Here is a 110,765-nt window from a genome sequence, read left to right on the forward strand (position 1 = left end):
CCGCCACGCCACAACTTCACCGCCCTGCCCCGCATCCGCTCCGAATCCCCCGCCTTCGACCTGCACCACCCCGAGATCGCCCGACACGACCAGAAGCAGCACTCCGGCAGGCGCGACGCCATCGACGCCCCGGGACACGAGGGTCAACGGTCATGATCGGCAACCGGGCACATGCTTCACGACCCGGCCAGGTCACCACCCCCCTCGCCGCCGAGGCCGAGGGCTACCTCCTGCTGCGCAGCCACCACGACAAGGCTCGCCGTGAAGCCGAGCAACTGTGCGCCCGTATGCCCTGGCTGACCACTGTTCAGGCGGAGGCGCTCACCCACCACTACCTGAACCAGCGCGTCGAGCTCACCCGTCACATGCTCCAGGACACGGTCCGGCGCGCCGATCAACTACGGCAGGAGTACGAGAGCTGTTACGGCGAACTGCGCCGCGCACTGCTCAGGCGCCATGCCGCCTTCGCCTCCACAGTCCTGACCTGCGCCACAGGTCTCGCTGCCGCGGCGGAAGTGCTGGCGCGTTAGGCGCCCCGGGCGCCCCCTTTCGTGGCGGGAGCGGCGGGCACCCGGCACGCCCACGGGAGGACCCGCACGTCACCGCACGCGCGCGGTCGGGCACCGCCCTTCCGTCCGGGAGGGAGTCGTCCGGGGCGGCCCGTAGCCGGGGCGGTTTTCCGCGGACTCGTTCGGCATGTCGTCGTACCGTTCGCCCCGGCCTAAGCGTGACAACGGGGCCGAAGAGAGGCGAGCAGGGACGGCGAGCGCCGCCGAGGGCTATGGGCCACCGGGTGGAACGGCGGACGACCCACCCCTGGCCGGAGTCGAGACCACCGAGCGGCCCGGGCCGTCCGGTCCGGTCACCCGCAACCACGTACGAGAACTGCTCGCGGCGCGCGAGGACTCCGCCACGGTGCTCATCGAGGGCCACGCCCAGGTGATCGCCGCCGCGGAACGGGACACCGACCGGTACGCGGGCGCACTGGACGTCATGTCCGGCGAGGAACTGGCCCGCCGCATCGGGACGGACTCCCCGACGGACCGGGAACTGGACGTGCTGGCCGGCACGTTGCACACGATGGTGGCCCAGCTCGGAGCCTGAGTCGGTCAACGGCGCCACGTTCGACGGCGGTGCCTGTGAGCGGGCCGTCCTGGGCCAAGCCCGGTCGTTTCTCAGGGACCGGACCAGCCGGCTTCCCATTCCTTACTGCGCCGCTGCTCCTCGTCCTCGTTCGGCGCCTGCCCGTCCCCCTCCGGCGAGGGACGTGTCGACCGTGACGGCTCGTCACCTCCGGACGGGGCCGCCTTGTCGTCCTGAGTGCTCTCCTGGTACCACTCATCCTGCGCTTCGGACGCAGACTGCTCGGTCATGACCGGCCCTTCTGCCGGGTGATGATGTCGGCGTGGCGTGGCCGTCATGGGAGACCCCCATCCGGCTCGAGGGTTGCGAGCCGCGTACCCCCTTCCTCGCGTCAAGCCACCCGACTCGGCGCGCGGAAGAGCCGGGGCGTCCCAGGGGCCGAGCCGCCGAGCCGACCCCCCTTTTTTTGGCTGCGGAGCCGACACCCAGACGTGATGTGGAATCGGCGGTTCATCTCGTCGCCCGGGGTACTCGGCGGCCCAGTAAGACCCCATCCGTCCCTATCGGAGGTGCGGAGATGACCACCTCTCCTCATTCGTCAATGGAAACCCATCCGGACCTGCTCGACATGCGTCGGCGCCACGAGATGGCGGAGCACGCCACGACCACCCCACTGGCGCAGGCCGTCGAGACGCTGGCCTTCCTCACGGGCGTGTATCTGGCGGCCTCGCCCTGGATCGCCGGCTTCAACGGCCTGTCGACGCTCGCCGTCAACAACCTGATCGTCGGCATCGCGTACGCCCTGCTGCTGAGCGGCGGCTTCGGCCGCGCTTACGAGCGCACGCACAGCATGGCCTGGGCCGCCTGCGCGCTGGGCGTGTGGACCATCGTCGCCCCGTGGGTCGTGGCCGGGGACGTCAGCACCACCAGGTCGGAGGTCAGCAACATCATCGTGGGCGCCATCGGACTGCTGCTGGGGCTGGCGGCCAGCGCCCTCGCCGGCGATATGCGGCGCGGCGAGGAGCGCGGTGCTTCGATGTCGTACGGCGCCGGCCGGAGCTGACATCCCGCGGCGCCCACCGATCGGAGGGAACGACCTGAGTGACCCGGTACCCGGGCCTATCGCGCCCGGGTACCGGGTCGTCCGCGTACCTGGCACGGGGACGGAAACGCCGTGGTTGTGCGGAGTCCGTCGTAGGAGGACTGTGGGGGTGTACGGCTCATTTCGCCAAGCCTCCCTCTGGGGGCTGGGTGTCGACCGTACGCCGGGATGTGGCCCTGCGAGGTAGGAACCCGTGGACCTCGGTGACCGCTTCCACTGTCCCGGCCAGCGGGCCACCGGCCCGCGGAACGGATCGTCATGGCCTTCCCCGACGGCGGCTGGGCCGACGCCTCCACTGCAGCCCATCTCCAGCAGGCACTGCGCCGACACTGTGTGATCAACCAGGCGGTCGGCATCGTCATGGCCCAGCGGCACCGAACCAGTGCTCAGGCACGGGAGACGCTGCGCGCCACCGCCCGCGACCGCAGACTCACCTTCTTCGATGTGTGCACCGATCTGGTCGCAGGCTTCGGCAGACCGCCGCGGGACCCACCCGACCCCTCACCTCGCGGCCCCCGTCCGTAGCCGTCAGCTGTGATCGTCGGGCAGCGGGATTCCGGCGAGTGGTGCGGCGCGGGACAGGTGGGTGTCGGGGCCGAGCCATTCGCACACCAGGAGGCTGGCGTCGTCGTGGAGCCGGTCGTCGTGGTGCTTGAGGAGGGCGCGAATGAGGCGGCGCAGGGTCTCGGGGACGGAGAGCTGGTCGGCGTGGTGGCGGACGAGGAAGTCGATGAACCGGTGCACGCCGAACTCCCGTCCTTCGGCGGTACGGGCTTCTGTGATGCCGTCGGTGTACAGGACGAGCCGGTCGCCGGGCTGGAGCTGCTCGTGGCAGACGGTGGTGGGCAGGTGCAGGTCGGTGCCCATCGGGTGGGCGGGCGGGCACCGCAGGAGAGACGTCCATCGGCCGCCGCGGATCACGATGGGCGGACGGTGGCCGCGGTTGACCCAGGTCAGCATGCCGGTGGAGGTGTCGAGGTCGGCGAGGATGCCGGTGACGTAGCGGCTGGTCCCGAACTGTTCCAGCAGAACCTGTTCGACGGCGTCCCCGAGGGCGGACAGCGGGGTGTTCTGCCTGCGGTGGTTGCGGCAGGCGCCCAGGGCGAGGTTGGCGGTGATGCCGGCCGCGGTGTCGTGGCCCATCGCATCGAACATCGACAGGTGTACGACGTTGTCGGCAACGGCGTAGTCGTAGGCGTCGCCGCTGACCTCGTACGCGGGTTCCATCGCCGCGCCGATGACGACCCGGCCGTCGGCGTAGGTACGCGGCGGCATCAGGGTCCACTGCATCTCGGCGGCGACGTTCATCGGCCTCACTCGGCTGAAGCGGGCGTAGGAATCGCTGACGTCTCGTGTGCCGACGACGAGCAGGGCCACCAGGGACGCCAGCGCGTACATGTCCCGCCGCGTCTGCGCGTCGTCCCTCGGGGAGGTCACATGCAGCACGCCGAGCCGCTCCGCGCCGTCCAGCAGCGGCACCCACCAGCCGTGGGCGCCGGGGTGGACATCACCGGTGGCCATCGTGCGGCCGTACTGATAGGCGCGGCCCGCGACGGTGCCCTCCACGGTCAGCTCCGCGATCCCCTCGGGCGCGTCCTGGGCAGCGTCCAGGCCCTTGCCGGTGAGCAGGCGAAGGACGCTGCGTTGGAGATCACCGAGGTAGATCCGCACGTCACTGAATCCGGCGCGCGCGGCATTCTCGGCCACCAGCGAGGGCATGCGCTCGAACGACATCAGGTGGCTGCCGATCAGCAGATCGGCCAGCATGCTCTGCACCGCTTCTTCGTGATCCGCCACCACTGCCCTCATCTCCGCACGGCAATCGCGCAGCGAATACTCACCGATACCCGAGATACCCCGATATTCGCTTCTCTCCAGTACCCACCACGGCCCGCGCCAACATCTCGCTTCCGCTGGTGCGGGAACTGCGAGCCGGTGCCCGGCGGGCCACGGTGAACCGGGAGTGCGTCGACCAGCTGTCCGAAAGTCAGTCGGCAGAGGCGCGGGAACGGGGCGGCACACGGCGTTCGCCGAGGCCGAAAACCGGCCGACGTGTGTACCGATTTGCCTGACGTGCCTGATCAATTCAAGCCGTTGATTTGAGGCCTGCATGACAAAAATGAGTCCGCGATGTCAGTCTGCTCCGGGAATTCACAGCCCCCTCACAGATTCATCACCCCCCACCTCCTTCCACCCGCATGCCGTGCAGCGCCCCGGACCGGCGTACCCCGCCGGGCCGTCTCGTCCACGGCCCCCACCACGGGTCGGCCGTCGTACCGAAGGAGAACCTCCTTGCCCCTGCGACAGAACGCCCTCGTGCGCCCCAGACGCCTCACCGGCCTCGCTCTGGCGGCCGTCGGCTCCCTGCTCGCCCTCGCCGTCCCGGACTCCGCCACCGCGGCTCCGGCGCATCCGGCAAACGCGAAGATCACCGCCACGCCTCGGGCCGGCGCCGCCCAGCCCCCGCTGTCCCCCGCCCGCCGAACCGCCCTGATCAGGAGCGCCCGGTCCGAGGCGGCCGGAACCGCGCAGCGCATCGGCCTCGGCGCCAAGGAGAGGCTCGTCGTCAAGGACGTCACCAGGGACGCCGACGGCACCACGCACACCCGCTACGAACGCACCTTCGCCGGCCTGCCCGTCCTGGGCGGCGACTTGGTCGTGCACGACAACAGCGGCCGTACGACCGTCACCAGGGCCAACGCGGCGCAGCTGTCGCTGCCCTCGCTCAGCCCGAAGGTCACGGCCGCAGGCGCCGCCGCCAAGGCCCTCGCCGCCTCGAAGCACGATCAGGTCAGGGGCGCCAAGGTGGCCGACGCCTCTCGTGCCGTCGTCTGGGCCGGAACGGGCAAGCCCGTGCTGGCCTGGGAGACCGTCGTCGAAGGCGTCCAGAAGGACGGCACGCCCAGTGAGCTGCAGGTCGTCACCGATGCCGCCACCGGCAAGGAACTCCTGACTGCCGAGAAGGTGCACACCGGTTCCGGCACCGGCCAGTACGTGGGCACGGTCCCGCTCGGCACCACCCTGTCCGGGTCGACGTACCAGCTCGCAGACCCCGACCGCGCCGGCCACCGGACGTACGACCTGGGCCAGGGCACCTCGGGCACCGGCACCCTGTTCACCGACGACAACGATGTCTGGGGCAACGGTCTGCCGTCCGACCGCCAGACCGCAGGCGTCGACGTGGCCTTCGGCGCCGCGGCCACCTGGGACTTCTACAAGGAGGCCTACGGCCGCAACGGCATCCGCAACGACGGGGTCGCCGCCTACAGCCGCGCCCACTACGGCAGCAACTACGTCAACGCCTTCTGGCAGGACTCCTGCTTCTGCATGACGTACGGCGACGGCTCGGGCAACACCCACCCGCTGACCGCGCTCGACGTGGCCGCCCACGAGATGAGCCACGGGGTCACCGCCGCCACCGCGGGTCTGGTCTACTCGGGGGAGTCCGGCGGCCTGAACGAGGCGACCTCCGACATCTTCGCGGCGGCCGTCGAGTTCCACGCCAACCTCGCAGCCGACCCCGGTGACTACCTCGTCGGCGAGAAGATCGACATCAACGGCGACGGCACGCCCCTGCGTTACATGGACAAACCCTCCAAGGACGGCTCCTCCCGCGACAGTTGGAGCTCCACCCTGGGCGGCGTCGACGTCCACTACTCCTCCGGGCCGGCGAACCACTTCTTCTACCTGCTCTCCGAGGGCAGCGGCGCCAAGACCGTCAACGGCGTCTCGTACGACAGCCCGACCTACGACGGTCAGGCCGTCAGCGGCATCGGCATCGAGAACGCGGCCGCGATCTGGTACCGGGCGCTGACGACGTACATGACCTCGACGACGAACTACGCGGGCGCCCGCACCGCCACCCTGGCGGCCGCCGCGGACCTGTTCGGCGCCTACAGCCCGACCTACCTCGCCGTCGCCGACGCCTGGGCCGCGATCAACGTCGGCAACCGCATCGCCCTCGGCGTGAACCTCGCGCCGGTGGCGGACCAGATCAGCGGCGTCAACCAGGTCGTCAGCCTGCAGCTGGACGCCTACACCACCAACACCGGCGCCTCGCTGACCTATGAGGCCACCGGCCTGCCGGACGGGCTGACCATCAGTCCGAGCGGTCTGATCAGCGGCACCCCGACCACACTCGGCACCGGCGATGTCACGATCAAGGTCACCGACAGCACGGGAGCGACCGCCTCGGTCGGCTTCAGCTGGCAGATCGCCTACGTCTACGCCAACGCCTCCCGAGTCGACATCCCCGACAACGGGGCCGCCGTGGAGTCCCCCGTGACCATCACGGACCGCGACGGCAACGCCTCCACGACCACCAAGGTCTACGTCGACATCGTCCACACCTACCGCGGAGACCTGACCGTCGACCTCGTCGGCCCCGACGGCACCGTCTACTCCCTGCTCAACCGCAGCGGAGGCTCCGCCGACAACGTCGACCAGACCTTCACGGTCGACGCCTCCGCACAACCGCTCAACGGCACCTGGAAGTTGCGCGTACAGGACCGGGCGTCCATCGACGTCGGATACATCGCTCGCTGGCAGCTCACCCCCTGACGCGGCGCCACCGGCACCACCGGAACCCCGCTGCCCGGGCCCCGAGGGGCCCGGGCAGCGGGGTTCCGCAAAACCCAGTTCCATCCGGACCGTGGCGTATGAATACTGGCTGTCGTCTCAGTTGATCCGGCTGCTTCGGGCGTTTCGCATGGGGCTGGTGGGAGGACCTGCGGGAGTGACCATGCACGATGACCAAGTGGACGTGACGCCCGAGATGGTCGCGGCCTTGATCCAGGAACAGTTCCCTCGGTGGAGCGGCAAGGCGATCCGACTCGTACCGTCGACCGGGACGGTCAACGCCATCTTCCGTATCGGGGAGGACCTCTCTGCGCGTTTCCCTCTGCGCCCGGCCGACGCTGCCGAGACGTCGACGGTTCTGGAACAGGAAGCCCGGGCGAGCGCGGAGCTGGCAAAGGTGTCTCCGTTCCCCGTCCCGGAACCCGTCGCCCTGGGAAAGCCCGGAGCGGGTTACCCCATGCCGTGGTCGGTCCAGACATGGCTGCCGGGAACGGTCGCCACTGATGGCGATCCGAGCGGGTCGGACGCCTTTGCCGAGGACCTCGCGGCATTCATCGCAGCCCTGCGAGGCGTTGACACGGGGGGTCGGCTCTTCAGTGGCGAAAATCGTGGCGGTGTTCTCGCGCACCACGACGATTGGATGGCGGAGTGCTTCGAGGAGAGTGAGGGGCTGCTCGACGTGCCCCGGATGCGCCGATTGTGGAGCCGTTTCCGGGAGTTGCCCCGCACGGGTGCCGACGTGATGAGCCATGGTGACTTGATTCCCGGCAATGTACTGGTCGCGGGAGACCGGCTCAGCGGCGTACTCGACACCGGCGGTTTCGGCCCGGCCGATCCCGCGCTGGATCTCGTCAGCGCCTGGCACCTCCTGCAGCCGGGCCCGCGGGGACTGCTCCGGCGGACACTGGCCTGTGACGACTTGGAGTGGGAGCGCGGCAAGGCGTGGGCGTTCGAACAGGCGATGGGTGTTGTCTGGTACTACCTCGAAAGCAATCCGACGATGAGTGCAATGGGGCGCCGGACGCTCGACCGCATCCTGGAGTCGATGGAGTGATCTACGCGAGCGAGGGCCACCGAGCTGCGGCCCACGCCAGCCATCCTGACCACCCGGGAGGCGGACCTCCTACCTCATGTCCATCCAGTTCCGTGGGGTCGGGCTCCTCGAACAGCGTCCTCCAGTGCAAGAGGTCCGCCTCGCTCATCACGAAGGTCTGATCAGGGGCGGTCGACCGGCGATGGGCGATCCGAGCACGTTGGGTCTCATGGTCCACCGGCACGTACACGAGTTGACAGGACGCGCCCACAGACACCACCAACCAGCGGATCGCGGACCTCTCGTCACGAGACCAGCATCCGAAATCCAGGACCACGTTCGTTCCCGGCTTCAGCGCCTCGAGACCCAGCCACAGCAGCCGTCCTTCCAGCACATCGCGCTTCCCGGCCGGCTGCGGATCACCGAACAGCGGGAGCATCCACTCGTCAGGCGTCAGGCGTCAGGCGTCAGGCGTCAGCCGCAGCGCGCTGTGCTCCGCGGCCAACTGTCGAGCCCTCGTGGTCTTTCCGGCCCCGGGCAGGCCGACCGTCAGGAACAACGTCGACACCCCGAGATCCTGTCACGGAGTCCAGGTGGCGGCCCTCAGTCGATACAGAACTCGTTGCCCTCGATGTCCAGCATCGGGATGCAGGAGTCGTTGCCGTCGTACAGCGTTCGCACGTGTACCGCGCCGAGCGGGACCAGCCGTTCGCATTCGGCCTCAAGCGCGGCGAGGCGCTCTTCCCCCACGAGTCCGGTGCCGACTCGTACATCGAGATGCACCCGGTTCTTGGCGGCCTTCCCCTCAGGGACGCGCTGGAAGTACAGCCGTGGGCCCACGCCTGAGGGATCAACGCAGGCGAACCAGGAATCGCGCTGCTCAGGCGGCTGCGAGCCCTTGAAATCGTCCCAAGTGGCAAACCCCTCCGGCGGCGGCGGTACGACGTACCCCAGCACCTCGCACCAGAAACGAGCGAGACGCTCGGGTTCTGCGCAGTCGAAGGTGACCTGGAACTTCTTGATCGACGTCATCGGTCCACCATATTGGCGCCTCACTGACGCTCAACCCCATGCAGTACCGTCGCTGGCGTGTCCATGCCGCCATCGCCATCGCCACCACCCCCATCGCCCCGCGTCGGTCTGGTGATCGGGATCGCGGGCGCGGCCTTCGTGGTCGTCCTGGCGATCCTGTTGACGCTGGTGGTGATCGGAGTGAAGACCGAAAGCGGTTTTCCCGAGGCCCACTTCGCGCTGGTTCTGCCCAGGACGCTCCTCGACGGCCGTTATGAACTCGCCAGGGATCTCTCCGGCTCCGTGGGCCGGAGGATCGAGAAGGAATCGACCGGTATCCGGGATGCCAAGATCACTCATGGTGTCGTGGGGGAGTACAGCCTGGGCGGCGACCCGGCCAAGGGCGCGTTGGTGATCACAGGCTTCTACGGCCGGTTCGAGCACCAGGCCAGGACCCGTGCCGAGGCGTTGAAGCGCGACGGTGAGGCCGGCGGCGCGACGGTATCCGTACCACCGAGGGACGTCACCCCGGCGGGGTCGGCCGTCAGGATCAGCTGCGAGGTGCTCACGCGGAAGCGGCCCGCCCTGACGATCACCTATCCGGTCTGCGCCTGGGCGGACGGCAACACCTCGGCCCTGGTGGCCGAGATGACCTTCGGTGCCGTGAACGCCGACCTCGACCTTAGGTCGGCCGCCAGGACCACGCTCCGGGTCCGCTCCGAGACTCTGAAGCCGATCAAATGACCGGGAGAGCATCGCCTTCCGCTCGGCAGGGCCGGTCACCTCGCGGCGAGAGGGCCATCCGTGGAGTCGGTGAGATGTTGTCGGACCAGTGACGATTTCGCGGGCATAGATCACGTCAGCGGGATGCTGAAGTGGATGCCAGGGCCGCTGTCGCCGAGGTGGTCGACCACATGGTCGCCTCCCTCGTCCTCCGCCGGCTCGGTCGAGTGGTTGAACAGGTTGTCCGATCGGAAGGAAGCCGTCCATGGACGAGCAGGACGAGCACTTCGACGTCGTCGTACTCGGCGCGGGCCCCGGCGGGTACGTCGCCGCCATCAGGGCCGCCCAACTGGGCAAGCGCGTCGCGGTGGTCGAGGAGAAGTACTGGGGTGGTGTCTGTCTGAACGTGGGCTGTATCCCCACCAAGGCCCTGCTGCGCAACGCCGAGCTCGCGCACATCTTCACGCGCGAGGCGAAGACCTTCGGCATCAAGGTGGACGGGGAGGTCTCCTTCGACTACGGGGAGGCTTTCCGGCGCAGCCGGAAGGTCGCGGACGGCCGGGTCAAGGGCGTCCACTACCTGATGAAGAAGAACAAGATCACGGAGATCAACGGCCGTGGCACGTTCCTCGACCCGCACACCCTCCAGGTGGCCGACTACGACGGCAACACCCGCACCATCGGCTTCGACCACTGCATCATCGCCACCGGCGCCACCCCCAAACTGCTGCCGGGCACCCGCCGCACCTCGCGCGTGGTGACGTTCGAGGAGCAGATCCTGGCCGAGGACCTGCCGCAGTCCATCGTGATCGCGGGCGCCGGCGCGATCGGCATCGAGTTCGCCTACGTGCTGCACAACTACGGCGTGAAGGTGACGATCGTCGAGTTCCTGGACCGGGTCGCACCGCTGGAGGACGCCGAGGTCTCGGCCGAACTGGCCAAGCAGTACCGGAGGCTGGGCATCGACGTGCTCACCTCGACCCGGGTCGAGTCGATCGACGAGTCCGGCCCGCAGGTCCGCGTCACGGTCACCGGCAAGGACGGCGCTCAGAAGGTGCTGGAGGCCGACAAGGTCCTGCAGGCGATCGGCTTCGCCCCGAACGTCACCGGCTACGGCCTGGAGAAGACCGACGTGACCGTCACCGAGCGCGGCGCGATCGACGTCGACGGCCGCTGCCGCACCTCCGTCCCGCACATCTACGCCATCGGTGACGTCACCGCGAAGCTGATGCTGGCGCACGCCGCCGAGTCGATGGGCATGGTCGCCGCCGAGACGCTCGCGGACGCCGAGACCATGGAACTCGACTACGTCATGATCCCGCGCGCCACGTTCTGCCAGCCGCAGATCGCGAGCTTCGGTTACACCGAGGCGCAGGCCCGGGAGAAGGGCTTCGACGTCCAGGTCGCCAAGTTCCCGTTCACCGCGAACGGCAAGGCGCAGGGCCTGGGCGACGCGACCGGCTTCGTGAAGCTGATCAGCGACGGCAAGTACGGCGAACTCCTCGGCGGACACCTCATCGGCCCGGACGTCACCGAACTCCTGCCCGAACTGACCCTGGCCCAGCAGTGGGACCTGACCGTCCACGAGGTCGCCCGCAACGTCCACGCCCACCCGACGCTGGGCGAGGCGGTCAAGGAAGCCGTCCACGGGCTCGCCGGCCACATGATCAACATGTAGGGGCGCTGCGCCCTTTGCGGGCCACGCAGGAGAGGGCGCTCTTCTCCGACAGACGGGGCCACGGGGCGGATGGTCCGCCAGGCGGGGGCTCCTACCGGTAACTGACCTGTATCCGGCCTGTGTTGGGCGTGTCGCCGACGGCGGTGAGCCCGAGCCGGTTGGAGGCTGGAAGCATGACCGACCCGACTCAGGACCCCCGCTTCCTCCAGGACCCGTACCCCGTCTACGCGGCCATGCGGTCCAGTTGCCCGGTGCAGTCTCTCCCCGCCGAGTCGGGCGGCCGCGCCGGCTACCTGGTCACCGGATACGCGGAGGCCAGGGAAGCCCTCGGCGACCCCCGGCTCTCGAAGGACACGGCCGTCTTCTTCGCGGACAAGGCGTCACGGCGCCGTCTGCACTCCGCGGTGGCGCACACCATGCTGGCCAGCGACCCACCCCGGCACACCCGGCTGCGCAAGCTGGTGACCAAGGCGTTCACCGCCAAAGCCGTCGCACAGCTGCGTCCGTTCATCGCCCGCCTCACCGAAGAGCTGCTGGACCAGTGGCCCGTCGGAGAGCAGGTCGACTTCGTGACCGGCCTGGCGGTGCCGCTGCCCGTCGTCGTGATCTGTGAGCTGCTGGGCGTCCCCGAGGCAGACCGGCCCGACGTGCGGCGCTGGTCCGGAGAGCTGTTCGCGGCAGGCAGGCCGGACGTCATCGACGCGGCCTCGCACTCCATGGCCGACTACATGACGGGCCTGATCGCGGCCAAGCGCCTGCACCCCGGTGACTCTCTTCTCGACCGGCTCATCGCGGCTCGCGACGGAGCCGAGCAGCTGAGCGAGGAGGAACTCGTCTCTCTGGCCGTGCTGTTGCTCGTGGCCGGACACGAGACCACGACCAACTTCCTCGGCAACGCCGCACTGGCGTTGCTGCGGAGCCCGGCCGAGTTGCACCGCCTCGAGCAGAATCCGGACGACGTGCCGGCCGTGCTGGACGAACTGCTCCGGTTCGATTCCCCGGTCAGTACGGCCACCTTCCGGTTCACCACCGAGGCCGTCACACTCGGCGGTACCGACATCCCGCCCGGTGCCCCCGTATGGGTCGCTCTCGGCGCGGCCAACCGCGACCCCGAACGGTTCCCTTCGCCGGACCTCCTCGACCTGGACCGGGACGCCTCCGCGCATCTCGGCTTCGGCCACGGCATCCACCGCTGTGTCGGCGCGCCCCTGGCGAAGGCCGAGGCGGAGATCGCCCTGCGAGCGGTACTGACCCGGTTTCCCGGCATCCGACTTGCCGTACCGCCTGATCAACTGCGGTGGCGGCACACTCGTCTCGTTCGCGGCCTCGCATCGCTTCCTGTCCTGGTGTGACCTGCAGGGCTTCATGGACCAGCAACTGCCGTGTAACCGCGGGCACCGCCGGATAAGATCTCCGCATGGCCCTGACCTTCGACGACGTGGACCGGTTCGAGGCGGCCAGGCCGCGTCTCGAGGCCATCGCCTATCGCATGCTCGGCTCCTCGAGCGAGGCCGAGGACGCCGTGCAGGAGACCTATCTGCGATGGCAGGCCGCCGATGCCGAGCGCATCGAGGTGCCCGAGGCATGGCTGACCAAGGTGCTCACCAACCTCTGCCTCAACCAGCTCACATCGGCCCGTGCGCGCCGCGAGACCTATGTCGGCCAGTGGCTGCCCGAACCGTTGCTCGACGGGGACCCGATGCTGGGCCCCGCGGAGACGGCCGAGCAGCGCGAGTCGGTGTCGTACGCCGTGATGGTTCTTCTGGAGCGCCTCTCGCCGAACGAGCGCGCGGTGTACGTGCTGCGCGAGGCGTTCGCGTACTCCCACCGGGAGATCGCCGAGATCCTGGACCTCAGCGAGGCGGCCAGCCAGCAGATCTTCCATCGCGCGAAGAAGCATGTGGCGCAGGACAGGGCACGCGTCGAGATCGACGAGGCGGCCGCGCGCCGGATCGTCGAGGAGTTCCTCGCCGCGGCGACCAGTGGGGAGACCCAGCCGCTGATCAAGCTGCTCACCTCTGACGCCATCGCGGTGGGCGACGGCGGCGGGAAGGTGCCGGCCCGGGCCAGTGCCTTCGAGGGCGCACGCACGGTGGCGAAGTTCCTGCGCGGGCTGTTCAAGCCGGCCCAGGCCAAGCGGGATCTGATCGGCGGCTCGCCCGACCTCTACGCCGCCACGGCCAACGGCGAGCCCGCGGTCGTCGTGGTGGTCGACGGGCGGGTCGTCGGCATCATGTGTCTGGAGCGGACGCAGGAGGGGATCGTCGCGGTCCGCAGCCAGGTCAACCCGGACAAGCTGGAGCGGGCTGCACAGCGCTGGGCGGCGGGCGATTTCGGTCCTCCGGTCGTGACCGAAGCCCTCTGATCCCTCATATGACGCAAGTCACTCCATTCTTCTGTCAGGTATCGGCGGGCTGTCCGGTTCAAGGGGCGTGACCGGGCCAGAAGGCGCCGGGACCCGCGCAGACAGGAGCAGGAAGATGCAGCACCGGATCATCGTTCTCGGCGCCGGCTACTCCGGGGCGATCGCGGCAGGCCGACTGGCCAAGCGGTTGCGCCGGGAGGACGTCGCCATCACCCTCGTCAACGCCGAGCCCGATTTCGTCGAGCGGGTCCGGATGCACCAGCTGGCCGTGGGGCAGGAGCTCGCACCGCGTCCGCTGCGCGAGATGTTCGCGGGCACGGGCGTCGAGGTGGAGCTCGCGAAGGTCACGTCGATCGACGTGGACCGCAAGACGGTCGCGGTGCAGAGCACGGAGGGCACCGCCGAACTGGCGTACGACACCCTCGTCTACGCCCTCGGCAGCGGCGGGAACGACCACGGCGTCCCGGGTGTCGCCGAGTACGCCCACCAGATCGCGAGCCGCCCCGGCGCGCTGCGGCTGCGTGAGCGCCTGGCAGGGCTCGCCGAGGGCGAGACCGTCCTCGTCGTGGGTGGTGGTCTGACCGGTCTGGAGTTCGTGACGGAGCTGGCCGAGGCCCGCCCGGACCTCGATGTCACCCTGGCCACACGCGCCGAACTGGGCGACTGGCTCTCCCCGAAGGGTCGCGCGCACCTGCGCAAGGTCATCGACGGGCTCGGGATCACGGTGTACGAGAACGCCGCGGTGACCGCCGTCGGGGCGGACCGTGTCACGACCGCTGACGGCCGGACCTTCCCGGCTGCCGTCACCGTCTGGACGACGGGTTTCGCCGTCCACCCGCTGGCCGCTGCCACCGGCCTGGAACTCGCGGACAGCGGCCGCATCGTGGTCGACGCGACGATGCGCTCGGTCTCGCACCCGGACGTGTACGCGATCGGCGACGCCGGCCATGCGCTGGGCGCGGGCGACAAGCCCCTGCGCATGTCCTGCGCCTCGGGTACTCCCATGGCCTGGCAGGCCGCCGACTCCATCGCCGCCCGCCTGACCGACGGCAAGCTGCCGAACGCCCCGCTGCGCTACTTCAACCAGTGCATCTCGCTGGGGCGAAAGGACGGCCTGATCCAGTTCGTCACCGCCGACGACCGCGCCGTGGACCACGCCCTGACCGGCCGCTTCGCGGCTCGCTACAAGGAGTTGGTCTGCAAGGGCGCGGTCTGGGGTGTGGCCAACCCGACGCTGGGCATTCCGGTGCGACGGCGGCGAGCGGTGGCCGAGCGCGCGGGTTCCAAGGCGACCGCACGCATGGCGGCGTGAACCACGTGGCGCCGCGCGGCACGGAGGGCCCGGACCGCCGCGGTGTCCTCCGCGGCCGGTCGTCGTCAGGTGGTGAGCAGGTCGGCGACCCGAGCGATCATCTGGCTCTCACCGCCGTCGCGGGCGGTCGTCGGGTGGTAGGCGAGGACGAAGCGGCGCTGCTGGTCGCGAGTGGAGAAGGCGGCGTTCTTGTAGCCGTATGTCTCCCCGGTCTTGCCCCAGAGGGTGACGCCGTTGACAGTGGCCTGCTGCAGTCCGGTGCTGTAGCGGGCTGGGGAGCCGTCCAGCATCCGTACCTCGTCGGGCGGCAGGGTGAACATCAGCTGAAGCAGCTCCGGCGGCAGCAACTCGCCGGAGAACAGCGCGGAGAGCATGCGGTCCAGATCGTCCGTGGTGGAGATCATGTCGCCCTCGCCCCGGCTGGACGACTGGTCGTACGTGGTGATGTCCCGCAGGCTGCCGTCGGCCATTGTCAGGTAACCGTGCACGTGCCGGCCGTGGATGCGCGGGTCGTCGCCCGGTACGACCGTACGCGCCAGGCCCAGTGGACGCAGGATGCGGGCCGCGACGGCCTCCCCGTACGAGCGGCCGGTCAGCCTTTCGATGATCAGCGCGGCGAGTACGTAGTTGATGCCGCGGTACTCCTGCCGGGTGCCGGGGGTGAACTTCAGCGGTCCGTGGGTCGCCGTCGCCACCCACTCCCGCGGTGTCCAGTGGTCGAAGCGGTGGCGGAACACCTCCTCCGCGGTGTGCGGGTCCGGAATGCCGACGCGGTCGGGCAGCCCGCTGGTGTGGTTCAGCAGGTGCGCCAGGGTGACAGCCGCGAACCGGGCCGGCAGCAGCCCCGGCAGGACGTGGCGTACCGGCGCGTCCAGGGTGATCCGTCGCTCCGCCACCAGTTGCAGCACCACCGTGGCGACGAAGGCCTTGGTGATGCTGCCGATCCGGACCCTGTCGTCCGCTGACACCGGACGCTGCGTTCGGATGTCGGCCACTCCGGAGGTTCCTCGCCAGTGGCCGGCAGTGCCGCCGACGCGCAGCTGGGCCGCGGTCGACGGCGGGTGCTCCAGGTCGTCGATCGCCGCCTGCAGAGCGGCGGGGTCCAGGGGCGGGAGCGGCACGGGTAAGGCGGCGGTCGCCCGCTGCACGGGCAGTACCGCGGGGGCGGCCAGCGCGGCCGCCCCCGACACGGCGACGCTCACAAACGACCTGCGGGAGATGCGGGTTGGGGTCATACGCGACATCCTGCCCGCGGGCACGGACCCCCGACATCGGGGTCCTCCCGGAGTGATCCCGGATCACACCCTGACCCGCCCTCCGAGGCTCGCCGGGCGCCGTGGGCGGATCGGGCGAGCCTCGGAGGGAGAGGCTGGATCAGGTGGTGCAGGCGGTGCCGTTCAGGGTGAAGGCGGAGGGCTTGGCGAAGGTTCCGCTGGAGGTGCCCTGGAACCCGAAGGTCGCCTGGCCGCCGGGCGCCAGCTCGCTGTTGTGGCTCACATTGCTCGCTGTGACCGCTCCGGACGACCCGGAGAGGCTCGCGTTCCAGGCGTTGGTGATCTGCTGCCCGGAGGGCAGGGTGAACGCGAGCTTCCAGCCGCTGACGGGGGAGGTGCCGGTGTTGGTGATGGTGACGTCGGCGGTGAAGCCGCCCTGCCAGGCGTTCGCCCCGTACGCCACCTTGCAGGCCGTGGCGCCGCCCGGGGTGCCCGGGTCACTGGAGGAGCCCTTGTTGACGGTGGAGGAGAACGAGGTCACGGCGAGCCCGGCGCCGTTCTGCCAGGGTTCGAAACCGGCCTGAACACTCGTCAGGTACCAGTTGTTCTGCGCGAGTCCGCGGGAGACGGCCTGGCGGGCGAAGTCCATGACGTCGAAGTTCCAGCTGCTGATCGCCGACGGCGCGACGAAGGACAGGACGTCGTTCGTGCCGTTGCTGCCGGACCACACCTGCCAGGTGCGCCCGCCCACGTTGGCGTTGCCGACCGGGGAGCCGATGGGCTGGACGGATCCGACCCTGTTGAACCAGATCATGATCTCGGTCCGGTTCACGCCGTCGGTGCGGGGCGTGGGGTCGAGCCAGATGTCGTACGCGGCGTCGTACACCGCGTTGTTGACGTAGTTGAAGGAGATGCTCGACGGCGCGGTGGAGATGGCGCTGAGCTGAGCGGGAAGCTGGGTGCCGGGAGAGCAGTTGGTGTAGTGGCAGCCGTTGAAGAGGGACGGATACGACTTCGGGGCGCCGTTCGTCGGGACGGATCCGTCGGCCTGGGTGATCCTGAACCCCGAGTCGGTCGCCGTGATGCACTGGGTCGCGCTGGTGCCCCAGCGGTTGTTCTGGACCACGTACCGGCCCTGGATGGTCGTCGAACCGAAGGCCTCGCAGACTGTGGTGTCGGCCTGCGCGAGGGGGGCGGTGGTCAGCAGCGCGGCGAGCGAGACGAGCGAGGTGAGCAGCGCGCCGAGCAGGCCACGCGCGCGGCGGGCATGGTGCGGTGAAGGACGCATGCGGATCCTCTTCAGGCGTGGGGGAGGGGGTGACGGGGAGACGTTCCCGTGCCCTAATGAATGGGAGCGCTCCCAATGCTGGTTTCGGCAGGACTGTAGAGAATGGGCAGGAACATGACAAGACTGAGAGCAGGAACTCGTTGAACCGATCGTGACGGCCTGCGTCAGGTCGACTCGCGGACCACCAGTTCCGTACGGAGGATGACGTGACGCCAGGCCACGGCACCCTCCTCCATCTCCTCCAGGAGCAGTCGGATCATGGCCCGCCCGACCTCCTCGATCGGCTGACGCACGGTGGTCAGCCGCGGTTCGGTCCGCTGAGCGAGCGGAAAGTCGTCGAAGCCGATCACGGCGACGTCCTCGGGCACCCGGCGTCCGGCCGCGCGCAGGGCCTCCAGGGCTCCCGCGGCCGTGGTGTCCGACGCGGCGAGGACGCCGTCGATGTCCGGATGCCGTTCGAGGAGCTCGGCCATGGCACGACGCCCGCTCTCCGCCGTGAAGTCGCTTTCGGCTACGCGGGTCCGCTCGGCCTTCAGGCCCGCCAGCGCCAGCGCCTCTTCGTAGCCGCGCAGCCGGCACTGTGCGGCGTGCAGGTCGAGCGGCCCGGTGATGGTGGCGATGACCCTGCGGCCCCGCTGCACAAGGTGGGAGACGGCACTGCGCGCACCGCCGACGTTGTCCATGTCGACGTAGCTGACGTACTCGTCACCGGAGCGGCGCCCCAGCAGCACGGTCGGCAACCGGGCCTCGGCGAGCATGTCCGGCAGCGGATCACCGGCGTGTACGGACATCAGCAGGACGCCGTCGACCCGGCCGCCGCGCGCGTACTCGAGGAAGCGCTGCCGTTCGGCGTCCGAGCGCACCAGGGTCAGCATCAGCTGCATTCCGGTGTCGGTCAGGGCGTCCCCGAGCGAGGTGACGATCTCGGAGAAGAAGGGCTCCGCGAACTGCCGCCAGTCCGGCTCCGTCATGACCAGGGCGACGGCGTCGGCCCGCCGCCCGGCCAGGGAGCGGGCCGCGAGGTTGGGCACGTAACCGAGTTCGTCGATGGCCTGCTGCACGGCACGACGTGTCGACTCCTTCACGCCCGCCGCGTTGTTGATGACGCGGGAGACCGTGCCCCGTCCCACCCGCGCGTGGGCGGCCACCTCCTCCAGCGTCGGTGCCCCCGGGCGTCGTCTGCCCATGCGACCTCCCCCAAGAGATCACCGATCTTACCGGCGGGAGGGGATCGCGCACACGACTTCACCAGGGGGAGCGGCTGTGAACGGCCGCTGTGCCGCCCGTTGTTGGGAGCGCTCCCGAACGGGGTGAGGGCTCGGTTCCGGCCCCACAAGGAGCGCCGTCACCGCGTCGGGGGGGGCCCCCCCCCCCCGGGCCCGGGGGGCGGGGGGGGGGGGGGGGGCGGGCGGGGGGGGGGGCGGGGGCGCGGCCCCCCCCCCCCCCCCCCCCCCCCCCCCCCCCCCCCCCCCCCCCCCCCCCCCCCCCCCCCCCCCCCCCCCCCCCCCGGGGCCGCGTTCAGGCAGTGGTGATACGGGCGTTGACCTTCCGCATCCAGTCCCGGTCGGTGTGCCACATGGGGTCCTGCGGGGCCGCGTTCGAGGTCAGGACGACGCCCTGGAAGCCTGCCGTGAGGCAACGGTCGACGACGAACTCGGCGATGTCCTTGCCGAGGGCGTCCTCCTCGAAGCGCGTCAGCAGCGGGGTGTAGCCCACGACGCCCTCACCGAGGACGGCGGGGATGCCGCGGCGGCGGGCGAACTCGGCGACGGAGTCGACCCATTGGGCCAGGGTCTCCCGCATGGACTGCCGGTGCGCCGGATAGTTCTCGTAGAGCCACAGGTCCCAGCGGTCCGGGTCGACCCAGTCGTGTGCGTAGAACAGTTCGCGCGGGATGCCGGTGGCGGCCAGCCGCCAGGGCTCGTCCGGCTGGTAGTCGTCGAAGGCGGGCGCGTCGGGCCGCAGCATGGCGGCCAGTTCGGGGGTCGGCCAAGTGGCCGTCGCGGGTGCCGCCTCGGTGCCGTGGCCGAGTCCGACCGCCTCGTACAGCGCGCCGAGCACGCCGTAGACGTAGAAGTGGAAGTGCGCGATCTGCGCCTGCTCCGGCAGGTCGTCGAGTTCGCCGGGCCAGGGCTCGCCCAGGGAGTAGGTGACGGGGATGTCCGGGTGGCGTGCCTGCAGGAGCTTCACGGCGCGCTCGAGGGGCCGCGCAGCCGGGCGTAGTGGCCGGGGGTGCCGTCCGTCGGCACCAGGTCGCAGTTGTCGACCTCGTTGTGCACTTCGACGTAGGCGACGGGGCCGGCCAGTCCGCGCTCGGTGAGGAAGTCCAGCAGGCCGGCGAGGGCTTCGGCCACCGCTTCCGCGCGGTCGGGGCCGGGGACCTCGGCCAGGGCGCGGTGCCAGGCGTCGGTGTCGGCGAAGCTGGGGGACTGCTGGTACTCCCACGAGGAGACGATCACCTTGCAGTCGTGGCGGGCGGCCGCTTCGAACAGCTCGACGAGCCTCTGGAGGCCGTCCAGCGGGTAGCCGCCGCGCACGTCGTACCACCGGGTGCGCTGCCCGAACTGCTCGCCCAGACCGCGGACCTGGATGGACTCCGGGGAGGGGACGCGTCCGGAGAACAGCAGGAAGGGCATGGCGCAGATGCGCACGGTGTTGAAGCCGCGGTCCACCGTCTCGGCGAAGGCGCGGTCGAGGTCGGCGAACGGCTCGCCGGGTCCTGCCTGTGTGTACCAGCTGAAGTCCCACAGGGTGATGGCGAGCCGGCCCGTGGGCTCGCTCGCGGTGGCTTGCTGCTGTGTGGCGGTCATGAGGTCACCCGTCGTTCGTGTGCGATAGGACGCCGTCGGCGGCTCGACGGAACGCATCCCGGCAAGCACGAGGGCGCCAACTCCCCTTTCGCGCTTCCGCGTCCGGGGCACTGCGGCCGGGCCACCGTCCGACGATCGCCGTGCGGGTCTTCCGCCGGGCGAGCTACACCGACTACACGGCCGCCACCGCGCAGCCGGTCACCGACGACCACGAGCTGCCCTACAAACCCGTCGACCACTGGCCCTACGCGGGGCTGACCCGGGCGGCCCGGATCGAGGCGGTTCCGCAGGTCACCATCGCCAAACTGCTGGTGAGAGCCGCGAACGGGCGTCTCGAGACCCACGCGGTCGTCGAGAACCACAGCGCCCGGGACTTCGAAGGCCGACTCACCCTGGATCCCGGCCACGGAAGCGGCGCCCGGCCCACCGTGGTCGCGGCCCGGATCGCCGCCCGGTCCGCGGGCGTCGTACGCGTCTCGCTCCAGGTCCCCGACGCCCCGCGATGGAGCCCGGCCTCACCGCACACGCTCACCGCCCGGGCCACCCTGACCGCCGGCCGGGCCTCGGGCGCGCGCGTGGACACGCTGTCCACCGTGTACGGCATGCGCGAACTGACCATCGCCGACGCCCAGTTGCGGCTGAACGGCAAGCCACTGTTCCTCAAGGGCCTCAACTGGCACGAGGAGACAGCCGCACACGGCAGGGCGATGACACCGGCCGAGTACGACCGGGAGCTGGGCCATGTGACGGCGGTGGGCGCCAACTTCATCCGCAACTGCGTCTACAACCGCCATCCGTACGTGTACGACTGGGCGGACGAGCACGGCGTGCTGGTGATGGACGACATCGACACCATGTGGCTCAACACCGCCCAGGAGCGGCTGCAGACCGAGTGCTACGGCCTCGCCCGCGCCCTGGCCCTGACCATGGCGTGGAACCAGCACAACTACCCCTCGGTGATCCTCTGGGGACTGCAGAACGAGTCGGAGATCGACGCGAACGGCGCCCCCGTCTACCGTGCCTGGCTCGCCGACCTCAGGCGGCCGTGAACGCGGTCGACCTCACCGCCCGCCCCGTGACCTGGGCCTCCAACACCAGCAACGACCCCGCCTTCGACCTCGCCGACGTGATCGGGTTCAACGAGTACTTCGGCTACTTCTACGGCAAGGACGCCGACCTCGGTCCCACCCTGGACGCGGTCCACGCGAAGTATCCCGACCAGCCGATCCTGATCACCGAGAACGGCACCTGGGCCGTGGCCGGCACCCATGGCGCCGCCACGACACAGGGCACGGAGGAGTGGCAGGCGGCGAGCTTCACCGCCCACTGGGAACAGGTGACCGCGCGCAGCGCGTTCGTGGCCGGGTTCACCTACTGGGTGCTCAAGGACTACAAGGAGCGGGCCGGGTACAACCAGGACTACAACGGGATCTCCGTGATGGGCCTGCTGACCTTCGCGGAGGAGCGGCCCAAGCTGGTCTACGACGCCTTCCGGAAGGCGGCCGTGTCTCACCCCTTGACACTGCCCTCGGTCAGACCGCTGCGCCAGAAGCGCTGCAGGGCGACCATGGCGATCATCAGCGGGACGACGGAGACGAAGGCACCTGAGACGGTCAGCTGGTAGAGCTGCGGTTGGCGGTCGGCGAAGGACTGCCACGAGGTCAGACCGAGCGTGATGGGGTACAGCTTGGAGTCGGACAGCATGACCAGCGGCAGGAAATAGTTGTTCCAGATGCCCACGAACTGGAAGAGGAAGATCGTCACCAGTGCGGGCGTCATGATGCGCAGAACGACGACCGTGAAGATGCGGATCTCTCCCGCGCCGTCGATGCGGGCCGCCTCCAGCAGCTCGTCCGGTATGGATGCCGCGGCGTAGATCCGGCACAGGTACACGCCGAAGGGACTGACGAAGCTCGGCAGCAGCACGGCCCAGTAGGTGTTGGCCAGGCCTGCCTTGCTGAACAGCAGGTACATGGGCAGCGCCAGCGCCGTGGCAGGGATCAGGACGCCACCCAGCACGATGTTGAAGATCGTGTCGCGGCCGGCGAAGGAGAACTTGGCCGGCGCGTAGCCGGACATCGCGGCCAGCAGCGTCGCCACGGCTGCGCCGACCCCCGCGTACAGGAGGCTGTTGGCGGCCCAGCGCAGGTCGATCGCATGGTCGTAGGTGATCACCTGGCGCAGATTGCTCAGGAACCGGGGATGGGAGAACCACAGCCCGAAGCTGCCGAACAGGTGGCCGGTGGACTTGGTGGATGCCACGGCCAGCCAGAACACCGGGAGCAGGAAGTACCCGGCGGCCGCCACCAGCAGGCCGGTGACCAGGATGCAAGGGTCACGGCGAGTGCGCCCCGGCTTCGGCGGCGGGGTGTGGCGCGGCTCATGTGGAGGAGGTCCTTCCTGGCTTCGTACTGAAGGTGCCTGACGCATGCCGGTCAGTTTCGGAGCGGTGTCACCGCCCCGTCAAGATATATTCATAATTAATTGAAACAGCTATGGTGGTGCGTAGACAGCCACGAGGGGAGACACACGCGATGACGGAATGCCGCAGGATGAGCGGACGCGTGGCGGTGATCACCGGCGCCGCCCACGGGATCGGCGCGGCCACGGCTCACCGGCTCGCGGCCGAGGGCGCCCTGGTGGTGGTCACGGACGTGGACGACACCGCGGGCAAGGACGTCGCGGCCGCCATCACCGGCCAGGGAGGCCGCGCGGAGTACGTACGCTGCGACGTCACCTCGGCCGCCGACTGGGAGCACCTCGCCCGCCACGTCGAGCAGCACCACGGACGGCTGGATGTGCTCCACAGCAACGCCTTCGCCCAGCTCAACAAGCCCGCCGACGAACTGAGCGAGGCCGAGTGGGACGGTCAGATGGCCGTGCTCCTCAAGCCCGCCTGGCGGGCGATGAAGACCTTCGCCGCCATGCTGCGCGAGGCCGGGGGCTCCGTCGTGCTGACCTCCTCGGTGCACGCCGTCATCGGGCTGCCGGGCCACGCAGCCTACGCCGCCGCGAAGGGCGCACTGTGCTCGCTGGGACGGCAGTTGGCCGTCGAGTACGGTCCTGACATCCGGGTCAACACCGTGTTGCCCGGGCCCATCCTCACCGCCGCCTGGGACGGCATTCCCGAGCCGGACCGGGAACGCAGCGTCACGGCCACCGCGGCAAGGCGGTTCGGGCAGCCGGAGGAGGTGGCGGCCGCCGTCGCCTTCCTGGCATCGGCGGACGCCTCCTATGTGACCGGAGCCAGCCTGGTGGTCGATGGAGGATGGAGCGTCATGAAGGAGTCCTCGTGAGCAGTGCGCACAGCACGTCAGGACCGATACGGAAACGGAGCACGTGGTGACCCATCCCCCCAAGGGGCTGCACGGCCAGGCCGTGGAGGAGCTGGGCCGACGCATCATCCGCGGCGACTACCCCCCGGGCTCCGTGGTGGACCCGGTCAGGTTCGAGACAGAACTCGGCGTCAGCAAGACCGTGGTCCGCGAGGCCATGCGCGTGCTGGCCTCCAAGGGCCTGCTCGAGTCGAAGCAGAAGCGCGGCACGACCATCCGGCCCCGCGCCGACTGGAACCTGCTCGACAGCGACCTGCTGCGCTGGCAGGGCAGCAGCGCTCCGACCGACGGCTTTCTGGAGGACCTCGCCGAGGTCCGCGCGATCGTCGAACCCGCCGGAGCCCGCCTCGCCGCGACCCGGCGCACCTCCTCCGACCTGGACGCCATGCGGCAGGCCCTCGAAGCCATGGCCGCGGCCGGTGCGGACGCGGAAGCGATGGTCGAGGCGGACCTGGCCTTCCACCGGGCCCTGCTGGAGTCCGCGCACAACGAACTGCTCAGCCGGATGGAGGTCGTCATCGAGGCCGGCCTGCGCATCCGTGACCGGATCGTGCACGGCGCCCGGCACTTCTCCGACTCCATCCCCGTGCACCAGGACCTGCTGGACGCGGTCGAAGCAGGCGATCCGGACGCGGCCGTGGCCGCCGTCGAGTCCCTGCTCGCGCAGGCGTCCCACGATCTGGCCGCCGTTCAGGCCCGGGAAGACAACGCCGACGCCGTGACCGACCAGCTCCCCGAGGAAACTTCTTGAAGATAACCGGACTTGAGACGTTCCTGGTGGCTCCGCGCTGGCTGTTCCTGCGCATCGCCACCGACGAGGGCGTCATCGGCTGGGGCGAGCCCGTCATCGAGGGACGCGCAGAGACCGTGCGCGCCGCCGTCCACGAACTCGCCGACTACCTCGTCGGCCGGGACCCGCTGCGCATCGAGGACCACTGGCAGGTGCTCACCAAGGGCGGCTTCTACCGGGGCGGCCCCATCCTCTCCAGCGCCGTCGCCGGCATCGACCAGGCCCTGTGGGACATCGCCGGCAAGACCTACGGCGTCCCGGTGCACCGCCTCCTCGGCGGGCCCGTCCGCGACCGCGTGCGGATGTACGCCTGGATCGGCGGAGACCGCCCCAGCGAGGTCGCGGAGCTGGCCGAGGAGCAGATGAAGGCCGGCTTCACCGCCGTGAAGATGAACGCCTCGGCCGAACTCGCCCCGATCGACACCCCGGCACGCACCGCTGAGATCGTCGAACGCGTCGCCGCCGTCCGCGAAGTCCTGGGCGACGAGCGGGACATCGCCGTCGACTTCCACGGCCGGGCCTCCACCGCCATGTCACGCCGCCTGCTGCCCCTGCTCGAACCACTGCACCTCCTGTTCGTCGAGGAACCCGTCGCACCGGAACACTCGGGCCACCTGCGCAGCCTGGTGGAATCCACGAGCATTCCCGTCGCCACCGGCGAACGCCTGTACTCCCGCTGGGACTTCCGTGAGGTCATGACCAGCGGCATCGCCGTCGCCCAGCCCGACCTCTCGCACGCCGGCGGCATCTCCGAGGTCCGCCGCATCGCCGCCATGGCCGAGACGTACGACGTCGCCCTGGCCCCCCACTGCCCCCTCGGCCCCATCGCCCTGGCCGCCAGCCTCCAGATCGCCTTCTCCGTGCCGAACTTCCTCATCCAGGAACAGAGCATGGGCATCCACTACAACCAGAGCTGCGACCTGCTGGAGTACGTGATGGACCCCGAACCCTTCCGGTTCGAGAGCGGATACGCCGTCGCCGGCTCCCGCCCGGGTCTCGGCCTCGAGATCGACGAGAAGGCGGTCCGCCACGCCGCCGAGACCGGACACCGCTGGCGCAACCCCGTATGGCGGGGCCCCGACGGGGCGTTCACCGAATGGTGAGCGCCGTCCAGCCACTGAACGCACGCACACCCGAGGAGAGCCCGCTCCCATGAAGCTGGTGGAAACCCTGCGAACCCACCGCCTGCTGGCGATCGTCCGAGGCAAGGACGCCGCCGCGGCGCTGCGCACCGTACGCACCCTCGCCGAGGAGGGCATCGCGGCCGTCGAGGTCTCACTGACCACCGCCGACGCCCTGACCGTGATCAGGCAGGCCCGCACCGAACTGGGCCCCGACGCTCTCCTCGGCGCCGGGACCGTGCGCACGGCCGCGGACGCCGCCCGCGCCGTGGACGCCGGCGCGTCCTACCTCGTCACCCCGGCCCTGGTCGACGGACTCCAGTCGTACGGCGTCCCCGTGCTGATGGGGGCCCTGACCCCGACCGAGATCGAAGCCGCCCTCGCCCGGGGCGCCGACGCGGTCAAACTCTTCCCCGGCTCCCTCGGCGGACCCGGTTATCTGCGGGCCCTGCGCGATCCGTTCCCCGAGGTGCCCTTCGTGCCCGTCGGCGGAGTGGACGCACAGACCGCCCGCGACTACCTGGACCGCGGTGCCCTCGCCGTCGGCGTCGGCTCACCCCTCGTCGGGGACGCGGCCGACGGCGGCGACCTGGACCAACTGCGCGCCCGGGCAGCCGAGTTCCGCGAGGTGGCCGCGGGGCAGACGCCGTGATGACTCCGGCCGCATCGCAAGGGGGGACCTCGGGCGTACCAGAGGTGGGGACTTCGACTGCACCAGAGGTGGGGACTTCGGCTGCACCGGACGTGGTGACTTCGGTTCCGCCGGAAGTGGTGACGTTCGGGGAGACGATGGCGGCGCTGCGGGCCCATGGCGCGCTGCGGCTCGGCGGCAGTCTCGGCCTGTCCGTGGCGGGCGCCGAGTCCAACGTCGCCATCGGCCTCGCCCGGCTCGGACACCGGGTGCGCTGGGCGGGCCGGGTCGGCGCGGACGAACTCGGCGCCCTGGTGCTGCGCACACTGCGCGCGGAGGGCGTCGACACGGGACACGCCGTCACCGACGACACCGGCCGCCCCACCGGCCTGCTCCTGACCGAACCCCGCCTGGGCACACTGACCCGGGTCAGCTACTACCGCGCCGGTTCGGCGGGTTCGGCCGTCACACCGGACGACGTACTGCCCGCGCTGGCTCCGGGATCCCGCATCCTGCATCTGACCGGCATCACACCGGCGCTCAGCGCGTCGGCGGCCGAAGCCGTCCTGGCCGCCGCCGAGACCGCTCGCGGGACCGGCACCACCGTCTGCCTCGACGTCAACTTCCGCTCCCGGCTGTGGACGTCGGACCAGGCGCGCACGGCCCTGCGGCCGCTCCTGGACCGTACCGACCTGCTCATCGCCTCCGAGGACGAGCTGCCGCTGGTGCTGGAACATCCCGATGCCGACGAATCCGAGGCCGTGCACAGCCTCCTGACCGCAGGCATCAGCGAGGTGGTCGTCAAGCGAGGCGCACGCGGCGCGACGGCCTTCACCGCCGACGGGGCGACCGACCGCGCCGCCCGACAGGTCGACGCGGTCGACCTGGTCGGCGCCGGTGACGCCTTCGTGGCCGGATACCTCTCCGCCCTCCTGGGCGGGGCGGACATCGCGGCCCGGCTGCACCGGGCGGTCACCACCGCGGCCTTCGCCGTCGCCACCCGCGGCGACTGGGAGGGCCTGCCCACCCAGGACGAACTCGGCCTGTTCGACCAGCCCGACGGCACCACGATCCGCTGACCTGGAGACGGAACGTGACATCAACGGCACTGCCGGCGACGGTCGTCGTGGACGGAGCCTACGAACTCGCCGAGGGCGGCCGCTGGGTCGACGACGGGTACGTGTACGTCGACATCCTCAGCGGTCGGCTCTTCGAACTGCGCGAGGACACCGAACCGGCGGCCGCGCGCCAACTGGCCTGCCTGGACGTGCCGTTGGGTGCCGTCGCTCCGGTGGCCGGCCGGCCACATGGATCGCCGCAGCGGGCACCGGCATCGCCCTGCTCGCCCCCGACGGTGTTTCGCAATGGCTGGACCGACCCGAGGACCGCACCCCGGTCCCCAGCCGGATGAACGACGGCGTCGCCGACCCTGCCGGGCGCTTCTGGGCGGGCAGCATGGCCTACGACGGGACCCGTGGCGCGGGCTCGCTGTACCGAACGGACCCCGACGGCACGGTCGTTCGCGTCCTCGACGGCCTGGCCATCGTCAACGGGCCCGCTTTCACCGCTGACGGCTCGACGCTGTACTTCGCGGACACGGCCGCCGGCACCATCCTGCGCTGCCGGATCGACCCGGTCTCAGGTGACCTCTCCGTCGGCCCGGAGACCTTCGCGCGACTGCGTGACGGGGAGGGAAGCCCTGACGGAATGACCGTCGACGAGTGGGCTGCCTGTGGGTCGCGCTGTGGGGCGTCGGGGCGGTCCGCCGCTACGACCCCGACGGCCGCCTGCTCCACACCGTCCCCGTTCCCGCCCCACACCCCACCTCGGTGTGCCATGAAGGAATCGGGCGACGGGATGGGTTGCCGAAAACGTGCTGAACGCGGCCGATCCGGCACAGCCGGTGTCAGGACCAGGCGATCTCGCCATGGCGGGAGACGAAGCGGCCGGTGCCCGCTCCGGGGCCCTCGGTGGCGAGGCGGACGATCGCGTCCGTGCCCTCGGTGACGGTTTGGGGGCCGCTGTGACCGTTGAGGTCGGTCGCGGTGTAGCCGGGGTCGGCGGCGTTGACGCGGATGCCTTGCAGTCCCTTTGCGTACTGGGTGGTCAGCATCGTCAGCGCCGCCTTGGAGGAGGTGTACAGCGGCGCGACGACGTGCGACTCGGGCCGGTCGGGGTCGTGGGTGAGGGCGAGGGAACCCATGCCGCTGCTGACGTTGACGATCACAGGGTCGTTCGAGCGGCGCAGCAGCGGCAAGAACGCGGTGGTGGTGCGGATGACGCCGATGACGTTGACGTCGAGGACGGCGCGGGCATCGGCGGCGGTGAGGTCGCCGGGATCGCCGACGGGGCCATGCACACCGGCGTTGTTGATCAGGACGTCGATCCTGCCCTCGTGTTCGGCCACGTCCACGGCCGCGGCGGCCACGGACGCGTCGTCGGTCACGTCGATGGGAACGTAGCGCGCCCCGAGCGCGGCAGCGGCCTTCTCGCCCTGTTCGCGATCGCGCGCTCCGACGAGCACGGTGTGGCCACACTCGATCAGGCGGCGGGCGGTCTCGCGACCGAGACCCTTGTTGGCTCCGGTGATGAAGGTGATGGTCATGCGTACGACTCTGATCCCGGCGACGGAGGCGGACCAGGGACGCTTCGACGGTAGGAAGACCAGTACCACCCTGGCGCCCGCATGCACGACCGGGGATGCGGGAGGATGGAGATCATGCTGGCAACACCCGGAACCGGACTGGGCGCGATGATCCGCACATGGCGGGAGCGGCTGCCCCCGTCGGCCGCCGGGCTGCCGGTGGCCCGCGGGCGCCGGGCGGCAGGGCTGCGGCGCGAAGAACTGGCCGACCTGGCCGGCGTGTCGGTCGACTACATCGTGCGCCTGGAGCAGGGGCGCTCCACCACCCCCTCGGCGTCGGTGGTGGCATCCCTGGCACGCGCCCTGCAGCTGTCCGCCGCCGAGCGGGACCACCTGTACCGGCTGGCCCAGCTTGCGCCGCCCGCCGGTGGCACGATCTCCGACCATCTTCCGCCCGGCATGCAGCGGGTGCTCGCGCGCCTCGGTGACGTGGCGGTCGCCGTGTTCGCCGCGGACTGGCAGCTGGTGTGGCACAACCGCGGATGGGCTGCCCTGCTGGGCGACCCCACCGCCTCGCCGCCGCGGTTGCGCAACTTCGCCCGCGACAGGTTCCCGGTGGACGCCGGCCCCGCCCGCCTCGCGCTGTGGCCGGTGACCGAGGCGGACCGCGACGCCACCGACGCCGCCGTCGTCTCCGACCTGCGCCGCGCCACCGGCCGCTTCCCCCAGGACACCCGCTTGGCCACGCTGATCCGCGATCTGAACGCGGGCAACAAGAGGTTCGCCGAGCTGTGGGCGACCGGAGGGGTGGCCGCGCACCGCGAGGACCACAAGACGATCGACCACCCGTCGGTGGGCCCGGTCACGGTGGACTGCGACGTCCTGACCGACGGCGACTCCGAGCTCAAGATCGTCATCATGACCGCCGTGCCCGGCAGCGAGGACGAGACCAAACTCCGGCTCACCGCCATCGCCGGCCCACCGGCCACCACGCACAACTGATCTGACCGAGGTGTCGGCCGGGTGGTCACCTTTGGCAGTTCACCGTAGGACACCCCCATTGAGGGCTCCAGCCGCAATTGTGTGATCAGCGGTGGCGACGGCTGTGGCCGTGGCATCGTGACCGAGTGATGCATGGAGACGGTGAAGAGGAGTGGCTGGCGACCCAGCGTCCGTCGCGCGTGCGCGAGGTCCAGGCCGGGCGCCTGGCCTGGACCCAGGTTGACCTGATCGACATCGAGGGCGGGTTCGCGCATCCGTTGCGTGCCGGGCTGGAAGTCTTCGGTGTCCAGGTGAACTACCTCAAGGTCGGGCAACCTCGACACCTGGTCGCCGCGTTGGACGGCAGCAGACCGATAGCCCCCTACGTGATCTTGTCCTGTCACGGCGACGAGGGACGCATCCTGATGGAAGACGTCGCCGAGGAACTGGCCAGGTACCAGCCGTTCAACGGTGCCATCGGGCCGGACCGAGTACGCGAACACTTCCAGTTGCCGGGCAGCGTCACTCTCGTCACCGGATGCGACACGGGGGAGCCTGCTCTGGCCGACGCCTTCCTGGACGCCGGTGCCAGCGTCTATATCGCTCCCCGGGGCGCTCCCTTCGGCTATGCGAGCGTGTTCGCCCCGCTGTTCTTCTTCTACGAGCTCACCGAACAGCGCACCCCCACGGAGGCCGTCGAGCGCCTGCGCGCGCACGACGACGAACTGGCCATGTGGCACCTCTATCGACGCTGACCCGAAAGTCTGCGCCCCGCAGGAGTACGAACCAGCCCCAGCCGCCCGGGAACACGCCCTTCGGTGCCGGCGAAGGCGGCCGACGGGAAAGGGCCTTGCAGCGCCACGGGGGAACGGCGCTGCAAGGCCCTACAGCTCCGCTTGCCCACCATCGTGGAGCCCATGCACCCGTGCCGGGACCTTTCTGCGGATCATTACCTGACGTCGACGAACGGCCTGGAAAGGCTGGAGTTAGATTCTTCGCATGCCTTCGCATCTCAGCCATGGAGCCTCCGGAGCCCTCCGACGCTTCGCTGGATGGCTCGCCAGGGGGTCGGTAGGCCACCCGATGCTGGAAGGGGTCGACTACTGGGAGGAGTTGCGCGCATCGCCTTCCCAGATGGAGATCTGCGTCGCGATCTTCGCCAACGTCCTCGAACTGGACGAGCAGGGATACCCGGTCAACGAGAAGCACGCGGAGCGCAGGGCTGCAGCCTGGCTCTACCGATACTGCACCGGGCAGTTGCCCCCGGGGGAGCCGGACATCGAGCCGTGGGAAAGCCGACTTCATTGAACGCTGCTCCGGCGTTCACCGACGGCCAACTGGTCGGCATGCCTCTCGTAGACCCCGCAGACCAGCATCACCGTGCAGTACGTCCGTATCCGCATGCGCGCCCGCGTCAAGGTGATCCTGGTCGTCCAGGAAGGTCCGTTGACACTGGCCGGACCCCGCGCGGGGGCAGGGCATCGGGATGAGGGAGCATCTGCTCAGCCACCGTGGCAGTCAGCCACCGTGCCGCCGTCTGCCTGCGAGGACCGTCATGCGTTCTGCCTTCCGTACCGTGCCACCCCTCCTGCTCAGTTGTCTGCTGCTGGCGGGCTGTTCGTCCGTCTCGCTCGGTACGTCGACGCCGTCCGAGACGCAGAGTCCGCCGACGGGAGCGCCGGCCGGCTCGGGGCGGGCGATCGCGGTGGGGGCCGGACCGCAGAAGCACTACACGGTGCAGAAGCAGCCGCCCGCGCGCTCCTGCCACTACCGGTACCTCAACGCGGAGCCGCTGGAGGATCCGACGTGCACACCGGGCGCGATATCCCCGGCGGTCACGCAGACGAACCTGGCCTCGACCATCTGCCGCAAGGGCGGTTACACCTCCGGGGTGCGCCCCTCCACGTATGTGACGGGCAAAGAGAAAAAGCTCAACGCCGCCTCCTACGGCTTCACCGGACGCATGGCGGATGCCGAGTACGACCACCTGATCAGTCTGCAGTTGGGCGGAGACCCCAACGACTACCGCAACCTGTGGGTGGAGCCGGCCGACCCCGGCCACCGGAAGGGCTCGGGGGTCAACAACGCGAAGGATCCCGTGGAGACGAAGCTGCACACCGCGGTCTGCAAGGGCACCGTCACCCTCGCCGCCGCACAGCAGGCGATCGCCACCGACTGGACCACGGCCTTGAACACGCTCCACCTGAGCTGAAGTCGGTGGTGAGGACTGACAGCGCACGAAAAGCCCCGGCTGGACGGGGGAGACCAGCCGGGGCCGTGTGTCGTGGCGTGCGGAGGGCGGTCGCCTCTCGGCGAAAGGCTCCATGGGGCTTCAGCCGAACGATCGTCCCCATGGGCTATAGGTGAGGCCCGGGGACACTGTCCCCTCCGCCGGCCACATACAGATGAACGGCCGACCAGCTCCGGTTGTTCCCCGCCCTGAGCCGACGACCGTTGTGAGCTGCGGCACGCCGGCGTGACGGTCAGACAGTCGAGGAAGTCGTCGCCGGTGGCCACCACCGTCATTGCCGGCAGCGGGCCGCCTGCAGGCTCGGTCAGTCACACCTGTGCCGACGGGTCTGCGCGTCCCAGCATGTCGACGAGGGGAGTGCCGGTTCGTGCTGCTGCGATACGACGTGCTCGCAGCTGAGCTCGGGTGCGGGGACGGAATTTCGGTTCCTTGCGGCAACCGCACGCTTCGCGGCCCTCGTAACGCAGCCCGGCGTTGAGAACCGCCGCTACGACGGTCCATGCCTTGGCGTCTCGTCGCCGCGGTGCCGCGAAGTCGTGGCCGGCACAGGCCATCGGCGTTGAGCAGCGCGGACAGGGATGCTCGCCGGACCGGGGATGCTGCTTGAAGGCGACACGGCAAGGCACGCACGCGTAATGCAGCTTGTAGGGCGTCTCGGCGTAGTAGCACACGGGGTGAACGTACCCGGCGGCGTGGCTGTCTGTGCCCGATCGAGCTGAAGCAGTACTGGGAGCTTCGTATTGAGCGGGCACGGGGGCGTTGTGCCCACGGGCATCCGCCGGCGCTTCTTCCACCCTCGCCGACGCACTGGCGCCGTACGCCACCGGGCCGTGAACTCGCTTGCCACTGACCGAAATCGGGGGCGGTGAACGGGATATGCAGAGTGATCTGTGACACCGCTGTGACCGGAGGTGTGGGCTCCGCCACAGCCCAAGGCGTGTTCCCCTGGTGAGGTGAGCGGATGTCGAACGCCTCCCGCACCGCTCCCGCCGTCCTCGCCGCCGCCCTGCTGCTTGCCGCCTGCGGTTCCGAGAGAGCCTCGTCGGGCGGGGATGCCGGCGGGGGCCCGGTCCGGGCCGGGGCGTTGTGCCCGTCGGAGTTCTCCCGGTACGGCAGCCCGCCGTCCTCGGCACCGTCCGAATCGTCCGAACCGCCCGCTGGCCCTTCCGGCACGCCGACCGCGTTACCCCTGCCTTCCGTCACGGGCCCGGCCGAGAACGGCGTCAAGATCACCGCGCTGTTCGCCTGGGGCCCGCAGAGCGGCTGTGCGGGAGTCTCCTACAGCGCGGACTTCGAACTCATCAACGAGCAGACGGAAGCCGCGACGTACACGCTGACCTTCGGGTTCCAATCAGCCTCCGGCGGCCCGGTCGACAACGCGGAACGGACCGTCGAAGCCGTCGGACCGGGGCGGACCGTCAAGGGCTCCGTCGTCATGGGGGAGCAGGTCGGGAACGCTCCCGAGGTGACGGGCGTAAAGGTGACCAAGGTCCGTAGCGTCCCGGAAGCCGAGGCGTCGTCCGCCTCGGGAACGTGTCCGAAGTCGGGTATGCGCCTGTACGCCGACGAGGGGGACGCGGCCATGGGGCTGCGCGTCGTCGGCCTTCACCTCGTCAACTGCGGTACCCGGCCCATCCAGCTCGACGGCTACCCGAAGCTCACGATCCAGGACGAGGACCACCACGCCGTGGAAGGTGTACGGATTCTTCAGGGAACCGATCAGATCGGTACGGGCGTCGGTGGGGACGGCAGCCCGGAACCGGTCACCCTGCGCCCGGGTGAGGCCGCGGTGGCCGGGCTGGCCTGGCGCAACACCACGCAGGCGGGCGAACCGGTGAACGCGCCCTACGTCCGTGTATGGGCCACGCCCGCGGCCGATCCCGTGATGGTGGTTCCGGAACTCGACCTCGGCACGACCGGAAAGCTCGGCGTCGGTCCGTGGCGGAAGGACGATACCTACCGGGAGCCGGCCTCCACCCCGGCCATGTGAGGTCGCGCTCGGTTGTCAGTGCCGGGTGGGAAACTGCCCGGCATGATCGAACCGAACCCGATCCGAGTTCGACGAGAGGCAGGCGCAGGCGGGTAGCAGGGGTGCGCCGGACGACGTCGAGGAGTGTGGTGGCTGGGCGGGTGGCGCGGGTGTACTCGGCCATGACCGGCGCCCGGCTCCAGCCGCGTCGCTGCTCTACGGGGCCTTCGTTGAGTTGTTCGAGGCTGGTGGCGCGGAACATGTCCGGTCCGGGGGGTGTGCAGAAGTTCCGTGCCGTCGCGCCGATGTGGGCGACGACATCGGCGACGCGCCATCCCGCCGCGGCGCTGGGTGCAGCCCATTCCTCGTCGCTGCGGTGGTGAGGTTTTGCAGGTCCGCTGCGGGGAGGCGATCGGTCATGGCGTTCTTTTCTCTCGGAGGAACTTCTCTCGGAGCAACTTCGGGTCGTCCGGGGTGACGGTCGACACGCCCGTGGCGGTCCGGCGATGAGTGGGGCTACGCGCGCATGGCGCGTCGTGCCGTCCAGCCCATCGCGCGGACGACCGTGCGCCTCGGCAGGAACCTGCCGGCGAGGGCGAGGGTGCGGCCGTTGGTGATGACCGAGGGCGGTGCGGAGCGGCGGTCGAGAGTGTCGAGGGCCGCCCTCACGACGTGGTCCGCGGTGACCCGTTTCGAGCCGTAGTCCGCCGACTGGCTGCCGGCAGCGTCGTAGAACTCGGTCTCCACCGCCCCGGGGCACACGGCCAGGACGCGCAGGCCGGTGCCGCGGGTCTCCTCCCACAGCGATTCCGTGAAGCTGAGCACGAATGCCTTGGTGGCGCCGTAGACGCCCAGGTACGGCGTGGGCTGGTAGCCCAGGAGGCTCGCGACGTTGATCAGGAAGCCGTTGCCGGCGGAGGTCAGGGGGTCGATGTACGCGCGGCTGAGGTCGACGAGGGCGGCGACGTTCAGCGCGATCATGCTTTGCAGGCGCTCGGGATCCTCGTCCCGGAAGGCGCCGTGCGTGCCGAAGCCCGCGTTGTTGACCAGTGCGGTGGCGTGGATGCCGCGGGATTCGAGCTCGGCGCGCACTGTGCGGCCGGCGTCGGGCAGACCGAGGTCACGGGCGATGACGGTCACCGTGACGCCATGGGTGCGGGTGAGGTCGTCGGCCAGGCTCTGCAGCCGGTCCGCGCGTCGGGCGACAAGCACCAGGTCCGCGCCTCGAGCGGCCAGTTGCTGTGCGAACTCCGCGCCGAGGCCGGAACTGGCTCCGGTGACGATGACGGTCTGGTGGCGATAGTCGATTCCTGTCATGTCGTACACCCTACGCAGGGTCTTGCACTCAGTGCAAATTCCTCTATTGAGTGAATGCTTGTACCATCGATGCATGGCCCGGAAACAGACATCCATCCGTGAGCAGACCCGCTCCGTGGTCCGATCCCTGCTCGCCCGGACCGCCGTCGAGCTGTTCGCCGCGCAGGGGTACGACAACACGACACTGGAGGAGATCGCCGCCGCGGCGGGCGTCTCCCGGCGGACCCTGTTCAACTACTTCCCGAGCAAGGAAGACCTCGCGCTCGGCGGCCTTTCGGAACAAGGCGAGTTGATCGCGGAGCGATTCGCGCAGCGCCCGGCCGACGAGGACTGCTGGGTCTCGCTGCGCGCGGCCTTCCAGGTCGTCGAGGAGATCGAGATCACCGCCGAGCACCGGCTCGAGCTGATCACCCTCCTGTTCGGCAACGAGTCGCTGCGCGCCGGCCACGCCGAGAAGCAGGCCCGCTGGCAAGACCTGCTCGCCCCACTGATCGAGCCGCGCCTCCCCGACTCCGACCACCGCGCTCTCCAGGCACGCGCGATCGCGGCAGCGGCGATCACCTGCCTGCAGGCAGCGAACCAGGAGTGGGCACGCCTCGGCGGCCGGGCCGACCTGTTCGACCTCTACGACACCGCCGTGCATGCCGTCCGCCGGCCATCCTGAGGCTCCGGCCGAGCCGCCTCACATCCGGGATCTCAGCACGTCGACCTCGCAGCCCGGCGCGAACGGGTCGAAGCCGTGCTCGATCAGCCAGCGAACAATCAGCAGGCTTCGCAACGACCACCACGCGTGGATCACGTCGAGGTCGATGGAGGTGCCATAGCCGGCGATGACGTCGTCGAGGTGCTCCTCGTGTCCGAGCGTGAAGGTGGCGACGTCGTACAGGGCGTCGCCCTGGCCCGCCTCGGACCAGTCGATGATGCCCGTGACCTCGTCGCCGTCGACGAAGACGTGATCGATCTGCAGGTCGCCGTGCGTGAACGCCGCAGTCCACGGCCGGAACGCCGCTTCGGCGACCCGGCGGTTGCGGGTGACCAGCTCGGCCGGCAGGACACCGTTCGCCACGAGCCACTCGCACTCCACGTCGAGTTCCGCCGCCAGCGCGACCGTGCTCCGGCCGGCCCGGCCGAGCCGGGGCGGCAGCGGAGCGTCGTGCAGCTTCCGGATGGCGGCGCCCGCCGCGGCCCACGCCGCAGGCGACCCGGTCGACGGCCCGCCGAGGCGCCCGAGCGTCGTCCCCGTGAGTGCGGCGATCGCGAGCGCGGGCGGTTTGCGCCACAGGATCTCCGGGGTCGGAACCGGCGCGAGGGACATCGCCTCGACCTCGACGTCGATGCGCGCCTGATCGGCGTCCACCTTCACGAACACGTCACCGACGCGCAGGGTCGCGCGTTCGGAATGGGCGACGACGACTTGGACCTCATCCATGGGCGACCAGTATCCCGGGGGCGATCGCCGACGTCGACGGGTTTGTCGCGTGCGGGTGTGCGGCTGACCGCGGAGATCGGACCAAGGTGTGCGTCCGCGTCTGTCTGCCCCTGTAGGTCGGTTCGGTGTCAACCGGGTACTCGGTCCGCCACGGAGGCGGGCGACGGGGCGCCCGGCCCGGCAGACCTGAGGAGGAGGTACGTATGGGACTGCGCGATCACGTCGTGGTGGTGACCGGAGCATCCAGCGGCATCGGACGGGCCACGGCCGAGGCCTTCGCCCGCAAGGGCTGCGCCGTGGTGCTGGCCGCGCGCAGGGAGGAGGCACTGGAGGCGGCGGCCAAGGAGTGCGAGAAGCATCGCGGGGCCCGGACGCTGGTCGTACCGACGGACACGACGGACGCCGGAGCGGTCGAGAACCTCGCGCGGCGGGCGGTGGCGGAGTTCGGCCGTATCGATGTCTGGGTGAACAACGCGGCTGTCAACGCCTTCGGCCGCTTCGAGGACGTGCCGCTGGAGGACTTCCGCAAGGTCCTGGATGTCAACGTGATGGGTTACGTGCACGGAGCCCGGGCCGCGCTGCCGGTGATGCGGGAGCAGGGGAGCGGCACGCTGATCAACATCTCGTCCGTCGTGGGTGCCGTGTCCCAGCCTTACAGCCACCCCTACAGCATGTCCAAGCACGCCGTCCGAGGACTCGGATCGAGCCTGCGGCAGCAGCTGAGGGTCGAGGGGGTGAAGGGCGTGCACGTGTGCACGGTGATGCCCGCCACCATCGACACCCCGCACTTCCAGCAGGCGGCGAACTACACCGGGCACAAGGTGGTCGCCATGCCGCCGGTCTACACCCCGGAACGCGTCGCCCGGGCGGTCGTCGACCTCGTGCGCCGTCCTCGCCGCGAGGTGGTGGTCGGTCCGGCGGGCCGCGCCCTCGTACGCCAGTCCCGGATGTTGCCCGGGCTCGCGGAGCGGACCATGGCACGGCAGACGGACAAGGGTCATCTCGATCACGACGAGGCGGCCCCGGCCACCCACGGAGCGCTGCACGTACCCGCTGCCGGGGAAGGCGCGGTGCGTGGCGGCTGGCACGGAGGGCGACGCACCGCGATACGCAGGACCGCCGTCGCCGCCGCACTGGCAGGAGCGGCCGTGACCGCCGGCCGCAGGATCACTCGCGGCGCGGCGGCCGCCTGAGAGTGATCGGGTGCGGGGCCTGACCCGGTGACGGGGTCGAGGCTCGTGCCTGCGCAACGTTGCCCGCCCGGTGCGATCGAGACCGGACGGGCAACGGCCGCCGGACCAGTGCGCCGACGGGACCAGCTCGCCCTGCCACGGCACAGTGCCACAGCTGAGGCGCCGGGCCGCGACCGCTGCGGGGAGACAGCCCGGGCTGCGTTCCGGCGCTGTCTATGTGCCGCCTCGGGCCATACGGCGTACCTGCTGCGCACTCTCGTGTGCCGCCCGCTCGGCCTGGGTCAGGGCGTCCGCAGCGGACCGGCTGTGTTCCTCGGCCTTCTGCTGTTCGTTCTCCACTCGACGGCACTCCTCGCGCGCCTGCTGCATTTGCTCCTCGATGGCGGACACCCGTCGGCGGGCCTGCTCGGTGCGCTCGCGCGCCCGCTGCAGCTCGGCGTCGGCGTCCGCCTGCCGTGCGCGCTCTTCGCGCAGGCGCTGCTCGGCTGCCTCGGCGGCCTGCCGTGCCCGGGCCAACTGCTCCTGACGTGCACGGCGCCGCTCGGCGACTTCGTCCTTGGTCGCTCTTGCCGGAGGCGGGGGCGGGGGCGCCGGGCGGCTTCGGGGGCCCGGTCTCCCGGCCACGGGAGTGCTGTCGGGGCGGAACTCCGAGGGCGGGGTGAGGGCGCTGACCAGGCGGCCGCCCGCCCACTGCTCGGCTGCCTCCGGATCGGCGAGTACGGCGCGCAGGGTCGCTTCGAGATCCTGCTGGACCGGCTCCGAGAGCTGCTGACCGGCGTCGCGGGCGAGTTGGGCGGCCTGCCGGGACAGTGCGGAGACGACACGGCGGCGCTGCGCGGAGAGATCTTTGAGGCCGGCGGGGTCCAATGCCTGGTAGGCCTCGCGCAGCGCACGCCCCAGTTCCAGGAACTGCCGGCTCTCTTCCGGCTGGGAGCGCAGCAGGAGGTTGGCCGCCCAGGCCGCGAGGGTGGGCCGGCGGGCGGCGCGGATGCGGCGGGCATCGTCGACCCGGCCGGCCGTTTTCGCGGCGAGGGCCAACGTCTCCCGCCGGGTGACGAAGCCGGACGGCGGCGTGGTGTAGAGCTCGTCGAGGACGGCTTCCACGTCGGGTCCTTTGCCGTCCCGACGGCGGCCTGTGCGCGCGTTCAGCGTCTCCACACCTCCGGCTCGCCCGCATGCCTTCCGGCGCGTCCCGATTCGGCGACGTCCAGCTCGTCCCGGGCGGTCAGGCCCGCGTTCTGCCGCCATACGGTGAGGCCGAGGTCATGGACGCGGTGGGTCGCGTCGAGCATCCGATCGTCGACGGCCACTCCGCCGCCACCCGTCCCGGACGGGGGGCAGGCGATCACGCGGCGTTCCGGCATGGCACCAGCTTCCCGCGCACCTCACCGCCTCGCATCCCGGCCTGCCCCGGTCCAGTTGCGGAAGGGGACCGGGGCCCTTGGTCCGGGTGAGGCGCTCGATCGCGGCGAGTGCGGGTAGCAGCGGGAGCCGGGCGAAGGTGTCGCGGATCCGTCTGCCCAGCGCGGTCCTGGGCACCATGAGGCGGATGTTGGGGCCGATCTTCTGTTTGGCGCGGACCAGGGCGCGATGGCTGTCGTGGTAGCGCGAGAAGGCGAGCCGGTGGTCGCCCGGGTCCGTCGCGAGTGCCACGGCCAGCCGGTAGGCGCCGACCAGGGCCAGTTCCGCGCCGGCACCCGAGGCCGGGGAGGCACACCAGGCGGCATCGCCCACCAGGGCCACCCGGCCGGTCGACCAGGAGTCCATGTGGACCTGGCTGAGAGCGTCGAAGTAGAAGTCCGGTGCAGCCAGCGACGCGGCGAGCAGTTCCCTGACCCGCCAGGTGGGTTCGCCCGCGAACGCCTCGCTCACCAGGCGCTTGTGCTGCTCGACGTCGCGGTGGTCGTAGGCCAGCGGAGCGGAGCGGAAGATGAAGTACGCCTTGGCCTGGTCATGGTTGCCGGAACGGTAGACCCCGGCCATCCTGCCCGGCAGGTTGTACATCGTCACCCAGCGGTTCTCGCCCAGGGTGGCGTCGGTGTCGGCGAAGGCGAAGTAGTGGTCCTCGCGAGCAAGGAGGACATCCTGTTTCCCGACAGCGACGCGCGGGCCCGGACCACGATCGAGGCGATCGCCGGTCGCGGCCCGGCCGAGGGGCCCGTGGACGTCCTCGTACGGGCGCTGGGGAAGGTCGCGGAAACCGACGCCGACATGGTCGGCCCGATGGCGGCCGTACGCATGCGGCTGTTCCGGACCGTGCCGGCGGTGCGGGGCAAAGCGCTGCAGATCCAGCTGGACGCGCAGCGCGAGATCGCGCGGGAACTGCACGCCGCGTTCCCCGACGAGTTGGACCGGGTGAGCGCGGCCGCCCTGGCCGGTGCGCTGACGGGAGCGGTGAGCTGCGCCCTGGACGCGCTCATGGACGAGGAGGGCGGCGAGACCGATGGGGTAACTTCCAGCGCCGTCCGACTGCGGGCACAGGTGCGGGAGGCGACGGAGCTGGCGCTCCGGCCCTGGCGAGAAGGGGGGAGATGAGCGCGCAGGTCGACGGGCATGCGGTCCCCGGGACAGTCGCCGGTTACGGGTCCTGAGGCGGGTCGCGCAAGATGTCGGCGGTGATGTCAGCCAGTGACCTGCCGGTATGGAACGCCTCGGCACGCATGCGGGCCAGGGCGTCCTCCGGAGTGAGTCCCTGCCGGGAGGCCGACGCTCCGGCAGCGCGGGCGGCGTCGAACCAGTGGGCGCGAACAATCTCCTCCGGTTCCCAGGCGGGCGGGCGCCCTCCGCTCAGGAGCACCGACGGTCTGATCGAACGTCGTGGCTACGGCTGTCTCGTGCGCGTCACGAGAGGGCCCGTCCGGGCCTGACACACTGCTCGGCCGGCCCGGACGGTGTTCGTCAGCTTCGGTCGGTCAGACGCGGGTCCACTTCTGGTTGGCCCCGCCGCCGCAGTCCCAGATCTGGACCTTGGTACCGTTGGTGGTCGCGCCGCCACCGACGTCGAGGCACTTGCCGGAGCCGACGGCGGTGATGGTGCCGTCGGCGTTGAGTCGGAACTGCTGGTTGGACCGGCCGTTGCAGTCCCATATGTTCACGGCGGTGCCGTTGGCGGTGGCGGCGCCGACGACGTCCAGACACTTGGCGCCGCCGTAGACCCGCAGCTCGCCCGCGCCAGTGCTGGTGAACCTTTGGTTGGCGCCGCCGTTGCAGTCCCAGATCTCGGCGAGCGTGCCGTTGGCCTGGGCCCCGCCGGTGATGTCCAGGCAGCGGCCGGAGCCCTGGCCCTTCAGCGAGTAGGTGCTGCTGCCGGGCGGAGTGCCGCCGCCGGAGACCACGTACATCGCCGCGCCGTGGGCGGGAACGGAGGCGCTGAGGGAGCCGCTGGTCGTGCTGCTGGAGTGCGCCCACAGATCGCGTACGGAGTAACTGGACGCCGCACCGAGGCCGATCTGGGAAGCGGACGTGGAGACTGTGGCCGTGCCGCTGCCACGGTTGAGGAGCACCACGGCGACCGAGCCGCCCGCCATCGGCTTGGTCCACACCTCCGTGTCGCCGTTGTCGACGAGGCGGTTGCCCTGGCGGCCGCCCCAGTCCTGGTTGACCCCGATGACCTCGGTGTTGGTCAGGATCGACTTGGTGGCGGCACTCATGGAGCGCAGATCGTTGCCCGCGATCAGAGGCGCGTTCAGCAGCGCCCAGAGGCTGAAGTGGGCTCGGGACTCGGTGTCGGACAGGCCGTTGCCGACTTCCAGCATGTCCGGGTCGTTCCAGGCACCGGGGCGGGATGAGCCCGCCCAGGCGGGCTGGGCGTCCAGGATGCCCATCACGGAGTTCCAGTTGGCCTGGATGTCGCCGGTGTTGCGCCAGGAGTTGCCGGTGGCCGGGCCCCAGGTGCCGACCTGGTCCTGGCCCCAGTTGCAGAGGGCGAACAGGATGGGGCGGCCGGTCCTGGCGAGCGCGTCGCGCATGGCGGTGTAGCGGTCCTGGCCACTGCGGCCCTGGTGGTCACCGCAGTTGTCGTACTTGAGATAGTCGATGCCCCAGGACGCCCACAGGTTGGCGTCCCGCTGCTCGTTGCCGAGGCTGGCGGGGAAGCCGGCGCAGGTGGTCAGGCCGGCCGACGAGTAGATGCCGAGCTTCAGCCCCTTGCCGTGCACATAGTCCGCGACTGCCTTCATGCCGCCTGGGAATTTGGCGGGGTCCGCGACCAGGTTGCCGCCGGCGTCACGGTTGCGTGTCGACCAACAGTCGTCGATGTTGACGTACTGATAGCCGGCCGCGGCCATGCCGCTGGACACCATCGCGTCGGCGGTCTCCCGGATCAGACGGTCACTCACGTTGCAGCCGAAACTGTTCCAGTCGTTCCAGCCCAACTGCGGAGTACGGGCAAGGCCGTTGTCGAGCGCCAGGGCCTGGGAAGCGGGTAAGAGGGCGAGAGGTACGGCGGCGGCTACCAGGGCCGCGGACAGAACCGCGCGGATGAGTCTGAGCATGGGTTTCTCCTCGATCGGTCGTGCGTGTGCGTGTGCGAGGGTCTCGGGCAAGGGCCCGACACCGCGGTGCGCCGGTGGCCGATGTCGTCCCGCACGGCCTCGTTCTGCCTCACGCCGGGCTGCGTCCTCGTTATCGGAGTTATCGGACGGTCCAGCGCTGAGTGGATGCGCCGGTGCAGTTCCCCAGGACGGTCTGGGCGCCGTTCCCGGTGCCGCCGCTGTTCGTGTCCAGGCACAGACCGGAGCCGACGCTGGTGATCGTGCCGTTGGTGTTGACGTTCCAGCGCTGGTTCTGCCCGCCGTGGCAGTCCCAGATGATGACCCGTGTGCCGGTGGCCGTTCCCGAGGCCTCGGCGTCCAGGCACTTGTTGCCGTACACGCGCAGTTCTCCGGCGTCGGTGCGCGCCCACTTCTGGTTGACGTCGCCCGAGCAGTCCCACAGCTGGACCTGGACGCCGTTGGTCTGCGACGCGTTCGGTACGTCCAGGCAGCGGCCCGAACCGGCGCCGACGATCTGCCCCCCGCTCGGCGGCGGAGTGGTCGTTCCGCCCGGCGGCACGTACGGGCACTTGGTCTGGGACCGGGAGATTCCACTGCTGTCCGCCAGCGACGGGCACAGGAACTGCGTGTAACGGGTGTCGTTGTCGAGGAAGATCTTCAGCCAGGGGATCGTTCGACGCGTCACGTTCGAGTTCCCCCAGGTGGGGAAGCCGTGGCCGCCGCTGGTGAGCTCGATGTAGGCGCTCTGGGTGGCGGTCGGCATGCTGCCGTAGAGCCCGTTGAGGTAGGAGGGAGTGACCGTGCCGTCGTCCCGTGCGCCCATGATCATGGTGGGCACGCGCAGGCTGGACAGGTTCTGCGAGGGAGAGAAGGGCGCGAGCGGCAGGGCTGCCTTCAGTGACGGCCGGCGTTCGGCCGCGCTGATGGCGCCGCCACCGCCCATGGAATGGCCGAGCACGCCCAGCCGGTTGGGGTCGACGCGGTCGCGCACCGGGCTCTTCTGGGTGAGGTAGTCCAGGGCTGCGAGGAGCTGGGTGCCGCGGGCGGTGTCGTAGTCGTTGGGGCTGTTGGTGTCGATGCCGATGACGACGAACCCGAAGGACGCGAGCCAAGGTCCCATCCACGCGCCTTCGGCAGCCCACTTGGCGGTGTAGCCGGGCACGGCGGCCACCGCACCCCACGTGCCCAGAGAGGTGTCCGTCGGGTAGTAGATCTTCCCGCCGTTGAAGCCGTTGCCGGGCGGTACGGTCACCTCGGCGGTCGCGAACGTGCCCCGCTGGGCCGCAACGCTGCTGACGGTGGGAGCCGGTCCCCGCTCGTACGGGTTGGCCGCGGCCGACGGTGATTGCGCCGACGCCGGCTGGATCGCCGCCAGTGCGGTGATCAGGCCGGTCACGGCCGCGAGCACAGCGGCCTTCAAGGTGACGGTCCTGCTCCTCCTGCGGAATCCCTTCGGTCGGGTACGGGTGTCGCGGGAATCCGGGACGTCGATGATGCTCGTGTGCATCGTCCTGTTCCTCCATGCCTTTGTCGTGGTTGCGGGAGTCGCGCCGAACCGCCGACGGCGTATGGCATGCCTGTATGGCGTGCGCATGACAGCCGTAGGGCCGAGCTGCCTCAGCGGGAGCGCCGGGGAACGGCCGGGGGAGTGGTGCCCGTGGCGCCGGTGGAGAAGACCGCGGCCTCCTTGGCGGTGGCAGCGATGCCGTTCGTGCCGTTGAAGAGGCGCCGGCCCCAACCGGTGAGCTGGTTGGGGTCGAAGCCGGTGACCAGGTCCAGGTACTGCACATCGCTGCTGTTGCCGCTCCATGACCAGCCCAGGTAACCGATGCGCAGTCGCTGCGCGGCAGCCAGGATGGCGTCCTCGTCGGGATTGCCGTCCGAGTGGTTGTGGCCGAACTCCCCGACCACGATGGGGAGTTTCGCGGCCACGAAACGGTTCAGATAGTCGTCGACCTTCGCGGCCGTGTTGAAGACGCCGTACATGTGGACCGAGAACACCGTGTTGCGGTCCGGGTCGGCGGCGAACACCGACGCGGCGTTGTCGCGCATCGTGAACGCCCAGTCCTGACCCCAGTTGGGCGCGTCCACCATCAGCGTGTGGCTGAACCCGGCGCTCCGCAGCTTCTGGACGGCGGCCTTCGTGTCGGCGGTCCACCGTGTGTAGTTGCTGTTTCCGTACGGCTCGTTGCCGATGTTGACGATGACGTACTTCTCCTGGCCGGCCAGGGCACTCTTCACGCTGATCCAGTAGTCGGCGGCGCGGGACAGGGTGATCGCACCGCTCTGGTCGCCGTAGCCCGTGGTGTCGTGCACTTCCAGGACGCAGATGAGCCGGTTCTGCTTGCACCGGGTGATGACGTCGGCCACGTCGGCGGCGGTGTTGCGAGTCCAGCGGTCACCGCTGGCGAGGACGACTCGGACGGTGTTGGCGCCCTTGGCCTTGATGTGGGAGAGGGAGCTGATCCGGTTCGGGTACCAGGTGTGGGCGTGGTTGACGCCCCGCATCACGAAGTCGTTGCCGGACGCTTCCAGCAGCCTGCCGTTCTGGACGCGGAAGCCACTGGGCGCGGCCTGGGCCGGGGCGGCGAGACCGAGCAGGGGGACGAGGAGACCCAGGAGAGTCGCCAGGACGGCGGCCATTCGTGGGGCGGTTCGGGTGCGGACTCTCATGGTGGCGGCTCCGAGAAGGGAAGGGGTGGGCTCAGGAGGTGTGGGTCGTGTCGTGCGGCTGACTGGGGCGGCTCGTGCCGTGCAGTTGACGGCGGCGGTGCGGGGTGCCGGCCGTGATGGGGGACGCGGATCTATTGCTCACAGTCCTCTCGCCTGGTGGCCGCCCTTCCATGGGCCACCGTTGTCCGGGCCGCTCGGCACCGCGTTCACAGGAGAGCGGCGAGGGCGGGATACCAGCGGGCGGCGATCTTCGTGTTGCCGGAGGTGGAGGGGTGTACTCCGTCGTAGGTGTCACCCGAGGTGCTGAAGCCCGTCCACTGGTCGACCACAGTCACCGGCGAGCGGCTTGTACTGGTCGCCCGGGCCCAGCCGGGGATCCGCGCATTCAGGTCGACCACTCGCCCGGCACAGCCGGTGCAGCTGGAGGGGTTCATCGGAATGATCTGTGCGACCAGGATCTTCATGTTCGGGTTGGACGCCCGCATCTGCGTGACCAGCTTGGTGTAAGCGGCGAGGATGCGGTCGGGCGCGAGGCTGCTCCAGACGTCGTTCGTGCCGAAATGCATGACAACGATGTCGGGACGGGTGGCCGAGAGGCGGGCAGGGAGCAGGTTCTGGTTCGCCACGTTGGTCACGAGCTCACCGCCGTGGCCTTCGTTGTCGCCGTCGAACGCCTGGGGGCAGCCCTGCTCCTTGAGGGTGCCGACGAAGTCGATGTTCGCGTGCCCGCTGCCGCGCAGGCGGTTCCACAGCACCGCCCGCCAGCAGCCGGGGGAGCCGGTGATCGAGTCACCCAGCGGCATGATGCGTACGGGGGCCGCTGCGGGAGCTGCGGCGACCGCGGGAGCGAGGGTCCCGCCGAGGGCGAGCAGAAGCAGGGTCAGGAGAATCCGGAACAACGGTAAGTGCGGGGTGCTGCGCATGTCGGTTCCTTCCTGTTCGAGCCGCAAGCGCTATCGGAGTTGTGGCTTGTGGTGGGGATGCCGCACGGCTGCCCGGGGTGATACGTCTGCCGGTCAGTACGACGGCGATGATGCGGCCGACCAATTCGCTTGCGGCAACCGGATCGCTCTCCGCGCTGACGGCACGATGCCGAGGCGTGAGTCGGTCATGAAGGTCTCCGATGCGTGGGGGGTGCCGAGTGAACCGGTGCCTATCAGGATCGCTCGGACGTGCATGGGAACGCTCCCACGGAGATTAGAAAGGCCCCAAGGCGTCGTCAAGGAGTCTGTCGAAAGCTGATGTCAGGCATGCCGCTGAGTGCCGGGTCGGCACATACTTCGAAAACCGCGTGATACGTCGACTATTGAACGGTCTCAAGCAGTAATGCGAGATCTGTGGGGCTTACCGGCGCTCGTATCGAATGCGGTCGCGCACTTCAAGGGATTCGTCAGCTCGCGACGGTGTCGAAGCGTCGCACGTCGAAGGCGGCGATCGGGTGGGCCGTGGAGCCCTCGACGGCCAGGTCCGCGATGATCTCGCCGATGACCGGAACGAACTTGAAGCCGTGCCCGGAGAAGCCGCAGGCGATCGTGACCTGGGGATGCTGTGGATGGGCGGACAGCACGAAGTGCTCGTCGGGGGTGAGCGTGTACGTGCAGGCGGCACCCGTCAGGAATCGTCCTTCGGCCAGCGCGGGGATCCGCGGACGCAGATACGCGCGCATCGCTTCCACCTCCTCCGGATGGATCTCCCGGTCGAGCTCGTCCGGGTCGGCGCGGGAGCCCACGGTGTGGAAGGCGACCTTGGCGCCGCCGTCCGGGCCGTCGAGCGCGGGGAAGCCGTAGATGTCGGTGCCGTCGCGGTCCTCCCAGACGTAGACCGGATGCCGGTCCGCAGTGAAGGGCGCGGTGCCGCCCCGGGGAGCGAACCAGTACATGACGCGCCGCTCCACGTGCACCGGGACATCGATGCCCCGCAGGAGCCGGGACGCCCACGCGCCCGGGGCGATGACCAGTCGGTCCGCCACATACGTCCCCTTCGCCGTGGTGACCCGGGCGTTGCCGGGGGCGTCGATCTGCCAGCTGCGGACGGGCTCCTCGAAGCGCAGGTCGGCGCCGTGCCGTGCGGCCAGGTCGAGGTGGGCCGAGACGGTGAGCTCGGGCCGGGCCACGCCGGCCTCTCGCTCGTAGAAGGCCACCTCGCCGTCGGCGGGGGTGAAGGTGGGAAACCGGCGGCGGAGCTCGGTCCTGTCGAGCATCTCGTGGGCCAGTCCCCAGTCCCGGGCGCTGCGGACGCTTCCGGCGACCATCGGGCTGTCCTGCGGTCCGATCACCAGCCCTCCGGTGGTCGTGAACACCTCCTGGCCGCAGTCCGCGGCAAGTTCGTGCCACAACTCGCGGGAGCGCAACAGCAGGGGTACGTAGCCGGAGCCCTCGGCGTAGCTCTGTCGGTAGATGCGCGAGCCGCCGTGGCTGGCCCCCAGAGCGTGGGCGGGACGGAATTGTTCCAGCCCGAGGACCCGCTTGCCTCGCCCGGCCAGATGGTAGGCAGCGGCGCTGCCCATGCCACCGAGTCCGATCACGATGACGTCGTAGGGGGCTGCCATCGTCAACTCCTCAGAATGTCACTTCGACCTCGTTCAACGATAGGACGTGTCGAGGATTCTGATCATTGCTGCCGGGATGACCGAACTCGAATCGGAGCCTGGGTTTGTAGCGCTTTGACGGACCGAATGAGCCCGTCGCGGTCAGCCGGCGGGGGAGGAGGCGGGCAGGTCCTGGTCGGCGGCCCAGGAGGCCAGGATGCGCAGTCGTTCGTGGGTGGGGGAGCCGGGCTCGGCGGTCCAGACGGTCAGATTCTGGTCGGGGTCCGTGTTGGCGGTGAGGGTGTCCCAGTCCAGGACGAGTTCGCCGACGACGGGATGGTTGAGGGTCTTCGTGCCCACGGTGCGGGCGGCGACATGGTGATCGCCCCACCAGCGGGCGAACTGCTTGTCGCGCAGGGACAGTTCACCGACCAGTTCGATCAGGCGGGGGTCCTCGGGATACTTCGCCGCCTCCATGCGCAGTTGGGCGACGGCGATGTGCGCGGAGGTCTCCCAGTCGGCGTACAGGGTGCGCATCGCGGGGGTGGTGAAGATGATCCGCGGATAGTTGCGGTGTTTTTCCGGGATGCGGGAGAAGTCGGTGACCAGGGCGGCGGCCAGGGCGTTCCAGGCCAGGATGTCCCCGCGCCGGCCCTGCACGATGGCCGGGGTGGCGGTGAGGTCGTCCAGGACCCGCTGCAACTGCGGCTGGACCTTCTGCCGTCCGCGGCGCCGGGTGCGGTTGGTGGTCTTGCCGGCGAGCTGGAAGAGGTAACCGCGCTCGTCGTCGTCCAGGTGGAGCACCCGGGCGAGGACATCCAGCACGGGCGCCGACGCCTGCATACGGCCCTGCTCCAGGCGGGTGTAGTAGTCGGTGCTGATGCTGGCGAGCTGGGCGACCTCCTCGCGGCGCAGCCCCTCCACCCGGCGGGGCCGGTCGGTCTCGGGCAGGCCGACCATGCGCGGGCTCAGTTCCGAGCGGCGCTTCTTGAGGAATTCTCCCAGCTCATTGAGGGGAGCATTGGCGGTCATGCTTCCCAGGATGGCATCGATCGCACCTGGATAAGGGGGGAGAATTTCCTCCCAGGATGTTTCCCTCCCGGGATATTTCTCTCCGCTTTTCGCGCCTGCCCTCGCGTGTGAGGCTCGATCATGAGCAGTCGCGTTCCGCACGACGGCTGCGGCTCACCGATCCCCGCACCGAAGGAAGACCCCATGCGCGGAGCAGTCATTCACGCCCCCGGCGATGTGCGCTTCGAGACCCTGGACGACCCCAAGATCCTCGCGCCGACCGACGCCGTCATCCGTACGGCCGCCACCTGTGTGTGCGGCTCGGACCTGTGGCCCTATCGCGGCGCGGAACCGATCGGCGATCCGCACCCGATGGGGCACGAGTACGTCGGCATCGTCGAGGAGGTCGGCAGCGAGGTCACCAACGTCAGGCCGGGCCAGTTCGTGGTCGGTTCCTTCGCCACCTCGGACAACACCTGCGTGAACTGCCGGAGCGGCTGGCAGTCCTCCTGTCTGAACCGCGAGTTCATGAGCACCTGCCAGGCCGACTACGTGCGCATCCCCAACGCCCACGGCACCCTCGTCGCCACCGACGAGTTCCCGGACGCGGAGGCGGTACCGAGTCTGCTCGCCGTCTCGGACGTGATGGGCACCGGCTGGTACGCCGCCCTCGCCGCCGAGGTGAAGCCCGGCTCGACGGCCGTCGTGGTCGGCGACGGAGCGGTCGGCCTGTGCGGTGTCATCGCCGCCAAGGAACTCGGTGCGGAGCGGATCATCGCCATGTCCCGGCACGAGTCGCGGCAGAAGCTCGCCCTCGAGTTCGGCGCCACCGACATCATCAGTGAGCGCGGCGACGAAGGCATCACCCGCGTCAAGGACCTCACCGGCGGCATCGGCGCCGACTCCGTGCTGGAGTGCGTCGGCACCGCCGAGTCCATGCGGCAGGCACTGCACGCCACGCGCCCCGGCGGCAACGTCGGCTTCGTCGGAGTCCCCCACGAGGTCTCGATCGACGGCCAGGAGCTGTTCTTCTCCCAGGTCGGTCTGCGGGGCGGCCCGGCCCCCGTGCGCCGCTATCTGCCCGACCTGATCGACCTCGTCCTGACCGGCCGGATCAACCCGGGCAAGGTCTTCGACCTCACCCTGTCCCTGGACCAGGTCGCCGAGGGCTACAAGGCCATGGACGAGCGCCGCGCCATCAAGGCCCTGCTCAAGCCCTGAGCACGGACGCGTCCACACCCGAGGCCGCACCGACGCGGTGCGGCCGCGGGACCGGCAACCACCCCCGCTCGCACAAGGACTGACATGACGACCTTCGCCCTCATCGGTGCCGGACCCGGCCTCGGGCTCGCCACCGCCCGGCGCTTCGGAGCCGCCGGCCACAGCGTCGCCCTCATCGCCCGCGACGCGCAGAAGCTGGACGGTCTGACGGCCGACCTCGCCCGTGACGACGTCCAGGCGCGCGGCTACCCGGCCGATGTCCTCGACATCGAATCCCTGACCGCGGCCCTGTACGCAGCCTCGGCCGACCTGGGCACCGTCGAGATCCTCCAGTACAGCCCCGTGCCCCGCGCCGACTTCATGAAGCCCGTCCTCGACACGAGCGCCGACGACCTGGACGCCCCGCTCGCCTTCTCCGTCAAGGGCCCCGTCACCGCGGTGAACGCCGTCCTGCCCGGCATGCGCGAGCTCGGCCGCGGCACGCTGCTGTTCGTCAACGGCTCCAGCGCCGTACGCCCCAATCCGAAGGTCGCCGGCACCTCGATCGCCTTCGCCGCCGAGAGCGCCTACGCCCGCATGCTGCACGACACCCTCGCCCCGGAGAACATCCACGCCGCGCAGCTGATCATTCCCGGAGCGATCCGGCCAGGCGCCGAGCACAGCAGCCCCGACGTGCTGGCCGAGCGCCTGTACGACCTCCACGCCGAGCGGGACGGCTTCCGCCACTACGCCGAGCCCCTGCCCGACTGACGCCCGGACGACCCCATGAACTCGGCCACCCTCCGCGCCGTCGCCCGTGCCGCCACGGCCACCACTGTCCTGCTGGCGGCGGCGGCCTGCAGTGACACCTCGCCGGCCTCCCCGCACAAGACATCCTCCGCGTCCTCCGCCCGACAGCACACACCGACGGCCGAGGCACGCACCACGCCGTCCGACAGGAACACCGCCATGGACATCCGGGTCACCCTCGACGGCCGCCCCGTCGCCGCCACCCTGAACGACAGTCCGGCTGCCGGTGACTTCGCCGAACTGCTCCCGCTCTCCCTGGACTTGAAGGACTTCCACCGGACGGAGCGGATCGCCGACCTGCCGCGCAGGCTGACCACCTCGGGCGCACCCGAGCCGCGCGCGCCGAAGGCCGGCGACCTGACCTACTACGCGCCCTGGGGCAACCTGGCCCTCTTCTACCGCGACGGCGACTCCGCCAACCCCGACCTGCTCATCCTCGGCCACATCGACGCCGACGCCGACCGGCTTGCCGGGGCCGACCGGATCACCATCGAAGCCGCCCCCTGACCCGCCCCCCGTTCGTCCCCGCATGAAGGGGGGAGGAGATCCTCCCCTTTTCGTCCGGTTCGCCGCATGGGACCGTCGAAGACGTGGCCGCGCCGTCCACCGTCCGCCCGACGGCTTCAGCCGCCACCACGATCCCCCGATGTCCACGCAAGGAGAGACCACACGTATGCCTTCCGCGTCCGGGACCACCCCCGGCAAGCTCCCCTTCGTCGTCTGGGTGCTCGCCGCCGGCACGTTCCTGATGGGGACCACCGAGTTCGTCGTCGCCGGTCTGCTGCCGGAGCTGGCCGATGACCTCGGAGTCAGTGTCTCCCACGCCGGCCTGCTGATCACCGCCTTCGCCATCGGCATGATCGTCGGAGCGCCGACCATGGCCATGGCGACCCTGCGCATTCCCCAGCGCCGGACGCTGATCCTCGCCCTGTCCGTGTTCTGCCTCGGACATCTGGTCGCCGCCCTCAGCACCTCCTTCACGATCGTCCTCGCCGCCCGCGTCGTCACCGCCCTGGCCACCGGAGCGTTCTGGTCGGTGGGCTTCGTCGTCGCCACCACCGCCGCGGGACCGCACAACGCCACCCGCGCCACGGGCGTCATGATCGGCGGCCTGACCCTGGCCAACGTCGTCGGCGTGCCGATCGGCTCCCTCGCCGGCCAGTTCACCGGCTGGCGCGGCCCCTTCTGGGCCCTGGCCGTCCTCTCCGGGCTCGCCGCCGTCTTCATCGGCCGCTTCATCCCGGCCCAGGAGCAGCGCGTCGAGGTGTCCCTGCGGGCCGAGGTCCGGGCCCTGCGGCAGGGCCGGCTGTGGCTGGCGCTGGGCGCCGCGATGCTCATCATGGGCGGGGTCCTGGCGACGTACACCTACGTCACGCCGCTGCTGACCGACCGCGCGGGCATCCCGGCAGGCGCCGTACCGCTCGTCCTGATCGCGTTCGGCGTCGGCGCCCTGGGCGGCACCACCACGGGCGGCCGCCTGGGTGACCGGCGTCCGATGTCCACCACCATCACGGCCGCCGCGGCCACCGCCCTGGTCATGTTCCTGATGATCCCGCTGTCCGGCGACCCGGTCACGGCCACGCTTCTCGTCTTCCTCATGGGCCTGACCGGTTTCACGGTCAACCCGGTGGTCACCGCGCTGGCCATGCGCTTCGCGGGCGACGCGCCCACTCTCACCTCGGCGCTGACCACGTCCGCCTTCAACACCGGTATCGCCGCCGGTTCGCTGATCGCCGGTACGGCCCTGGACTCCTCCTTCGGCCTGACCGGGCCGCCCCTGGTCGGCACCGTCATCGCCGCCCTCACGCTGCTGCCGCTGATCGCCCTCGCCGTCCTCGGCTCGTCCGGCAAGGGCCGGATCGTGGCACGGAGCAGCGCGCCCACGCAGACGCGACACGACGAGGCCGCGCAGGTGCCGTCGCAGCGCTGACTCGCGCCCGGATCCGCGTACCGCCGACCGTCGTGCCCCACATCCCCCACCTGAAGGGACAACAGCAGTGAATCCCACGTACGACTTCACCGGCCAGGTCGCTCTTGTCACCGGGGCCGGTGCCGGCATGGGCCTGGCGACCGCCCGCGCGTTCGCCGAGTCCGGAGCCGCCGTCGCTCTCACCGACATCGACGAAGCGGCCCTGAACGCGGCCGCGAAGGAACTCACCGACGCCGGCCACCAAGTCCTCGCCCTCACCTGCGACGTCAGTGACGAGGACCAGGTCGCCGCAGCGGTCGACCGCACCGTGGAGACCTTCGGCCGCCTGGACATGGCCTACAACAACGCCGGAATCCAGATCCCGCCCAGCGACGCCGCCGACGAACCCGCCGAACGGTTCGACCGCGTCAACGCCATCAACCTGCGCGGTGTGTGGGCGTGCATGAAGCACGAGCTGCGGCACATGCGTGCGCAGGGCAGTGGCGCCATCGTCAACTGCTCCTCCCTCGGCGGCCTGGTCGGCCTCCCGGGACGGGCCTCCTACCATGCCTCCAAACACGGCGTCATCGGCCTGACGAGCAGCGCGGCCCTCGAATACGCCCCGCGCGGCATCCGCGTCAACGCCATCTGCCCGGGCACGATCGACACCCCCATGGTCAGTGACATGATCGCCAAGGGCGAGCTCGACCGCGCGGAGGCCGAGGCCAACCAGCCCATCAACCGGCTCGGCACCGCCGAGGAGATCGCCCAGGCGGTCCTGTGGCTGTGCAGCCCCGGAGCGGGTTTTGTCGTGGGCGTCGCCCTCCCCGTGGACGGTGGCTACGTCGCCCGCTGACAACAGCCCACGCATCAAGGAGAGTTGAGAGACACCATGGAATTCATCAAGCCCCAGCCCAGCAGCAAGGCCCCGGCGGACTGGTTCACCGGCGATGTGTGGTGGGACGTCATCGTGGCCGGCCAGGAGCCGTCCCGGATGCGTGCCAACCTCGTCCGCTTCTCGCCGGGAGCCCGCACCAACTGGCACTCCCACGCCGTGGGCCAGACCCTGCACGTCGTTTCCGGCATCGCCCTCATCGGCACCCGGGACGGCACCGTCTTCGAGGCCCACCCCGGCGAGACCGTCGCGTGTCCGCCGAACGAGGAGCACTGGCACGGCGCCGCCCCCGACCGGTTCATGGAGCACATCGCCCTGTGGGAGGGCACGGCGGACGGCACCCCCGAGACCACGTGGGCCGAGCCGGTCACCGACCAGCAGTACAACGGCCGCCGCACCCGCGACCAGTAGCTCCGGGTCAGTCCCACCCGCATCCGGGCTCCGCTCACGACGTCACGACGTCACAGCTTCCCGGACGCGGCCGCCTGCCCTGTCCCCCGCGCACGTGCCCCCGATGACGTCGGCCAGTCGCCTCCGACGGAGCCTGAAGGGGGGAGGAAAATCTCCCTGCCACGAGCATCGCCGGTGGTGCAAGACTCCCCATGTGCCCAGTAGCCGCTGCCCGAGCACGCGGTTGCCGGCCTTCCGGCGGTGACGACGATCCTCTCGCGCGTCCCGCTGATGTGTACGGCCGATCCGTCCGTGATGCGAAGGCGTACGTATGTCCTCTGAACTCCCTGATTCTGCTGTTTCTCCGCCCACCGGAGCCGGTGAGTCCACCTCGGGGCCGAGTCGGCGCACCGTCATCGCCACCGGTGTCGCGGTGGGCGGTGTCGTGGTCGCTGGAGGATCGTTCCTGGCCGGTGGCGAGGAGGCGACCGCCACGGGAGCGGCGGCCCCTTCCAGCCGTGTGTCCCTGGCGGTGGCGGCACGCGTCGGACGGTGATGGTCGACAATCGCACCTCGCTGCTGGACCTGCTCCGGGAGCACCTCGACCTGACCGGGTCGAAGAAGGGCTGCAACGCGGCCTGCGGGGCGTGCACCGTGCTGGTCGACGGGCAGCGGGTCAACTCCTGTCTGACGCCGGCGGTGCGGCTGGAGGGCGCCGAGGTCACCACCATCGAGGGCCTGGCCGAGGGGGATCAACGAGGCCACCACAGATCAGGCACGCCACCCACCACAACGGTCGCGCGGCGGGCGTCTGTCGTTCCGGCCCAACCGATGGCCCGTGCAGGAATTACCAGGGTGTGATCAATCAGCGAGAAACATTCGATTCCCGAGCCTCACACGCGGGCCCGGACGCGAAAAGAGGAGAAATGCATCCAGGAAGAAAAACGTCCGATGCCGCCAGTCGGCAGGCTTTGGCCTGTTGGTGACGTGAGTCAGCCGAAGAGGGCAACCACTCCATTGACCCAGATCGCGAGGAACGCAAGGGCCCCCACCAGGCAGCCGACGCCCGCCAGCACGCCGCCGGCCGTCCACGGCTCGGACGGCGTCTCCTCGTACGTCTCCTCCAGGCCGTCCTGGTAGGAGGCGGGGTCGTCCCAGTCGACGGGGTGCCCCAGCTCCTCGGCGCAGGCGGTCCGCACGGCGACCAGCTGCCGCTCCGCGAAGGAGGTGGCGGCCATGGCCTCGGGGCCGCGCCAGGCGAGGGCCTTCATCCGCCGCCCGGGAGACTCGTGCCGCGTCTCGAAGGCGGCGGTCTCGTCGGCCTTGCGGTCCTCTTCGAGGTACATCCAGCGTCCGGCCTCGGCGGCATCGCCGTAGAGCCGGTACACCTCGGCCAGACGCCGACGGAGCGTCAGGTCGTACGGGAAGGATGAGACGAGACCGCGCAAACGCTGGCGCGCGACGGGAACCCGGCCGGCAGCCAGGTCTGCATCGACTCGGGCAAGGGTCTCACTCAGTGGCATGAACACATGATCGGGTGCCGCACTGATCCACGTCGACCTGGTTTCTCGCTCATCGCTCAGACAGCCCCGCCGGAGCGGTCAGGAGTTGAGGAGTTTGCGCTTCTGGTCCTCGAACTCGGCTTCGGTGAGGACGCCCCGGGTCTTGAGCTCGTCGAGCTGCTTCAGCTGTTCGATCTTGCTGGTCATGTCGGGGGCCTGCTGAGCCGCGGGCGCCTCGGCAGGGTACGCCGGTTGCGGTGTGGGCTCCGGGTTTCCCTGCTGTGCCGCCCATCGCCCCTGTTGGCGGCGGGATACGCGGTTCGATACGGCGGTAGCGGTTCCGGCGACGACGGCCGTGCGGGCAACCCCTCGGAGGAGTCCAGGCATGGTGATCTCCCTTCTCGTTTCCCCCTGCCCCCGCTCTCAGGGCGCGGTTTCCGCCGCGTCCAGGGCGGCCAGGACCGCGGGCACCGGGATCCTCCCGGAGGCGACCAGTTCGGCACCGCCGCGTCGCAGCGCGGCGGCGAACGGGGCGGCCCAGAGATTCTCGTAGATCAGGACGCCCGCGGAGTTGCCGGGTTCCAGGGCGGCGGCTGCTTCCACGAGGTCGTCCTGGCCCAGCAGGCCGGAGGACGCTCCCTCGAAGACGGCGAGGTCGAGTTCGCCGTCGCCGGTGAGATCGCCGATCTCCAGGCCGGTCACGGATCCGTCGGCGTCCTTCCTGATGAACGTCAGATCGAGGATCCGGATGAGGCCGCGGTCCACCAGATCGATCAGGAGGGGGAAGCCCTCGCCGGTCATTCGGTTGCCGGGGAACTCGACGACCAGATAGTCGATCGGTCCCATCGCGCCGGATGTGTCGACTTCATCGAATGTGTCGCTCACGGCGTCACCTTCTGGGCTCGTGTCTGCTCCCCCATGCCATTGCATCACCGCATCGCTGCGGCCGCACGTCGTGCGCGGTTCACCCGTCGGGCGCACACGGGTCGCGGGTTCCGCGGCGCACGGATCTTCTGGTGCCATGGCGCACACAGGCGACGAGCCGCTCTCGAACCGGGAACGCAGCGAACTGGATGACCTGCGGCACCGCGTAGGTGCCCTGGAGAGTGGCGGCCACTCGCACGCGGCACGGCACCACTACTTCCGGTCCACGGGTTCCGTCCTGCTGATCCTCTTCGCGGCGCTGCTGTCGCTGCTGTCCGTCATCGCGGTCTGGGCGAACAGCATCGTGCGGGACACCGACCGCTACGTCGCCACGGTGGGACCGCTGGCCTCGAACCCGGATGTGCAGAAGGCCGTCACCAACCGGGTCACCGACGTGGTGCTGGCGCGGATCGACGTGAACGCGCTGGTCAAACAGCTGCAGGACGCCGTGTCGGAGAAGGGCGTGCCGCCGAAGGCGGCCCAGCTGGTCGGCAACCTGGACGGGCCGATCACGAGCGGTCTGAAGCAGTTGGTCAGCGGCACCGTGGAGCGGGTGGTCAGCAGCAGTGCCTTCGAGAAGGTCTGGGTGGAGGCCAACCGCAGGGTGCACTCGTCCGTCGACAAGGCCCTGACGGGCGAGGGCGACGGCGCGGTCTCGCTGAAGAACGACCAGGTGGCCATCGACGTGGCCCCGATCGTCGCCCAGGTCAAGGAGCGGTTGGTCGGCGCCGGCCTCGGAGTCGCCGCGAAGATCCCGGACGTCCACACGGACTTCGTGGTGGTCCAGTCGAAGGACATCGGCAAGATCAAGACCTATATGAGGGTCCTGGAGATCATGGGCAGCTGGCTGCCCCTCATCGCCCTGCTGGTGGCCGCGGCGGGGGTGTACACCGCGTTCAACCGCCGGCACGCGCTGATCGGGGCCGGGTTGGCGGTGTTCCTGGCCATGCTGGTCCTCGGGATCACCCTCACCGTCTTCCGGGACATCTACCTCGACCATCTGCCCTCCGGGGCGTCCCCGGCCGCCGCCGGTGCTGTGTACGACGCGCTGATCAGGTTCCTGCGCGCCGGTGTACGGGCCCTCGGCGCCGTCGCCCTCATCGTCGCCGTGGGCGCCTTCCTCAGCGGCCCGTCCCGGGTCGCGGTCCTCGTCCGCAACGGCTGCCGCAGGAGCATCGGCGCCCTGCGCGACGTGGCGGTCTCCGAAGGACTTCGACTCGGGGCGGTCGGACGGTTCGTGCACCGCTTCAAGCGCTGGATCGGGGTCGCGATCCTGGTGGTCGCCGCGATCGTCCTGTTCACCTGGACCTACCCGACCACGATGGTCGTGGTGTGGACCACGGTCATCGTGCTGGTGGGCTTCGCGATCCGTGAATTCCTGGACGGCGGCCCCGGCTCACGCGCCGACCCGACGGCCGGCGGGGCTGCTCGCTGACGTGTGGCGAGACGGGGGCCCGTACTGCCTCGGCTCGCCGGGATGCCGTTCGGCGCATCGCCGCCGAGCTGAACGACGCCGGCCCGTTGGACGCGGTCATCCACAACGCCGGCGTGTGGAGCGGGCCGGCGGTCATGCCGGTCAACATCATCGCCCCGTACCTGCTCACGGCCCTGCTGCGCGGACCGCGACGGCTGGTCTACTTGAGCAGCGACTCGCACTTCGGTGGACAACCCCGGCTGGACGGCGTCGACTGGCGCGGCGAGAGCGCGGGCTCGTACTCCGACAGCAAGCTGTACGTCACGGCGCTCGCTGCCGCAGTGGCCCGGTTGCGTCCCGGTGTGCTCAGCAACGCGGTCGATCCCGGCTGGGTGCCGACCAAGATGGGCGGTCCCGGCGCACCGGACGACCTGGAGCTCGGGCATCGCACACAGGAGTGGCTCGCCGCCAGCGATGAACCCCAGGCACTGACGACCGGCGGGTACTGGTACCACGGCGAGCGAACGCAGCCGCACCGGGCAGTGCACGACGAAGCGTTCCAGGACCGCCTCCTGCAAACGCTGGCCGAAGAGACGGGCCTCGACCTGTGAGGGCCGACCACCGACCGCACATCCTGGCCGCCGCTAGGGCACGTCAGAGTGGCGGCCAGGATGTGCGGTCGCTGGTGGGCCCGTTGGACGACTTCCTCACCGCGCCCCTTACCGTCGCCTCCTGCGTCGTCGGAGCGGCGGGGCGCCAGCCCAGCTCCGGTGCGATCAGGTGTCGTGTGTCGTGCAGGATCTGTTCGTACTCCTCGCGGTGGAACTCGTACGGCAGCTCCAGGCGCAGCTCCGACACTTCCGCGACGGCGGGGTCGGCGGCGAGTTGTTCGAGGATCTACTCGGCGGTTCCCACCACGTCGGGGGCGAACAGGGTGCGTTTCGGGCCCTGGGGTGCCAGGGTCCGTTCGTGGCGGCTCGCGGCGTAGGCGCGGTAGCGGGCCCGGCCGGCCGCGTCGGCGCTGTCGAAGGGCACGATCACCCGGCCCAGCGCCACCCGTGCCGTAAGGTCCGCCCCCTTCGTGGAGAGCGTGCGGCGGTACGCGGTCAGCAGGTTCAGCTGGGCCGTGGTGAAGTCGTCGGTGCCCTCGCCGGTGACGATGTTGCCCGACAGCAGGCTCAGGCCGTTCTCGGCGGCCCAGCCGGCCGAGCGCAGGCTGCCGCCGCCGTACCACAGGCGCCGCGCCAGATCGGGGTTGTGCGGTTGCAGGCGGGGGCGCTGGACGTTGCCCGGTGAGTGGATGACCGTGTCCGGGTCGCCGAGGTAGTCGCCGCGCAGGTGGTCGACGACGCGGGCGATCCTGCCATAGGACAGGTCGAAGCCGCGCCAGTCGCCGTCGTACACGAGGTCTCCGAGCAGGTCGGCGTGCGGCATGCCGGTGCTGAAGCCGATCTGGAGCCGCCCCTGGGACAGGACGTCGGCCAGCGCCAGGTCCTCGGCGAGGCGGAAGGGGCTCTCGTAGCCGATCGGGATGACCGCGGTGCCCAGTTCGATCCGCTCGGTGCGCTGGCCGGCCGCGGCGAGGAACACGGCCGCCGAGCCGACGCCGTGTTCGAGGTGGCGCTGGCGGATCCAGGCGCCGTCGAAGCCCAACCGCTCGCCGTACCCGAACAGTTGGAGAGTCTCCTCCAGACCGGTGTACGGGTCGTCGTCGGCGAAGTTGCCCGGGGTGAGAAAGGCCAGTGAGGTGATCGTGGGAGTGCTCATGTGACGCCGGTCCTCAGCTCGGGGTGGGCTCGGCGGCGGGGGCGGGGACGCGACCGCCGGGGATCACCGCGAGCAGCTCACGGGTGTACTCGTGGTGGGGGCTGGTGAACAGTTCCTCCGGTGGGCCGGTCTCGACGATCCGGCCGGCCCGCATCACGGCGACCTGGTGCGCGATCTGCCGTACGACGGCCAGGTCGTGGGAGATGAAGAGGTACGCCACGCCGGTGTCGGCCTGCAACTCGGCCAGCAGGTCCAGGACTTGGGCCTGCACGGACACATCGAGCGCGGAGACCGGCTCGTCGCACACCACCAGGTCGGGGGAGAGGGCGAGGGCGCGGGCGATCGCCACCCGTTGGCGCTGGCCGCCGGACAGCTCCGCCGGCCGGCGCTCAAGAGTGGCGACCGGAAGTGCCACCTGGTCGAGCAGTTCACGGGCCCGGGCGAGCCGGGACGCGCGGTCGCCGACCTTGAAGGCGCGCAGCGGTTCGGTGATCACCTCGGCTATGGAGAAGCGCGGGTCGAGCGAGGCGTACGGGTTCTGGTAGACGAGCTGGGCGCGGCGGCGCAGCTCTCTGGCCCGGGCACCCTTGGCGGTCGTGACGTCGGTGCCGTCGAACAGGATCTGTCCGGCGGTCGCGTCGGCGAGGCGCAGTACCAGGCGGGCGAGGGTGGACTTGCCCGAGCCCGACTCGCCGACCAGGGCGAGGGTCTGGCCGCGACGGAGGGTGAAGCCGGCGTCGTCGACCGCGCGCAGGCTCCGGGGGCCGTCCCCGGTGCGGGGGAGCCTGAACTCCTTGACCAGGTTGCGTGCTTCGACCAGGGGCGCCGTCGTGTCGGCCTTCGGCTCGGAGACCGGGGTGCGGGGGCGGGCGGTGGCCAGACTCGGGGCACTGGCCAGCAGATGCCGGGTGTACTCGTCCTGCGGGTCGGCCAGGACCTCCTGGGTGCGGCCCGCCTCTACGACCCTGCCCCGGGACATGACCACGAGTCGCTGTGCCCGGTCGGCGGCGACCCCGAGGTCGTGGGTCACCAGCAGGATCGCGGTTCCCGACTCCTCGGTGAGGCGCTGGAGATGGTCGAGGATGACTGGTTGCACGGTGACGTCGAGCGCGCTGGTGGGCTCGTCGGCGATGATCAGCTCGGGTTTCGCGGCGATGGCGATGGCGATCAGGGCGCGTTGTCGCATGCCGCCGGACAGTTCGTGCGGGTACTGCCGTGCGCGGGTGGCCGCGTCGGGCAGTCCGGCCCGGTCCGGGAGAACGTCTCGACGAGCAGCAGCCCCACCCAGAACGTCGGGACGGACACCCCGAGCGGAGGCAGTGACAGTAGCAGCTGCCGCAGCCAGCGCTGGGTTGTGTAGGTGGCCAGCACCGCCAGACCACCGCCGAGGTCCACCGCGAGCAGCAGCGCCGCGCCGGTCAACTGCAGGGTCTGCGGCAGCGCGTCGGTCAGCGTCGAGGCGACCGGGCGCCCGATGGACACCGAGTCGCCGAAGTCCCCGCGCACGGCCCGCCCCAGGGACTCGCCGTACTGCACCAGCACGGGCTTGTCGAAGCCGTACTCGTGCCGCAGGGCGGCGATCTGATGCGGGTCGACCTGCCCCGAGTCCATCCCGGCACTGGCCATCGCGGTGACCGGGTCGCCCGGCAGAAAGTCCAGCACCAGGAACGAGACCGTGTACGCCGCCCACAGCACGCCGACCGCCTGCGCGAGCCGTTTGATTACATAGCGGCGCATGCGTCAGCCGATCCAGGTGTCGTGCAGCTGGAGCCGGCTGGAGGCGTCGAAGTTCAGGTCGTGCACCTTCTTCGACACGCCCAGTTGGGTCTGGAGCTCCACGACCGGCACGTAGTAGGCGTTCTGCACGATCAACTGCTGTGACTGGCCGATCAGTTGCTTGCGCTTGGCGGTGTCCGTGGTCGCGGCCTGCGCGGCCAGGGCCGTGTCCAGGCCGCTCGTCGGCACGCGGTAGAAGTTGGCCAGCTTCGTGGAGAAGGAGCTGCGCAGGATGTCCGGGTCGGCACGGGTGACGTTTCCCCAGGCCGCGTCGTAGTCGCCCGACTGCAGCGTCGGCGCCAGCTGGGTTACCTGGAGCTGCTTGAGGGACACCTGGACGCCGACGGCCTTGAGCTGCTGCTGGATCAGCTCCAACGCGGGCTGATTGGTCGCGGCGTTGGGGATCCAGTCGATGGTCAGACTGAGCTTCTTGCCGTCCTTGGTGCGGATGCCGTCGCTGCCGGTCTTCCAACCAGCCGCGTCCAGCAGGGACTTGGCCTTGGCCGCGTCGGTCTTCAGGTCCGGGGCGAGGCTGGTGTAGTCGGGGGTGGTGTGGGCGAGGATGCTGGTGGCCGCCTGGGTGCCGGTCGGGAACACGGTGTCGGCGATCTGCCGGCGGTCGACGGCGTGCAGGATGGCCTGGCGCACGCGCGCGTCCTTCAGGATGGGCCGCGAGTTGTTGAGGCCGAGGCCGAACACGACGCCGGGGTTGGCCCGTCGCTGGAGGGTGACCTGGCCGCCCTTGAGCGCTGCCTCGTTGGCCTTGCCGACGCTGCTGATCGCGTCGACCTGGCCGGACTGGTGACTGCCCGCCCGTACACCGGCCTCCGATACGACCTTGAAGACCAGCTTGTCCAGGTAGGCCTCGCCCTTCTTGGTCCACAGCGAGGACCCCCAGGCGTATCCGGTGCGCTGGGCGAGGGTGAGCGACTGGTTCTGCACGTACTGCTTCAGCACGAACGGCCCGGAACCGGTCACGCCCTCACTGCACTTCTGCTGCGGGGCCTTCTTGACACTGGCCGAGGACTCGATGCCCAGCGAGTGTGTCGAAGTGGCTTGCAGGAACTGGGCGTTGGGCTGTTTGAACGTGACCTTGAGGGTGAGCGGATCGACTGCCGTGGTGCTCTCGACGCCGCTGAGATAGCCCTGGGCAAGGGTGCCGAGCGCGCCGAGCCGGGGCACCGCGTCGAAGTTGTCCTTGACCACCTGAGCGGTCAGCTTCGACCCGTCGCTGAAGGTGACGCCCGAGCGCAGATGGAAGGTGAACGTCGTGGCGTCGGAGCTGACGTCCCAGCTCTTCGCCAGCCATGGCACGATCTTGCCGGTTCGGGGTCCTGGTCCGTCAGGGAGTCCACGATCTGGCGCACCGAGTAGATGGTCTCGTTGCTGGCGACCTGCTGAGGGTCCACGCAGCCGGCGTCGGAGCCCACCGCGAAGGTCAGGGTGCCGCCGGACCCGGGCTGTCCGGTGCCGGTGCCGGAATCGCCGCCGCCCGATCCGCAGGCGGTCAGCAGAACACTGGTGGTGACAAGGGCGGTCCATGCCGCCCACCGGGCGGATCCGACATCGGGAAGTGCAGTCATGGAGGGCTTCTCCTACTCGTGTCACCCGGACGGATGCCGTACGCGGCATGGCCGTACGTGGGCGTGCGGCGGGGATCACGGGAAACGGGGCTCAAGGACAGACGGAGATCAGGCGCAGGCGGGCGCGGCGGCAGCGGGTGCCGAACGGCGAGCAGCGGGGGGAAGGTCCGTCAGGCCCGACACAGACAGCTGGTCGAGCGCTCGAGGTCGATGTGACGCCGGCGAGAGAGCCGGGAGAACACGGTGGCGTCGAGGAAGCGGACGCTGAGATCACCACCGTGCCGCATACCGGGCCTCCACATTTCCGGCCCCTGTCACGGGGCCACGCGCTTGCGGAGATCGTCGGTGATCCCGCCGGGCTTTCACCTGGAGCACCCCACCGCGGGGGAGGGTTGCCGGTCAGCGAGCCAGGGCTTGACGCTGACACTCAATGCCGTTCGTGATCGTACGGAGGGCTCTTGTCGTACGTCAATGCCGCAAATCGGCGTGCTGCGGGGGCAGTCGGGGCGGCTCACCGGGTCCGGCTCAGGAACCGCCGCGCTCGCGGGGGAGTTTCAGGCCGGCCTCGATCGCCACCGGCAGCCGGTTCTCGGCCGGGGGCAGCGGGCAGGTGGCCAGGTCCGTGTAGGCGCACGGCAGGTTCGCGGCGCGGTTGAAGTCCAGGACGACCGTACCGTCGGCGGTGGGCGGCTCCAGGGCGAGGGACCGGTTGGCGGCGTAGGTGGTGACCCCGGAGGTCGCGTCGGTGAACAGCACCATCAGTCGGCCGGCGCCATGGCCGGGGAACGCGGTCAGCGACAGCGGGCGCCCGTCCAGCTCGAACTCGATCCTGCCCGGAGCGTCGTACACATGCTCAAGGCCCTCGACCGCGGCGCCCACGGTGGTCGGTCGTGGTGTGTCGAAGGGGATGTAGCGGCCCGTCACGGACCAGCGCGGGTCGGGGGCGTAGGCGGGTGTTCCGGTGAAGGCCGTGCGCAGCGGCGCGTCGGGGTGCCGGGGGCGGACGATGTCGTGCCCGCCGCGCTTGGCGACCTCGATGACGGCGTCTCCCCATACGGCGTCGACGCCGGTGCGTTCGGGAAGCACGCCGAAGCGGTGTTCTCCGTGCACCGGCGTTCCGTCGACGAGCAGTTCCTCGCCGTCGTCGAGGTCCACGACCACCCCGTCCGGGCCGGTGCGCCACGCACCGGGCGCGTCCGGGAAGCGCTGCGGCCGGTCGTCGAGCCAGTGCAGGCCGGTGATCGACAGGAACCCGTGCGGGTCGGCGAGCCGGGCCTCCTGCGCGCGGTACCACTCCAGCCAGGTCTCGGTGAAGGCATGGAAGTCGGTCTTGGTGGCCTCGGTGGTCATGGGTTCTCCTTCGTCACGCGTGCGTGAGTGCGGGGTTCAGGGTGCCGGTGGGGTCGTCGACGGCCCCGGCGGTCGGACGCGTCGGGCGCTCCTCGCGCAGCCATGTCAGCCCGCCTGCCGTTGCTCCCGCGCGGAGCGGTGCGTGAGGGGAGCGCGCAGGCCGAGGTTCTCGCGCAGGGTGGTGCCGGTGTACTCGGTGCGGTAGATCCCGCGTTCCTGCAGTTCCGGGACGAGCAGGTCGACGATGTCGTCGAGGCCGTCGGGGATGAGGTACGGCGTGACGTTGAAGCCGTCGACCGCGCCGTGCCGCACGAAGTGGGCGAACTTGTCGGCCAGGCCGGACGGGGTGCCGACGTGCCCGCGCTGCGGGCCGAGCGCGATGACGGTCTCGCGCAGCGACCAGCCGTTGGCCTCCGCCTTCGCCCGCCACTCGGCCACGACCGCACGCGGGTCGGCGATGCGCCGGGCCCCGAAGGAGCCGTCGTTCTCGGCGACGACCGGATCCTCTTTCGGTAGCGGCCCGTCGGCGTCGCGGTCGGACAGGTCGAAGCCCCACAGCAGTCCGGCGATCCCCAGCGCCGTGGCGGGCGTGACCTGTTGGAGCCGGATCCAGCGCTTCTTCTCCTGCGCCTCCTCCTCGGTGGCGCCGATGATGATCTCGGTGCCCGGCAGGATCCGCAGGTCGTCGTCGGGCCGCCCGACCGCCCGCAGCCGGCGCCGGATGTCCTGAGCGAAGGCAAGGGCGTCGTCGAAGTCGTTGCCGTGTGCGGAGAAGATGACGTCGGCGTTGCGGGCGGCGAAGTCGCGTCCCTCACCGGAGTCACCGGCCTGGAAGATCACGGGGTGCCCCTGGGCGCTGCGGGGCAGGGTGGGATCGAGATCGATGTCGAACTGCGGTCCGTGGTGCCGTACTTGGCGTACGGCACCGGGCGCCGACCATTGCGCTGCCCCTGCGGAGTCGGCGATCGCTCCGTCCTGCCAGCCGTCCCACAACGCGCGGGCCACGGCGAGGAACTCCTCGGCGCGGCGGTAGCGGTCGGCGTGGTCGAGGTAGCCGCCGCGGCGGAAGTTGGCGCCGGTCCAGGCGTTGTCCGTGGTCACCACGTTCCAGCCGGCCCGGCCTTCGGAGAGCAGATCGAGCCCGGACAGGCGGCGGGCCAGATCGGCGGGCTCGTTGAAGGTGGAATTGGAGGTGGCGACCAGCCCGATCCGGCGGGTGACCGCGGCCAGTGCGGCGAGCTGGGTGATGGCGTCCGGCCGTCCGGCCACGTCGAGATCGTGGATCCTGCCGTCGACCTCGCGCAGCCGCAGCCCCTCGCCGAGGAAGAACGCGTCGAACAGGCCCCGTTCGGCGGTCTGGGCGACCCGTCGGAAGCAGGCGGGGTCGATCTGGGAGCCGCTGTCGGGGGCGGACCAGATGGTCCAGTGGTTGACGCCCTGGAAGAACACTCCGAAGTGCAGCCGGGCGTGCGGGCGGGGGACGTCGAGGGGATCGGTGCGGGTCATCGGGCGTCCTCCTGGGCGGTCGTGGCAGCGGCGGCGAAGCGATTGGCGGGGCGCTCCAGACCCAGGGCCGAGCGCAGGGACGTACCGGGAAGCGGACGGGCGACGAGGCGCCGCTCGGACAGGGCCGGCAGCACGAGGCGGGACAGGACGGCCAGGTCCTCGTCCAGCACTAGCGGATGCAGCCGTACGCCGTCGATGTGACGGCTCAACTCTGCTAGCAATGCGACCAGTTGGGCCGCGGAGCCGATGTGTCGCAGCCGGCCCCGGTCGGTCCACGCCGCGTGCCGTTCCAGGTCGGCGACGCGCTCGGCGGCCGTGGCCTCCCGCGTGTCCAGCGCCACCTCGACCTCGGCGAAGAGACGGGGCGTACCGGCGGCGGCGGAGGCCGCGGCGAGCGACGCGAGGTCACGGCCCTCGACGAGAGCGACGTCCAGCTGCGCGGCGGGAACCCGGTCCGGCCTGCCCAGGACGACCAGCTGCCCCTGAGGCGGGCGCGGCACGATCGCCGGGCCCTTGACGGCGTAGGTCTCGCCCGTGAAGTCGATGTAGTGCAGCCGCTCGCGGTCGAGGTAGCGGCTGGTGGCCACGGACCGGATGACCGCGTCGTCCTCCCACGAGTCCCACAGGGCGCGGGCCACCTCCACGCCGTCCCGGGACTCCCGGGCCCGTGCGGCGGAGTCGGCGATCAACGGCCGCCCCCAGGCACCGGCCGCCTCGGGGCGCTCCTCCTCCGTCACCACCCACCCGGCGCGACCGGCGGAGATGTGGTCCAGGGACGCCAACTGGCCGGAGACATGGAAGGGTTCGGCGTAGGTGACCGGGACGACCGGTGCGATGCCGATGGTGCTCGTGGACGCGGCGACGAAGGCCGCTCGCTCCACGGCGCCGATACGGCCCACCGGATCCGGTGAGACGCCGGGCGGCAGCACGCCGTCGTGCAGGGTGACCAGCGTGAACCCGGCGTTCTCGGCGACGGCGGCGACCTGGGCCACGCGGCGCGGTGTGAGCAGCTGATCGGGGGAATGGGCGGCGCGGCGCCAGGCCGCGGGGTGTGCGCCGTCGCCGTCGATCTCGACGGCGAGGTGCAGGGCGGGGCCGGTCAAGGGGGTTCCTTCCGGGAAACACGGGACTCGCGGCCACAGGGCCACGACGAGACAGCCGGCAGGATGGCCGGCCGGGGTCAGACGTGTACGGAAGGACAGACGGCGGAGGAGGTACGGCAGTAGTCGACATGCCGCCGGGTGATGAGCCGCGCACAGCTGCACGCACCGCGCGATACCGCGCCCCGTACGTGCATCACAGCCTCCAGCTGTCAGGAACTTTCCCTTTCAACGTACGTCGCACGCCCCGGTGAATGTCAAGGTCGAAGAGGGCGGACGGGCATCTCGTGCGCCGGGACGCATGGTGGACGCATCAATTGCGTTGTGCTTTGATCCGGGCCACGGAGACCGTCGGCACGGCACGCACGGTGCTGCTCGACCCGTTCTGGGTGAGCCGCCGCGCCGACCAGTTCGACCAGGTCTGTCGCTGATCGCTGTTCGACGGCTCGCCCCAGTCATCCACCACACCTCACGCCCTGGGGAGCACGATCAGCCAATGCTTCCGGGAGAAGACCGCGCCGCCCGGCGGGTGCTGCTGGTGTGCATGGCCGCGGGCGCCACGACTCTGGTCGACCAGGCCGTCCTGAACATCGCGGTCCCGAGCATGCGCCAGTCGATCGGAGCCACCGGGGCGGACGTCCAGTGGATCGTGGCCGGATACTCGCCGGCCTTCGGCCTGGCCCTCGTCCCCGGTGGCAGCCTCGGTGACCTGCACGGCCGCAAACGGCTCTTCATGGTCGGGGTGGCGGTCTTCCTCCTGGCCGGGGTGACGGCTGCGACGGGAGGACGGCCGGGGACCCTGATCGGGGCGCGGCTGGTGCAGGGTGCCGCGGCCGGGATCGTCAACTCGCAGGTGATCGGCACCATTCAGGACGTCTTCCGCGGTGTGGCCCGCGGCCGTGCGCTGGGTCTGTACGCGTCACCGGCGGCGTGGCCACGGCCCTCGGCCCGCCCCTCGGCGGTGCGCTCGTCGCCGGACTCGGCCCCGAGGCGGGCTGGCGGTGCTGCCTGTTGCTGAGCTCACCGTGCGCGGTGCTCAGCAGGCCGCGCTCCTCGTAGAACCGCAGGGCCCGTGGGGTGGTCCCGGCAGCTGCCGCCGCGTCTCCGATTCGCATCCGACCTCGCCTCGGTTCGTGTCACCGGTCCGGCAGCTCCACCACTACGGTGCCGAAGTGCCGTCCCTCGAACAGTTCCTGCAACGCCTGAGGGGCCCGTTCGATGCCCGGAATCCGCACATGCGGGAAAGAGATCTCACCGGAGCGCAGCCAGCCGCCGAACCGCTCGGCCCACTCCTGCGCCACCTCGGGATGATCGATGCCGCTGTAACCGCGCAGCGTGACCCCCAGGTTGATGACGCGGAAGGTGTCGATCTCCACCGGAGCGCTGTCACCGTCCCGGTGCGGTGACAACTGGCCGGACAGCGCGCCGACGAGCGCGAAGCGGGCGCCGCGGCGCGCCCCCGTGAGCGCCGCTGTCAGGTGCCCGCCGCCCACGGTGTCCACCAGGACGTCGATGCCTTCGGGTGCCGCCGTGCGCAACTGCCGGGCGAGCGTGGGGGATCGGTCGCCCGGCACCAGCACCGCGTCGTAGCCCAGGTCGGTGCGCAGCCGCTCGGCCTTGGCCGGAGAGCGGGTACTGCCGATGACCTTCCCGGCACCCAGCAGCCTGGCGACCGGACCGGCCAGGGTTCCCACCGCGCCCGCCGCCCCGGTGACGAGGACCGTGTCGCCGGGACGGATGTCGGCGAGCCGGGTGAGCGCACCGTAGGCGGCCGACCCCGACGACAGGTGGGCGACCGGATCCGGCAGCACATCGCCGACCGGGGTGCAGTCGGCTGCGGCCACCAACGCGTGCTCGCGCCATCCCCACAGATGCGTGACGGTGTCTCCCGGCTGCAGCGGGCTGTCCGGACCCGCGCCGACGACCTCGCCGACAGCGGGGCCGAACAGCACCTCACCGACGTTGATCGACGGCAGCGGCACTCCCTCGGGTGCGCCTGTGATCAGGGTGCGCAGCCCGGGGAACACCAGGAAGTACCGGCTGCGCACGAGGACTTGTCCGGGGCCCGGCGTCGGCAGTGGCTGTGCGACGACGGAGAAATGCTCGGGGCCGGGCAGCCCCTCGGGGGCGGTGGCGAGCTGGATCTCGCGGGTGGTGGAGGGCAGGGGAGTAGCCATGCGGTGGGGCTCCTGTTCGGGAGAGGCGAAGCAGGCCGGCCGGGACGACCGCCGGTGCGGGCGCGCAGACGTTAGCCCCTGACGCGCGCGTCAAAGGCAAGTGAGGCAAGTACGGCTGCCCGCGGTGTCCACGCCGGCCCCGTGTCCGCAATGCAAGATCTGTCCGGAAGGTTATTGACCAACGTGGTGGACCTCTGCTGAACTCCGGTGCCATGAACCCGCGCGTGGAACTCACTCGGCGGCGCCACATCGACCTGGCGCACGTCTCCAGCGCGTTTTGTTGTCGCTGACCCGGTAAGAGGTCCCCGGCGGCAACCGGAGCGCACCGACGGTGCGCGTCCGGCGGAGGCGGTCCGTAACCGCCCGTAATGCAGTGCCGTCCCGTGGGCTCGCCGTGTCCGCCTCCTGAGCGACTGCTCCCGCGACCTCACCTCCCGCGCTTCCGCACGGGCTGTGATCCGGTCCCACCTGCGTCGCCGTCGCACCGACTGCCCGGTCTCCCGTCGACCGGCTCGCGAGTCGGCCGTTCACTCACACTCTCCGCTCTCCGCTCTCCGCATCCCGCTCTTCGCCCTCGCCCTCCGCACCCGGCACGGAGCACCCAGCACTCAGCTGTGCGCCCACCTCTCCGAGAAGGACTCCCTCATGCCGCTGTCCATCCGCAAGCTCACCGGCCGTATCGGCGCGGTCGTGGAGGGCGTCGACCTCACGGCGACCCCCGATCTCTCGACGGTCACAGCGCTCCGTGACGCCCTCAACGAGCACAAGGCGATCGTCTTCGATCAGGTCGACCTCGACAACGCCGGCCAGGAGCGCGTGGCCCGGTGGTTCGGGGACCTCACCACCGCCCACCCCAACGTGCCGGCCGCCGACGGCACGACGAACGTGCTCGCCGTCGACAGCGCGACATCCAAGGCCAACGAGTGGCACACGGACGTCACCTTCGTGGTCAACCCGCCGCAGCTCACCACGCTCCGGTCGATCGTGACCACGCCGTACGGCGGCGAGACGCTCATCGCCAACGCCGCCGCGGCCTACCGCGACCTGCCGGAACCGCTGCGCGCCCTCGCGGACACGCTGCGCGTCGTGCACACCAACCAGTACGACTACGCCCGCCCTTCGGCCACGACGGCACAACGGCAGGAGTACGACCGCCTCTTCGTGTCGGCGCCGTACGAGGCGGAGCACCCGGTTGTGCGCGTGCACCCCCTGACCGGTGAACGAGGGCTGTTCATCGGCGGGTTCGCCAAGCGGATCGTCGGCCTGTCGAGCAGCGAGTCGGCCGACCTGCTGCGCATCCTCCAGGCGTACGTGACGCGTCCGGAGAACATCCTTCGCTGGGCCTGGTCCCCGAACCAGCTGCTGATCTTCGACAACCGGATCACCCAGCACTACGGGGTGGACAACTACGACGACCACCCGCGCCGCCTCAACCGGGTGACGGTCGCCGGAGAGGTGCCGGCCGGTGTCGACGGCCGCCGCAGCGAGCAACTCCTCGGCGACGCCTCCCACTACAGCAGCGTGCTGGCGGTGGCCGCATGACCGAGGTCCGCATCCCGGCCCGGGCCGTCATCAAGAGCCCGGCCGTCGAGACGACGAGAGCGCGGGAACGCGAGGTGTTCCTCCCGCGTGACGCCCGCCGCCGGACGACTGGGCTCACCGCGCTCCGCGAACGCCTGCGCTGGCCGCTGGGCATCTACACGACCCCGGTCGTGATCCTCATCGCCTGGGAGATACTCGCCCGGACCGCGGTGGTGTCGAAGACCTATGCTCCGGCGCCGACCTCGATCGTGAAGTCTGCCGCCGATCTGTGGCAGCAAGGCGTCCTCGGGCCGGACCTGGCCATCTCGCTGCAGCGGGCCGGCATCGGTCTCGCGATCGGACTGACGGTCGGCATCGTCGCCGGAGTGCTCGGTGGGCTGCTGCGCAGCGGCGAGTACCTGTTCAACGGCCTCGTACAGGTGCTCAACACCATCCCGCTCCTCGCGGTGCTGCCGCTGATGATCGTGTGGTTCGGCATAGACGAGCTCACGAAGGTGCTGTTGATCTCCTTCGGGGCCGGTGTCCCGATGTATCTCAACCTGTTCGCCGCGATCCGGGGCGTCGACCAGCGGCTGATCGAGATGGCCCGCACGACGGGCGCGGGCACCTGGCGCCTGGTGACGCGGGTGCTGGTGCCCGGAGCGCTGCCGGGGTTCCTGGTCGGTCTGCGGTTCTCCCTCGCGTACAGCGTCCTGGGCCTGGTCGCCGCCGAAACTGTCAACGCCGACAAGGGACTTGGCTTCCTCATCACCCAGGGGCAGACCTATCTGCAGACCAACCAGGTCTTCGTGGGGCTGGTGATCTACTCGCTCCTCGGTCTGCTCGCCGATCAGTTCGTCCGGGTTCTCGAGCGGGTGCTGCTGCGGTGGCGACCCAGTTATGAGGCGTCATGAGCAGCACCGTCGCGACGGACCTCCGTCGGCAGACCGGGGCCGTCGTCGAGCAGGTGGTCCGTCGGTTCGGCGACCGGGTGGTGCTCGACCACCTCGACCTCACCATCGCCGACGAGGAGCTGGTGATCCTGCTCGGCCCCTCGGGCTGCGGGAAGAGCACCCTGCTGCGGCTGCTCGCCGGACTGGACCGGCCCGACGCGGGGCGGGTCGAGGTCCCGGCACGGCGGGCGATCGTCTTCCAGGCCGACCGGCTGCTGCCGTGGCAGCGGGTGCTGCCCAACGTCACGCTCGGCCTGCACGGCCCCGACGCGGAGCAGCGGGCCCTCGACGTCCTCGCCGAGGTCGGGCTCGCGGGCCGTGAGAAGGCGTGGCCCAAGGAGCTCTCCGGCGGCGAGGCCCAGCGGGTGTCACTCGCGCGGGCCCTGGTGTCGGAGCCCGAACTGGTGCTGCTCGACGAGCCGTTCGCGGCCCTCGACGCCATCACCCGGCTGCGCATGCACGACCTCGTACGGGCCCTGCGGACCAAGCATCACGCGGCCATGCTGCTCGTCACCCACGACGTCGACGAGGCGATCGCCCTGGCGGACCGCATCGTCGTCATGAGCAACGGCCGCATCGGCACCTCGCACGAGGTGCACCTCTCGGCCGCGAACCGCGAATCGAGCGTCGCACGAGAGGAAGTCCGCGCCCGGCTGCTGGAGGACCTCGGCCTCGCCGGCCAGCACTGACTTTTCTCCCCGACCCCTCACCCAGCACAGAAGGCACACCACATCCCATGCGTAAGACCATGCGTAAGAGAACCAGCAGACTCATCGGCACCGTTGGCTCGCTCGCCCTCGCGAGCACCCTCGTCGCCTGCGGATCGTCGTCGTCGGACACGGCCGCGCCGCTGAGCAACGCCGCCGACGCGAGCGACGCCAAGCACCCCGAGTGGAGCAAGTACACCTTCACCATCGGCGACAACGGCGGCGACGGCAGCCAGGAGCTGGCGAAGGTCACCGGTGTGTTCGACAACGCGCCCTACAAGGTGAAGTTCGCCCGCTTCACCTACGGCCCGCCGCTCGTGCAGGCGGCGGCCTCGGGCGACATCGACCTCGGCAGCGTCGGCGACGTACCGCCGATCACCGGTGCCGCGAAGGAGTACGGCTTCAGGGTCGTCGCCGTCAACCGCTCGCTCACGCCCGACCAGGCGGTGGAGAACATCATCGTGCCGAAGGGCTCGAAGCTGAGGACGGCCGCCGACCTCAAGGGCAAGAAACTCGCTGTCCCGCAGGGCAGTTCGGCCCACGGTCTGGCCCTGAACGCGCTGAAGAGCGTCGGCCTCACCCCCAAGGACGTGAAGCTGGTCTTCCTCGACCCGGCGGCCGGCGCGACGGCGTTCAACACGGGCAAGGTGGACGCCTGGTCGATCTGGAACCCGCAGTCCGCGATCGCGGTCAAGAACGGCGCCCGGATCCTGGTGAAGGGTCTCCCGCCGATCGACCAGACCAGCAGCTACTACGTCGCCAGTGACGCGTCGCTGAAGGACAAAACCAAGCGTGCCGCTCTCACGGACGTGTTGAAGAGGCTCTCGCGGGAGTTCGCCTGGGCCGTCAAGAACCCCGAGAAATACACGCAGGCGCTCTCGAAGGAGCAGGGCATCCCGCTGGCCGACGCCAAGGCATCCCTGGCCGCCTACTCGAACCGGGTGACCCCGGTGGAGCAGACGGACATCGCACTGGAGCAGAAGCTCGCCGACGCCTTCCTGGAGGCCGGTCAGATCACCAAGAAGGTCGACGTCGAGTCGATCACCGACAACCTTCTCCCGGCCGGCTACGACAGCTCCACGCTGAAGGTCACCTCATGAGCACGGGACGGCGGCAGCTGCACCTCAACGCCTTCCTCATGGAAGCGGGCCACCACGAGGCGGCGTGGCGGCTCCCGCACAGTAACCCCCGGGCCGACTTCGACCTGCGGCACTGGATCGAACTGGCACAGCTCGCCGAGAGCGCCAAGTTCGACTCCCTGTTCCTCGCGGACGGGCCCGCCCTCATCGGCACCGGCGAGTTCCGGCCGCCCGGCCAGCTCGAACCACTGACCCTGCTGACCGCGCTCTCCCAGGCGACGAGCAGGATCGGCCTCATCGCGACCGTGTCGTCGACCTACAACGAGCCGTACAACCTCGCCCGCCGGCTCGCGTCCGTCGACCACGTCAGCGGCGGCCGCGCCGGCTGGAACATCGTCACCTCCGCCGGGGCAGACGAGGCCGCCAACTTCGGCCTCGACAACCGCCCCGACCACGCCGAGCGCTACGCCCGCGCCGACGAGTTCCTGAAGGTCGCCAAGGCGCTGTGGGACAGCTGGGAGTCCGAGGCCGTCCTCGCGGACAGGTCCACCGGACGCTACGCCGACCCCGAGCGGCTGCACCGCATCGGCCACCAGGGCAGGCACTTCAAGGTCGCAGGCCCGCTCAACATCGAGCGCCCACCGCAGGGCTATCCCCTGCTCGTCCAGGCCGGCTCCTCCGAGGACGGCAAGGACTTCGCGGCCCGCCACGCCGAGGCGATCTTCACCGCCCACACGACGTACGAGCGGGCGGCCGCCTTCTACGCCGACATCAAGGCACGGGCCAGGGCCGCGGGCCGCGACCCGGACGGCGTGATCGTCCTGCCCGGCATCGTCCCCTACATCGGGTCGACCGAGGCGGAAGCCCGGGCGCTCGCCCGGCAGTTCGACGAGCTGCGCGTCCCGGAGTACGGGCTGCGCCAGCTGGCCGCCGTGTTCGAGACCGAGGCCTCCGTCTTCCAACTCGACCAGCCCCTGCCCGACTTCATCCTCGCCAGGCCGAAGCTGGAGGGCACACAGAGCCGTTCCGACCTGATCATCGATCTCGCGGTGCGCGAGCGGCTGACGGTCCGCCAGCTCATCTCCCGGCTCGGCGGCGGGCGCGGTCACTTCGAGTTCGTCGGCACGCCCGAGCAGGTCGCGGACACGATCATCGCCTGGTTCGAGGGCGGAGCCGCGGACGGCTTCAACATCATGGCCCCCGCCCTGCCGTCGGGCCTCGCGGCCTTCGCCGAACACGTCCTGCCGATCCTGCGCGGCAAGGGGCTGTTCCGCGAGGAGTACGACGGCACGACCCTGCGCGAGCACTACGGGCTGGCGGTCCCGGCCAACCAGTTCCATGGCTGACCCGCTCACGACTCCCGCCGCTTCCCGGAGCGGCGGGGGTCCGCCCGCCCTGCGGGTCGAGGGGCTCCGCAAGACGTACGCGGACGGCTTCACCGCGGTGGCCGGACTGGACCTGGAGATCCCGGAAGGCGCCTTCTTCGGGCTGCTCGGCCCGAACGGAGCCGGGAAGACCACCCTGATCGGCTCGGTGTGCAACATCGTCCGCCCCACCGCGGGCACGCTCTCCGTCTTCGGCCACGACCACCGCAGCCGCCAGGCCCGCAGGCTGCTGGGTCTGGCCTCGCAGGAGATCAACGTCGACCGGTTCCTGTCCATCCGGCAGATCCTGATCTACCACGCCGGCTACCACGGCATCGGCCGGAGGACGGCCGCCCGGCGCGCGGACGAACTGCTCGTCCTGTTCGGCCTCGACGACAAGGCCGACGTACGCGCCTACGAACTGTCCGGCGGCATGCAACGGCGCCTCGTCCTCGCGCGGGCCCTCATGCACCACCCCCGCCTGCTCATCCTCGACGAGCCGACGGCCGGCGTCGACGTCGAGCTGCGCTCGCAGATCTGGCGGATCGTCAAGGGCCTCAACGCCGCAGGCACCACTGTCCTGTTGACAACCCACTACCTGGAGGAGGCGGAGACCCTGTGCGACGAGATCGCCCTGCTGCGCGGGGGCCGGATCGTCGACCGCGGCTCCGCCGCCTCGCTGCGCACGCGGTACGCGGCCCGGGACATCTCGGAGGTCTACAACCGGGTGATCACGGCGGAGGGGGTCACCACATGAGCGGCACCGAGACCCCGGCCCTCCCGGCGTACGACGAACCCTTCGAGGCGGAACGCGCACCCTTCTTGTGGCTCCTGGAGCGGGAGGTGCTGCGCTTCCTGACCATCTGGCGCTACAGCGTCGTCGGCCCGGTGCTGTCGACCGTGCTGTTCGTCGTCGTCTTCGGAACGGCCCTCGGCTCGCACGTCGACACGATCGACGGTGTCGGCTACGGCAGCTTCATCGTGCCCGGCCTCTTCGCCCAGGCGATCGTCAACGTCGGCTTCTTCAACGGGACGACCAGCCTGTTCGAGGCCCGCCGCGACCAGTACATCAACGACGTGTACGCGAGCCCGCTCCGATGGTGGGAGATCAACGCGGCACTGGTGGGCGGCGGCATCGCCCGAGGCGCCGTGGTGGGCACGGGTGTCCTGGCCGTGGCCCTGCCGCTCACCCACGGCCACGCTCCGGCCCGCCCCCTCGTCCTGCTGCTCGGCACCCTCGGACTGCTTCTCGTCGCCGCACAGGTCGGAGTCATCGCCGGCGCCCACGCCAAGTCCCTCGACCACGTCTACTCCATGGAGTCGATCATCCTGCTGCCGCTGGGCTTTCTCGGCGGCGTCTTCTACTCGGTCCATCAACTGCCCCCGTTCTGGGACGCCGTGAGCCACCTCGACCCCGTCTTCTGGCTGGTCCAGGTCGAACGCATCGGGTTCCTCGGCCAGGGCGATGTCGGCGCGGGCCCGGCCCTCGCCGTGGTCTGGGCCCTCGCGGTGGCGCTGACAGCCTGGTCGGCCGCGCTGTTCGCCACCGGCCGCCTCAAGCCCTGAACACCGCACGCCGAGCGGCTCAAGGCCCGCAACCTCTCCTACGAGGCCGTCGCCAAGTCCGAGGTCGACCCGCCCGGGCTACCGCTCGACAACTCCTGACCGTCCCGAGCCGGGGACCGGACCACCACCCGCGGTGAAGTCCCCCCGACGAACATCCCGAGCCGCGCACCGGAGACCGCCACACCATGACCATCATCGCCCTGGACTCCAACTCCCCGCACATCCTGGACAACCCCGCCTGGGCCGCGCTCACCGGCCCGCACGCCCACTTCGCCGAACGCAAGGGCCACGCGATCCGATACCACCCCGATGTGGCCCCCTTCCACGCCGTCTCCGACGAGGACGACCCGCGCTCCTGGGACGACCTCGCAGCCCTCGTCGGCCCCGGCGGCACCGCCTCGGTGCGGGGCGTGACCGAGGCACCGGAGGGCTGGGAGGTCGTGCGCACCGGACACGGCGTCCAGCTCGTGGACACCGGCCTGCGCGCGGAGCCCGACCCCGAGGCCGTACGACTCGGCCCCCACGACGTGCCCGAGATCCTCGACCTGGTCGCCCGCACCCAGCCGGGCCCCTATCTGCCCCGCACCGTCGAACTGGGCACCTACCTCGGCATCCGCCACCACGGCCGGCTGATCGCCCTGGCCGGCGAGCGACTGCATCCGCCCGGCTGGACCGAGATCAGCGCCGTGTGCACCGATGCCGCCCACCGCGGCCGGGGCCTGGCCACCCGCCTGGTCCGCGCGGTCGCCGCCGGCATCAAGGAGCGCGGCGAACGCCCCTTCCTGCACGCCGCGGCCACCAACGCGAACGCGATCCGGCTCTACGAGTCGATTGGCTTCACCCTGCGCCGCCGTACCGTCTTCTCCCTCGTACGGCACACCGGAGCCGCCGCGCTGGAAGAAACGGCATAGCCGTGCGGTTGGCCTTGTCGAGGGTGAGTGCAAGGTGAGTGCTCGGACCACTCGGACGGAGGTGCGGCACGTGACTCATGTACTCCGTGCCCTCCATCTCCACTCCCGGCCTCATATCGATCTCCTGCGCGTGTCCACCGCGCTCTGTTGTTCCTGACCCGTTCAGCCGCCCCAGCCGCCGTGCCCTGCGCATCCGCGGGCCGGCCCTCTCTACGGATCCCAGGAAGGCGCCTGCCCGTGTCCCCTTCTTCGTCCTCGCTGCCTCCGGCCTGCGACACCCACCACGAGCGGCGGGCGGCATCGTGAAGTTCCTCGCCATCACACTCATCGTGCACCGCCCGGATCCCGTCACCGGGGTCCAGAAGCCGACCCACGACCGCTTCCGCGAGGTCCTCGACAACGCGCTGCTCGCCGAGGAGTTGGGCTTCGACGGCTTCGGCGTGGGGGAGCGCCACGAGCGGCCGTTCATCTCCTCCTCGCCGACCGTCGTGCTCAGCCATGTGGCCGCCCTGACGAAGCGGATCCGTCTGTTCACGGCCGTCACGACGCTCAGCCTGCTCGATCCGGCCCGGGCGTACGAGGACTACGCCACCCTCGACCACCTCTCCGACGGGCGCCTCGACCTGATCATCGGCAAGGGCAACGGCGCCGCTCAACGCGACCTGTTCCACGTCACGCCCGAGGACCAGTGGGACCGCAACGCCGAGAGTTACGAGGTCTTCCGGAAGATCTGGCGCCAGGACAAGGTCACCGCCGGCACCCGCTTCCGTCCCCCGCTGACGGACGCCGAGGTGTGGCCGCGGCCGTATCAGCGGCCGGTCCGGGTCTGGCACGGCAGCGCGACCAGCAAGGAGTCGGTCGACCTGGCCGCCCGCTACGGCGACCCGCTCTTCTCGGCGAACGTCACCCACGCCATGGAGCGGTATGCCGAGTTGATCCGTCACTACCGCGAGCGCTGGGAGTACTACGGCCACGACCCGGCGGACATCGCCGTCGGCGCGGGCACGGCGGGCACCTACGTCGCGCCCACCTCCCAGGAGGCGCTGGCCGCGTACCGGCCGGTCTTCGAGTCCAACCTGGCGTTCTTCAGGAAGGCCGGCCTCCCGGTCGTCTTCGAGACGCTGGAGGACTTCGTCGAACGCAGCTCCGCTCTGATCGGGCGCCCGGAACAGATCGTCGACAAAGTGCACCGCTACCACGAACAGTTCGGGCACAGCGTGCTCCACCTGCAGGCCGACGCGAGCGGACTGACGGAGTCCCAGCACCGTGCCTCGCTCGAGCTGTTCCAGTCCAAGGTCGCCCCGGTGCTGCGCCACGAGATCCCGGACCCGCCGTTCGTGTGGGGACCCGTGCTTCCGGCGCCACCGCTCACCCAGGAGTCCGTCCATGTCTGATGTTGCCCTCGGCGTTCTCGACCTGGTGCCGATCCAGAAGAGAATCGTGGCGATCCGGGTCCCTGTCGTCAGCCGGCGGAGAAGTAATGGCCGTTGTCCAGATCGGCGAGCAGGCTGGGCTGAGCGGGTTCCCAGCCGAGGGTACGGCGGGTGACGAGGTTGGACGCCGGGTAGCTCTGCGTGACGATGTTCGCGAGGAACCCGAAGTATCCCGGCACCATCAGTACGTCCGAGGGAATGCTCACGACGGGCAGGCTCAGACGGCTGCCGATGGCCTCGGCGATCTCGCGGAACGGGATGCCACCGTCCCCGACCGCGTGCCAGTACTTGCCGGCCGGCCCCTTCTCCAGCGCCAAGCGGAACAAAGAGGCGACATCGCGGACGTGCACGGCGTTCCACAGGTTCGCGCCGTCTCCGGGGTAACCGACGAAACCCTTCTCCTTCGCCAGCGCGATCAGCGTGGGCAGGAAACCGGCACGATCGGTCGTGCTGTGCGCGATGTTGGCGATCCGCACGACCGAAGACCGCACTCCCTGCTCGGCGAGGCCGATCACGGCGGTTTCCACGACGTTGCGGACCCGCAGGGTGCCCTTGTGCTCATCGCCGCCGGGAAGGGCCGGGTCGTCCTCGGTGGCTGGCCGGCCCAGGTTCCCGGGCGAGCCTATGCTCCCCGCCGCGACCAGCGGCTTTCCCGTCCCCGCCAGTGCCTCGCCGTACGCGAGCATGATGGGGAGCTCCGCGGCGGCCACGGCGTCGAGCCCGCCGGAGGGAAGCAGGTCCTGCCGGTGTGCGACGTGGATGACGCCGTCGGAGTCCGCGGCCGCCTCCTTGAGCCCGTCGAGATCCTCCAGGTCCCCGCGACGCACCTTCGCGCCGAGCGCGGACACCGCCGCCGCGGCCGTGTCCGACCGGGCCAGGCCGGTGACCTCATGTCCGGCGGCGATGAGTTCGGGGACGATGTACGAACCGGAATGGCCGGTCCCGCCAGTGACGAAGACGCGCACGCTGCTGCTCCTTGTGAATGAGGTGGTGCGGGAAGTGGTGGTGCGGGTGCGCTCGGTGTGCCCCGTGCCCGGGGTTGGCGATGGCGATGGCGACCGTGCCGCACAGGGCGTCCCGGTACGCGCTCACCACCACCGCTGCAGCCGCGCCGGCGTGCGGCACGGTGAGGACAGCGATGTCCCTCGCAGTGCCGTCGCCGGCCGGCTGCTCGGCCCCGGGGCTCAGCCCTTGAATTCGTTGACGCCGAGGGCGAAGTCCCAGTGGCCGACCCCGTTGCCGGCGAGGCCCACTGTGACCAGGCCCATTCCTTCCAGCCAGTGCGCCATCTTCAGGCCGCCGACGTCCAGCGGGCGCAGCCCGAGGCTCTCGACGAATGCCGCCACGGCGGCCTTGGCCTGCGCGTTGTCACCGGCGATGAAGACGTTGGGCCGGCCCTCCTCCAGGACATTCCGGAAGATGGTGTTGAACGCCTTGACCACACTGGCGCCGGCCGGGGCCACCTTGGCGGCTTCCTGCGCGACCGAGGTCTCCTCGCCGTGGGCCAGTCCGTCGAACGTGGCGTTGAAGGGGTTGCTGATGTCGACGATGACCTTGCCCGCGAGGGCGGCTCCGTACTCGGCGACGACCGGTACGACACCGTCGGCCAACAGGGCCGTGATGACGATGTCCCCGGCCGGAACGGCGCCCCACGTGCCCGTCGTCACGCCGCCGCCCAGAGCCTTGGCCAGGTCATCGGCCTTGGACTGATCGCGTCCCATGACCTCGACGGTATTGCCGCCCGCCACAGCGAGCGTGCCGATGGCGCGGGCCATGTTTCCCGTACCGATAAGGGTGATGCTGCTCATGAGGTGTGCTCACTTCCTGTTTTTTAGGCGGCTCGCCTGGTGTGCGGTTCAGATGGCGGTGGTGCCGCCGTCGGCTACCAGTTCCAGACCGTTGACGTAGCTGGAGTCGTCCGAGGCGAGGAAAAGGGCGATGCTGGCGATTTCTTCGGGGCGCCCCATCTTTCCGCGGGGAATGAGGGACTCGAATTCGGCCTTGGTCGCCTCGTCGAACAGTTCTTCCTGCTTGGCGGTGGCGACCTGGCCGGGGGTCAAAACGTTGACCCGGATCCTGCGGTCGCGCAGTTCGTTGAGCCAGACGCGGGCCCAGGCCTGCTGGACGGCCTTGCTTCCCGCATAAAGGCTCCAGCCGGGGAAGGCGCCGAGAGAGGCGTTGGATCCGGTCATGAGGATCGAGCCGTTGTCGTTCATCAGCGGCAGTGCTTTCTGCACGGTGAACAGGGTGCCGCGCGCGTTGAGCGAGAAGGCGCGGTGGAACTGGTCCTCGGTGATCTCACCGAGGACAGCGGGCTCGCCCATCCCGGCGCTGGCCCACACCACGTCGATCGAGCCCTTCTCCCGCTTGACGGTGTCGTACAAGCGGTCCAGGTCGTCCAGTTCGGCCGCGTCACCCTGAACGGCGGTCACGTTGCGGCCAATCGCCTTGACGGCGTCGTCGAGTGCTTCCTGCCGCCGGGCCTGGATGAAGACGTGCGCTCCTTCCTCGACGAACAGTTTGGCGCCGGCCAGTGCCAAGCCGGTGGATCCGCCGGTGATTACCGCTACCTTGTCATTGAGCTTTCCCACGATCACTCCGTTGAATTGATGGGTATACGAAGTCCGATGTCGAATCCTTGTGTTGAATTCGGTCCGGCTCCAATAGCTACCTATTCAGGCTGCCATTTGTCTGAGCGGGTGTCCAAGACCTCTTTTAAACGTGGTGATACCCTGAAGACATCACCGACTCGGAGACGGACCCCATGGATCTGGACCTGCGCAAGTTGCGTTACTTCGCTGCCGTGGCCGACCAGTTGCACTTCGGCCGCGCCGCCGATGAGCTGCATATCGCGCAGCCGGTGCTCAGCAGGCAGATCCGGGCGCTCGAGCAGGATCTCGGCGCCCCGCTGTTCACCAGGGATCGCCACGGCGTGGCGCTGACCGACGCGGGCCGGCAGCTGCTGGCAGACGCCGGTCCGCTGCTCGCCTCCGCGCACGCGGTCCGCCGCCGGGTGTCCGTGGCAGCCCGGGGCAGCCGGCGGCTGATGGTTGGTTTCCGGGCCGGCATCCCGGTCATCCCGGCGGCGCGGGCGTTCGAGGCCCGGCACCCGGACGTGATCGTGGACGTGCAGCGGATCGAATCGGACGACCAGGCCGCGATGTTGCTCGACGGCCGCATCGAGGTCGCCTATGTGCGGTTGCCCATCGACGAGACCGGCCTGCGCGTGACCCCGCTGTACACCGAGCCGCGGGTGGCGGTGCTGCCCGTCGGCCACCGGTTGGCCGGCAAGGAGGAGGTCACCGAAGCCGACCTGGCCGGCGAACCGCTGCTCTGGCATGCCGACTCGACCACACAGCCCACCAGGCGCGCGCATCCCAACGCCGGGTACCTGGTGCGCGGGGTGGACGAGACGCTTGAGCACGTCGCGGCCGGCCGGGGCATCTCGTTCCTGGCCCGTTCGGCGTCCGTGTTCTCCTCACATCCGGAGGTCGCGTATGTGCCCATCCCGGATCTGGCGCCCGATCAGGTGTGCCTCGCGGCGGCGGCATCGCGCACCTCGCCGCTGATCGACGACTTCTTCGCCGCGGCTCAGGCGACGGCCGAGATCACGGCGGAATGCGGGAACTATGAAATGTGGCAGCTTGGCAGCGATGCCATTTCATAGCACGGTTGGGTTGGTTCGACACATGGGCGCTCCCCGGGCGAGCGCCCCGCCCGACAGACTCCGAGTGCCTCCATCACGAGCTGTCCGACCTTGCGTGCCGAATACTGCTGCTGACCGGTGATCAGCCTGCCGTCGCGCACGGCGAAAGCCTTGAAGAGACCCCCTGGATGTAGTTGGCTCCGCGTCCCCTGAGCCCGTCCTCGACCCGCCACGGTGTCACCTGCTGCCCGACGGCCGCGTCGTTGAAGGCCTCCTCGACGTTGGCGAAGCCGGTGACGGTCTTTCCCTCGACGAGGAGCCGTCGGAGAGTCTGAGGTCGACCAGTGCGGCTGTGCCATGGCAGTAGACCGCTGTGGGCTTCTCCGACTCGTAGAAGCTCCGGATCGTCTCCTCGAGCTGCGGGTGGCCGCGGAAGGTGAACATCGGGCCCAGACCGCCGGCGACCATGATCGCGTCGTAGTCGTCCGGGTCCAGCTCGGCGAGGGCCGACGTGTCCTCCAGCAGCGCCATCAGCTCGGGTGTGTGGACGAACCCCAGGGTGATCAGATCGTCTGCCGACCACTTCGACGGGTCGCGGGGATCGCTGATCGGGTCCATCTCGACCTTGCCACCTGCCGGGCTCGCGATGGTCACCTTGACGCCTCGTTCGGTCAACTCGTATTAGAGGCGCGTCAGTTCGGCCCCCCAGAAGCCCATTGGCCAGCCGAGCGTGGACGCAGCCGGGTTGGATACGACGACCAGGACTTCCCTCGGCGTGGAGGAGACGAGGTCCACCTGCACGCGGTGCTCGGGCGTCGCCGCGGTGTCTTCGGTTGCCATGTCGGGCATTGTCTTGCGTTCCTGGCCCGGCGACTTCGGCAGGCCGGGTCCGTCGCCGTGTCGGAGCGGCGGTGAAGGAACCCCCGCATGATCGACATGCCCTGAAGCCAGGAATGAACGATGTTGTCGGGGGTTGTCCAGGACGCCCGACCGTGTCATCCGCCAGGACGAACCGGCTGAGGACCAGCGGGGATCGCGCCGGGAGGGCCGGTGCTCGCGGGGCTGGACCTCGAGGCATGCGGTGCCCTGCCGGTTCTGCCGGAGCGGGGCCGCCGCACCGAGCGGGCCGACTCCAGGAGCTGCTCTTGACACCGAGACGACCCCCGTCTCAGGAGAAGTGCGCTGCGGTGATGCCGTGGGGATGCCCGAGCGGCCACTCCGCCGGCTTCAGCCCGGCTTCGGCCAGCGTCTTCAGGGCGGCCGTCAGCTGTCCGGACATGCCTGTGGGCTCCGGATCCATCCGGAGCCCACAGGCATGTCACTGATGGGTGGGGGTTACCAGCGATACCAACGGCCCTTGCGGCCGCCTGTGTCCGCGGAGCGCATCACGAAGCCCAGCAGCCAGACGACCAGGACGATGACGGCGATCCACCACAGTGCCTTCAGCGCGAAGCCCGCGCCGAAGAGGATCAGTGCCAGAAGAAGAACGAGAAGCAGGGGAACCATAGTTATCAACCTCCGTCGCTCCTCGTGCCCGGCGAATCCAAGAACATACGGTCGATTTCCTTGGTTTCTTCACTGCTCTTGCGGGCACTGGACCCAGTTTCTCCACGGGGTGTGGGTCAGGCGGCCAGTGCCTGCTCGACGGTGGGATGACAGGAAATGACCTGGTCCAGGCCGACGAGCTCAATCAGCCGCAGCACCGATGCCTGGGGGGCGGCGAGCCGCAGCCACCCCTGCGCGTCGCTCATGCTCTTGTGGGCGGCGACGAGGACGTTGATGCCGCTGGAGTCCATGAACGTCACGCCGCTGAGGTCCACGACGGTCCGCGGAGGCGTCGGGCCGTCGTCGGGCAGCAGGGCCTGGCTGAGCATGTCCTTGACGGTGTGGTCGATCTCGCCGCGCACGGTGACCACAGGGACGCCGTCGACGGCGGCGTGGCCGATCGACAGCGGGCCGGGCCACCGGGCTGCTTCATGGGTGTCTGTCACCGTGTCCTCGCCGACTGCGCTCACTGATGGGGGGGCTCAAAGGACCGACGCGATCGTGCGCCGATACTGTGCACGATGCTACGGCGAACTCGTGTGCGGCCCATTGCTCAGTCCTCACGGGACATGTGAGGCGTGGTGCGGGGTAGGCGCAGGCGTGTGAACGGGGGGAGGAACAATGGTGGACCCGGCGAAATCAGTCCCCGACGGTGAGGGCGGCGTGATGCCCGGTGCGTCGGCGATACAGGACACCGTCGCGCTGGACGGTGACGGATCCTGCATCGCCGAGGCGCGTCACCGGGCGGTGGATTTCCTTGTCCGCGTCCAGGCCGAGCACGGCCTGCCGGTTTCCGCGCGCGTGATGGATCTGACGCAGCTGGTCGTCAGCGAGCTGGTCACCAACGCCCGCAAGTATGCTCCCGGGCCGGTGCTGATGGAGTTGCGGATCGTCGGCGCCGTGGTGGAGGTGGTCGTGTGGGACAGCGATCCGGTCCTGCCGGTGGCCCGGGCCGCTGACGCGGGCAGAGTCGGGCAGCACGGCCTGGAGATCGTCATGGCCGTCGCCCAGGGCTTCGAAGTGCAGCGGGAGCCGGTCGGCAAACGGATCACGGCCCGCATCGCACTCCCCGACGACCTGGGCGGCGCCATCACGGGACGCCGTCCTCAGTAGGAGCCGGCGGTGGCGGGGGTTTTTGAATTCGGTTCAGGCGGATAATCAAGGAGTGGGTGCAGGATGTGGGGGTAAGCGGTGCGTCGTCGGCCGCTCGGCTGGCCGTGGCGGCGGGATCGACCTGGGAGGGGAACAGTATGGCGACCAGGAGCATGGTGGCAGCGCAGACGCGGACGGACGAGCTGCCGGAGGTCGCTGATCCGTCCCGGGTGGCACCCAAGGACGCCCGAGAACTCTCGAAGTTGTTCTTCCAGCAGCTGGCCGCGCTGGAGGAGGGCACCGCGGAGTATCAGTACGCCCGGAACACGCTGATCGAGATGAACATGTCCCTGGTCCGCTTCGCGGCCGGTCGGTTCCGCAGCCGCGGGCCGGAGGAGATGGAGGACATCGTCCAGGTCGGCATGATCGGCCTGATCAAGGCGATCGACCGCTTCGAGCTGTCCCGGGAGGTGGAGTTCACCTCGTTCGCCATCCCCTACATCGTCGGCGAGATCAAGCGGTTCTTCCGCGACACCACCTGGGCCGTGCACGTTCCGCGCCGCCTGCAGGAAGCCCGCGTCCAGCTGGCCCGCGCCACCGAGGAACTGCGCAGCCGGCTGGGCCGCACCCCCACGGTCCGGGAACTGTCGGAGCTGATGAGCCTGCCCGAGGACGAGGTCCGTGAGGCCCGCCTGGCCGCCAACGGCTACAACTCCGCCTCCCTGGACGCCACGATCAGCGGTAGCGAGGAGGGTGAAGCCGCCCTTCAGGACTTCATCGGCGCCCAGGACACGGACCTGGAGCTGGTGGAGGACTTCCACGCCCTCGCCCCGCTGATCGCGCAACTCGACGAGCGTGAGCGGCAGCTCATCCACATGCGCTTCGTCGAGGAACTCACTCAGGGGCAGATCGGCGAACGCCTGGGCGTCTCCCAGATGCACGTCTCCCGGCTCCTGTCCCGCACGCTTGCCCGACTGCGTGAAGGGATGCTCACGACCCGCTGACACCTCTCGCCCGCGAGAGGGAGGACGGGGTGAGCGGCGCGCGGCGCCCGGGCGCATCCGCTCCCCGGCCCGGCGGTCAGGGGTGTCCGCCGCAGCCGCAGCCCGTCAGGGTCGCCCCCTCCTCGGGCGGCGGGGTCTGTGCGGCGGCCTTTTCCACCGCCGCGAGCAGCCGACGGCGTTCCTCCGGCGAGATCCACCTGCCGTCGACGACCACGCCGTGGATGCGGCGGGTGTTGCGGATGTTCCGCAGCGGGTCGGCGTCGAGGACGAGCAGATCGGCGGCCTGTCCACGGGCCACGGTGCCGACGCCGGGCAGACCGAGGGTGCGGGCCGCGTCCCGTGTGGCCGCACGCAGGGCCTCGGCCGGGGTGAGGCCGGCCGTCACGAGCAGCGCCAGCTCGTCGTGGAGGGCGAAGCCCGGGACGAGGTATCCCGTGCCGGTGTCGGTGCCCGCCGCCAGCCGCACACCCGCGCCGTGCAGCTCGCTCACCAGCCGGAGGCGGTGCTCGAAGATTCGGCGGATCTGCCGGGCCTGCTCGGGGGTGCGGCCACCGATCAGGGCCGCCAGTTGGTCCGGCCAGCTCTCCACCTGCCATGCGGGCAGGTACTTCCACTCCTCCGCCCGGGACGGAACGTCGTCGGGCAGCTCCAGCGTGCGGTGCACGCTGAGCGTGGGCACGACGGCGGTCCCGTAGGCCGCCAGACTCCGGAAGAGGGCGTCCGCCCGGTCCGGGTCGTAGCCCTGCACCGCCCGCCATTCAAGGGGATGCACCTGCTGGAACCAGCTGTGGTAGCGGGACAGGCTGCTCGGGTCGCGCGGGTCGATCCGTACGGCGGCCAGGCGGCGCCGTATCTCCTTCTCGTGCCGTGAGGTCGCCAGGAGCAGTGCGTGCAGGTGCTCGATGGTGCGGTGACCGAGGGCGCTCGCCTCCGCGATCCGTACGGTGTCGGGGCAGTGCCCGAGGTGGGGGATGCCCTGGCGGCGGGCCTCGTCCGCGATGGCGTAGTAGGCCTCGCGGGACAGGCGGGAGTACACCTTGACGAAGTCCGCGCCCTCGCGCTTGACCTGCCGTACGGCACGCCGGGCCTCGGCCGCGTCGCGCACCTCGATGGTGGGGCCCACGTCGGCCGCCCACAGCGAGGGCGCGCCGTCGACGATGGGGCTGCCGACGACCCAGCGGGGGCCGAGCAGCGCACCGCTGCGGATTTTCTCGCGCCACTCGTGATGGACCGGCTGACCCCGCATCTCCCGGACCGTGGTGACGCCGGTGAGCGCGTACAGCGCCGGGATCACCGTTTCCGGGCCGTCGCTGTGGGTGTGCGCCTCGATCAGTCCCGGAATCAGGAACTTGCCGGTCAGGTCGACCGTGCGGGTGCCCGGGCGGAGCCGGGCCTGTGCGCTCGGGGTGAGTGCGGTGATGCGGCCGCCCTCGACGACGACCGTCATGTCGGGGGCCGGGGCTGCTTCTGACCCGTCGATCACGGTGACGTGGGTGAGCGCCAACGGGCCGGTACCGGCGCCGTTTCCGACCGTCGTCCCGGCCGCGTGTGCCGTGCTGACGGGCGCCGTGCCCGCAAGTGCCGTACCCGTCATGGCGGCGGCCCCGGCCAGGAACCCTCGTCGGGCCATGCCGGCCTGTGCCCCACTTGCTGCTTCGGACATGCTGCTTCCCCCTTCTGCTGGTGAATCCGCCGGCCGTGTCCGCCGACCCCATGACTCTGGCGGACACGGGGCGATATGACAGTGCGGCCAGACGGTGCGTGTGGGGGTGTTGTTGGGACCACCGGGGGCCGGCGTCGTACACGGACGCCGTGGCCCCGGTGCGCAGGTAGCCGTGGGGGAGCAGTACTACCGCCGCCTCTTATCCGCTAACATAGAACAATTAGATAGATGAATAACCTAGTGCTGGCGAGGAGTATCCGTGGACTTCGGGCTGACCGACGAGCAGGACCTGTTGCGTGCGACGGCTCGGCAGTTCGTCGCCGACGTGTGCCCGGCCGAGAAGGCCAAGCAGTGGGACGAGGAAGGTGTCGTACCGCCCGAGCTGTTCCGGGGGATGGCAGACCTCGGGTGGTTCTCGCTCCCGTTCGCCGAGGACGAGGGCGGCGACGGTGGCGGACCGCTGGAGCTCATCCTGATCGCCGAGGAGCTCGGGCGGGCCAGCTTCGATGTCGCCATGTGCTACATCGGAGTGCTCATCCCCGGGATCACGGTGTTCCGGTGGGGCAGCGAGGCGCAGCGCGACTTCATCCGCGAGCAGGTGATGACGGGCCGCCACCGGCTCGCCGTCGGCCTCAGCGAGCCGGACAGCGGGTCCGACGCCGCGGCGCTGCGCACCACCGCCGAGGACCACGGGGACGACTTCCTCGTCCGGGGTCAGAAGGCGTGGTGCACCGGTGGTGGGCTGCCCGACACGACCATCGCCACGTATGTGCGGACCGGGCCCCGCGAGCCCAAGCACGGCGGCATCAGCCTGCTGCTCGTCGATCCCGCGACCGAGGGCGTCGAGGTGCGCCGGACGCCGACACTGGCCCGGCACATCCTGGGCACCAACGAGGTCTTCTTCAACGACGCCCTGGTGCCGAAGGAGAACCTCGTCGGCCCGCGCGACGAGGGCTGGAAGGTGATGCTCTCCAACATCGAGCTGGAGAAGGTCATCATCAGCGGGGGCTATCTGGGCGCCGCGCAGGCCACGCTCGACGAGATGCTCGACTATGCCCGCAACCGGCACGCCTTCGGCCGGCCGATCGGCAACTTCCAGGCCCTCGCGCACGCCATGGCCGACCTGCAGACCGAGATCGACTCCGCCCGGCTGCTCGCCTACCGGGCGGCCTGGCTGCTCGCCCAGGGCAAGCCGTGCACACGCGAAGGGTCGATGGCGAAGCTGAAGGGCTCGGAGACGTATGTGGCGGCGGCGCGGCTCGGGATGCAGGTCTGCGCGGGGCACGGGTTCTCGACGGAGAGCGTGATGAGCTTCCGGTACCGGGAGTCGATCGTGGCCACGATCTCCGGGGGCACGAGTCAGATCCAGCGCAACGGCATAGCCCGCAGCATGGGGCTCAGGTCCTACTGAGCCTCGCCGTCCCGGCCTGTCGGCGGTTCTTTCCGGGCTCAGCCGCGTCGGTCTGCCGGTGGTGGCTTTTGGGGTCCGCCGCGTCGGGCCTGTCGGCGGTTGCTTCTGGGCCTCGCCGCCTCAGCCCGCTGGCTGTTCCTTGTGGGCTCCGCCGCCTCAACCTGTCGGCCGTGCCTTTTGAGCCCGCCGCCTCGGCCGGCCGGCTGTTCTATTTGGGTCCGTCGTCCCGGGCTGCTGGCTGTTCCTTTGGAACTCGCTGCCGCGGCTGCCGCATGTGCCTGTTGAGCCTGCCGGCTCGGCTCGCCGGCCGTGGCCCTACTGAGCCGGCCGTCTCGGCCCGTCGGCTGTTCCTTGTGGGTCCGTCGTCCCGGGCTGCTGGCTGATCCTTCGGAACTCGCCGCCCCGGCTGGTCGGCTGTTCCTACTGAGCCCGCCGCCCCGGCCCCGCCGACCGTGCCTACTGAGCTTCGGCGTCCTGGCAGGCCAGCCACTCCTGGTGTCGGGCGAAGTGGCCCTGGTCCCGGGTCACCCAGATCCCGGAGACCCGGGCCAGGACGGCCCGCGTCGGCAGCAGCACCATCTCGCCAGCGATGTACCAGCGCCTGCCCTCCCGCTTTTCCACCCAGGCCCGGACCTCCAGCGGCCGCTGCACCGGAACCGGCTTCACGAAGCTCACGGTCAGCTCCGCCGTCACGCTCAACACGCGGTGCAGCAGCGGCAGATGGCCGAGGCAGTCGTCCAGTACGGCCGCGGTCCAGCCGCCGTGCGCCACATCGGGCCCGCCCTCCTGGTCCCGCGGGCAGGACAGCTCGAACCGCGCCGACCCGTCCTCGTCGAGCCGCTCGTGCTCCACTCCCAGCCGGCAGGAACCGGCGGCGCGGCACGCCCCGCACAGGGCCACCCCGCCGGGAGTCCGGGGCGGTTCCTGGAAGTCGGCCCCCGCCCAGGGCCCGGTCGACGGCGTCGTGGACATGGTGTGACTCCTCTTGTCGGGCGTCGGAGTGCCAGACACCTGGATGTCAGACACCTGAACCTCAGACCTCGGCCAGCAGCGGACGCAGCTTCCCGGCGATCAGCTGAACCTGGCGGGCCACCATCTCCTCGGGCATCCCGGCCAGCGAGGCCCACAGGAACACGCCCTCCACCGGCAACCCTGCCACGTACGCCTTGACGGCGTCGGCGACGTCCTGCGGGGTGCCGTAGAGGAACTGGCCGACACCCGTCGCGCTCAGCCCCGTCTCCCGCCACTTCTCGGGGTCGATGGGGCGGGGGAGCGGCTGATCGGTGCCCTCCACCATGTACCGGCGGTAGCTGTCCCACTGGTACGCCAGGTGCTTGCGGACCACGGGCCAGTCGCCGTCGGGGTCCTCGGTGACGAACGTGGTGAAGGAGCCCTGCATACGCCCCGCCGCCACGTCGTAACCACTCTCGGCGAGCCCTTCCCGGTACGGCGTCAGCAGGGCCGGGTTGAGTGACAGCAGGCCCGTGCCGAGCCGGCCGGCCCGGCGGGCGCCCTGCGGGCCCTGGTAGCCGAGCCAGATCGGCAGCGGGTCCTGCACCGGCCCTGGGGTGACCAGGGATTCGGCCCACAGGCCGCGGATCTCCCGTACCCGCTGATCGGTCGTGGTGTAGCGCTTGGCGAGGTCGGCGCCGTACAGCCGGTACTCGGGCACCCGGTAGCCGGTGCCGAGCCCGAGGTCCAGGCGGCCGTCGCTGATGATGTCCACGAGCGCGGCCTGTTCGGCGATCTCGGGGGCGGCGTGCAGCGGTGCGGCGATGACCGCGGTGCCCAGGCGGATCAGCCGGGTGCGCGCGGCGGCAGCCGCGGCCATGGTGAGCGGCTGGGGGAGATAGCCGTCCTCGAAGCCGTGGTGTTCCGAGAACCAGACCGAGTCGAGGCCGAGCCGGTCCGCCTCCTCGCACATCTCCAGGGCGAACCCGTACACCCGTGACCAACTCTGCTGCCACGGCGGCGGGTTGCGCAGATCGAAGTAGATGCCCACCTTCACAAGGAACCTCCTGCTGTTGTGGTGTTGTCCGCCAGCCGGATCGTCGCGTGCGCGACGGTCACTCCGTCCCCGGGCGGCAGCAGCCGTACCGGGCGCAGCTCCAGCGCCTCGATCTCGGGGACGTCCTCGACCATCGCCGAGAGCCTCAGGACGGTCTCCTCAAGGGCACCGAAGTCCACACCCTGTCTCTCCAGCAGGGGAGTCGCCCGAAGCGAGCGGACCATCTCGCGGGCGTCGCGGTCGCTGAGCGGGGTGACGCGGTGCGCGACGTCCGCCATGAGGTCGGCGTAGTCCCCGGTGAGGCCGAAGGCGACCACGGGGCCGAAGACCGGGTCGGCGCGGACGGTGAGAAACGCGTCGGATCCAGGGGCCGGTCCAGGGCTCGATCCGGGGCCCGGTTCAGCGTCGCGTACGGCGATTCCGTACGCGGCGAGCAGCTCGGTCGCGACCTCTGCGGGGACCGGCCCGGGGGCACAGGAGGCGATCAGCGCCCGGGCCCGCTCGGCGTCGACTCCCGCGAGGTCGGGTACGACGCCGGCGGGGGTGCTGCGCCAGGTCTGGTAGGCCGCCGCGTGCCCGAGCGAGGTGGCCGCGGCCTCGGGGAACGTGTACGTCGGGACCACCAGGTCGCCCCGGTGGAGAAGGTCGGCGACGCCCGCGCCGCCCAGGAAGCTGGCGAGCACGGGTTTGTCGGGGCGGGCCGCGGCCGCGTCGAGTATCGCCGACGCCACCTCGTCGGGCTTGTCCGCCAGCGGCGGCATGAACAGGACGACGGCCGCGTCGATGCCGTCGTCCGCCAGGGCGGCGTCCAGGGCCTGCCGGTAGTGCGCGGCGGTGGCCATCGGGGTCAGGTCGATCGGGTTGGCGACGTCGGCCCGCGGTGCCAGGGCCGTACGCAGCGTCTGCCGGGTGCGCTCGCCGAGCGCGGGCACGCACAGACCGCTCGCCGCGCACGCGCCGACCGTCAGCGCCGCCGGGCCGCCCGCGTTGGTGATCACGGCGACCCCGTTGCCGGGCGGCGGAGGCTGATGGGCGAGGAGGAGGGCGACGTCGAACAGCTCTTGGAGGCTGCGGGTGCGGATCACGCCGGACTGGGCGAACAGGGAGCTCACCGCCGAGTCCGCGTGGCCCGGATGGACCGCGACGATCGGTTTGCGGGGCGCGATCCGGCGGGCGACGCGGGCGAACCGGCGCGGATCGCCGAAGGTCTCCACGTGCAGCAGGATCACCGAGGTCCCCGGGTCCTCCTCCCACCACTGGAGCAGTTCGTCGGTGGAGACGTCGACGGCGTGGCCCACCGACACGAAGCCGGAGAAGCCGAGCCGCAGTCGACGGGCGAAGTCGAGCACCGCGAGCCCGAGCGGCCCGGACTGGCTGGACATCGCCACCCGGCCGGGCGTCGGCAGGGCGGGCGAGAAGGTCGCGGCCAGTCGCGCCGCGGGGGTCGTGTTGAGCACGCCCATACAGTTCGGGCCCACCAGCCGCATGCCGGAGGCGCGCGCGAAACGCGCCAGCTCCAGCTCGCCGGCCCGTCCTTCGGCTCCGGTCTCCCCGAAGCCCGTCGAGACGACGACCACGGCCTTGACGCCGGCCTCGGCGCATTCCCGTACGACACCGGGTACGGCCTCGGCGCGTACGGCCACCAGCGCAAGGTCCGGCGGTTCGGGCAGGTCCCGGACGCTTGCGTACGCCCGCGCCCCGGCGATGTGCCCGGCCCGCGGGTTGACGGGGAACACGCTGCCGGCGAAGCCGCCCCGCAGCAGGTTGGCGACGATCTCGTGGCCGATCGTCAGCGGGTCGCGGTTGGCGCCGATCACGGCGACCGAGCGCGGTTCGAGCAGGGGCTTGAGCGAGCGCCGTACGGCCGTCTGCTCGCGGCGCTCGGCCCGCGCGACGGCCTGGGCCTGCGGATCGACGGCGATCTCGAAGTGGATGATCTGGCCGGGCGGACCGGCTTCAATCCGGTAGCCGGACCCGAGGAACACGTTGATCATCCGGGCGTTGTCGGCGAGGACGTCGGCCTCCAGCACCCGGATGCCCCGGGCACGCGCGGCGGCGGCGATGTGCTCCAGGAGCAGCCTGCCGAACCCCTCGCTCTGGTGGTCGTCCCGGATGGTGAACGTGACCTCGGCGTGCTCCGGTTCCTCCGGGTCGCGGACGTAGCGCACCAGGCCGGCGATCTCGTCCCCGGCCAGGGCGACGAGCGCCAGCTCGTTGAGGTAGTCCACATGGGCGCCGCGCCGGATGACGTCGTCGCGGGCACGGACCACCGGTCCGAGGGAGCGGTAGGCCAGGGTGGCCCGGGACAGGGTGCCGACGAAGGTGACCAGGCGGTCGGCGTCCTCCGGCCGGATGGGCCGGACGAAGGTCGACCGCCCGGTCCTGACGAGCCCGGGCCGTTCCAGGTCTTCGGGGTACGAGGGGTCCGGGGAGTCCGAGGGGTACGGGGGAGTGGTCACAGGAGATGCGTCCGAAAGTCTCGCGCCGTCGGCGCCGCTCAGACGGCCGCCTCCAGGGGAGTCTGCTCCGGCAGGCGGAAGAGTTCGTTGAAGGTGCCGCGCGTGACGCGCTCGCGAATGTCGTCCGGCACGCCGTCGAACAGGTCGTGGAGCGTGGACTGGGTGTGGCCGTAGGTGCCTTCCAGGTGGGGGTAGTCGTCGCCCCACATCACGTTGCGGTAGCCGGTCGACTCGACGATCTCCACCGAGCTCTTGTCGTGCTGGAAGGAGGCGTACACCTGCTGCCTGATGATCTCGCTGGGCAGCCGGCTCAGCTTCGGCCGGACGAACATGCCGTGCTGGCGGTAGGCCTCGTCCATGCGGTCGCCGATGGCCGGCACCCAGCCGGCGCCGCCCTCGGCGATGAGGATCCTCAGGTCGGGGTGGCGGTCCAGGGCGCCGCCGGCGACCATGTGGGACACAACGCGCATGCCCGGGTAGGTGGTCTCCATGTAGTTGACGACCGCGCCGCCGGGTCCGCGGAAGACGACGTTCTGCGCGCCGGTGCCGATGTGGAAGCCGAGCACCAGGCCCGCCCGCTCGACCGCGGTCCACAGCGGCTCCCAGCGGTCCAGGGCGTATTCCTCGCCCGGTCGTGTCGAACACGGAAGGAAGATGGCCTGGAAGCCCAGTTCCGCGACCCGCTCGACCTCGGCGACCGCGTCGTCGATGTCGGCCGTCGAGACGCAGGCCGTGGTGATGACACGCTTGTTCTTGCGGAGGATCTCGTCATGGGCCCAGTCGTTCCAGGCCCGTACCGTCTCCCGGGCGAGCTCCCGGTCGGTGATCGACACGAGCCAGAACCCCATGGAGGGGAAGGCCAGTTGGCCCCACACGCCCTCCTGGTCGAGGTCCTTGAGCCGGACGTTCAGGTCCCAGGCGCCCGGCGGCCGCATCGCGTCCATGAAGTCGCCGAGCTGGCGGTCGATGCGCTCGCCGTCGATGTAGAGCATCTCGTACTTCTCGCCGCGCTCACTGCGCGGCGCCCGCGCGCCCAGCCGCGCGGACAGCCGCTCGGTCCACACGTCGGCGGGTTCCATCACATGGGAGTCCCCGGAGTTGACCCAGATCTTCGTCATGACGCTCCTTCGGGTCAAGGCTGCAAGCTCAATGGATGTAATCAGTTAGCGATTTTAGTTGTATGGATGGCCGAAGGGAAGGCCGGGCCGGGAGAGATCAGCCCCGGCGCCGTTCGATCTCGTCCACCAACTGCGGCAGCACCGTGAAGAGGTCCCCGACCACGCCGTGGTCGGCGAGCTCGAAGATCGGTGCTTCGGCGTCCTTGTTGACGGCGACGATGGTCTTGGACGTCTGCATGCCCGCCCGGTGCTGGATCGCGCCGGAGATGCCGGCGGCGAGGTAGAGCTGCGGGGAGACCTGGGTGCCGGTCTGGCCGACCTGGTGGCTGTGCGGATACCAGCCCGCGTCCACGGCCGCGCGGGACGCCCCGACGGCCGCACCGAGCGCGTCGGCGACCCGTTCGATGAGGGCGAAGTTCTCGGCCCCGTTCACCCCGCGACCGCCGGAGACCACGATGTCCGCCTCGGTCAGCTCGGGCCGGTCGCCGCGCTCCCGCGGTGTGCGGGACAGGACCCGGACGGCGTGCGAGACCGGGCCGAAGGTGACGTCCTGCTTCTCGACGACGGGTGCGGCGGGGGCGGCCTCGGGTGCGGCGGCGTTCGGCTTGACCGTGATCACCGGCACGCCCTGGGTGACGTGCGCGGTGACCTGATGGGTCGCGGCGAACGCCGACTGCTCGGTGACCGGTCCGTCCGGTCCCGCGGTGACATCGACGGCGTCGGTGATGAGTCCGGAGCCGAGCCGCAGCGCGACCCGCGCGGCGATCTCCTTGCCGTCCGGCCCGGACGGCACCAGGATCGCGGCCGGGCCGGTGCGCTCGGCGATCTGCGTGAGGGCGTCCACAGCCGGGGTGACGAGGTACTCGTCGACCTCGGGGGCGTCAACGACATAGATCTTCCGGGCGCCGTACCGGCCGAGAACCTCGGTCGCGGTGTCCGCGCCAGGCCCCAGGAAGACGGCCGAGGGTTCGCCCAAGCGGCGGGCCAGGGTGAGCAGTTCGAGGGTCGGCTTGCGTACGGCACCGTCGACGTGGTCGACGAGGACGAGGATCTCGGCCACGGTGATGCAACTCCTTCAGGTCCTGGGGGCGGAACGCGGTCAGATGAACTTCTTGGTGGTGAGGAACGCGGCCAGGCCGATGCCGCCCGTCCCCTCGTCGGCGACGATCTCGCCCTTGGTGCGCGGCGGCCGCCGGGTCGCCGTGTCCACGGCCGACCGCGCCCCGGCCGGGCCGACCTCGGCGGCCTCGATGCCGAGGTCGGCGAGGTCGAGGGTCTCCACCGGCTTCTTCTTCGCGGCCATGATCCCCTTGAAGGAGGGGTAGCGGGCGTCCCCGGAGCGGTCGGTCACCGAGACGACGGCGGGCAGGGCGCCCTGGATCCGTACGGTCGCGCCCTCGCCCTCGCGGCGCCCGGTGACGGTGCCGTCCTCGATCGCCAGGTCTTCGAGGTGGGTGACGGCCGGGACGCCGAGCCGCTCGGCAAGGAGCGCGGGCAGCACGCCCATGGTGCCGTCCGTCGAGGCCATCCCGCACAGGACGAGATCGAAGCCGTGCCGCTCGATCGCCTTGGCCAGCACCAGTGACGTGCCGAACGCGTCACTGCCCTCGATGTCCTCGTCGCTCACATGGATCGCTCCGTCACCGCCCATGGCCAGGGCCTTGCGCAGGGCGTCGCGCGCGTCGTCGGGTCCGACGGTGAGGTAGCTGATCTCGGCATCCGCGTCCGACTCGGCCAGGCGCAGCGCCTGCTCGACGGCGTATTCGTCGAGTTCGGACAGCAGCGAGTCGACCGACGCCCGGTCGGTGGTCCCGTCCTCGGTGAAGGTGCGGTCCGCCGTGGCGTCGGGGACGTGCTTCACGCAGACAACGATCTTCACGGCAGCCCTCCTGTGGTTCAATGAGTTCTAATAGTTAACTATATAGATCGGCGGAACGCGAGTCTCGTGTTCAATCCGTCGAATTGGTTGACTGATTGCGCTGATAGCTGGAAGATCTGGGCACTGAGCCGCGAGGAGGCGCCATGGTCGGTGACAGGGACACCGCTGACAGGTACTTCGAGCCCCAGGTGGAGACCATGCCGCGCCAGGAACTGCGCGCGCGGCAGGAGAAACAGCTCCTGGAGCTCGTGGAGTACGCCTACGCCAACTCGGCCTTCTATCGGGAGCTGTGGGACGAGCACGGGGTCCACCCGCGTGACATCCAGTCCCTGGAGGACTTCCGGGCACGCATCCCCTTCATCACCAAGGACATGATCCGCGCCTACCGCAGCCGCACCGGCGACCCCTTCGCCGGTCTGCTCTGCGTCCCGGTCCAGGAGCTGACCTCGGTCTCCTCCAGTTCCGGAACCACCGGCGACCCGGAGTTCTTCGCCGAGATCTGGCAGGACGCCCCGCCGCTGGTGACCGCGCAGGTACGGGACCTGTGGGAGCTGGGCCTCAGGCCCGGCGACCGGGTCCTGAGCCCGCCCGGCACCTTCCGCAACTTCATGGACGCCGGCTTCCAGGCGCTGGGCGCGGTGGTCATCGAGGTCGACACCTGGATGGGCAACATGCCCGAGGTCGTCGAGGCCCTGCGCACCTACCGCCCCGCCTACCTGCAGATGATGTATCCGCAGATGGTGGAGCTGGAGCACCTGGCCGAGAAGACCGACCTGAGGGAGGCCTTCTCCTCCCTCAAGGGCGCCTCCTGCGCCGGTCAGCCCCTCAGCCGGAAGATGCGCGAGCGGATCCGCGACGACTGGGGCATCGACGTCTACGAGTACACCAGCGCCGCCGACACCGGCACCGCCTGGGAGTGCCGCGAGCACGACGGCTTCCACCTCTGGGAGGACACCGTCTTCGCCGAGTGCGTCGAGGTCGACGAGCACGGCTGGCGCGACGTCCCCGAGAGTGACCTGGGCGAACTGGTCGCCACCGACCTGGACAACCGGGCAGCGCCGCTGATCCGTTACCGCAGCGAGGACCTCGTCCGCCTCTCCCGCGACACCTGCGGTTGCGGCCGCACCCACGCCCGTATGTGGGTGGCCGGGCGGCGCGGCGACGAGACGGTGGTCCAGGGACGCTCCGTCGTCCTGCGGGACGTCTGGCAGGCGGTGGAGGACCAGCCGGAGACCGTCGCGGGCGTCTTCCAGATCGTCCGGGACCGGCGCGAGGTCGACGAACTGCGGCTGCGCGTCGGCTACGACCCGCATCTCACCGGCGACGTCGACGCCCTGGCCGGACGCCTGAGCGAGGCCGTGCGCGAGCGGACCGGAGTCAAGCCGGTGCTCGACATGCGCACCGAGGAGGACCTGTTGAAGACCATGACCAGCGTCGCCAAGTTCCCCCGGGTGGTGAAGACCTGATGGCCCGCGCCGACACCCTGGCCCGAGCCAGGACGCTCGACCGCCCCGAACTCGCCTACCTCATTCGCTTCCCGACCGCCGACGGCGTCCGGGACCTGGAGCTGACCTGGGCGGAACTCGCCCGCGACACCGAGTGGGCCACCGCGCGGCTGCGGGAGCACGGTCTCGCCGCCGGGCAGCGGGCCCTGCTGACCGCCTCCGGCTTCGAGGGCTTCTGGGGACGCGCGGTGATCGGCGCCCTGCGCACGCTCAAGGTGCCGTACGGCATCGCCGAGGCGATGGGCTGGGACCACCGCCGCACCGCGGTCTTCCACCGCGAACTGACCCCGCACGCGGTGATCGGCCTGTCGGCCCAGACGCTGGAGGGACTGGCGGGCGCGGCCGACATCGGCGAGATGTTCCGGTCCACGCCGGTCGTGCTGGCCCGGCCCGCCGCCGTACCCGTCCTGCGTGCGGTGGGGGTGACCGCCTCCGTGATCTCGGCGGTGGGACCGGCTCTCGCCCTGGAGTGCCCCGAACGCAGCGGCGCACATGTCAACGCCGCCGAATGGCGGTTCGGCGAGCGGGACGGGCAGCTGACCGTGGCGGCGGGGGAGGGGCGCACCTCGCCCCTGTCCGAGACACCGCTCGGCATCACCGGACGCGTCGTCGCGGGCCGGTGCGGCTGCGGCAGCGACGACCCGCGAGTCCTGCTCGCCGAGGCCAACTGACCTTTCCGATGGAGGAATTGAGCATGTCTGAAGGAGTGGTCGAAGGCCGGATCGCGGTCGTCACCGGCGCCGGCAACGGGATCGGCCGGGCGCACGCACTGGCGTTCGCCGCGCACGGGGCGAAGGTCGTCGTCAACGACCTGGGCGGCGGACGGGACGGCGGGGGTGCCTCGGCCGGGCCCGCCCAGAGTGTGGTCGACGAGATCGTCGCGGCCGGCGGCGAGGCGGTGGCCAACACGGACGACATCTCGACCTGGGAGGGCGCCGGCCGGCTCGTCCAGCAGGCCGTGGACACCTACGGCGGTCTGGACGTGCTGGTCAACAACGCCGGCATCCTGCGCGACCGGATGATCGTGTCGATGACCGAGCGGGACTGGGACAGTGTGATCGCCGTCCACCTCAAGGGCAGCTTCGCCACCCTCCATCACGCGGCCGCGTACTGGCGCGAGCGCGCCAAGTCCGGTCACGGCAACGACGCCCGGGTGATCAACACGACCTCCCCGTCCGGCATCTTCGGCAACCCCGGCCAGTCCAACTACGGCTCCGCCAAGGCCGGCCTCGCCAGCCTCACCCTCATCGCCGCCGCCGAACTCGCCCGCTACGGCGTGACGGTGAACGCCATCGCGCCCACCGCGCTGACCCGGCTGACCGAGGACATCGAAATGATGAAGCAGGCGGCAGAGATTCAGGACCTGACCCCCGAGGCCATCTCCCCGCTGGTGGTGTGGCTGGGCTCGGCCGCCTCCCGCGAGGTCACCGGCCGGGTGTTCGGCGTCGTCGGCAACCGGATCACCGTTCTGGAGGGCTGGGTCAACGGCCCCGCCGCGAGCGCCGACACCCGCTGGACGCCGGAGGAGCTGTCCTCCGTTGTCCCGAACCTGGTGGCCAAGGCGGCTCCGAACGCCGACGTCCTGGGCAACCGGAACGGAGCCTGAGATGACGACGACACAACGCCCCGTCGCCGAGGGCCTGTTCACCTGGCCGCCCGCCGCAGCGCCCCTCCGGTTGATCGGTTCCGAGTGCCGGGTGTGCGGTCTGGTGAGCTTCCCGTCGGCCGTGACCTGCGTCCGGTGCGCGAGCGACGAGTCGAAGGAACGGCTCCTGGCGGACCGCGGCACGCTGTGGACGTACACGACCCAGGACTTCCGCCCGCCGTCCCCGCCGTACGACGGCCCCGAAGCCTTCGAGCCGTACGCGGTCGGTTACATCGAGCTCCCCGGCGAGCTGCTGATCGAGGCGCGACTGACCGAACCCGACCCGGACAAGCTGCGGATCGGGCAGACCATGCGGCTGACGCTCGTGCCCTACACCGTGCAGGACGACGGCACCGAAGTCGTCACCTTCGCGTTCGCCCCGGTCGAAGAGTCCACCCATGCCGAACAGGAGGCGTCATGACCGAGGCCGTCATCATCGGGGTGGGGCTGCACCCCTTCGGCCGGTTCCCCGGCAAGCCCGCGCTGGACATGGGCGCCGACGCGGTACGGCTGGCGCTCACCGACGCGGGCGTCAATTGGCCGCAGATCCAAGGCGGATACATCGGCAGCTACGAGGTCGCCAACCCCGACGCGATCGTCGGCCGGCTCGGCCTGACCGGCGTACCCCTGCGCGGCGTCTTCAACGGCTGCGCGACGGCCGGTACGGCGGTGGCGCTGGCCGCCCGCGCCATCGAGACCGGCGAGCACGACCTGACCATCGCCATCGGCCTGGACAAGCACCCGCGCGGCGCGTTCGCCGCCGACCCGTCCGTGGCCGGCATCCCCTCCTGGTACGGGCAGACCGGACTCTTCCTCACCACCCACTTCTTTGGCATGAAGATCAACCGCTATATGCACGAGCACGGCATCTCCCACGAGACGCTCGCCCGCGTGGCCTCGAAGAACTTCCGCAACGCGGCCGGCAACGAGAAGGCGTGGCGCCGAACGCCCCTGTCCCCCGAGGAGATCCTCGCCTCCCCGGTCCTCAACTACCCCCTGCGCCAGTTCATGTACTGCGGCCCGAACGAGGGCGCCGCGGCGATCGTGATGTGCCGCGCCGACCAGGCCCACAAGTACACGGGGAAGCCGGTACGGGTCCGCTCCACCGCCCTGCGCAGCCGCAGGCTCGGCGCGTTCGAGGTGCAGAGCCCGTCCTTCCCGGTCGGGGAGCCCGTGGACAGCCCGAGCGTGGACGCCTCCCGGGCGGCGTACGAAAGCGCGGGCATCGGCCCCGAGGACGTCGACGTCGCCCAACTCCAGGACACCGACGCCGGGTCGGAGATCATCCACATGGCCGAGAACGGCCTCTGCAAGGACGGCGAACAGGAACGCCTCATCACCGAGGGCGCCACCGAGATCGGCGGCCGGCTCCCGGTCAACACCGACGGCGGACTCCTCGGCAACGGGGAGCCGATCGGCGCGTCCGGGCTGCGCCAGATCCACGAGATCGTCCTCCAGCTGCGCGGTGCCGCGGGCACCCGCCAGATCCCCGGCACACCGCGCGTCGGCTACACCCACCTGTACGGCGCGCCCGGCGCGTCGGCGGTGACGATCCTCTCGACCTGAACCTCTCCCTCTGAACCTCTCCCCGACCGCGGAGCGAACGCGATGGAATCCGACGACATGCAGGACTTCGCCGCCGAGGCACGCCGCTTCCTCGACGCGCACGTGGCGAAGGCCCCCGACCGCACCGCCGTCACCTGGGGCGAGGGCGACGACTCGATGGCGTACTTCAGCAGCCTCCCGCCCGACGAGGAACGGGAGTTCGTGCAGTGCGCCCGGGAGTGGCAGCGGATCCGCTATGAGAACGGCTTCGGCTGGATCACCGGACCGGTGGAGTACGGCGGCCGGGGCCTGACCCCCGTCCACGACCTGCTCTACGACGCCGTCGAGTCGGAGTACGACGTCGCCGACACCGGTGTGCTCAGTGTGATCGGCCTGGGCATGATCGGGCCGACGATCCTGGCCCACGCCCAGCCCCACATCAAGGACCGCTGGCTGCCGGCGATGTACCGCGGGGACGCCATCGCCTGCCAGCTGTTCAGCGAACCCGGCGCGGGATCCGACCTGGCGAGCGTGGCGACCCGGGCCGTCCGCGAGGGCGAGGACTGGGTGCTGAACGGGCAGAAGGTCTGGACGTCGGTCGCCCAGCACAGCCAGATCGGCCTCGCCCTGACCCGGACGAACCCGGACGCGCCCAAGCACCGCGGCATCACCGCCTTCCTGGTCCCCATGGACACCCCCGGTGTCGAGGTACGGCCGCTGCGGCAGATGACCGGCGGCGCGGACTTCAACGAGGTCTTCCTCACCGACGTCCGCATCCCCGACGACCACCGCCTCGGCGAGGTCGACGGCGGCTGGACGGTCGCGCTGACCACCCTGATGAACGAGCGCGCGACCGTCGGCAGCGAAGGGGTCGGCCCGGTGGCCGCCGCCCTGTCTCCGGACCACCTCTCGGCGCTCATGCGCGCCACCTGGACCTGGGACGACCGCGCCCTGCGCGCCCGCCTCGCCGACCTCCTGGTGGACGTCCTGGCCACCGAGCACCTCAACGCCCGTGCTCTGCGCAAGCTGCGCGGCGGGGTCGCGCCGGGCCCGGAGATGTCCGTGTCCAAGCTGATGTACGGCCAGAACCTGACCCGCGCGGCGCACTTCGTGTCCGACGTGCTCGGCCCCCGGATCATCGCCGACACCGGCCAGTGGGGCACGTACGCCTGGACCGAACTGCTTCTGGCCACACCGGCGTTGCGCATCCTCGGCGGCACCGAGGAGATCATGAAGAACATCCTCGCGGAACGCGTCCTCGGCCTGCCCAAGGAGCCGGTGACCGCCGCTGCCAAGGAGGTGCGGCCGTGACCGCCGACGAGAGCGAACTGCGGGAACTACGGGCAGCCGTAAGCGAGTTCCTGGAGGCCAAGTCGCCCGAGGACGCCGTTCGCAAGCTCATGGAGAGCGAGCCGCGCTTCGACCCGGCGGTGTGGTCCCAGGCGGCCGACCAACTGCGTCTGCCGGGCCTGGCGATCCCCGAGGAGTACGGCGGCGACGGCTTCGGCCTCGTCGAACTCGGCGTCGTCCTGGAGGAGATGGGGCGTGCGCTGTTCTGCGCCCCCTTCTTCGCCACCGTCCTCCTGGCGGCCCAGGCCCTGCTGGCCTCGGGGGACGGGGACGCGTGCGCGCGTCTTCTCCCCGGCATCGCCTCCGGACGCACCACGGCCACCCTCGCCGTCGCCGAGGACCACGGCTCGTGGGACCCCGCCATGGTCTCGGCACGCGCCGTGCCGGACGGTGACGGCGGCTGGACGGTACGCGGCCGCAAGTGCTTCGTCATCGACGGTACGACGGCCGACCTGATCCTGGTGATCGCCCGTACCGTCGCCGGTCCCACCCTCTTCGCCGTGGACCGGGACGCCCCGGGACTTGCGGCGGAGCCGATGCAGACACTGGACGCCACCCGGGCCATGGCCCGGATGACGTTCGACGCCGTCCCCGCGACGCTCGTCGGGACGCAGGGGGCCGGCGGGCGCATCATGGCCAAGGTCCTCGACGTCGCCTCCGTGGGGCTGGCCGCCGAGCAGGCGGGCGGGGCTCGCCGGTGCCTGGAGACGAGCGCGGACTACGCCCGCGTCCGTCATCAGTTCGGCCGGCCGATCGGCTCCTTCCAGGCGGTCAAGCACAAGTGCGCGGACATGCTCGTCCAGGTGGAACTGGCCGAAGCCGCCAGTCGCGAGGCGGCCCGGCTGGCCGACGAACACTCCCCGGACTTCCCGGTCGCCGCGGCTGTGGCCCACGCCTGCTGCTCACGGGCCTACATGTCCGCCGCCATGGAGACCATCCAGGTCCACGGCGGCATCGGCTTCACCTGGGAACATCCGGCCCATCTGTACTTCCGACGCGCCAAGTCCTCGCAACTGCTGTTCGGCGGCCCGGCGGTGTATCACGAGCGGCTGCTGGACCGGCTCGGAATCTGACATACGCCACACATGGGTGAAGGCCCCGGTTTCCCGGGGCCTTCACCCATGTGCTGCTCAGCCGCGCGCCGCCTCGCCCAGCAGCGCCTTCGCGATGATGACCTGCTGCACCTGGCTGGTGCCCTCGTAGATGCGGAACAGCCGGGCGTCGCGGTAGAAGCGCTCGACGGCGACCCCGCGCATATAGCCGGCGCCGCCGTGGATCTGCACGGCCCGGTCCGCGACCCGCCACACCATCTCGCTGGCGAAATACTTCGTGCAGGACGGGCCGATCTTGGTGTCCGTGCCGGCGTCGAAGCCGCGGGCAGCCTCCAGGACGGTGGCGCGTCCGGCGTAGTAGTCGGTCTGCGAGTCGGCGATCAAACCCTGGACGAGCTGGAAGGAGCCGATGAGCTTCCCGGACTGCTTGCGGGTGCTCGCGTAGGCGACCGACTCGTCGACCAGGCGCTCGGCCATGCCGACCATCAGCGCGGAGATGTGCACCCGTCCGTGGGCGATGCAGCCCATCGCGGTGGAGAAGCCCCGGTTCAGGCCGTCCTCGCCGCCGACGAGGGCGGTGGCCGGTACGCGGACGTCGTCGAAGTACACGTCCGCGGTCCAGGCGCCGAACTGGCCCATCTTGTGGTCCTTGGGGGCCACGGTGAGGCCCGGGGTACCGGCCGGGACCAGGAAGGTCGAGATACCGCGGGTGCGTGGGGCGTCGGGGTCGGTGCGGGCGAAGACCATGAAGACGTCGGCGAGGGGGGCGTTGGTGATGTACCGCTTGGCACCGTTGATCACCCACTCGTCGCCGTCCAGGTGCGCCCTCGTGGTGAGGGTGGAGGGATCGGAACCCGCCTCCGGCTCGGTCAGCGCGAACGACGCCAGGACGTCACCCGACGCGATCCGCGGGAGCCACTCGGCCTTCTGTTCCTCGGTGCCGCCGACCATGAGGACGTGCCCGGCGATGCCGTTGTTGGTGCCGAACATCGAGCGCAGGGACGGAGTCGTGTAGCCCAGCTCGAACATCAGCTGGGCCTCCTCGTACATCGACAGCCCCAGCCCGCCGTACTCCTCGGGCAGCGCGAAGCCGAACAGACCCATCTTCTTGGCCGCCTCGCGGATGTCCGCGGGCATCTCGTCCTTCTCGTCGATCTCCGCCTCGAGCGGCACGACGCGGTCCCGGACGAAACGCCGGACCTCGGACAGCACCGCGCTGAAGTCAGCCGCGTCCATGTCGACTCTCCCTTGTTGCCCTCATCGGTCTCACATCTGTCTCATTGATCTGTCTCGTCGGGCTTCTTCTCGGGCCGGTAGCACAGCGCCAGCAGCGCCGCCGCGCTCACCGTGCCGACGCCGGCCGCCAGCAACGCGTGCCGGGCGCCCGCGTCTTGGCGGCGCAGCAGGCCGTCGAGCGAGTACCTGCCGTTGCCCAGCGCGGCCAGTGCGACGGCCGCGCCGCCCACGACACCGGCGTACTCCCAGCCGCCCTTGAAGACGAAGAAGCCCTTGCCGCGGTGGTCGGTCCGCGCGGCCACGGTCATCAGACCGACGGCCGCCGCCGCGGGGAGCGGATTGGCCGCGCCGAGGGCGATGCCGACGCCCGCGGCCATTTCGGTGCCCGCCGCCATCCGGGCGTGCACCTCGGCCGGCTTGAGGCCCAGCGCCTCGAACCAGCCCGTGGTGCCTTTGAGTCCGCCCGGCCCGGCGACCTTGTTCCAACCGTGCGCGAAGAGCATGGGGCCGAGGGTCGCGCGCAGCACGAGGGCGGCGGCGTCGTGGCCCTTCACTGGCCGGCTCCCGTCGCCCGGCCGGCGGGGACAGCACCGTACAACTGCGGTACGGCGTCGACGAGTTCGTCATAGGTGAGGGCCTGCCCCGACTGGCTCGGGTGGACCGCGGCGACCGTCCAGCCCTGCAGCCGGTTCAGCCGGTTGCCCTCGATGCGCAGGACCTGGCCGGTCAGCCAGGCCGCGCTGTCGGAGGCCAGGTAGACGACGACCCCGGAGGCGTTGGCGGGGTCGCGCGGGTCGAAGCCCTCGACGGCCTGGAGGGACTCGCCGACGGCCAGCCCGTCCGTCATCCGGGTGGCCGCGATCGGCGAGATGGCGTTCGCGGTGACGCCGTAGCGGCGCATCTCCAGGGCGGTCAGGACGGTGAGCCCGGCTATGCCGGCCTTCGCCGCCCCGTAGTTGGACTGGCCCTGGTTGCCGAACAGGCCGGTCCCGGACGTCGTGTTGATCACGCGGCCGGAGACCCGCTCGCCCCGCTTCGACGCCTCGCGCCAGTACGCGCACGCGTGCCGGGTGAGCGCGAAGGTGCCCTTGAGATGGACGGCGATGACGGAGTCGAACTCCGCCTCGGTCATCGAGAACAGCATGCGGTCGCGCACGATGCCCGCGTTGTTCACCACGATGTCGAGGCGCCCGAACTCGGCGACGGTGTCGGCGACCATGGTCTCGGTCGCCGCCCAGTCGGTCACCGAGGAGTGGTTGGCGATCGCCCGGCCGCCGAGCTTGGTGATCTCGGCGACGACCTCGTCGGCGGGGGAGTCGCCTGTCTGCTCGCCGTGTATGCCCGAGCCGAGATCGTTCACCACCACGGTCGCCCCGGCCTCGGCGAGCGCCAGACAGTGCGCCCGGCCAAGGCCTCTGCCGCCGCCGGTCACGATGGCGACCTTGTCGTCGAGGATGCCCACGCCGTACCTCCAGAGATGTGAGTTCAGTTGAGTTCGCGGAGCACTTCGTCGGTGTGCTCGCCGAGTGTCGGCGCGCCGCCGCGTGGCTTCTCGTCGACGCCCCAGAAGGCGACCGGAGTCGCCACCGTGCGCAGTGGCGGCCCATCACCCATACCGGGCTGTTCGACGAACGCCCCGACCGCCTCCGCCTGCGGGTCGGCCGCGACCTCCGCCAGGGTCTGCACGGGCGCCCACCAGACGCCTTCGGCGTCGAAGCGCTCGGCCCACTCGTCCAGCGGCCGCTTCGCGAACTCCTCGTCGAACGCGGCGATCAGTTCGGTCACGTGCCCGCGCCGGGCCTTGCCGGTCGCGAACCGCTCGTCGGTGGCCAGGTCCGCGCGGCCGAGTGCCTTGACGACACCGGGCCAGTGCCGGTTGCCCTCCAGGCCGACCAGCCAGAACCAGCGGTCGTCGGCGGCCCGGTAGGAGTTGTAGAGCGGGGATTCGTGCTCGGTGCGGTGGCGGGTACGGCCGCGCTTGCCGAAGAAGTTCTGCAGGGCGAGGTCGTTGCCGTTGGCGTACGTGCCCGACCGGAGCAGGGACACGTCCACGACCCCGCCCTCGCCGGTGCGTTCCCGGCGCAGCAGCGCGGCCAGCACGCCGGCGACCAGGTTGGCCGCGGCCGTACGGTCGCCGAGGCCGGGCCGGATGCCGGGGGGCGGCTCACCGGCCGGGTTGAGCATGGCGGCGATGCCGGGCCGGGCCCAGAACGCGGAGACGTCGTACCCGGCGCGGTCGCGCTCGGCACCCGTCCAGCCGTAGCCCGTCAACGTGCCGACAACCAGCTGAGGATGACGTTCCCTCAGATCGTCCGGCGCCAGTCCCAGCCTCTCCAGAGCACCCGGGCGGAGGTTGGTGACGAACACGTCGGCGCGTTCCAGCAGCCGCTCGAGTACGTCCTTGCCCTCCTGCGAGCGCAGGTCGAGGACGATCCCGCGCTTGCCGCGGTTGTCGGTCTCGAACGGGGGAGCACTGTCGATGTCCTGCCCGACGTGCTTGAGCGTGTACCGGTTGGGGTCGCCGGTCGGCGCCTCCACCTTCACCACGTCCGCGCCCCAGTCGGCGAGCATGGTGGCCGCGGCCGGTGCCGCCACCCACATGCCCAGCTCGACCACGGAATAGCCCTCAAGTGGCCGCACGGGCCCACCTCCAGATCATCGGGCGCTTGTACGCCTGCTACACGCCGCGGAAGTCGCCCGGTCGGCGTTCCCGGAAGGCCTTGAGTCCCTCGGCCCGGTCCTCGGTGCTGAACAGCACCGCGACGGTTTCGCGCTCGTACGCGATCGCCGACTCCAGGTCCATGCCGAGCCCGTAGTCGATGAGCCGTTTGCCCGCCGCGAGCGCGAGCGGGGCCCCGGCGGACAGCTTCGCGGCCAGGGCTTCGGCGGTCTTGAGCGCACCGCCCGGCTCGGCGAGTTCGTTGACGAGCCCGAGCGCGTGAGCCCGCTCCGCGTCGATCGGCTCGCCGGTGAGGATCATCTGCTTGGCGATCGCCGGCGGCAGGAGGCGGGGCAGCCGCTGGGTGCCGCCCGCGCCCGGCAGCACGCCGAGCTTCATCTCGGGCAGGCCCAGGCGGGTGCCGCGCTCGGCCACCCGCAGGTCGCAGGCGAGGGCCAGCTCCAGACCGCCGCCGAAGGCGAATCCGTGGACGGCCGCGACCGACGGCTTGGGGAAGTCCTCCAGCAGCGCGAACGCCTCGGTCAGACGCCCCACGAAGGCGCGGAACTGCCCGGGTGTCGTGAACGACTCGATCTCGCCGAGGTCGGCACCGGCCGAGAAGGCCCGCCCTGCACCGGTGAGGACCAGGGCGCGTACGTCGTCGTTGTCGCGGACGTCGGCCAGGACCTGTGTCAGTTGGTCGACGGTCTCGGAGCCGATGGCGTTGAGCCGCCCCGGCCGGTCGAGGGTCAACACCGCTATTCCATCGCGGAGTTCGGCACGCAGCACGGTGTTCACCTCAGACCATCGTCAGTCCGCCGCTGACCGAGAGCGTCTGCCCGGTCATGTAGGCGGCGTCGTCGGACGCGAGGAAGGCCACCACGCCGGCGATCTCGGCGGGCTGGGCGACGCGGCGCAGCGGGATGGCCCGCACGGTCGCGTCGTACATCTTCTGGCTGTAGTCGGCGACCTGGCCGAGCAGCGCGGTGTCGGTCGGTCCCGGGCAGACGCTGTTGACGGTGATGCCGTGCCGGGCGACCTCTCGGGCCAGTGCCTTGCCGAAGGCGATGACCCCGCCCTTCGTCGCGGAGTACACCACCTCGCCGGACGAGCCGACGCGGCCGGCGTCCGAGGCGATGTGCACGATCCGTCCGCCACCGCTCTCGATCATCGAGTCGAGCACCACCCGGGTCACCGTGATGGTGCCGCGCAGATTGACGTCGATGATGCGGTTCCAGGTGTCCTCGGTGCTGTCGACGAAACGGCCGATCACGTCGACGGCCGCGTTGTTGACCAGGATGTCCACCGGACCGAGCTCGACGATCACCCGCTCCACGGCCGCGTGCACGGCAGCGCTGTCGGAGATGTCCGCGCCGACCCCCGTCGCCCGCACTCCGTACCGCTCGACGAGCCGGCCGGCCACCTTGGCGGCGGCCTCCGGGTCCAGGTCGCAGACGGCGACCGCGGCTCCCTGGGCGGCGAGCCGGTCGGCGATCGCCTCGCCTATCCCGCGTCCCGCTCCCGTGACGAGTGCCACCTTGTCCCGTACGCTCACGCGCCCTCCCTCGCCCAGGTCCCGATACAGCGCTATCGTATAACTACTTCAGCTAAATAAGCGAGATGCATGAGTGGAGCCGAGCATGCGCCGAACGATCTTCACCGAGGAACATGAGCTGTTCCGCGAGACCGCCCGCACCTTCTACCTGCGCGAATGCGCCCCGTACGCCGAGCAGTGGGAACGTGACGGGCAGGTGAGCCGGGCCGCGTGGGCGGCGGCGGGCAAGGCCGGACTCATCGGCTGGCAGTTCCCGGAGGAGTACGGCGGCCAGGGCATCCGGGACTTCCGCTACAACGCCATCATGGCGGAGGAGATGGCGGCCACCAGCTCGGTCGGCATCGGGCTCGGGCTGCAGAACGACGTCCTCCCGCCCTATCTGATGAACCTCACGACAGCTGAGCAGAAGGCCCGCTGGCTGCCAGGGGTGATCAGCGGCGAGACGATCTGCGCGCTCGCGCTGTCGGAGCCGTCCGCCGGGTCAGACCTCAAGGCCATCCGCACCACCGCCCGCCGGGACGGCGACGAGTGGGTGATAGACGGTTCCAAGACCTTCATCACCAACGGCATCCTGGCCGACCTGGTGATCGTGGCCTGCAAGACCGACCCGGAGGCCGGCCACAAGGGCATCAGCCTGATCGTCGTCGAGCGCGGCGCCGAGGGCTTCGAGCGGGGCCGCAAGCTCGACAAGGTCGGCATGAAGGCCCAGGACACCGCCGAGCTCTTCTTCCACGAGGTCAGGGTCCCGGCCGAGAACCTCATCGGAGAGGAGGGCCGCGGTTTCTACCACATGATGGGGAACCTCCCCACGGAGCGGCTCGCCATCGCCGTCTCCTCGCTGGCGGCGGCCGAGCGGGCCTATGTGCTGGCCCTGGACTACGCCAAGACCCGCACCGCCTTCGGGCAGCCCATCGGGGAGTTCCAGGCCAACCGCTTCGCGCTCGCCGACATCAGGGCCAGGCTGAACGCCGCCCGCGTGTACGTGGACGGCTGCATCATGGCCCTGGTGCAGGGCGAGCTGACGCCCGACGAGGCCGCGGCCGCCAAGTACTGGACCTCCGAGACCGGCTGGCAGGTCATCGACCGCTGCATGCAGCTCTTCGGCGGCTACGGCTACGTCAACGAGTACGAGATCGCGCGCATCTGGCGCGACAGCCGGGTGCAGCGGGTCTTCGGCGGCACCTCGGAGATCATGCTGGAGATCATCGGGCGGTCACTGGGGCTGTAGTCCGCGGCCGGGACTGTAGTCCGCGGCCCGAGTGTCCTGAACTTATTGACTACCTTGGCTAAATAGGTTAGCTATTTAGCCTGGATGTGCGCAGTGTTGCGCGGTCTCTAGGAGGTACCCGTGGTCACGGTCGATGTGAAGCTTCACCAGGACAGGGCGGAGCACGACCTGCCGCAGCCGCGTCTGGTCATCGGCGGCAAGGACGTCACCGACACCAGCGGCGGGCGCTACGAGCACCGCAACCCGGCGACCGGTCTGATCCAGGCGTACATCCCGCTCGCCGGGCCCACCGAGGTGGACCAGGCCGTGGCGGCCGCCCGCCAGGCCTTCGAGGTGTGGGGCCCGATGCGCCCCGCCGAGCGCCGCCGCCTGCTGACCCGGTTCGCCGGGCTGCTGCGCGACCACATCCCCGACTTCGCGGCGATCTGCCCGCTGGAGAACGGGGTGTGCATCGGCGGGTGGGCGGAGAACGTCGGACCGCACGTCGCCGAGTGGACCGAGTACTACGCGGGCTGGGCCGACAAGATCGAGGGCATGGTCGGCGCGGCCTACAGCCCGCACGAGAACGTCGAGTACACCATCGCCGAGCCGTACGGCGTCATCGGCCACATCATCACCTGGAACTCGCCCGCGCTGTCCCTGGCCATGAAGGTTCCGCCGTCGCTCGCCGCCGGCAACACCGTGGTCATCAAGCCGGCCGAGTCCACGCCGTTCTCCGCGCTGCTCTTCGCCGACCTGGCCCGAGAAGCCGGCATCCCTGACGGCGTCATCAACGTCGTCACCGGGCTCGGCGACGCGGGATCGGCCCTGGTCACCCACCCCGGCG

108 protein-coding genes, 10 pseudogenes and 1 riboswitch (1 of these 119 running past the window's edge) are annotated in these 110,765 nt (G+C 70.3%); of the genes and pseudogenes, 62 read left to right on the top strand and 56 right to left on the bottom strand.

The window, feature by feature from the left end; all coding sequences use genetic code 11:
- From ACIRP7_RS21605 to ACIRP7_RS21615, 3 genes and pseudogenes are all read left to right on the top strand, one after another.
- Window positions 1-156: pseudogene (locus tag ACIRP7_RS21605) on the top strand (cytochrome c oxidase subunit I); the annotation flags it as partial.
- Entirely contained in the window at window positions 153-530 is a 378-nt protein-coding gene (locus tag ACIRP7_RS21610) for a hypothetical protein (RefSeq protein WP_403661817.1), read from the top strand. The pseudogene ACIRP7_RS21605 and the gene ACIRP7_RS21610, both read left to right, overlap by 4 nt.
- 166 nt (window positions 531-696) lie before the next feature.
- Window positions 697-1,104, top strand: a complete 408-nt coding sequence (locus ACIRP7_RS21615; protein ID WP_403661820.1) for a hypothetical protein — start codon at window positions 697-699, stop codon at window positions 1,102-1,104.
- A 71-nt stretch (window positions 1,105-1,175) separates the two neighbouring features.
- Here ACIRP7_RS21615 and ACIRP7_RS21620 read toward each other — a convergent pair whose 3' ends face one another.
- Window positions 1,176-1,373: a hypothetical protein gene (locus ACIRP7_RS21620; protein ID WP_403661824.1), complete on the bottom strand. Its 198-nt coding sequence runs from the start codon at window positions 1,371-1,373 to the stop codon at window positions 1,176-1,178.
- Window positions 1,374-1,684: 311 nt separating this feature from the next.
- Between ACIRP7_RS21620 and ACIRP7_RS21625 the strand changes: the two genes are divergently transcribed.
- Window positions 1,685-2,146, top strand: coding sequence for an SPW repeat protein (locus ACIRP7_RS21625; RefSeq protein WP_403661827.1), 462 nt, complete (start codon window positions 1,685-1,687; stop codon window positions 2,144-2,146).
- A 297-nt stretch (window positions 2,147-2,443) separates the two neighbouring features.
- Window positions 2,444-2,710, top strand: coding sequence for an ANTAR domain-containing protein (locus ACIRP7_RS21630; RefSeq protein ID WP_403661830.1), 267 nt, complete (start codon window positions 2,444-2,446; stop codon window positions 2,708-2,710).
- A gap of 3 nt (window positions 2,711-2,713) precedes the next feature.
- Here the strand turns inward: ACIRP7_RS21630 and ACIRP7_RS21635 are convergent, their stop codons facing one another.
- Entirely contained in the window at window positions 2,714-3,994 is a 1,281-nt protein-coding gene (locus tag ACIRP7_RS21635) for a PP2C family protein-serine/threonine phosphatase (protein WP_403661832.1), read from the bottom strand.
- A gap of 483 nt (window positions 3,995-4,477) precedes the next feature.
- Here ACIRP7_RS21635 and ACIRP7_RS21640 point away from each other — a divergent pair, with 483 nt between their 5' ends.
- A complete protein-coding gene (locus ACIRP7_RS21640) occupies window positions 4,478-6,745 on the top strand; it encodes a M4 family metallopeptidase (RefSeq protein WP_403661835.1) in 2,268 nt (755 codons plus the stop codon).
- A 181-nt stretch (window positions 6,746-6,926) separates the two neighbouring features.
- Window positions 6,927-7,817: an aminoglycoside phosphotransferase family protein gene (locus ACIRP7_RS21645; protein WP_403662681.1), complete on the top strand. Its 891-nt coding sequence runs from the start codon at window positions 6,927-6,929 to the stop codon at window positions 7,815-7,817.
- Between the two features lies 1 nt (window position 7,818).
- Here ACIRP7_RS21645 and ACIRP7_RS21650 read toward each other — a convergent pair.
- Together ACIRP7_RS21650 and ACIRP7_RS21655 are read right to left on the bottom strand one after the other, a co-directional pair.
- Window positions 7,819-8,364 (bottom strand): annotated as a pseudogene (locus ACIRP7_RS21650) (AAA family ATPase).
- A 35-nt stretch (window positions 8,365-8,399) separates the two neighbouring features.
- The gene (locus ACIRP7_RS21655; RefSeq protein ID WP_403661838.1) at window positions 8,400-8,828 is read right to left on the bottom strand and encodes a VOC family protein; all 429 of its coding nucleotides are present in this window, start codon (window positions 8,826-8,828) and stop codon (window positions 8,400-8,402) included.
- Between the two features lie 63 nt (window positions 8,829-8,891).
- Between ACIRP7_RS21655 and ACIRP7_RS21660 the strand changes: the two genes are divergently transcribed.
- The 5 genes from ACIRP7_RS21660 to ACIRP7_RS21680 all read left to right on the top strand — a co-directional run bounded on the left by ACIRP7_RS21660 (window position 8,892) and on the right by ACIRP7_RS21680 (window position 14,885).
- Complete coding sequence (locus tag ACIRP7_RS21660; protein ID WP_403662684.1) at window positions 8,892-9,551, top strand: hypothetical protein; 660 nt, start codon at window positions 8,892-8,894, stop codon at window positions 9,549-9,551.
- A 244-nt stretch (window positions 9,552-9,795) separates the two neighbouring features.
- On the top strand, window positions 9,796-11,208 hold the full coding sequence (lpdA, locus tag ACIRP7_RS21665) for a dihydrolipoyl dehydrogenase (protein ID WP_403661841.1): 1,413 nt from the start codon (window positions 9,796-9,798) through the stop codon (window positions 11,206-11,208).
- Window positions 11,209-11,381: 173 nt separating this feature from the next.
- On the top strand, window positions 11,382-12,560 hold the full coding sequence (locus ACIRP7_RS21670) for a cytochrome P450 (RefSeq protein ID WP_403661844.1): 1,179 nt from the start codon (window positions 11,382-11,384) through the stop codon (window positions 12,558-12,560).
- Between the two features lie 65 nt (window positions 12,561-12,625).
- Entirely contained in the window at window positions 12,626-13,573 is a 948-nt protein-coding gene (locus tag ACIRP7_RS21675; protein ID WP_403661847.1) for an RNA polymerase sigma-70 factor, read from the top strand.
- A 115-nt stretch (window positions 13,574-13,688) separates the two neighbouring features.
- A complete protein-coding gene (locus ACIRP7_RS21680) occupies window positions 13,689-14,885 on the top strand; it encodes an NAD(P)/FAD-dependent oxidoreductase (protein ID WP_403661850.1) in 1,197 nt (398 codons plus the stop codon).
- Window positions 14,886-14,950: 65 nt separating this feature from the next.
- Here ACIRP7_RS21680 and ACIRP7_RS21685 read toward each other — a convergent pair whose 3' ends face one another.
- From ACIRP7_RS21685 to ACIRP7_RS21705, 5 genes are all read right to left on the bottom strand, one after another.
- The gene (locus tag ACIRP7_RS21685) at window positions 14,951-16,120 is read right to left on the bottom strand and encodes a serine hydrolase domain-containing protein (RefSeq protein ID WP_403661853.1); all 1,170 of its coding nucleotides are present in this window, start codon (window positions 16,118-16,120) and stop codon (window positions 14,951-14,953) included.
- 139 nt (window positions 16,121-16,259) lie between these two features.
- Complete coding sequence (locus ACIRP7_RS21690) at window positions 16,260-17,387, bottom strand: cellulose binding domain-containing protein (protein WP_403661856.1); 1,128 nt, start codon at window positions 17,385-17,387, stop codon at window positions 16,260-16,262.
- 164 nt (window positions 17,388-17,551) lie between these two features.
- Entirely contained in the window at window positions 17,552-18,574 is a 1,023-nt protein-coding gene (locus ACIRP7_RS21695) for a LacI family DNA-binding transcriptional regulator (RefSeq protein ID WP_403661859.1), read from the bottom strand.
- A gap of 331 nt (window positions 18,575-18,905) precedes the next feature.
- Window positions 18,906-19,577 (bottom strand): cellulase-like family protein, encoded by a 672-nt coding sequence (locus tag ACIRP7_RS21700; protein WP_403661862.1) that lies wholly within the window; start codon window positions 19,575-19,577, stop codon window positions 18,906-18,908.
- A complete protein-coding gene (locus ACIRP7_RS21705) occupies window positions 19,574-20,197 on the bottom strand; it encodes a cellulase-like family protein (RefSeq protein WP_403661865.1) in 624 nt (207 codons plus the stop codon). Before ACIRP7_RS21705 ends, ACIRP7_RS21700 begins: the two co-directional genes overlap by 4 nt.
- Window positions 20,198-20,337: 140 nt before the next feature.
- On the opposite strand from ACIRP7_RS21705, the gene ACIRP7_RS21710 reads away from it, so the two are divergent.
- Both ACIRP7_RS21710 and ACIRP7_RS21715 read left to right on the top strand, forming a co-directional pair.
- A complete protein-coding gene (locus ACIRP7_RS21710; protein WP_403661868.1) occupies window positions 20,338-21,246 on the top strand; it encodes a glycoside hydrolase family 2 TIM barrel-domain containing protein in 909 nt (302 codons plus the stop codon).
- The gene (locus ACIRP7_RS21715; RefSeq protein WP_403661871.1) at window positions 21,243-21,821 is read left to right on the top strand and encodes a hypothetical protein; all 579 of its coding nucleotides are present in this window, start codon (window positions 21,243-21,245) and stop codon (window positions 21,819-21,821) included. Before ACIRP7_RS21710 ends, ACIRP7_RS21715 begins: the two co-directional genes overlap by 4 nt.
- Here ACIRP7_RS21715 and ACIRP7_RS21720 read toward each other — a convergent pair.
- Window positions 21,707-22,627, bottom strand: coding sequence for a carbohydrate ABC transporter permease (locus ACIRP7_RS21720; RefSeq protein WP_403661874.1), 921 nt, complete (start codon window positions 22,625-22,627; stop codon window positions 21,707-21,709). The genes ACIRP7_RS21715 and ACIRP7_RS21720 overlap by 115 nt on opposite strands.
- A gap of 122 nt (window positions 22,628-22,749) precedes the next feature.
- Here ACIRP7_RS21720 and ACIRP7_RS21725 point away from each other — a divergent pair, with 122 nt between their 5' ends.
- From ACIRP7_RS21725 to ACIRP7_RS21755, 7 genes and pseudogenes are all read left to right on the top strand, one after another.
- Window positions 22,750-23,493 (top strand): SDR family NAD(P)-dependent oxidoreductase, encoded by a 744-nt coding sequence (locus tag ACIRP7_RS21725; RefSeq protein ID WP_403661877.1) that lies wholly within the window; start codon window positions 22,750-22,752, stop codon window positions 23,491-23,493.
- 43 nt (window positions 23,494-23,536) lie between these two features.
- Window positions 23,537-24,283, top strand: a complete 747-nt coding sequence (locus ACIRP7_RS21730; RefSeq protein WP_403661881.1) for a FadR/GntR family transcriptional regulator — start codon at window positions 23,537-23,539, stop codon at window positions 24,281-24,283.
- Window positions 24,280-25,425 carry a galactonate dehydratase gene (gene dgoD / locus ACIRP7_RS21735; protein WP_403661884.1) on the top strand — a complete coding sequence of 382 codons (1,146 nt, stop codon included), beginning with the start codon at window positions 24,280-24,282 and terminating at the stop codon, window positions 25,423-25,425. Before ACIRP7_RS21730 ends, dgoD begins: the two co-directional genes overlap by 4 nt.
- A 49-nt stretch (window positions 25,426-25,474) precedes the next feature.
- A complete protein-coding gene (locus tag ACIRP7_RS21740; RefSeq protein ID WP_403661887.1) occupies window positions 25,475-26,095 on the top strand; it encodes a bifunctional 4-hydroxy-2-oxoglutarate aldolase/2-dehydro-3-deoxy-phosphogluconate aldolase in 621 nt (206 codons plus the stop codon).
- Window positions 26,096-26,187: 92 nt separating this feature from the next.
- Complete coding sequence (locus tag ACIRP7_RS21745) at window positions 26,188-27,153, top strand: sugar kinase (RefSeq protein ID WP_403661890.1); 966 nt, start codon at window positions 26,188-26,190, stop codon at window positions 27,151-27,153.
- Between the two features lie 14 nt (window positions 27,154-27,167).
- Window positions 27,168-27,485, top strand: coding sequence for a hypothetical protein (locus ACIRP7_RS21750; RefSeq protein ID WP_403662742.1), 318 nt, complete (start codon window positions 27,168-27,170; stop codon window positions 27,483-27,485).
- Window positions 27,386-27,954: pseudogene (locus ACIRP7_RS21755) on the top strand (SMP-30/gluconolactonase/LRE family protein). The gene ACIRP7_RS21750 and the pseudogene ACIRP7_RS21755 overlap by 100 nt, the downstream one beginning before the upstream one ends.
- A 26-nt stretch (window positions 27,955-27,980) precedes the next feature.
- Here ACIRP7_RS21755 and ACIRP7_RS21760 read toward each other — a convergent pair.
- Window positions 27,981-28,679, bottom strand: coding sequence for an SDR family NAD(P)-dependent oxidoreductase (locus ACIRP7_RS21760; protein WP_403661893.1), 699 nt, complete (start codon window positions 28,677-28,679; stop codon window positions 27,981-27,983).
- 114 nt (window positions 28,680-28,793) lie between these two features.
- Between ACIRP7_RS21760 and ACIRP7_RS21765 the strand changes: the two genes are divergently transcribed.
- From ACIRP7_RS21765 to ACIRP7_RS21785, 5 genes are all read left to right on the top strand, one after another.
- Window positions 28,794-29,660 carry a helix-turn-helix transcriptional regulator gene (locus ACIRP7_RS21765; protein WP_403661896.1) on the top strand — a complete coding sequence of 289 codons (867 nt, stop codon included), beginning with the start codon at window positions 28,794-28,796 and terminating at the stop codon, window positions 29,658-29,660.
- Between the two features lie 179 nt (window positions 29,661-29,839).
- Window positions 29,840-30,394 carry a hypothetical protein gene (locus tag ACIRP7_RS21770; protein ID WP_403661899.1) on the top strand — a complete coding sequence of 185 codons (555 nt, stop codon included), beginning with the start codon at window positions 29,840-29,842 and terminating at the stop codon, window positions 30,392-30,394.
- Window positions 30,395-30,638: 244 nt separating this feature from the next.
- Window positions 30,639-30,947: a hypothetical protein gene (locus ACIRP7_RS21775; protein ID WP_403661902.1), complete on the top strand. Its 309-nt coding sequence runs from the start codon at window positions 30,639-30,641 to the stop codon at window positions 30,945-30,947.
- A gap of 247 nt (window positions 30,948-31,194) precedes the next feature.
- Window positions 31,195-31,851 (top strand): hypothetical protein, encoded by a 657-nt coding sequence (locus ACIRP7_RS21780; RefSeq protein WP_403661905.1) that lies wholly within the window; start codon window positions 31,195-31,197, stop codon window positions 31,849-31,851.
- Window positions 31,852-32,851: 1,000 nt separating this feature from the next.
- Window positions 32,852-33,880 (top strand): DUF4232 domain-containing protein, encoded by a 1,029-nt coding sequence (locus tag ACIRP7_RS21785; RefSeq protein ID WP_403661908.1) that lies wholly within the window; start codon window positions 32,852-32,854, stop codon window positions 33,878-33,880.
- Between the two features lie 109 nt (window positions 33,881-33,989).
- Here the strand turns inward: ACIRP7_RS21785 and ACIRP7_RS21790 are convergent.
- Both ACIRP7_RS21790 and ACIRP7_RS21795 read right to left on the bottom strand, forming a co-directional pair.
- Window positions 33,990-34,406 (bottom strand): annotated as a pseudogene (locus tag ACIRP7_RS21790) (maleylpyruvate isomerase N-terminal domain-containing protein); the annotation flags it as partial.
- Complete coding sequence (locus ACIRP7_RS21795) at window positions 34,376-35,176, bottom strand: SDR family NAD(P)-dependent oxidoreductase (RefSeq protein ID WP_403661911.1); 801 nt, start codon at window positions 35,174-35,176, stop codon at window positions 34,376-34,378. The pseudogene ACIRP7_RS21790 and the gene ACIRP7_RS21795, both read right to left, overlap by 31 nt.
- Window positions 35,177-35,249: 73 nt before the next feature.
- Between ACIRP7_RS21795 and ACIRP7_RS21800 the strand changes: the two genes are divergently transcribed.
- Complete coding sequence (locus tag ACIRP7_RS21800) at window positions 35,250-35,840, top strand: TetR family transcriptional regulator (protein WP_403661913.1); 591 nt, start codon at window positions 35,250-35,252, stop codon at window positions 35,838-35,840.
- Between the two features lie 18 nt (window positions 35,841-35,858).
- Here the strand turns inward: ACIRP7_RS21800 and ACIRP7_RS21805 are convergent, their stop codons facing one another.
- On the bottom strand, window positions 35,859-36,605 hold the full coding sequence (locus ACIRP7_RS21805) for a phosphotransferase family protein (RefSeq protein ID WP_403661916.1): 747 nt from the start codon (window positions 36,603-36,605) through the stop codon (window positions 35,859-35,861).
- 203 nt (window positions 36,606-36,808) lie between these two features.
- Here ACIRP7_RS21805 and ACIRP7_RS21810 point away from each other — a divergent pair, with 203 nt between their 5' ends.
- On the top strand, window positions 36,809-37,798 hold the full coding sequence (locus ACIRP7_RS21810; protein WP_403661919.1) for an SDR family oxidoreductase: 990 nt from the start codon (window positions 36,809-36,811) through the stop codon (window positions 37,796-37,798).
- 213 nt (window positions 37,799-38,011) lie between these two features.
- On the opposite strand, the gene ACIRP7_RS21815 is transcribed toward ACIRP7_RS21810, so the two are convergent.
- Together ACIRP7_RS21815 and ACIRP7_RS21820 are read right to left on the bottom strand one after the other, a co-directional pair.
- On the bottom strand, window positions 38,012-38,902 hold the full coding sequence (locus ACIRP7_RS21815) for a hypothetical protein (protein ID WP_403661922.1): 891 nt from the start codon (window positions 38,900-38,902) through the stop codon (window positions 38,012-38,014).
- 159 nt (window positions 38,903-39,061) lie between these two features.
- The gene (locus ACIRP7_RS21820; RefSeq protein WP_403662687.1) at window positions 39,062-39,802 is read right to left on the bottom strand and encodes an FAD-dependent monooxygenase; all 741 of its coding nucleotides are present in this window, start codon (window positions 39,800-39,802) and stop codon (window positions 39,062-39,064) included.
- A gap of 54 nt (window positions 39,803-39,856) precedes the next feature.
- Here ACIRP7_RS21820 and ACIRP7_RS21825 point away from each other — a divergent pair, with 54 nt between their 5' ends.
- Window positions 39,857-40,333: a TetR/AcrR family transcriptional regulator gene (locus ACIRP7_RS21825; protein WP_403661925.1), complete on the top strand. Its 477-nt coding sequence runs from the start codon at window positions 39,857-39,859 to the stop codon at window positions 40,331-40,333.
- Window positions 40,334-40,710: 377 nt separating this feature from the next.
- On the opposite strand, the gene ACIRP7_RS21830 is transcribed toward ACIRP7_RS21825, so the two are convergent.
- The 6 genes and pseudogenes from ACIRP7_RS21830 to ACIRP7_RS21855 all read right to left on the bottom strand — a co-directional run bounded on the left by ACIRP7_RS21830 (window position 40,711) and on the right by ACIRP7_RS21855 (window position 48,523).
- Window positions 40,711-42,291 carry an RICIN domain-containing protein gene (locus ACIRP7_RS21830; RefSeq protein WP_403661928.1) on the bottom strand — a complete coding sequence of 527 codons (1,581 nt, stop codon included), beginning with the start codon at window positions 42,289-42,291 and terminating at the stop codon, window positions 40,711-40,713.
- A gap of 139 nt (window positions 42,292-42,430) precedes the next feature.
- Window positions 42,431-43,798 (bottom strand): ricin-type beta-trefoil lectin domain protein, encoded by a 1,368-nt coding sequence (locus ACIRP7_RS21835; RefSeq protein WP_403661931.1) that lies wholly within the window; start codon window positions 43,796-43,798, stop codon window positions 42,431-42,433.
- A 110-nt stretch (window positions 43,799-43,908) separates the two neighbouring features.
- Window positions 43,909-44,964 (bottom strand): glycoside hydrolase family 5 protein, encoded by a 1,056-nt coding sequence (locus ACIRP7_RS21840; protein ID WP_403661934.1) that lies wholly within the window; start codon window positions 44,962-44,964, stop codon window positions 43,909-43,911.
- 103 nt (window positions 44,965-45,067) lie between these two features.
- A pseudogene (locus tag ACIRP7_RS21845) lies at window positions 45,068-45,887 on the bottom strand (SGNH/GDSL hydrolase family protein); the annotation flags it as partial.
- A gap of 467 nt (window positions 45,888-46,354) precedes the next feature.
- Window positions 46,355-47,512 (bottom strand): N-methyl-L-tryptophan oxidase, encoded by a 1,158-nt coding sequence (gene solA / locus ACIRP7_RS21850; RefSeq protein ID WP_403661936.1) that lies wholly within the window; start codon window positions 47,510-47,512, stop codon window positions 46,355-46,357.
- 141 nt (window positions 47,513-47,653) lie between these two features.
- Window positions 47,654-48,523, bottom strand: coding sequence for a helix-turn-helix domain-containing protein (locus tag ACIRP7_RS21855; RefSeq protein WP_403661939.1), 870 nt, complete (start codon window positions 48,521-48,523; stop codon window positions 47,654-47,656).
- A 183-nt stretch (window positions 48,524-48,706) separates the two neighbouring features.
- Between ACIRP7_RS21855 and ACIRP7_RS21860 the strand changes: the two genes are divergently transcribed.
- The 7 genes and pseudogenes from ACIRP7_RS21860 to ACIRP7_RS21890 all read left to right on the top strand — a co-directional run.
- The gene (locus ACIRP7_RS21860; protein ID WP_403661942.1) at window positions 48,707-49,723 is read left to right on the top strand and encodes a zinc-dependent alcohol dehydrogenase family protein; all 1,017 of its coding nucleotides are present in this window, start codon (window positions 48,707-48,709) and stop codon (window positions 49,721-49,723) included.
- An 84-nt stretch (window positions 49,724-49,807) separates the two neighbouring features.
- On the top strand, window positions 49,808-50,473 hold the full coding sequence (locus ACIRP7_RS21865) for an SDR family NAD(P)-dependent oxidoreductase (protein WP_403661945.1): 666 nt from the start codon (window positions 49,808-49,810) through the stop codon (window positions 50,471-50,473).
- Window positions 50,474-50,488: 15 nt separating this feature from the next.
- Entirely contained in the window at window positions 50,489-51,019 is a 531-nt protein-coding gene (locus ACIRP7_RS21870; RefSeq protein WP_403661948.1) for a cyclophilin-like fold protein, read from the top strand.
- A 166-nt stretch (window positions 51,020-51,185) separates the two neighbouring features.
- Window positions 51,186-52,442: an MFS transporter gene (locus tag ACIRP7_RS21875; RefSeq protein ID WP_403661951.1), complete on the top strand. Its 1,257-nt coding sequence runs from the start codon at window positions 51,186-51,188 to the stop codon at window positions 52,440-52,442.
- Window positions 52,443-52,509: 67 nt separating this feature from the next.
- Complete coding sequence (locus ACIRP7_RS21880; RefSeq protein WP_403661954.1) at window positions 52,510-53,277, top strand: SDR family NAD(P)-dependent oxidoreductase; 768 nt, start codon at window positions 52,510-52,512, stop codon at window positions 53,275-53,277.
- 36 nt (window positions 53,278-53,313) lie between these two features.
- Window positions 53,314-53,727, top strand: coding sequence for a cupin domain-containing protein (locus ACIRP7_RS21885; protein ID WP_403661957.1), 414 nt, complete (start codon window positions 53,314-53,316; stop codon window positions 53,725-53,727).
- A 310-nt stretch (window positions 53,728-54,037) separates the two neighbouring features.
- A pseudogene (locus ACIRP7_RS21890) lies at window positions 54,038-54,462 on the top strand ((2Fe-2S)-binding protein); the annotation flags it as partial.
- A 236-nt stretch (window positions 54,463-54,698) separates the two neighbouring features.
- Here ACIRP7_RS21890 and ACIRP7_RS21895 read toward each other — a convergent pair.
- From ACIRP7_RS21895 to ACIRP7_RS21905, 3 genes are all read right to left on the bottom strand, one after another.
- On the bottom strand, window positions 54,699-55,229 hold the full coding sequence (locus ACIRP7_RS21895; protein ID WP_403661960.1) for a DUF6584 family protein: 531 nt from the start codon (window positions 55,227-55,229) through the stop codon (window positions 54,699-54,701).
- A gap of 78 nt (window positions 55,230-55,307) precedes the next feature.
- Window positions 55,308-55,595: an SHOCT domain-containing protein gene (locus ACIRP7_RS21900; protein ID WP_403661963.1), complete on the bottom strand. Its 288-nt coding sequence runs from the start codon at window positions 55,593-55,595 to the stop codon at window positions 55,308-55,310.
- 36 nt (window positions 55,596-55,631) lie between these two features.
- Window positions 55,632-56,054, bottom strand: coding sequence for a DUF6325 family protein (locus ACIRP7_RS21905; protein ID WP_403662690.1), 423 nt, complete (start codon window positions 56,052-56,054; stop codon window positions 55,632-55,634).
- 175 nt (window positions 56,055-56,229) lie between these two features.
- Here ACIRP7_RS21905 and ACIRP7_RS21910 point away from each other — a divergent pair, with 175 nt between their 5' ends.
- Window positions 56,230-57,567 (top strand): hypothetical protein, encoded by a 1,338-nt coding sequence (locus ACIRP7_RS21910; protein ID WP_403661966.1) that lies wholly within the window; start codon window positions 56,230-56,232, stop codon window positions 57,565-57,567.
- 86 nt (window positions 57,568-57,653) lie between these two features.
- Window positions 57,654-58,157 carry a hypothetical protein gene (locus ACIRP7_RS21915; protein WP_403661969.1) on the top strand — a complete coding sequence of 168 codons (504 nt, stop codon included), beginning with the start codon at window positions 57,654-57,656 and terminating at the stop codon, window positions 58,155-58,157.
- Window positions 58,158-58,200: 43 nt separating this feature from the next.
- Here ACIRP7_RS21915 and ACIRP7_RS21920 read toward each other — a convergent pair whose 3' ends face one another.
- The 9 genes and pseudogenes from ACIRP7_RS21920 to ACIRP7_RS21960 form a co-directional block, all read right to left on the bottom strand.
- Entirely contained in the window at window positions 58,201-58,404 is a 204-nt protein-coding gene (locus ACIRP7_RS21920) for a hypothetical protein (protein WP_403661972.1), read from the bottom strand.
- Window positions 58,405-58,443: 39 nt separating this feature from the next.
- Complete coding sequence (locus tag ACIRP7_RS21925) at window positions 58,444-59,313, bottom strand: LLM class flavin-dependent oxidoreductase (protein WP_403661975.1); 870 nt, start codon at window positions 59,311-59,313, stop codon at window positions 58,444-58,446.
- A 13-nt stretch (window positions 59,314-59,326) separates the two neighbouring features.
- A pseudogene (locus ACIRP7_RS21930) lies at window positions 59,327-60,568 on the bottom strand (ATP-binding cassette domain-containing protein); the annotation flags it as partial.
- Window positions 60,568-61,050, bottom strand: a pseudogene (locus ACIRP7_RS21935) (ABC transporter permease); the annotation flags it as partial. The pseudogenes ACIRP7_RS21930 and ACIRP7_RS21935, both read right to left, overlap by 1 nt.
- Before the next feature lie 3 nt (window positions 61,051-61,053).
- Window positions 61,054-62,672, bottom strand: a pseudogene (locus ACIRP7_RS21940) (ABC transporter substrate-binding protein).
- Between the two features lie 170 nt (window positions 62,673-62,842).
- Window positions 62,843-62,974, bottom strand: coding sequence for a putative leader peptide (locus tag ACIRP7_RS21945; protein ID WP_403661978.1), 132 nt, complete (start codon window positions 62,972-62,974; stop codon window positions 62,843-62,845).
- A gap of 19 nt (window positions 62,975-62,993) precedes the next feature.
- Window positions 62,994-63,107: riboswitch (SAM riboswitch) on the bottom strand.
- Window positions 63,108-63,197: 90 nt separating this feature from the next.
- On the bottom strand, window positions 63,198-64,022 hold the full coding sequence (locus tag ACIRP7_RS21950) for a DUF1684 domain-containing protein (RefSeq protein WP_403661981.1): 825 nt from the start codon (window positions 64,020-64,022) through the stop codon (window positions 63,198-63,200).
- A gap of 105 nt (window positions 64,023-64,127) precedes the next feature.
- Entirely contained in the window at window positions 64,128-65,528 is a 1,401-nt protein-coding gene (locus tag ACIRP7_RS21955) for an NtaA/DmoA family FMN-dependent monooxygenase (protein WP_403661984.1), read from the bottom strand.
- The gene (locus ACIRP7_RS21960) at window positions 65,525-66,631 is read right to left on the bottom strand and encodes an LLM class flavin-dependent oxidoreductase (RefSeq protein ID WP_403661987.1); all 1,107 of its coding nucleotides are present in this window, start codon (window positions 66,629-66,631) and stop codon (window positions 65,525-65,527) included. The genes ACIRP7_RS21955 and ACIRP7_RS21960 overlap by 4 nt, the downstream gene beginning before the upstream one ends.
- A gap of 493 nt (window positions 66,632-67,124) precedes the next feature.
- Here ACIRP7_RS21960 and ACIRP7_RS21965 point away from each other — a divergent pair, with 493 nt between their 5' ends.
- Entirely contained in the window at window positions 67,125-67,646 is a 522-nt protein-coding gene (locus tag ACIRP7_RS21965) for an MFS transporter (protein ID WP_403661990.1), read from the top strand.
- A 19-nt stretch (window positions 67,647-67,665) separates the two neighbouring features.
- Here ACIRP7_RS21965 and ACIRP7_RS21970 read toward each other — a convergent pair.
- Window positions 67,666-67,743, bottom strand: a pseudogene (locus ACIRP7_RS21970) (MerR family DNA-binding transcriptional regulator); the annotation flags it as partial.
- A gap of 21 nt (window positions 67,744-67,764) precedes the next feature.
- Window positions 67,765-68,805, bottom strand: a complete 1,041-nt coding sequence (locus ACIRP7_RS21975) for an MDR family NADP-dependent oxidoreductase (RefSeq protein WP_403661993.1) — start codon at window positions 68,803-68,805, stop codon at window positions 67,765-67,767.
- A gap of 645 nt (window positions 68,806-69,450) precedes the next feature.
- On the opposite strand from ACIRP7_RS21975, the gene ACIRP7_RS21980 reads away from it, so the two are divergent.
- From ACIRP7_RS21980 to ACIRP7_RS22025, 10 genes are all read left to right on the top strand, one after another.
- Window positions 69,451-70,347, top strand: coding sequence for a TauD/TfdA dioxygenase family protein (locus tag ACIRP7_RS21980; RefSeq protein ID WP_403661996.1), 897 nt, complete (start codon window positions 69,451-69,453; stop codon window positions 70,345-70,347).
- The gene (locus ACIRP7_RS21985; RefSeq protein ID WP_403661999.1) at window positions 70,344-71,240 is read left to right on the top strand and encodes an ABC transporter permease; all 897 of its coding nucleotides are present in this window, start codon (window positions 70,344-70,346) and stop codon (window positions 71,238-71,240) included. The genes ACIRP7_RS21980 and ACIRP7_RS21985 overlap by 4 nt, the downstream gene beginning before the upstream one ends.
- On the top strand, window positions 71,237-71,968 hold the full coding sequence (locus tag ACIRP7_RS21990) for an ABC transporter ATP-binding protein (protein WP_403662002.1): 732 nt from the start codon (window positions 71,237-71,239) through the stop codon (window positions 71,966-71,968). Before ACIRP7_RS21985 ends, ACIRP7_RS21990 begins: the two co-directional genes overlap by 4 nt.
- 59 nt (window positions 71,969-72,027) lie before the next feature.
- On the top strand, window positions 72,028-73,086 hold the full coding sequence (locus tag ACIRP7_RS21995) for an aliphatic sulfonate ABC transporter substrate-binding protein (RefSeq protein WP_403662005.1): 1,059 nt from the start codon (window positions 72,028-72,030) through the stop codon (window positions 73,084-73,086).
- A complete protein-coding gene (locus tag ACIRP7_RS22000; RefSeq protein WP_403662008.1) occupies window positions 73,083-74,411 on the top strand; it encodes an LLM class flavin-dependent oxidoreductase in 1,329 nt (442 codons plus the stop codon). Before ACIRP7_RS21995 ends, ACIRP7_RS22000 begins: the two co-directional genes overlap by 4 nt.
- Window positions 74,404-75,186: an ABC transporter ATP-binding protein gene (locus ACIRP7_RS22005; protein ID WP_403662011.1), complete on the top strand. Its 783-nt coding sequence runs from the start codon at window positions 74,404-74,406 to the stop codon at window positions 75,184-75,186. Before ACIRP7_RS22000 ends, ACIRP7_RS22005 begins: the two co-directional genes overlap by 8 nt.
- Window positions 75,183-75,995 (top strand): ABC transporter permease, encoded by an 813-nt coding sequence (locus ACIRP7_RS22010; RefSeq protein WP_403662014.1) that lies wholly within the window; start codon window positions 75,183-75,185, stop codon window positions 75,993-75,995. The genes ACIRP7_RS22005 and ACIRP7_RS22010 overlap by 4 nt, the downstream gene beginning before the upstream one ends.
- A 185-nt stretch (window positions 75,996-76,180) precedes the next feature.
- Entirely contained in the window at window positions 76,181-76,906 is a 726-nt protein-coding gene (locus ACIRP7_RS22015) for a GNAT family N-acetyltransferase (protein ID WP_403662017.1), read from the top strand.
- 70 nt (window positions 76,907-76,976) lie between these two features.
- Window positions 76,977-77,063, top strand: a complete 87-nt coding sequence (locus ACIRP7_RS22020; protein WP_403662693.1) for a putative leader peptide — start codon at window positions 76,977-76,979, stop codon at window positions 77,061-77,063.
- A gap of 145 nt (window positions 77,064-77,208) precedes the next feature.
- A complete protein-coding gene (locus ACIRP7_RS22025; RefSeq protein WP_403662020.1) occupies window positions 77,209-78,300 on the top strand; it encodes an LLM class flavin-dependent oxidoreductase in 1,092 nt (363 codons plus the stop codon).
- Between the two features lie 68 nt (window positions 78,301-78,368).
- On the opposite strand, the gene ACIRP7_RS22030 is transcribed toward ACIRP7_RS22025, so the two are convergent.
- The 3 genes from ACIRP7_RS22030 to ACIRP7_RS22040 all read right to left on the bottom strand — a co-directional run bounded on the left by ACIRP7_RS22030 (window position 78,369) and on the right by ACIRP7_RS22040 (window position 80,930).
- Entirely contained in the window at window positions 78,369-79,304 is a 936-nt protein-coding gene (locus ACIRP7_RS22030) for an SDR family oxidoreductase (protein WP_403662023.1), read from the bottom strand.
- A gap of 219 nt (window positions 79,305-79,523) precedes the next feature.
- Window positions 79,524-80,147, bottom strand: coding sequence for an NADPH-dependent F420 reductase (locus ACIRP7_RS22035; RefSeq protein WP_403662026.1), 624 nt, complete (start codon window positions 80,145-80,147; stop codon window positions 79,524-79,526).
- 48 nt (window positions 80,148-80,195) lie between these two features.
- On the bottom strand, window positions 80,196-80,930 hold the full coding sequence (locus tag ACIRP7_RS22040) for an SDR family NAD(P)-dependent oxidoreductase (RefSeq protein ID WP_403662029.1): 735 nt from the start codon (window positions 80,928-80,930) through the stop codon (window positions 80,196-80,198).
- A gap of 173 nt (window positions 80,931-81,103) precedes the next feature.
- On the opposite strand from ACIRP7_RS22040, the gene ACIRP7_RS22045 reads away from it, so the two are divergent.
- Window positions 81,104-82,006 carry a LysR family transcriptional regulator gene (locus ACIRP7_RS22045; RefSeq protein WP_403662032.1) on the top strand — a complete coding sequence of 301 codons (903 nt, stop codon included), beginning with the start codon at window positions 81,104-81,106 and terminating at the stop codon, window positions 82,004-82,006.
- Window positions 82,007-82,222: 216 nt separating this feature from the next.
- Here the strand turns inward: ACIRP7_RS22045 and ACIRP7_RS22050 are convergent, their stop codons facing one another.
- From ACIRP7_RS22050 to ACIRP7_RS22065, 4 genes are all read right to left on the bottom strand, one after another.
- Entirely contained in the window at window positions 82,223-82,660 is a 438-nt protein-coding gene (locus ACIRP7_RS22050) for a DJ-1/PfpI family protein (protein ID WP_403662035.1), read from the bottom strand.
- Window positions 82,661-82,666: 6 nt separating this feature from the next.
- A complete protein-coding gene (locus ACIRP7_RS22055) occupies window positions 82,667-82,825 on the bottom strand; it encodes a hypothetical protein (RefSeq protein ID WP_403662038.1) in 159 nt (52 codons plus the stop codon).
- Between the two features lie 495 nt (window positions 82,826-83,320).
- Entirely contained in the window at window positions 83,321-83,491 is a 171-nt protein-coding gene (locus tag ACIRP7_RS22060; protein ID WP_030933194.1) for a DUF5670 family protein, read from the bottom strand.
- A gap of 116 nt (window positions 83,492-83,607) precedes the next feature.
- On the bottom strand, window positions 83,608-83,976 hold the full coding sequence (locus tag ACIRP7_RS22065; protein ID WP_403662041.1) for an STAS domain-containing protein: 369 nt from the start codon (window positions 83,974-83,976) through the stop codon (window positions 83,608-83,610).
- A 175-nt stretch (window positions 83,977-84,151) separates the two neighbouring features.
- On the opposite strand from ACIRP7_RS22065, the gene ACIRP7_RS22070 reads away from it, so the two are divergent.
- Together ACIRP7_RS22070 and ACIRP7_RS22075 are read left to right on the top strand one after the other, a co-directional pair.
- Window positions 84,152-84,643, top strand: coding sequence for an ATP-binding protein (locus ACIRP7_RS22070; RefSeq protein ID WP_403662044.1), 492 nt, complete (start codon window positions 84,152-84,154; stop codon window positions 84,641-84,643).
- Between the two features lie 137 nt (window positions 84,644-84,780).
- Window positions 84,781-85,626: an RNA polymerase sigma factor SigF gene (locus ACIRP7_RS22075; RefSeq protein WP_352385448.1), complete on the top strand. Its 846-nt coding sequence runs from the start codon at window positions 84,781-84,783 to the stop codon at window positions 85,624-85,626.
- A gap of 76 nt (window positions 85,627-85,702) precedes the next feature.
- Here ACIRP7_RS22075 and ACIRP7_RS22080 read toward each other — a convergent pair whose 3' ends face one another.
- The gene (locus ACIRP7_RS22080; RefSeq protein WP_403662047.1) at window positions 85,703-87,289 is read right to left on the bottom strand and encodes an amidohydrolase family protein; all 1,587 of its coding nucleotides are present in this window, start codon (window positions 87,287-87,289) and stop codon (window positions 85,703-85,705) included.
- 259 nt (window positions 87,290-87,548) lie between these two features.
- Here ACIRP7_RS22080 and ACIRP7_RS22085 point away from each other — a divergent pair, with 259 nt between their 5' ends.
- A complete protein-coding gene (locus ACIRP7_RS22085) occupies window positions 87,549-88,700 on the top strand; it encodes an acyl-CoA dehydrogenase family protein (protein WP_360931411.1) in 1,152 nt (383 codons plus the stop codon).
- A gap of 456 nt (window positions 88,701-89,156) precedes the next feature.
- Here the strand turns inward: ACIRP7_RS22085 and ACIRP7_RS22090 are convergent, their stop codons facing one another.
- From ACIRP7_RS22090 to ACIRP7_RS22115, 6 genes are all read right to left on the bottom strand, one after another.
- Window positions 89,157-89,672 carry a PaaI family thioesterase gene (locus tag ACIRP7_RS22090; RefSeq protein WP_403662050.1) on the bottom strand — a complete coding sequence of 172 codons (516 nt, stop codon included), beginning with the start codon at window positions 89,670-89,672 and terminating at the stop codon, window positions 89,157-89,159.
- Between the two features lie 61 nt (window positions 89,673-89,733).
- Entirely contained in the window at window positions 89,734-90,708 is a 975-nt protein-coding gene (locus tag ACIRP7_RS22095) for an LLM class flavin-dependent oxidoreductase (RefSeq protein ID WP_403662053.1), read from the bottom strand.
- A complete protein-coding gene (locus ACIRP7_RS22100) occupies window positions 90,705-93,167 on the bottom strand; it encodes a GNAT family N-acetyltransferase (protein WP_403662056.1) in 2,463 nt (820 codons plus the stop codon). The genes ACIRP7_RS22095 and ACIRP7_RS22100 overlap by 4 nt, the downstream gene beginning before the upstream one ends.
- 38 nt (window positions 93,168-93,205) lie before the next feature.
- Window positions 93,206-94,285: an amidohydrolase family protein gene (locus tag ACIRP7_RS22105; RefSeq protein WP_403662059.1), complete on the bottom strand. Its 1,080-nt coding sequence runs from the start codon at window positions 94,283-94,285 to the stop codon at window positions 93,206-93,208.
- Between the two features lie 97 nt (window positions 94,286-94,382).
- Window positions 94,383-95,345, bottom strand: a complete 963-nt coding sequence (locus ACIRP7_RS22110) for an electron transfer flavoprotein subunit alpha/FixB family protein (protein ID WP_403662061.1) — start codon at window positions 95,343-95,345, stop codon at window positions 94,383-94,385.
- A gap of 39 nt (window positions 95,346-95,384) precedes the next feature.
- On the bottom strand, window positions 95,385-96,146 hold the full coding sequence (locus ACIRP7_RS22115) for an electron transfer flavoprotein subunit beta/FixA family protein (RefSeq protein ID WP_403662696.1): 762 nt from the start codon (window positions 96,144-96,146) through the stop codon (window positions 95,385-95,387).
- A gap of 161 nt (window positions 96,147-96,307) precedes the next feature.
- Here ACIRP7_RS22115 and ACIRP7_RS22120 point away from each other — a divergent pair, with 161 nt between their 5' ends.
- The 7 genes from ACIRP7_RS22120 to ACIRP7_RS22150 are packed head-to-tail and all read left to right on the top strand — an operon-like array spanning window position 96,308 to window position 103,282.
- Window positions 96,308-97,630 (top strand): phenylacetate--CoA ligase family protein, encoded by a 1,323-nt coding sequence (locus ACIRP7_RS22120; protein WP_007386902.1) that lies wholly within the window; start codon window positions 96,308-96,310, stop codon window positions 97,628-97,630.
- On the top strand, window positions 97,630-98,340 hold the full coding sequence (locus ACIRP7_RS22125; RefSeq protein WP_403662064.1) for a hypothetical protein: 711 nt from the start codon (window positions 97,630-97,632) through the stop codon (window positions 98,338-98,340). The genes ACIRP7_RS22120 and ACIRP7_RS22125 overlap by 1 nt, the downstream gene beginning before the upstream one ends.
- Window positions 98,341-98,363: 23 nt before the next feature.
- On the top strand, window positions 98,364-99,275 hold the full coding sequence (locus ACIRP7_RS22130; protein ID WP_403662067.1) for an SDR family oxidoreductase: 912 nt from the start codon (window positions 98,364-98,366) through the stop codon (window positions 99,273-99,275).
- Window position 99,276: 1 nt separating this feature from the next.
- Window positions 99,277-99,735 (top strand): Zn-ribbon domain-containing OB-fold protein, encoded by a 459-nt coding sequence (locus ACIRP7_RS22135; RefSeq protein WP_393596925.1) that lies wholly within the window; start codon window positions 99,277-99,279, stop codon window positions 99,733-99,735.
- Window positions 99,732-100,880 (top strand): thiolase family protein, encoded by a 1,149-nt coding sequence (locus tag ACIRP7_RS22140; protein ID WP_403662070.1) that lies wholly within the window; start codon window positions 99,732-99,734, stop codon window positions 100,878-100,880. The genes ACIRP7_RS22135 and ACIRP7_RS22140 overlap by 4 nt, the downstream gene beginning before the upstream one ends.
- 42 nt (window positions 100,881-100,922) lie before the next feature.
- A complete protein-coding gene (locus ACIRP7_RS22145; protein ID WP_403662073.1) occupies window positions 100,923-102,170 on the top strand; it encodes an acyl-CoA dehydrogenase family protein in 1,248 nt (415 codons plus the stop codon).
- A complete protein-coding gene (locus tag ACIRP7_RS22150) occupies window positions 102,167-103,282 on the top strand; it encodes an acyl-CoA dehydrogenase family protein (protein WP_403662076.1) in 1,116 nt (371 codons plus the stop codon). The genes ACIRP7_RS22145 and ACIRP7_RS22150 overlap by 4 nt, the downstream gene beginning before the upstream one ends.
- A 57-nt stretch (window positions 103,283-103,339) precedes the next feature.
- Here the strand turns inward: ACIRP7_RS22150 and ACIRP7_RS22155 are convergent, their stop codons facing one another.
- From ACIRP7_RS22155 to ACIRP7_RS22180, 6 genes are read right to left on the bottom strand one after another with little or no spacing between them, the layout of a single operon-like run.
- The gene (locus ACIRP7_RS22155; protein ID WP_403662079.1) at window positions 103,340-104,497 is read right to left on the bottom strand and encodes an acyl-CoA dehydrogenase family protein; all 1,158 of its coding nucleotides are present in this window, start codon (window positions 104,495-104,497) and stop codon (window positions 103,340-103,342) included.
- A gap of 41 nt (window positions 104,498-104,538) precedes the next feature.
- Window positions 104,539-105,051: a DoxX family protein gene (locus ACIRP7_RS22160; RefSeq protein WP_403662082.1), complete on the bottom strand. Its 513-nt coding sequence runs from the start codon at window positions 105,049-105,051 to the stop codon at window positions 104,539-104,541.
- Window positions 105,048-105,959, bottom strand: a complete 912-nt coding sequence (locus ACIRP7_RS22165) for an SDR family NAD(P)-dependent oxidoreductase (RefSeq protein ID WP_403662085.1) — start codon at window positions 105,957-105,959, stop codon at window positions 105,048-105,050. The genes ACIRP7_RS22160 and ACIRP7_RS22165 overlap by 4 nt, the downstream gene beginning before the upstream one ends.
- Window positions 105,960-105,982: 23 nt before the next feature.
- Window positions 105,983-107,137: a CaiB/BaiF CoA transferase family protein gene (locus ACIRP7_RS22170; RefSeq protein ID WP_403662088.1), complete on the bottom strand. Its 1,155-nt coding sequence runs from the start codon at window positions 107,135-107,137 to the stop codon at window positions 105,983-105,985.
- A gap of 37 nt (window positions 107,138-107,174) precedes the next feature.
- Window positions 107,175-107,954, bottom strand: coding sequence for an enoyl-CoA hydratase/isomerase family protein (locus ACIRP7_RS22175; RefSeq protein ID WP_403662091.1), 780 nt, complete (start codon window positions 107,952-107,954; stop codon window positions 107,175-107,177).
- Window position 107,955: 1 nt separating this feature from the next.
- Complete coding sequence (locus ACIRP7_RS22180) at window positions 107,956-108,711, bottom strand: SDR family NAD(P)-dependent oxidoreductase (protein WP_403662094.1); 756 nt, start codon at window positions 108,709-108,711, stop codon at window positions 107,956-107,958.
- An 85-nt stretch (window positions 108,712-108,796) separates the two neighbouring features.
- On the opposite strand from ACIRP7_RS22180, the gene ACIRP7_RS22185 reads away from it, so the two are divergent.
- The gene (locus tag ACIRP7_RS22185) at window positions 108,797-109,939 is read left to right on the top strand and encodes an acyl-CoA dehydrogenase family protein (protein ID WP_403662097.1); all 1,143 of its coding nucleotides are present in this window, start codon (window positions 108,797-108,799) and stop codon (window positions 109,937-109,939) included.
- Window positions 109,940-110,059: 120 nt separating this feature from the next.
- Window positions 110,060-110,765, top strand: the beginning of a protein-coding gene (locus ACIRP7_RS22190; protein ID WP_403662100.1) for an aldehyde dehydrogenase family protein. 785 nt of this gene lie beyond the right edge of the window; 706 of the gene's 1,491 nt are visible here — the first part of the coding sequence; it begins with the start codon at window positions 110,060-110,062; its stop codon lies off the right edge, out of view.

Source organism: Streptomyces sp. NPDC102270 (genome assembly GCF_044766405.1).
Lineage (GTDB): Bacteria > Actinomycetota > Actinomycetes > Streptomycetales > Streptomycetaceae > Streptomyces.

What these genes read in the sequence shown, in the direction of transcription:
- ACIRP7_RS21965 (WP_403661990.1), top strand. Translation starts at nt 67,125, where the DNA reads ATGCTTCCGGGAGAAGACCGCGCCGCCCGGCGGGTGCTGCTGGTGTGC.
- ACIRP7_RS21725 (WP_403661877.1), top strand. Translation starts at nt 22,750, where the DNA reads ATGAGCGGACGCGTGGCGGTGATCACCGGCGCCGCCCACGGGATCGGC.
- ACIRP7_RS22145 (WP_403662073.1), top strand. Translation starts at nt 100,923, where the DNA reads ATGGAATCCGACGACATGCAGGACTTCGCCGCCGAGGCACGCCGCTTC.
- ACIRP7_RS22080 (WP_403662047.1), bottom strand. Translation starts at nt 87,289, where the DNA reads ATGTCCGAAGCAGCAAGTGGGGCACAGGCCGGCATGGCCCGACGAGGG.
- ACIRP7_RS21805 (WP_403661916.1), bottom strand. Translation starts at nt 36,605, where the DNA reads ATGGATGAGGTCCAAGTCGTCGTCGCCCATTCCGAACGCGCGACCCTG.
- ACIRP7_RS21800 (WP_403661913.1), top strand. Translation starts at nt 35,250, where the DNA reads ATGGCCCGGAAACAGACATCCATCCGTGAGCAGACCCGCTCCGTGGTC.
- ACIRP7_RS21630 (WP_403661830.1), top strand. Translation starts at nt 2,444, where the DNA reads ATGGCCTTCCCCGACGGCGGCTGGGCCGACGCCTCCACTGCAGCCCAT.
- ACIRP7_RS22135 (WP_393596925.1), top strand. Translation starts at nt 99,277, where the DNA reads ATGACGACGACACAACGCCCCGTCGCCGAGGGCCTGTTCACCTGGCCG.
- ACIRP7_RS21620 (WP_403661824.1), bottom strand. Translation starts at nt 1,373, where the DNA reads ATGACCGAGCAGTCTGCGTCCGAAGCGCAGGATGAGTGGTACCAGGAG.
- ACIRP7_RS21705 (WP_403661865.1), bottom strand. Translation starts at nt 20,197, where the DNA reads ATGACCGCCACACAGCAGCAAGCCACCGCGAGCGAGCCCACGGGCCGG.
- ACIRP7_RS22070 (WP_403662044.1), top strand. Translation starts at nt 84,152, where the DNA reads ATGGTGGACCCGGCGAAATCAGTCCCCGACGGTGAGGGCGGCGTGATG.
- ACIRP7_RS21810 (WP_403661919.1), top strand. Translation starts at nt 36,809, where the DNA reads ATGGGACTGCGCGATCACGTCGTGGTGGTGACCGGAGCATCCAGCGGC.
- ACIRP7_RS21910 (WP_403661966.1), top strand. Translation starts at nt 56,230, where the DNA reads ATGGCGCACACAGGCGACGAGCCGCTCTCGAACCGGGAACGCAGCGAA.
- ACIRP7_RS21775 (WP_403661902.1), top strand. Translation starts at nt 30,639, where the DNA reads ATGCCTTCGCATCTCAGCCATGGAGCCTCCGGAGCCCTCCGACGCTTC.
- ACIRP7_RS21925 (WP_403661975.1), bottom strand. Translation starts at nt 59,313, where the DNA reads ATGAGCACTCCCACGATCACCTCACTGGCCTTTCTCACCCCGGGCAAC.
- ACIRP7_RS22035 (WP_403662026.1), bottom strand. Translation starts at nt 80,147, where the DNA reads ATGAGCAGCATCACCCTTATCGGTACGGGAAACATGGCCCGCGCCATC.
- ACIRP7_RS21645 (WP_403662681.1), top strand. Translation starts at nt 6,927, where the DNA reads ATGCACGATGACCAAGTGGACGTGACGCCCGAGATGGTCGCGGCCTTG.
- ACIRP7_RS22010 (WP_403662014.1), top strand. Translation starts at nt 75,183, where the DNA reads ATGAGCGGCACCGAGACCCCGGCCCTCCCGGCGTACGACGAACCCTTC.
- solA (WP_403661936.1), bottom strand. Translation starts at nt 47,512, where the DNA reads ATGGCAGCCCCCTACGACGTCATCGTGATCGGACTCGGTGGCATGGGC.
- lpdA (WP_403661841.1), top strand. Translation starts at nt 9,796, where the DNA reads ATGGACGAGCAGGACGAGCACTTCGACGTCGTCGTACTCGGCGCGGGC.
- ACIRP7_RS21615 (WP_403661820.1), top strand. Translation starts at nt 697, where the DNA reads ATGTCGTCGTACCGTTCGCCCCGGCCTAAGCGTGACAACGGGGCCGAA.
- ACIRP7_RS21690 (WP_403661856.1), bottom strand. Translation starts at nt 17,387, where the DNA reads ATGCGTCCTTCACCGCACCATGCCCGCCGCGCGCGTGGCCTGCTCGGC.
- ACIRP7_RS22055 (WP_403662038.1), bottom strand. Translation starts at nt 82,825, where the DNA reads ATGGCAACCGAAGACACCGCGGCGACGCCCGAGCACCGCGTGCAGGTG.
- ACIRP7_RS22155 (WP_403662079.1), bottom strand. Translation starts at nt 104,497, where the DNA reads ATGGACGCGGCTGACTTCAGCGCGGTGCTGTCCGAGGTCCGGCGTTTC.
- ACIRP7_RS21670 (WP_403661844.1), top strand. Translation starts at nt 11,382, where the DNA reads ATGACCGACCCGACTCAGGACCCCCGCTTCCTCCAGGACCCGTACCCC.
- ACIRP7_RS21990 (WP_403662002.1), top strand. Translation starts at nt 71,237, where the DNA reads ATGAGCAGCACCGTCGCGACGGACCTCCGTCGGCAGACCGGGGCCGTC.
- ACIRP7_RS21950 (WP_403661981.1), bottom strand. Translation starts at nt 64,022, where the DNA reads ATGACCACCGAGGCCACCAAGACCGACTTCCATGCCTTCACCGAGACC.
- ACIRP7_RS21900 (WP_403661963.1), bottom strand. Translation starts at nt 55,595, where the DNA reads ATGCCTGGACTCCTCCGAGGGGTTGCCCGCACGGCCGTCGTCGCCGGA.
- ACIRP7_RS21830 (WP_403661928.1), bottom strand. Translation starts at nt 42,291, where the DNA reads ATGCTCAGACTCATCCGCGCGGTTCTGTCCGCGGCCCTGGTAGCCGCC.
- ACIRP7_RS21840 (WP_403661934.1), bottom strand. Translation starts at nt 44,964, where the DNA reads ATGAGAGTCCGCACCCGAACCGCCCCACGAATGGCCGCCGTCCTGGCG.
- ACIRP7_RS21945 (WP_403661978.1), bottom strand. Translation starts at nt 62,974, where the DNA reads ATGTGGAGGCCCGGTATGCGGCACGGTGGTGATCTCAGCGTCCGCTTC.
- ACIRP7_RS21870 (WP_403661948.1), top strand. Translation starts at nt 50,489, where the DNA reads ATGAACTCGGCCACCCTCCGCGCCGTCGCCCGTGCCGCCACGGCCACC.
- ACIRP7_RS22000 (WP_403662008.1), top strand. Translation starts at nt 73,083, where the DNA reads ATGAGCACGGGACGGCGGCAGCTGCACCTCAACGCCTTCCTCATGGAA.
- ACIRP7_RS21860 (WP_403661942.1), top strand. Translation starts at nt 48,707, where the DNA reads ATGCGCGGAGCAGTCATTCACGCCCCCGGCGATGTGCGCTTCGAGACC.
- ACIRP7_RS21780 (WP_403661905.1), top strand. Translation starts at nt 31,195, where the DNA reads ATGCGTTCTGCCTTCCGTACCGTGCCACCCCTCCTGCTCAGTTGTCTG.
- ACIRP7_RS21695 (WP_403661859.1), bottom strand. Translation starts at nt 18,574, where the DNA reads ATGGGCAGACGACGCCCGGGGGCACCGACGCTGGAGGAGGTGGCCGCC.
- ACIRP7_RS22125 (WP_403662064.1), top strand. Translation starts at nt 97,630, where the DNA reads ATGGCCCGCGCCGACACCCTGGCCCGAGCCAGGACGCTCGACCGCCCC.
- ACIRP7_RS21795 (WP_403661911.1), bottom strand. Translation starts at nt 35,176, where the DNA reads ATGACAGGAATCGACTATCGCCACCAGACCGTCATCGTCACCGGAGCC.
- ACIRP7_RS21625 (WP_403661827.1), top strand. Translation starts at nt 1,685, where the DNA reads ATGGAAACCCATCCGGACCTGCTCGACATGCGTCGGCGCCACGAGATG.
- ACIRP7_RS21680 (WP_403661850.1), top strand. Translation starts at nt 13,689, where the DNA reads ATGCAGCACCGGATCATCGTTCTCGGCGCCGGCTACTCCGGGGCGATC.
- ACIRP7_RS21995 (WP_403662005.1), top strand. Translation starts at nt 72,028, where the DNA reads ATGCGTAAGAGAACCAGCAGACTCATCGGCACCGTTGGCTCGCTCGCC.
- ACIRP7_RS21985 (WP_403661999.1), top strand. Translation starts at nt 70,344, where the DNA reads ATGACCGAGGTCCGCATCCCGGCCCGGGCCGTCATCAAGAGCCCGGCC.
- ACIRP7_RS21720 (WP_403661874.1), bottom strand. Translation starts at nt 22,627, where the DNA reads ATGCGTCAGGCACCTTCAGTACGAAGCCAGGAAGGACCTCCTCCACAT.
- ACIRP7_RS22045 (WP_403662032.1), top strand. Translation starts at nt 81,104, where the DNA reads ATGGATCTGGACCTGCGCAAGTTGCGTTACTTCGCTGCCGTGGCCGAC.
- ACIRP7_RS22140 (WP_403662070.1), top strand. Translation starts at nt 99,732, where the DNA reads ATGACCGAGGCCGTCATCATCGGGGTGGGGCTGCACCCCTTCGGCCGG.
- ACIRP7_RS22120 (WP_007386902.1), top strand. Translation starts at nt 96,308, where the DNA reads ATGGTCGGTGACAGGGACACCGCTGACAGGTACTTCGAGCCCCAGGTG.
- ACIRP7_RS21785 (WP_403661908.1), top strand. Translation starts at nt 32,852, where the DNA reads ATGTCGAACGCCTCCCGCACCGCTCCCGCCGTCCTCGCCGCCGCCCTG.
- ACIRP7_RS22105 (WP_403662059.1), bottom strand. Translation starts at nt 94,285, where the DNA reads ATGACGAAGATCTGGGTCAACTCCGGGGACTCCCATGTGATGGAACCC.
- ACIRP7_RS21685 (WP_403661853.1), bottom strand. Translation starts at nt 16,120, where the DNA reads ATGACCCCAACCCGCATCTCCCGCAGGTCGTTTGTGAGCGTCGCCGTG.
- ACIRP7_RS21885 (WP_403661957.1), top strand. Translation starts at nt 53,314, where the DNA reads ATGGAATTCATCAAGCCCCAGCCCAGCAGCAAGGCCCCGGCGGACTGG.
- ACIRP7_RS21765 (WP_403661896.1), top strand. Translation starts at nt 28,794, where the DNA reads ATGCTGGCAACACCCGGAACCGGACTGGGCGCGATGATCCGCACATGG.
- ACIRP7_RS21865 (WP_403661945.1), top strand. Translation starts at nt 49,808, where the DNA reads ATGACGACCTTCGCCCTCATCGGTGCCGGACCCGGCCTCGGGCTCGCC.
- ACIRP7_RS21955 (WP_403661984.1), bottom strand. Translation starts at nt 65,528, where the DNA reads ATGACCCGCACCGATCCCCTCGACGTCCCCCGCCCGCACGCCCGGCTG.
- ACIRP7_RS21655 (WP_403661838.1), bottom strand. Translation starts at nt 8,828, where the DNA reads ATGACGTCGATCAAGAAGTTCCAGGTCACCTTCGACTGCGCAGAACCC.
- ACIRP7_RS21835 (WP_403661931.1), bottom strand. Translation starts at nt 43,798, where the DNA reads ATGCACACGAGCATCATCGACGTCCCGGATTCCCGCGACACCCGTACC.
- ACIRP7_RS21635 (WP_403661832.1), bottom strand. Translation starts at nt 3,994, where the DNA reads ATGAGGGCAGTGGTGGCGGATCACGAAGAAGCGGTGCAGAGCATGCTG.
- ACIRP7_RS21895 (WP_403661960.1), bottom strand. Translation starts at nt 55,229, where the DNA reads ATGCCACTGAGTGAGACCCTTGCCCGAGTCGATGCAGACCTGGCTGCC.
- ACIRP7_RS22060 (WP_030933194.1), bottom strand. Translation starts at nt 83,491, where the DNA reads ATGGTTCCCCTGCTTCTCGTTCTTCTTCTGGCACTGATCCTCTTCGGC.
- ACIRP7_RS21980 (WP_403661996.1), top strand. Translation starts at nt 69,451, where the DNA reads ATGCCGCTGTCCATCCGCAAGCTCACCGGCCGTATCGGCGCGGTCGTG.
- ACIRP7_RS21675 (WP_403661847.1), top strand. Translation starts at nt 12,626, where the DNA reads ATGGCCCTGACCTTCGACGACGTGGACCGGTTCGAGGCGGCCAGGCCG.
- ACIRP7_RS21975 (WP_403661993.1), bottom strand. Translation starts at nt 68,805, where the DNA reads ATGGCTACTCCCCTGCCCTCCACCACCCGCGAGATCCAGCTCGCCACC.
- ACIRP7_RS21660 (WP_403662684.1), top strand. Translation starts at nt 8,892, where the DNA reads ATGCCGCCATCGCCATCGCCACCACCCCCATCGCCCCGCGTCGGTCTG.
- ACIRP7_RS21760 (WP_403661893.1), bottom strand. Translation starts at nt 28,679, where the DNA reads ATGACCATCACCTTCATCACCGGAGCCAACAAGGGTCTCGGTCGCGAG.
- ACIRP7_RS22015 (WP_403662017.1), top strand. Translation starts at nt 76,181, where the DNA reads ATGACCATCATCGCCCTGGACTCCAACTCCCCGCACATCCTGGACAAC.
- ACIRP7_RS22185 (WP_403662097.1), top strand. Translation starts at nt 108,797, where the DNA reads ATGCGCCGAACGATCTTCACCGAGGAACATGAGCTGTTCCGCGAGACC.
- ACIRP7_RS22005 (WP_403662011.1), top strand. Translation starts at nt 74,404, where the DNA reads ATGGCTGACCCGCTCACGACTCCCGCCGCTTCCCGGAGCGGCGGGGGT.
- ACIRP7_RS22090 (WP_403662050.1), bottom strand. Translation starts at nt 89,672, where the DNA reads ATGTCCACGACGCCGTCGACCGGGCCCTGGGCGGGGGCCGACTTCCAG.
- ACIRP7_RS22130 (WP_403662067.1), top strand. Translation starts at nt 98,364, where the DNA reads ATGTCTGAAGGAGTGGTCGAAGGCCGGATCGCGGTCGTCACCGGCGCC.
- ACIRP7_RS21740 (WP_403661887.1), top strand. Translation starts at nt 25,475, where the DNA reads ATGAAGCTGGTGGAAACCCTGCGAACCCACCGCCTGCTGGCGATCGTC.
- ACIRP7_RS21905 (WP_403662690.1), bottom strand. Translation starts at nt 56,054, where the DNA reads ATGGGACCGATCGACTATCTGGTCGTCGAGTTCCCCGGCAACCGAATG.
- ACIRP7_RS21875 (WP_403661951.1), top strand. Translation starts at nt 51,186, where the DNA reads ATGCCTTCCGCGTCCGGGACCACCCCCGGCAAGCTCCCCTTCGTCGTC.
- ACIRP7_RS21820 (WP_403662687.1), bottom strand. Translation starts at nt 39,802, where the DNA reads ATGTACAACCTGCCGGGCAGGATGGCCGGGGTCTACCGTTCCGGCAAC.
- ACIRP7_RS21610 (WP_403661817.1), top strand. Translation starts at nt 153, where the DNA reads ATGATCGGCAACCGGGCACATGCTTCACGACCCGGCCAGGTCACCACC.
- ACIRP7_RS21855 (WP_403661939.1), bottom strand. Translation starts at nt 48,523, where the DNA reads ATGACCGCCAATGCTCCCCTCAATGAGCTGGGAGAATTCCTCAAGAAG.
- ACIRP7_RS22075 (WP_352385448.1), top strand. Translation starts at nt 84,781, where the DNA reads ATGGCGACCAGGAGCATGGTGGCAGCGCAGACGCGGACGGACGAGCTG.